This is a genomic window from Burkholderia sp. BCC0044 (assembly GCF_902832955.1).
Taxonomy (GTDB): Bacteria; Pseudomonadota; Gammaproteobacteria; order Burkholderiales; family Burkholderiaceae; genus Burkholderia.
Genome location: NZ_CADFDO010000002.1, coordinates 683,128 through 798,470 on the forward strand (window position 1 = coordinate 683,128; position 115,343 = coordinate 798,470).

Annotated in this window: 93 protein-coding genes and 3 pseudogenes (2 of these 96 only partly in view); 50 read left to right on the plus strand and 46 right to left on the minus strand. The window is 67.6% G+C overall.

The annotated features are described in order from the left end of the window. The 5 genes from HWX14_RS11645 to HWX14_RS11665 all read right to left on the minus strand — a co-directional run. A protein-coding gene (locus tag HWX14_RS11645; protein ID WP_175882852.1) for an isochorismatase family protein crosses the window boundary here: on the minus strand, window positions 1–303 show its 5' portion. The gene continues 261 nt to the left of window position 1, outside the view; only the first 303 of its 564 coding nucleotides appear in the window; the start codon lies at window positions 301–303; the stop codon falls past the left edge of the window. A gap of 68 nt (window positions 304–371) precedes the next feature. Then, a complete protein-coding gene (locus tag HWX14_RS11650; protein WP_175882853.1) occupies window positions 372–827 on the minus strand; it encodes a MarR family transcriptional regulator in 456 nt (151 codons plus the stop codon). Window positions 828–900: 73 nt separating this feature from the next. After that, complete coding sequence (locus HWX14_RS11655) at window positions 901–1,134, minus strand: hypothetical protein (protein WP_175882854.1); 234 nt, start codon at window positions 1,132–1,134, stop codon at window positions 901–903. Window positions 1,135–1,178: 44 nt separating this feature from the next. Further along, entirely contained in the window at window positions 1,179–2,261 is a 1,083-nt protein-coding gene (locus tag HWX14_RS11660; protein WP_175882855.1) for a serine hydrolase, read from the minus strand. Window positions 2,262–2,459: 198 nt separating this feature from the next. Further along, a complete protein-coding gene (locus HWX14_RS11665; protein ID WP_244130205.1) occupies window positions 2,460–2,744 on the minus strand; it encodes a hypothetical protein in 285 nt (94 codons plus the stop codon). Window positions 2,745–2,790: 46 nt separating this feature from the next. On the opposite strand from HWX14_RS11665, the gene HWX14_RS11670 reads away from it, so the two are divergent. Both HWX14_RS11670 and HWX14_RS11675 read left to right on the plus strand, forming a co-directional pair. After that, complete coding sequence (locus tag HWX14_RS11670) at window positions 2,791–3,666, plus strand: LysR substrate-binding domain-containing protein (RefSeq protein ID WP_175882856.1); 876 nt, start codon at window positions 2,791–2,793, stop codon at window positions 3,664–3,666. Between the two features lie 71 nt (window positions 3,667–3,737). Beyond that, window positions 3,738–4,022, plus strand: coding sequence for a transcriptional regulator (locus HWX14_RS11675; RefSeq protein ID WP_175882857.1), 285 nt, complete (start codon window positions 3,738–3,740; stop codon window positions 4,020–4,022). 109 nt (window positions 4,023–4,131) lie between these two features. Here HWX14_RS11675 and mgtA read toward each other — a convergent pair whose 3' ends face one another. From mgtA to HWX14_RS11695, 4 genes are all read right to left on the minus strand, one after another. Beyond that, window positions 4,132–6,897, minus strand: a complete 2,766-nt coding sequence (gene mgtA / locus HWX14_RS11680) for a magnesium-translocating P-type ATPase (protein ID WP_175882858.1) — start codon at window positions 6,895–6,897, stop codon at window positions 4,132–4,134. Between the two features lie 47 nt (window positions 6,898–6,944). Continuing rightward, window positions 6,945–7,103, minus strand: a complete 159-nt coding sequence (locus tag HWX14_RS11685; RefSeq protein WP_175882859.1) for a hypothetical protein — start codon at window positions 7,101–7,103, stop codon at window positions 6,945–6,947. A gap of 497 nt (window positions 7,104–7,600) precedes the next feature. Then, window positions 7,601–9,259 (minus strand): S8 family peptidase, encoded by a 1,659-nt coding sequence (locus HWX14_RS11690; protein WP_175882860.1) that lies wholly within the window; start codon window positions 9,257–9,259, stop codon window positions 7,601–7,603. Next, complete coding sequence (locus tag HWX14_RS11695) at window positions 9,256–9,465, minus strand: hypothetical protein (RefSeq protein ID WP_175882367.1); 210 nt, start codon at window positions 9,463–9,465, stop codon at window positions 9,256–9,258. The genes HWX14_RS11690 and HWX14_RS11695 overlap by 4 nt, the downstream gene beginning before the upstream one ends. A gap of 203 nt (window positions 9,466–9,668) precedes the next feature. On the opposite strand from HWX14_RS11695, the gene HWX14_RS11700 reads away from it, so the two are divergent. The 5 genes from HWX14_RS11700 (at window position 9,669) to HWX14_RS11720 (ending at window position 15,319) form a co-directional block, all read left to right on the plus strand. Then, a complete protein-coding gene (locus HWX14_RS11700; RefSeq protein ID WP_175882861.1) occupies window positions 9,669–10,565 on the plus strand; it encodes a glutamate/aspartate ABC transporter substrate-binding protein in 897 nt (298 codons plus the stop codon). A gap of 496 nt (window positions 10,566–11,061) precedes the next feature. Further along, window positions 11,062–11,904 (plus strand): ABC transporter substrate-binding protein, encoded by an 843-nt coding sequence (locus HWX14_RS11705; protein ID WP_175882862.1) that lies wholly within the window; start codon window positions 11,062–11,064, stop codon window positions 11,902–11,904. An 88-nt stretch (window positions 11,905–11,992) separates the two neighbouring features. After that, a complete protein-coding gene (locus HWX14_RS11710; protein WP_175882863.1) occupies window positions 11,993–13,495 on the plus strand; it encodes an amino acid ABC transporter permease/ATP-binding protein in 1,503 nt (500 codons plus the stop codon). A gap of 23 nt (window positions 13,496–13,518) precedes the next feature. Beyond that, window positions 13,519–14,859 carry an amidase family protein gene (locus HWX14_RS11715; RefSeq protein ID WP_175882864.1) on the plus strand — a complete coding sequence of 447 codons (1,341 nt, stop codon included), beginning with the start codon at window positions 13,519–13,521 and terminating at the stop codon, window positions 14,857–14,859. A 61-nt stretch (window positions 14,860–14,920) separates the two neighbouring features. Continuing rightward, entirely contained in the window at window positions 14,921–15,319 is a 399-nt protein-coding gene (locus tag HWX14_RS11720; RefSeq protein ID WP_175882865.1) for an ectoine synthase, read from the plus strand. A gap of 66 nt (window positions 15,320–15,385) precedes the next feature. Here the strand turns inward: HWX14_RS11720 and HWX14_RS11725 are convergent, their stop codons facing one another. After that, a complete protein-coding gene (locus HWX14_RS11725; protein ID WP_175882866.1) occupies window positions 15,386–16,060 on the minus strand; it encodes a GntR family transcriptional regulator in 675 nt (224 codons plus the stop codon). Between the two features lie 85 nt (window positions 16,061–16,145). Further along, entirely contained in the window at window positions 16,146–17,006 is an 861-nt protein-coding gene (locus HWX14_RS11730; protein ID WP_175882867.1) for a DUF1989 domain-containing protein, read from the minus strand. Window positions 17,007–17,426: 420 nt separating this feature from the next. Between HWX14_RS11730 and HWX14_RS11735 the strand changes: the two genes are divergently transcribed. Together HWX14_RS11735 and HWX14_RS11740 are read left to right on the plus strand one after the other, a co-directional pair. Continuing rightward, a complete protein-coding gene (locus HWX14_RS11735) occupies window positions 17,427–18,674 on the plus strand; it encodes a multidrug effflux MFS transporter (protein WP_175882868.1) in 1,248 nt (415 codons plus the stop codon). Window positions 18,675–18,695: 21 nt separating this feature from the next. Then, window positions 18,696–19,217 carry a GNAT family protein gene (locus HWX14_RS11740; protein ID WP_175882869.1) on the plus strand — a complete coding sequence of 174 codons (522 nt, stop codon included), beginning with the start codon at window positions 18,696–18,698 and terminating at the stop codon, window positions 19,215–19,217. 30 nt (window positions 19,218–19,247) lie between these two features. On the opposite strand, the gene HWX14_RS11745 is transcribed toward HWX14_RS11740, so the two are convergent. The 3 genes from HWX14_RS11745 to HWX14_RS11755 all read right to left on the minus strand — a co-directional run bounded on the left by HWX14_RS11745 (window position 19,248) and on the right by HWX14_RS11755 (window position 28,375). Further along, on the minus strand, window positions 19,248–19,937 hold the full coding sequence (locus HWX14_RS11745) for a hypothetical protein (RefSeq protein WP_175882870.1): 690 nt from the start codon (window positions 19,935–19,937) through the stop codon (window positions 19,248–19,250). 124 nt (window positions 19,938–20,061) lie between these two features. After that, a complete protein-coding gene (gene pbpC / locus HWX14_RS11750) occupies window positions 20,062–22,314 on the minus strand; it encodes a penicillin-binding protein 1C (RefSeq protein ID WP_175882871.1) in 2,253 nt (750 codons plus the stop codon). Between the two features lie 10 nt (window positions 22,315–22,324). Continuing rightward, window positions 22,325–28,375 (minus strand): MG2 domain-containing protein, encoded by a 6,051-nt coding sequence (locus HWX14_RS11755; protein ID WP_175882872.1) that lies wholly within the window; start codon window positions 28,373–28,375, stop codon window positions 22,325–22,327. A gap of 310 nt (window positions 28,376–28,685) precedes the next feature. On the opposite strand from HWX14_RS11755, the gene HWX14_RS11760 reads away from it, so the two are divergent. The 9 genes from HWX14_RS11760 (at window position 28,686) to HWX14_RS11800 (ending at window position 41,226) form a co-directional block, all read left to right on the plus strand. Further along, a complete protein-coding gene (locus HWX14_RS11760) occupies window positions 28,686–29,192 on the plus strand; it encodes a sugar dehydrogenase complex small subunit (protein WP_175882873.1) in 507 nt (168 codons plus the stop codon). Then, window positions 29,192–30,811, plus strand: a complete 1,620-nt coding sequence (locus HWX14_RS11765) for a GMC family oxidoreductase (RefSeq protein ID WP_175882874.1) — start codon at window positions 29,192–29,194, stop codon at window positions 30,809–30,811. Before HWX14_RS11760 ends, HWX14_RS11765 begins: the two co-directional genes overlap by 1 nt. Window positions 30,812–30,813: 2 nt before the next feature. Continuing rightward, a complete protein-coding gene (locus tag HWX14_RS11770; RefSeq protein ID WP_175882875.1) occupies window positions 30,814–32,091 on the plus strand; it encodes a cytochrome c in 1,278 nt (425 codons plus the stop codon). A gap of 72 nt (window positions 32,092–32,163) precedes the next feature. Further along, window positions 32,164–32,691, plus strand: a complete 528-nt coding sequence (locus HWX14_RS11775) for a DoxX family protein (protein WP_347879821.1) — start codon at window positions 32,164–32,166, stop codon at window positions 32,689–32,691. Between the two features lie 63 nt (window positions 32,692–32,754). Then, complete coding sequence (locus HWX14_RS11780) at window positions 32,755–33,861, plus strand: porin (protein WP_175882876.1); 1,107 nt, start codon at window positions 32,755–32,757, stop codon at window positions 33,859–33,861. A gap of 715 nt (window positions 33,862–34,576) precedes the next feature. Further along, window positions 34,577–37,081 carry a type VI secretion system Vgr family protein gene (locus HWX14_RS11785; protein WP_175882877.1) on the plus strand — a complete coding sequence of 835 codons (2,505 nt, stop codon included), beginning with the start codon at window positions 34,577–34,579 and terminating at the stop codon, window positions 37,079–37,081. Between the two features lie 60 nt (window positions 37,082–37,141). Continuing rightward, entirely contained in the window at window positions 37,142–40,147 is a 3,006-nt protein-coding gene (locus tag HWX14_RS11790) for a glycoside hydrolase family 19 protein (RefSeq protein WP_175882878.1), read from the plus strand. Continuing rightward, window positions 40,140–40,919, plus strand: coding sequence for a hypothetical protein (locus HWX14_RS11795; RefSeq protein ID WP_175882879.1), 780 nt, complete (start codon window positions 40,140–40,142; stop codon window positions 40,917–40,919). The genes HWX14_RS11790 and HWX14_RS11795 overlap by 8 nt, the downstream gene beginning before the upstream one ends. A gap of 52 nt (window positions 40,920–40,971) precedes the next feature. After that, the gene (locus HWX14_RS11800; RefSeq protein WP_124699498.1) at window positions 40,972–41,226 is read left to right on the plus strand and encodes a PAAR domain-containing protein; all 255 of its coding nucleotides are present in this window, start codon (window positions 40,972–40,974) and stop codon (window positions 41,224–41,226) included. A 2-nt stretch (window positions 41,227–41,228) separates the two neighbouring features. Here the strand turns inward: HWX14_RS11800 and tssF are convergent, their stop codons facing one another. The 4 genes from tssF to HWX14_RS11820 all read right to left on the minus strand — a co-directional run bounded on the left by tssF (window position 41,229) and on the right by HWX14_RS11820 (window position 46,851). Beyond that, on the minus strand, window positions 41,229–43,025 hold the full coding sequence (gene tssF, locus HWX14_RS11805) for a type VI secretion system baseplate subunit TssF (RefSeq protein WP_175882880.1): 1,797 nt from the start codon (window positions 43,023–43,025) through the stop codon (window positions 41,229–41,231). A 490-nt stretch (window positions 43,026–43,515) separates the two neighbouring features. Next, window positions 43,516–44,058 (minus strand): cysteine hydrolase family protein, encoded by a 543-nt coding sequence (locus HWX14_RS11810; protein ID WP_175882881.1) that lies wholly within the window; start codon window positions 44,056–44,058, stop codon window positions 43,516–43,518. Window positions 44,059–44,297: 239 nt separating this feature from the next. Beyond that, window positions 44,298–45,623, minus strand: a complete 1,326-nt coding sequence (locus HWX14_RS11815; protein ID WP_175882882.1) for an MFS transporter — start codon at window positions 45,621–45,623, stop codon at window positions 44,298–44,300. A 43-nt stretch (window positions 45,624–45,666) separates the two neighbouring features. After that, window positions 45,667–46,851, minus strand: a complete 1,185-nt coding sequence (locus HWX14_RS11820) for a M20 aminoacylase family protein (protein ID WP_175882883.1) — start codon at window positions 46,849–46,851, stop codon at window positions 45,667–45,669. A gap of 182 nt (window positions 46,852–47,033) precedes the next feature. Between HWX14_RS11820 and HWX14_RS11825 the strand changes: the two genes are divergently transcribed. Together HWX14_RS11825 and HWX14_RS11830 are read left to right on the plus strand one after the other, a co-directional pair. Next, entirely contained in the window at window positions 47,034–47,936 is a 903-nt protein-coding gene (locus HWX14_RS11825; protein ID WP_175882884.1) for a LysR substrate-binding domain-containing protein, read from the plus strand. A gap of 173 nt (window positions 47,937–48,109) precedes the next feature. Next, complete coding sequence (locus HWX14_RS11830; protein ID WP_040140021.1) at window positions 48,110–48,430, plus strand: pyrimidine/purine nucleoside phosphorylase; 321 nt, start codon at window positions 48,110–48,112, stop codon at window positions 48,428–48,430. A 98-nt stretch (window positions 48,431–48,528) separates the two neighbouring features. On the opposite strand, the gene HWX14_RS11835 is transcribed toward HWX14_RS11830, so the two are convergent. From HWX14_RS11835 to HWX14_RS11850, 4 genes are all read right to left on the minus strand, one after another. Next, entirely contained in the window at window positions 48,529–48,861 is a 333-nt protein-coding gene (locus HWX14_RS11835; RefSeq protein ID WP_175883564.1) for a hypothetical protein, read from the minus strand. A 479-nt stretch (window positions 48,862–49,340) separates the two neighbouring features. After that, window positions 49,341–51,128 carry a chloride channel protein gene (locus HWX14_RS11840; protein WP_175882885.1) on the minus strand — a complete coding sequence of 596 codons (1,788 nt, stop codon included), beginning with the start codon at window positions 51,126–51,128 and terminating at the stop codon, window positions 49,341–49,343. A 20-nt stretch (window positions 51,129–51,148) separates the two neighbouring features. Next, complete coding sequence (locus HWX14_RS11845) at window positions 51,149–51,562, minus strand: helix-turn-helix domain-containing protein (protein WP_069618045.1); 414 nt, start codon at window positions 51,560–51,562, stop codon at window positions 51,149–51,151. 123 nt (window positions 51,563–51,685) lie between these two features. Continuing rightward, window positions 51,686–52,858 (minus strand): HPP family protein, encoded by a 1,173-nt coding sequence (locus HWX14_RS11850; protein WP_175882886.1) that lies wholly within the window; start codon window positions 52,856–52,858, stop codon window positions 51,686–51,688. Between the two features lie 360 nt (window positions 52,859–53,218). Here HWX14_RS11850 and HWX14_RS11855 point away from each other — a divergent pair, with 360 nt between their 5' ends. Then, complete coding sequence (locus tag HWX14_RS11855; protein WP_175882887.1) at window positions 53,219–54,187, plus strand: LysR family transcriptional regulator; 969 nt, start codon at window positions 53,219–53,221, stop codon at window positions 54,185–54,187. A gap of 27 nt (window positions 54,188–54,214) precedes the next feature. On the opposite strand, the gene HWX14_RS11860 is transcribed toward HWX14_RS11855, so the two are convergent. Both HWX14_RS11860 and HWX14_RS11865 read right to left on the minus strand, forming a co-directional pair. After that, window positions 54,215–55,579 carry an MFS transporter gene (locus HWX14_RS11860; protein WP_175882888.1) on the minus strand — a complete coding sequence of 455 codons (1,365 nt, stop codon included), beginning with the start codon at window positions 55,577–55,579 and terminating at the stop codon, window positions 54,215–54,217. A 65-nt stretch (window positions 55,580–55,644) separates the two neighbouring features. Further along, the gene (locus tag HWX14_RS11865; RefSeq protein WP_175882889.1) at window positions 55,645–56,583 is read right to left on the minus strand and encodes a 2-hydroxyacid dehydrogenase; all 939 of its coding nucleotides are present in this window, start codon (window positions 56,581–56,583) and stop codon (window positions 55,645–55,647) included. A 113-nt stretch (window positions 56,584–56,696) separates the two neighbouring features. Here HWX14_RS11865 and HWX14_RS11870 point away from each other — a divergent pair, with 113 nt between their 5' ends. From HWX14_RS11870 to HWX14_RS11895, 6 genes are all read left to right on the plus strand, one after another. Next, window positions 56,697–57,605, plus strand: a complete 909-nt coding sequence (locus HWX14_RS11870; protein WP_175882890.1) for a LysR substrate-binding domain-containing protein — start codon at window positions 56,697–56,699, stop codon at window positions 57,603–57,605. A 281-nt stretch (window positions 57,606–57,886) separates the two neighbouring features. After that, entirely contained in the window at window positions 57,887–58,918 is a 1,032-nt protein-coding gene (locus tag HWX14_RS11875) for a TRAP transporter substrate-binding protein (protein WP_074803086.1), read from the plus strand. Window positions 58,919–58,921: 3 nt separating this feature from the next. Next, window positions 58,922–60,808, plus strand: a complete 1,887-nt coding sequence (locus HWX14_RS11880) for a TRAP transporter large permease subunit (protein ID WP_175882891.1) — start codon at window positions 58,922–58,924, stop codon at window positions 60,806–60,808. A gap of 8 nt (window positions 60,809–60,816) precedes the next feature. Further along, window positions 60,817–61,902, plus strand: coding sequence for a LacI family DNA-binding transcriptional regulator (locus HWX14_RS11885; RefSeq protein WP_175882892.1), 1,086 nt, complete (start codon window positions 60,817–60,819; stop codon window positions 61,900–61,902). Next, window positions 61,899–62,921, plus strand: a complete 1,023-nt coding sequence (locus HWX14_RS11890; protein ID WP_175882893.1) for a hydroxyacid dehydrogenase — start codon at window positions 61,899–61,901, stop codon at window positions 62,919–62,921. The genes HWX14_RS11885 and HWX14_RS11890 overlap by 4 nt, the downstream gene beginning before the upstream one ends. Next, the gene (locus HWX14_RS11895; protein WP_175882894.1) at window positions 62,918–63,799 is read left to right on the plus strand and encodes an amidohydrolase family protein; all 882 of its coding nucleotides are present in this window, start codon (window positions 62,918–62,920) and stop codon (window positions 63,797–63,799) included. The genes HWX14_RS11890 and HWX14_RS11895 overlap by 4 nt, the downstream gene beginning before the upstream one ends. Window positions 63,800–63,889: 90 nt before the next feature. Here HWX14_RS11895 and HWX14_RS11900 read toward each other — a convergent pair whose 3' ends face one another. Further along, the gene (locus tag HWX14_RS11900; RefSeq protein ID WP_175882895.1) at window positions 63,890–64,978 is read right to left on the minus strand and encodes an ionic transporter y4hA; all 1,089 of its coding nucleotides are present in this window, start codon (window positions 64,976–64,978) and stop codon (window positions 63,890–63,892) included. A gap of 541 nt (window positions 64,979–65,519) precedes the next feature. On the opposite strand from HWX14_RS11900, the gene HWX14_RS11905 reads away from it, so the two are divergent. The 5 genes from HWX14_RS11905 (at window position 65,520) to HWX14_RS11925 (ending at window position 71,241) form a co-directional block, all read left to right on the plus strand. Beyond that, window positions 65,520–67,076: a 3-hydroxyacyl-CoA dehydrogenase gene (locus HWX14_RS11905; RefSeq protein WP_175882896.1), complete on the plus strand. Its 1,557-nt coding sequence runs from the start codon at window positions 65,520–65,522 to the stop codon at window positions 67,074–67,076. A gap of 55 nt (window positions 67,077–67,131) precedes the next feature. Beyond that, on the plus strand, window positions 67,132–68,454 hold the full coding sequence (gene paaK, locus HWX14_RS11910; protein WP_175882897.1) for a phenylacetate--CoA ligase PaaK: 1,323 nt from the start codon (window positions 67,132–67,134) through the stop codon (window positions 68,452–68,454). Between the two features lie 38 nt (window positions 68,455–68,492). After that, window positions 68,493–69,293 carry an enoyl-CoA hydratase-related protein gene (locus tag HWX14_RS11915; protein WP_175882898.1) on the plus strand — a complete coding sequence of 267 codons (801 nt, stop codon included), beginning with the start codon at window positions 68,493–68,495 and terminating at the stop codon, window positions 69,291–69,293. Window positions 69,294–69,429: 136 nt separating this feature from the next. Next, window positions 69,430–70,101, plus strand: a complete 672-nt coding sequence (locus tag HWX14_RS11920) for a MarC family protein (protein ID WP_027780810.1) — start codon at window positions 69,430–69,432, stop codon at window positions 70,099–70,101. Window positions 70,102–70,260: 159 nt separating this feature from the next. Beyond that, the gene (locus HWX14_RS11925) at window positions 70,261–71,241 is read left to right on the plus strand and encodes an aldo/keto reductase (RefSeq protein ID WP_175882899.1); all 981 of its coding nucleotides are present in this window, start codon (window positions 70,261–70,263) and stop codon (window positions 71,239–71,241) included. A 61-nt stretch (window positions 71,242–71,302) separates the two neighbouring features. Here HWX14_RS11925 and HWX14_RS11930 read toward each other — a convergent pair whose 3' ends face one another. The 4 genes from HWX14_RS11930 to HWX14_RS11945 all read right to left on the minus strand — a co-directional run bounded on the left by HWX14_RS11930 (window position 71,303) and on the right by HWX14_RS11945 (window position 75,405). Further along, window positions 71,303–72,169 carry a CPBP family intramembrane glutamic endopeptidase gene (locus HWX14_RS11930; RefSeq protein ID WP_175882900.1) on the minus strand — a complete coding sequence of 289 codons (867 nt, stop codon included), beginning with the start codon at window positions 72,167–72,169 and terminating at the stop codon, window positions 71,303–71,305. A 100-nt stretch (window positions 72,170–72,269) separates the two neighbouring features. After that, window positions 72,270–72,926: a VC0807 family protein gene (locus tag HWX14_RS11935; protein WP_175882901.1), complete on the minus strand. Its 657-nt coding sequence runs from the start codon at window positions 72,924–72,926 to the stop codon at window positions 72,270–72,272. A 316-nt stretch (window positions 72,927–73,242) separates the two neighbouring features. Next, on the minus strand, window positions 73,243–74,307 hold the full coding sequence (locus tag HWX14_RS11940) for a 2,3-butanediol dehydrogenase (RefSeq protein ID WP_175883565.1): 1,065 nt from the start codon (window positions 74,305–74,307) through the stop codon (window positions 73,243–73,245). Between the two features lie 357 nt (window positions 74,308–74,664). Continuing rightward, on the minus strand, window positions 74,665–75,405 hold the full coding sequence (locus HWX14_RS11945) for a GNAT family N-acetyltransferase (protein WP_175882902.1): 741 nt from the start codon (window positions 75,403–75,405) through the stop codon (window positions 74,665–74,667). A gap of 150 nt (window positions 75,406–75,555) precedes the next feature. Here HWX14_RS11945 and HWX14_RS36435 point away from each other — a divergent pair. After that, window positions 75,556–75,861 (plus strand): annotated as a pseudogene (locus HWX14_RS36435) (hypothetical protein); the annotation flags it as partial. A 40-nt stretch (window positions 75,862–75,901) separates the two neighbouring features. Continuing rightward, entirely contained in the window at window positions 75,902–76,384 is a 483-nt protein-coding gene (locus HWX14_RS11955) for a DUF3331 domain-containing protein (protein ID WP_175882904.1), read from the plus strand. Between the two features lie 24 nt (window positions 76,385–76,408). Here HWX14_RS11955 and HWX14_RS11960 read toward each other — a convergent pair whose 3' ends face one another. Beyond that, window positions 76,409–77,611 carry a GNAT family N-acetyltransferase gene (locus HWX14_RS11960; RefSeq protein ID WP_175882905.1) on the minus strand — a complete coding sequence of 401 codons (1,203 nt, stop codon included), beginning with the start codon at window positions 77,609–77,611 and terminating at the stop codon, window positions 76,409–76,411. A gap of 203 nt (window positions 77,612–77,814) precedes the next feature. On the opposite strand from HWX14_RS11960, the gene HWX14_RS11965 reads away from it, so the two are divergent. The 4 genes from HWX14_RS11965 (at window position 77,815) to HWX14_RS11980 (ending at window position 83,546) form a co-directional block, all read left to right on the plus strand. Next, complete coding sequence (locus HWX14_RS11965; protein WP_175882906.1) at window positions 77,815–79,293, plus strand: PLP-dependent aminotransferase family protein; 1,479 nt, start codon at window positions 77,815–77,817, stop codon at window positions 79,291–79,293. Between the two features lie 538 nt (window positions 79,294–79,831). Next, a complete protein-coding gene (locus tag HWX14_RS11970; RefSeq protein WP_175882907.1) occupies window positions 79,832–81,442 on the plus strand; it encodes a trypsin-like peptidase domain-containing protein in 1,611 nt (536 codons plus the stop codon). 226 nt (window positions 81,443–81,668) lie between these two features. Beyond that, complete coding sequence (locus HWX14_RS11975) at window positions 81,669–82,880, plus strand: multidrug effflux MFS transporter (protein WP_175882908.1); 1,212 nt, start codon at window positions 81,669–81,671, stop codon at window positions 82,878–82,880. Between the two features lie 126 nt (window positions 82,881–83,006). Beyond that, window positions 83,007–83,546: a DUF4303 domain-containing protein gene (locus tag HWX14_RS11980; protein ID WP_175882909.1), complete on the plus strand. Its 540-nt coding sequence runs from the start codon at window positions 83,007–83,009 to the stop codon at window positions 83,544–83,546. Between the two features lie 56 nt (window positions 83,547–83,602). Here HWX14_RS11980 and HWX14_RS11985 read toward each other — a convergent pair whose 3' ends face one another. The 6 genes from HWX14_RS11985 to cobA all read right to left on the minus strand — a co-directional run bounded on the left by HWX14_RS11985 (window position 83,603) and on the right by cobA (window position 88,730). Beyond that, window positions 83,603–84,301: a fumarylacetoacetate hydrolase family protein gene (locus tag HWX14_RS11985; RefSeq protein WP_126369597.1), complete on the minus strand. Its 699-nt coding sequence runs from the start codon at window positions 84,299–84,301 to the stop codon at window positions 83,603–83,605. Between the two features lie 117 nt (window positions 84,302–84,418). Beyond that, entirely contained in the window at window positions 84,419–85,360 is a 942-nt protein-coding gene (locus HWX14_RS11990) for a helix-turn-helix transcriptional regulator (RefSeq protein ID WP_175882910.1), read from the minus strand. An 89-nt stretch (window positions 85,361–85,449) separates the two neighbouring features. Next, window positions 85,450–86,049, minus strand: coding sequence for a uracil-DNA glycosylase family protein (locus HWX14_RS11995; protein WP_175882911.1), 600 nt, complete (start codon window positions 86,047–86,049; stop codon window positions 85,450–85,452). Between the two features lie 147 nt (window positions 86,050–86,196). Continuing rightward, the gene (locus HWX14_RS12000) at window positions 86,197–87,249 is read right to left on the minus strand and encodes a CmpA/NrtA family ABC transporter substrate-binding protein (RefSeq protein WP_175882912.1); all 1,053 of its coding nucleotides are present in this window, start codon (window positions 87,247–87,249) and stop codon (window positions 86,197–86,199) included. A gap of 5 nt (window positions 87,250–87,254) precedes the next feature. Beyond that, window positions 87,255–87,848, minus strand: a complete 594-nt coding sequence (locus tag HWX14_RS12005; protein ID WP_175882913.1) for an ANTAR domain-containing protein — start codon at window positions 87,846–87,848, stop codon at window positions 87,255–87,257. Window positions 87,849–87,968: 120 nt separating this feature from the next. Further along, window positions 87,969–88,730 (minus strand): uroporphyrinogen-III C-methyltransferase, encoded by a 762-nt coding sequence (gene cobA, locus HWX14_RS12010; RefSeq protein WP_175882914.1) that lies wholly within the window; start codon window positions 88,728–88,730, stop codon window positions 87,969–87,971. Between the two features lie 659 nt (window positions 88,731–89,389). Here cobA and HWX14_RS12015 point away from each other — a divergent pair. The 4 genes from HWX14_RS12015 to HWX14_RS12030 are packed head-to-tail and all read left to right on the plus strand — an operon-like array spanning window position 89,390 to window position 97,903. After that, window positions 89,390–90,715, plus strand: a complete 1,326-nt coding sequence (locus tag HWX14_RS12015; RefSeq protein WP_175882915.1) for an MFS transporter — start codon at window positions 89,390–89,392, stop codon at window positions 90,713–90,715. A gap of 21 nt (window positions 90,716–90,736) precedes the next feature. Next, window positions 90,737–93,313, plus strand: a complete 2,577-nt coding sequence (nirB, locus tag HWX14_RS12020; RefSeq protein ID WP_175882916.1) for a nitrite reductase large subunit NirB — start codon at window positions 90,737–90,739, stop codon at window positions 93,311–93,313. 38 nt (window positions 93,314–93,351) lie between these two features. After that, entirely contained in the window at window positions 93,352–93,699 is a 348-nt protein-coding gene (nirD, locus tag HWX14_RS12025) for a nitrite reductase small subunit NirD (protein WP_175882917.1), read from the plus strand. A 16-nt stretch (window positions 93,700–93,715) separates the two neighbouring features. Continuing rightward, the gene (locus tag HWX14_RS12030; RefSeq protein ID WP_175882918.1) at window positions 93,716–97,903 is read left to right on the plus strand and encodes a bifunctional nitrate reductase/sulfite reductase flavoprotein subunit alpha; all 4,188 of its coding nucleotides are present in this window, start codon (window positions 93,716–93,718) and stop codon (window positions 97,901–97,903) included. A gap of 48 nt (window positions 97,904–97,951) precedes the next feature. Here the strand turns inward: HWX14_RS12030 and HWX14_RS12035 are convergent, their stop codons facing one another. Both HWX14_RS12035 and HWX14_RS12040 read right to left on the minus strand, forming a co-directional pair. Continuing rightward, window positions 97,952–98,728 (minus strand): SDR family oxidoreductase, encoded by a 777-nt coding sequence (locus HWX14_RS12035; protein WP_175882919.1) that lies wholly within the window; start codon window positions 98,726–98,728, stop codon window positions 97,952–97,954. Between the two features lie 4 nt (window positions 98,729–98,732). Beyond that, entirely contained in the window at window positions 98,733–99,176 is a 444-nt protein-coding gene (locus tag HWX14_RS12040; protein ID WP_175882920.1) for a heme-binding protein, read from the minus strand. 105 nt (window positions 99,177–99,281) lie between these two features. Between HWX14_RS12040 and HWX14_RS12045 the strand changes: the two genes are divergently transcribed. From HWX14_RS12045 to HWX14_RS12060, 4 genes are all read left to right on the plus strand, one after another. After that, on the plus strand, window positions 99,282–100,196 hold the full coding sequence (locus tag HWX14_RS12045; protein WP_175882921.1) for a LysR family transcriptional regulator: 915 nt from the start codon (window positions 99,282–99,284) through the stop codon (window positions 100,194–100,196). A gap of 79 nt (window positions 100,197–100,275) precedes the next feature. Beyond that, window positions 100,276–100,710 carry a hypothetical protein gene (locus tag HWX14_RS12050; protein WP_175882922.1) on the plus strand — a complete coding sequence of 145 codons (435 nt, stop codon included), beginning with the start codon at window positions 100,276–100,278 and terminating at the stop codon, window positions 100,708–100,710. A gap of 424 nt (window positions 100,711–101,134) precedes the next feature. Beyond that, window positions 101,135–103,729, plus strand: coding sequence for a bifunctional lysylphosphatidylglycerol flippase/synthetase MprF (gene mprF / locus HWX14_RS12055; RefSeq protein ID WP_175882923.1), 2,595 nt, complete (start codon window positions 101,135–101,137; stop codon window positions 103,727–103,729). Beyond that, on the plus strand, window positions 103,726–105,006 hold the full coding sequence (locus tag HWX14_RS12060; RefSeq protein ID WP_175882924.1) for a virulence factor family protein: 1,281 nt from the start codon (window positions 103,726–103,728) through the stop codon (window positions 105,004–105,006). The genes mprF and HWX14_RS12060 overlap by 4 nt, the downstream gene beginning before the upstream one ends. Before the next feature lie 82 nt (window positions 105,007–105,088). On the opposite strand, the pseudogene HWX14_RS12065 reads toward HWX14_RS12060, so the two are convergent. From HWX14_RS12065 to HWX14_RS12080, 4 genes and pseudogenes are all read right to left on the minus strand, one after another. Then, window positions 105,089–105,302: pseudogene (locus tag HWX14_RS12065) on the minus strand (DUF934 domain-containing protein); the annotation flags it as partial. A gap of 103 nt (window positions 105,303–105,405) precedes the next feature. Then, window positions 105,406–105,795, minus strand: coding sequence for a hypothetical protein (locus tag HWX14_RS12070; protein WP_175882925.1), 390 nt, complete (start codon window positions 105,793–105,795; stop codon window positions 105,406–105,408). Between the two features lie 92 nt (window positions 105,796–105,887). After that, complete coding sequence (locus tag HWX14_RS12075; RefSeq protein ID WP_175882926.1) at window positions 105,888–107,321, minus strand: PLP-dependent aminotransferase family protein; 1,434 nt, start codon at window positions 107,319–107,321, stop codon at window positions 105,888–105,890. A gap of 129 nt (window positions 107,322–107,450) precedes the next feature. After that, window positions 107,451–107,698 (minus strand): annotated as a pseudogene (locus tag HWX14_RS12080) (MFS transporter); the annotation flags it as partial. Between the two features lie 136 nt (window positions 107,699–107,834). Here HWX14_RS12080 and HWX14_RS12085 point away from each other — a divergent pair. Next, window positions 107,835–108,965, plus strand: coding sequence for an extracellular solute-binding protein (locus tag HWX14_RS12085; protein WP_175882927.1), 1,131 nt, complete (start codon window positions 107,835–107,837; stop codon window positions 108,963–108,965). Further along, on the plus strand, window positions 108,962–110,734 hold the full coding sequence (locus HWX14_RS12090; protein WP_175882928.1) for a GGDEF domain-containing protein: 1,773 nt from the start codon (window positions 108,962–108,964) through the stop codon (window positions 110,732–110,734). Before HWX14_RS12085 ends, HWX14_RS12090 begins: the two co-directional genes overlap by 4 nt. 85 nt (window positions 110,735–110,819) lie before the next feature. On the opposite strand, the gene HWX14_RS12095 is transcribed toward HWX14_RS12090, so the two are convergent. Beyond that, a complete protein-coding gene (locus HWX14_RS12095; protein ID WP_175882929.1) occupies window positions 110,820–111,119 on the minus strand; it encodes a DUF4148 domain-containing protein in 300 nt (99 codons plus the stop codon). Window positions 111,120–111,396: 277 nt separating this feature from the next. Next, window positions 111,397–111,654 (minus strand): hypothetical protein, encoded by a 258-nt coding sequence (locus tag HWX14_RS12100; RefSeq protein WP_006478949.1) that lies wholly within the window; start codon window positions 111,652–111,654, stop codon window positions 111,397–111,399. A 538-nt stretch (window positions 111,655–112,192) separates the two neighbouring features. Here HWX14_RS12100 and HWX14_RS12105 point away from each other — a divergent pair. Together HWX14_RS12105 and HWX14_RS12110 are read left to right on the plus strand one after the other, a co-directional pair. After that, entirely contained in the window at window positions 112,193–113,089 is an 897-nt protein-coding gene (locus HWX14_RS12105) for a LysR family transcriptional regulator (RefSeq protein ID WP_175882930.1), read from the plus strand. A gap of 118 nt (window positions 113,090–113,207) precedes the next feature. Then, a complete protein-coding gene (locus HWX14_RS12110; RefSeq protein ID WP_175882931.1) occupies window positions 113,208–113,840 on the plus strand; it encodes a LysE family translocator in 633 nt (210 codons plus the stop codon). A 72-nt stretch (window positions 113,841–113,912) separates the two neighbouring features. Here the strand turns inward: HWX14_RS12110 and yddG are convergent, their stop codons facing one another. Further along, window positions 113,913–114,857 carry an aromatic amino acid DMT transporter YddG gene (gene yddG / locus HWX14_RS12115; RefSeq protein WP_279611814.1) on the minus strand — a complete coding sequence of 315 codons (945 nt, stop codon included), beginning with the start codon at window positions 114,855–114,857 and terminating at the stop codon, window positions 113,913–113,915. Window positions 114,858–115,041: 184 nt separating this feature from the next. Beyond that, window positions 115,042–115,343: the 3' portion of a hypothetical protein gene (locus tag HWX14_RS12120; RefSeq protein ID WP_244130206.1), read on the minus strand. It continues 91 nt past the right edge of the window; 302 of the gene's 393 nt are visible here — the last part of the coding sequence; its start codon lies off the right edge, out of view; it ends in the stop codon at window positions 115,042–115,044.

Below are 115,343 nucleotides of genomic sequence, written 5' to 3' on the forward strand. Positions count from 1 at the left end.
GAACGCGCCCCAGGTCCGCTTCGTCACGACGTGATCGCTCGGCTGGCGGTTCAGTTCGGGCACGAGTTCGGTCCAGTCGGCGGGAAGCTGCGCCACGGGCGGCGATTGCTCGGTGCGGCCGGGTGCGCCGCCGGCGACGTTGACCAGCACGACCGGCAGGCCGCGGCTGCGGAAGGCGTCGAGCAGTTCGCGGGCGTGGGCGATCACCGGCGCGACCGGGTGCGCGGTGGGGAGGGCGACGATGCCTTTCTGCAGGTCGATGACGACCAGTGCCGTATTCGTGTCGAGACGGGTTGCGCTCATGATGGGACTCCGGGAAATGGGCGAAGAAAGCCGTGCGCGCGCATGCCGCGTGGCGCTCGGGGCCGGGTTCATTGATCGCCGATGCGGCGAATCAGCGAGATGGCTGCGGCAAGCGTGTCGATGTCTTGCGGAGCGAGTTGTTCGATCGCGGCGCCGAGCCACTTGTGTTTCGCAGCGTGGCGCTTGCGTTGTGCATCGAGGCCGGCGGCGGTGAGTTTGAACAGGATCTGGCGGCCGTCGGTCGGATGCGGCTCGCGCTCGACGAGCGCGTCTTCCTCGAGGCTCGCGAGGATCGCCTTCATCGACTGCGGTTTCATCGCTTCGGCGCGCGCGAGATCGGCGGTCGTCATCGGCCCGTGCCGTTGGAGCCGCGCGAGCGCGCTCGTCTGGGACATGCCGAGCCCTCCGGAATCGATCTCGGAGCGCAGCCGGCGGATGAGCTGGCCGACCGCGAGGGTCAGGTCGGCGGCGACGGTTTCGGCGGAAACGCCGGGTTTGCGTGGCGGGTTCATGCGGCAAATCATAGATCACGACAGTTAAACTTGCAAGTTTAACTGTCGAATTGATCGCCGACCGGCGGTGCTGCCTGGCGCGCGATTACGGACGTCGATGCGGGACCGGTACGACTTCGTTGTAGCGCGGGGTTGCGTTTTCGTGCAGCAGATCGCCGAGGTACTGGCCGAGTTCGTCCGCCGCGAGCGTGGGCGGAATGTGCAGATTGGCCGGGCGCCGCTTGCCTTCGGCGCCGAGGTCGAACACGGCCCAGCGGCCCTCCGTGCGCAGCACGGCGAGCAGCCGGCCGAAGGCGTTGAAGCGGTATTCGTGCTGCATCGCGTTGCTCCCGTGGCGTGAACGTGCCGGCTGCCCGTGTGCGTTTACTGGATCGAACAGGACAGCCAGCGATGGATTCGGATGGCGTCGCTCGATACGCCGGCACGCGTTGGCGCGCCGAGCAGCACGACCGTTTCGCGGCGGCCTTTCACGCGCATGCGCATCACGACGCCGTGCCCCGATTCGTTGATGAAGCCGGTTTTCTGCAGCCGGATCGGCAGACGGCGATAACGCACGAGCGGATCGGAATTCACGTACACGAGTTCGCCGTCGCCGGGGCGCACGGTGGTCGACAGATCGGTCGAGAAATAGCGGATCAGCGGATCCTGCGCGGCCGCGCCGACGAGCCGCGCGAGATCCTCGGCCGTCGACACGTTGTGCGGCGACAGGCCGGTCGGTTCGCGGAAGTGCGTATGCCGCATGCCGAGCCGGCGCGCTTCGCGGTTCATCGCCTTCACGAACGCCGCGCGCCCGCCCGGATAGTCGCGGCTCAGCGCGGCGGCCGCGCGGTTCTCCGACGACATCAGCGCGATATGGAACATGTCGCGGCGCGACAGTTCCGAGCCGACCTGCAGGCGCGAACCGGTGAACTTGATCATGTCGCGATCGTGCGCGGTCACGCGCAGCACGCCGTTCAGCGGACGATCGGCATCGCGCGCGACGACGGCCGTCATCAGTTTCGAAATCGACGCGATCGGCCGCACGGTGCGTGCGTTGCGCGCCAGCAGCGGGGTGCCGGAATCGACGTCGAGCACGTAGGCCGCGCGTGAATGCAGCGAACCGGCCGCGCGCGGCGTATAGCCGCAACGGGCGAGCAATTTCGGTTTCGCGGGCGGGCGCGCCCGCACGGCGGTCGTGCGTTTCGCGCGTCGCTGCTGCGGCGCGGGTGCCGCGTGGCGCTTGGCCGCCTGATGCGTCACGCGCGAGCGGCGATGCTTGACGGCCTTTTTCTTGCGATGGGGCTTCTTCTTGACGGCCTTCGTGTGTGCATGCGGCTGCGCATGGGCGGTGCGATGCGGCTGCACGCGTTGCGCGGACGCGTTGGTGGCGAATGCGAGCAGCAGGAACGACAGGGCGAGGATCAGGGTGGTCCGGGCGCGAGGCACGCGCGCGATGAGGCCGGTCAAGCGAAAGTCTCCTTTTCACGCGCGATGCGGCTGCGCGGAATGCATGGGCGGTCAGCGGGTGCGGGAAATTATACGGTCGATCGCGGGGCGATGACGATTGGATGACGCGCAATGACGCTTAATGCGGGGGAGTTTCGATCGTTTTCGGGCTGCCGCGCAAGCGGTACGCATGGGGTGAAAGGCGGGCCGGTACGCGGTTCAGCGCGGCCAGTTCCGCCGCGACACGACCGCGAAACTGAGCGCGATCGAACCGGTTACCGCGCGTGGCGGCGCGTCTTCCAGCGCATCGCCGAAGCGAAAGCGGCGGCTGCGCCCGTCCGTGCGTTCGGCGCGACGCTTCGGTGCGCGGGCATCGACGGCAACGGCGCATTCGCTTGCGTCCGTGACATCGGAGGATGGCTCGGCCACGCAGTCGGCCACTGGATCGAAGGACATGAAAGTGAATTCCGGGAAGGGGCATGTCCGTATTGAACGCCATTGCATTCGATCGGTAAAATGAATCTTTCGATCGTTATGATTCCGTTAAAGAATGGAACTGAAACTGCTTCGCACGTTCCTGACGGTCACCGAGCTGTGCCATTTCAGCCGTGCGGCCGATGCGCTGCACATGAGCCAGCCGGCGCTCAGCAAGCAGATCGGCGCGCTCGAGGCGAGCCTCGGCGGCAAGCTGTTCGAGCGCGGCCGCCATGGCGCGGAACTGACGCCGTTCGGCGAACGCTTTCTGCCCGACGCGCAGGCGCTCGTGCGCGATGCCGACGAAATCCTGGCGCGTGCGCGGGAAGCGACCAGCGGCCAGCGCGGCCATTTGCGGCTCGGCATCTGCCTGTCCGTGCTGACGCTCGTACCGAAACTGATCGCGGAATTCCGTCGTCGCAATCCGGGTATCGCGGTGACGCTGAGCGACCTGTCGTCGTCCGAACAGACGCGCCGGCTGCACGCCGGCAAGCTCGACGCCGGTTTCCTGCGTTTGCCTGCCGACGCAGGCTTGTCGTCGTTCAAGGTGACCGACGAAGCGCTCGCGCTCGCGGTGCCGCCGCATCTCGGCTTCAAGCGGGTACCGGCCAACCTCGACGTGCTCAACGAGATCGGCTTCATCGCGCTGCAGCGTGCGCGTGGCCCGGGGCTGGCCGCGCAGATCGACCGGTGGTGCGTCGAGCGCCGCTTCGTGCCGCACGTGATGCAGCAGGCGGAGGACGTGCAGTCGGTGCTGACGTCGGTCGCGGCCGGCGTCGGCGTCGCGTTCATCCCGTCGAGCGCGCAGTATCTGCTGCGCGACGCGACGGTGCTGCCGCTCGACGGCCGGGACGCGAAGTGGCGCGTGGGGCTCGCGTGGCGGGCCGAACGCGACGATCCCGTCACCACGCGTTTCGTGTCGTTCATGCGCGCCGCGCTCAAGGGCGCGTGACGCGGCGTATAGTGTCCGCGATCGTTGTCTCCCTGCATGCCGGCCCGACGCCGGCCGACGAACCCGAACCGATGACTTCAGAAACCGACGAATCCCCGCTCGATCCCGCACTCGTCGCCACGCTCGCGACGCTGAACGAAGCCGCGAACGATCCGGCCGGCAAGACGTGGTCGCTGCCGAAGATCGCGAAGCGCACGCAACTGCCGATGAGCACGCTGCGGCGCGTGCTGACGCAGCTCGACGCCGCCGGCCTGAGCGCGACGACACTGAACGAGGACGGTACCGGCAGCGCTGCGCTGACCGACGAAGGGCGCGCGGTGTGCGCGCAGCTGTTCGGCGCGAACGACGCCCAATGATTGAAAAACAGGCCGCGGATGCGGCCTGTTCATCACCGAACGACGGCGGATCGGATCGTTCGGCCCGCGCGGGTGACGCACGGGCCGGCACGTCGTCATCCGCGCGCGATCAAAACCACTGCTTGTAGCGACGCACGTAGATCGTCTTGACGATCTGCGCGAGCACGATGTAGCCGACCATCGTCGCGGCGAGCCACAGCCAGTAGGTGCCTGGCAGGTGCATGAAGCCGATCGCGTCCGCGAACGGCGAGAACGGCAGCCAGCAGCCGATCGCGATCGCGGTGAAGGTCGACAGCAGCACCGGCAGCGACGCCGTGCTCTGCAGGAACGGGATCTTCTGCGTGCGCAGCAGGTGCACGACGAGCGTCTGCGACACGAGACTCTCGATGAACCAGCCGGAATTCATCACGATCTGGCCGCTCGTGCCGCCGTTCAGGTGATACAGCGCGCCCGCACCGAACACGGTCCACATCAGGATATACGTCGTGATGTCGAATACCGACGACGTCGGCCCGACCCACAGCATGAAGCGGCTGATGTTGCCGGCTTCCCACTTGCGCGGCTTCTTCAGGAACTCGGGGTCCATCTTGTCCCACGGCAGCAGCATCTGCGACGTGTCGTAGATCAGGTTCAGCACCAGCAGCTGCGTCGCGAGCATCGGCTCCCACGGCAGGAACGCGCTGGCGACGAGCACCGAGAACACGTTGCCGAAGTTCGAGCTGGCGGTCATGTTCAGGTACTTGAGGATGTTGCCGAACGTCTCGCGGCCCTTGATCACGCCTTCCTCGAGCACCATCAGGCTCTTTTCGAGCAGGATGATGTCGGCGGTTTCCTTCGCGATGTCGGCGCCGCTGTCGACGGAGATGCCGACGTCCGCGTCGCGCAGCGCGGGCGCGTCGTTGATGCCGTCGCCGAGGAAGCCGACCGTGTGGCCGTTCGCCTGCAGCGCCTTGACGATGCGCGCCTTCTGCAGCGGCGTGAGCTTCGCGAACACGGTCGTGCGTTCGACCACCTGCGCGAGCGTGGCATCGTCGAGCGCTTCGATTTCCGTGCCGAGCATCGGTTTGCCGGGTTCGAGGCCGACCTGGCGGCACACCTTCATCGTGACGGTCGGGTTGTCGCCCGTCAGCACCTTCACCGCGACGCCGTTCTCGCGCAGCGCGGCGAGCGCCGGCGCGGCCGATTCCTTCGGCGGATCGAGGAAGGTCAGGAAGCCGCGCACGACGAGATCGTGTTCGTCGGCGGTGCGGTATTGCGCGCGTTCGTCGCCGCGCGCAATTGTGCGCGTCGCGAGCACGAGCACGCGGAAGCCGTCCTCGTTGTACGCGGTGGCCTGTTCGAGCAGCCGCTTGCGGGCCACGAAGTCGAGCGGGCGCACGCCGTCTTCATCCTGCACGTGCGTGGACACCGCCAGCATTTCCTCGACCGCACCCTTGCAGATCAGCAGGTGCGTGCCATGCGTATCCTCGACGACGACCGACAGGCGCCGCCGCACGAAGTCGAACGGCAGTTCGTCGATCTTCTTGTAGCCCTGCGGCTTCACGCGGTCGCCGATCTCGTCGGCACGCGCGACGACCGCGATGTCGATCAGGTTCTTCTGGCCGCTCTGGTGGAAGCTGTTCAGCCAGCCGAGCCGCAGGATGTCCTCGTTCTTGTGGCCGGACAGGTCGAGGTGGTGTTCGAGGATGATCTTGTCCTGCGTGAGCGTGCCCGTCTTGTCGGTGCACAGCACGTCCATCGCGCCGAAGTTCTGCACCGAGTTCAGCCGCTTGACGACGACCTTGCGGCGCGCCATCGCGACCGCGCCGCGCGCGAGGTTCGCGCTGACGATCATCGGCAGCATCTCGGGCGTGAGGCCCACGGCCACCGCGAGGGCGAACGTGAGGGCGCTCAGCCAGTCGCCCTTGGTCAGGCCGTTGATCATGAACACGATCGGCACCATCACGAACATGAACTTGATCAGCAGCCAGCTCACGCTCGCGACGCCGCGGTCGAAGCTCGTCTCGATGCGCTTGTGGCTCACGACGTTGCGCGCGAGCGAGCCGAAGTACGTGTCTTCGCCGGTCGCGACGACGACGGCCGTCGCCGTGCCGCTGACGACGTTGGTGCCCATGAAGCAGACGTTCTCGAGATCGAGCAGCGACGCCGATGCGTCGTTGGCCGCGCCGGCCGCGTGCGTGCCAGCGGATTTGCCGGCCACCGCGCCGAGCGTGTCGTACTTCTCGACGGGCAGCGCCTCGCCGGTCAGCACGGCCTGGCTGATGAACAGGTCGCGCGACGCGAGCAGGCGTACGTCGGCGGGGATCATGTCGCCGGCGGAAAGATGCACGATGTCGCCGGTCACGACTTCGCGCATCGGCACCTCGCGGCGCGTCGGTTCCGACGTGTCGGTCATGGCGCGCTGCACGGTCGCCGTCGTGCGGACCATCGCCTTGAGCTTCTCGGCCGCACGCAGCGAACGGAATTCCTGCACGAAGCGCAGCAGTGCGCTGATCGTGACCATCGTCAGCAGGATCGTCATGCCGACGTAATCGCGATCGTCGGGCGCCGCGAAATAGACGTCGGTGCAGAAGCTGATGGCGGCCAGCACCAGCAGCACGTAGACGAACGGGTTGTGGAACGACAGCAGCAACTGGCGGGTCCAGTGCGGCGGCTTGTCGTGCGCGATTTCGTTCGGGCCGTCATGCTGCAGGCGGTCGGCGGCCTGGTCGTAGGTGAGGCCGCGCGTGCTGGTGCGCAGCGCCTTCAGCGTGGCTTCGAGCGGGCGAGCCGCTTCCTGCGCGGCGCGCATGATGCGCGGGTCGTTCTGCTGGCCGGCGCCGGCCTTGATGAAGCCGCGCTGTTTCTTGTGCGAGGTATTGTGTCGTGTCGTCATGAGTCGCTCCTTGCGCACGAGGCGGCGGGCGGGGAGCGGCCGTGACGTTATCGACGCACGAGCGCTCCCCGCCGCGTCGCGTCAGGCGCGATCGGCTGTGGATCGGTAAAGGCGGGAACGCTCGCCGGCGCGCAGGATGCGCACGGCATGTCGATGCGCAGCGTCGCACCGGCGAGCGGTAATCGACTACTGTCGTCTGAGTTCATCTGCACTCCTGTCAGTTGCGGATAGTCGGCACGGGCGATCGGCAGCGGCGCGCGCAACGAGGCGCGCGGCCGGACGGCACGCGAACGGAGAGCGCACGCGGCTGGCGCCACGCGCAACACGAACGCACGCGCGCGACGGCGCGTCGCATGCATTCGACAACATCGAAAATTCGGCGGGGGATCTGGCCGCTAATCAGGCCGGAAGGGCGCCGCATCCTGCTTCCCGGGATGCGGCAGAAGACGAGGCTCTGCGCGTTTTCCTCAGGCAGCAGTCAAGTTGGTCAGATACCAACTACAACTCGCATCGGTGTTCACAGAACACTCCATGTAACTAGACGGGGGCGATGGTAATGGCTCGCCGTGCGAAGCGTCAACCCTTTTGTCAGGCGTTATTTCGAGATGCGCGGTCGGGTCGATGCGCGTTCGCGGGCGAACTCGATAGCCGGTAACGAAACAGCCGCGCGCACACCTTGTCGGCATGCGCGCGGGGGTGCAGGTTACTGGTTCGCGGTCGCGACGGCGGCCCCTGCATCGAGGATGCCCGAGCCTGCCGGCATCGCGGTGCACGACGTGCCGGCCGCCAGCTTCGCCGCGCGCGTGCCGCCTTGCAGCTTCTGCAGGATCTGCGCGGGCGTGAGGTTGCCGTTCACCGACAGCAACAGCGCGGCGACGCCCGTCACCTGCGGCGTCGCGAGGCTGGTGCCGTTCGCGGGGCCGTAGGTGTCCGAGCCCGGCGTCGTCGTGCCGGTGTTGGACGTCGACACGATGTTGACGCCCGGTGCGCTCAGCGACACATCGGCGCCGAAGTTGCTGAACGATGCGCGGCGGCCCGTCGCGTCGGTCGCGCCGACCGTGATCACGCCGCGGCAGTTCGCGGGCTGGTCGAGCCCGGTCGACAGGCCGTCGTTGCCGGCCGCGACGACCACGGTCACGCCTTTCGCGGTCACGTCGTCGATCGCCTGCTGGAACGTCGTGCTGCATGCGCCGACGCCGCCGAGGCTCAGGTTGATGATCTTCGCGGGGTTCGGATTGTTCGGCACGCCATTGACGGGAATACCGGCTGCCCAGCGCATGCCGTCGGCGATGTCGCTCGTCACGCCGCCGCACTTGCCGAGCACGCGCACCGGCAGGATGCGGCTGAGCCACGATACGCCGGCGATACCGGTGCCGTTGTTGGCGGTCGCGCCGATCACGCCCATCACGCGCGTGCCGTGCCAGCTGCTGTTGCTCGGCTGGCTCGCGCAGTGATAGTACGGGCCGTTGGCGTTGTCGATTTCCTGCTGCGTGACCCAGTCGCCCGGGTCGGTTGCGTCGGGGCCGCGCGTCAGGCCGTTGTTGCTGGTGTTGACGTTGCTGATGAAGCTGTAGCCTTGCTGTATCAGATTGCCGACGAGGTCGCCGTGCGGCCGGTAGCCGGTGTCGAGCACGGCCGTGACGACGGTCGGCGAGCCCTTGGTCACGTTCCACGCGGGCGGCAGGTCGATGCCGGCGGTCGGGTCGGACAGGTACCACTGCTGGTTGTAGAGCGGGTCGCTCGGCGTGTCGCGAATCTGCATCGGGTGATCCGGCTCCGCGTAGTCGACGTCGCTGTCGGCCGCGAACGCCTGCGCGAGCGCGGCGGCATCGGCGGCGGCCATGCGCTGGCCGAGCGACAGCACGGCCGCGCCGCTCGAGATCGTGCGCTCGACCTGCACGTTCACCGGCGTTTGCGCGACGGTGCTCGCGTACGCGCGTGCGCTGCCGGTCACCGGCGCGGTCCAGCGCGTCACCGCGCGCTGGATCACCGCATCGAGTCGCGAGCCATCGTCGATGGCCGCCATCGCGCGCGTGGCCGTCAGCGTTTTCAGCTTGACGATGAGGTGATCGACCGGCGGCTCGGCCGGTTCGGTCTGCGCAGCCATCTGCACGGCGGCCTGCTGCGACGTGCACGCATTGCTGCCGGACGACGCGGGCGGGGTGGTCGGGGCGGGCGTGGGAGCAGGCGTCGGCGCGGGCGTCGGCGCGGGTGACGCGTTGGACGAAGACGGGTTGCTGCCGTCGCCGCCGCCTCCGCCGCAACCGGCGAGGGGCAGGAGGGCGGCGGCGGACAGCATGCCGGCGAGCATGCGCGCATGTGCGGTGCGCGCCAGCGCGAAATTGAAACGTTTGGCTCTCATGGTGAAACTCGATCCTCGTAGATAACCGTCGTGCCGGCGGTGGCGCCGGTCCGGCCGAGCCGGACCTTGTGTTTTTGTCTGACGGTTGCAGCAGGTTGCTGCGACGCGCCATGCTCTGGGTAACGGCGCGCGCGGCCGCTTCTTGAGTGCGTTTCACGAGAAAAACAGGGGGTGCCGCAAACGATTACGTTGATGCGTTGCAGCATGAACGCGCGTTTGGAACGACGGGCACGGGGCCGGTGCGTGGCCCGGGCGGGCGAGACGGGCGGCGCGGGACGGTTTGCGCGGCACGGAAAACATCTTTCAGGACCGAGCCGCGGCGGAAGGATGTTTACGCTTGCCCTGATGTGACGCGAATATTGTCGGGCGTACGATCGCGGTTCGATCAACGTTTCATCAGGAGACACGCATGGATCGCCGTTTCCGTTGGCTCGCCGTCGCGCTGGCCTGTGCGCTGGCCGGCGCCGCCCACGCGCAGGCCCTTACCGGTACGCTGAAGAAGATCAAGGACACGGGCGTCGTGTCGCTGGGCATTCGCGAGTCGTCGGTGCCGTTCTCGTATTCGGACAACCAGCAGAAGAACATCGGCTATTCGCGCGACATCGCGTCGCGCATCATCGACCAGTTGAAGACGGACCTGAACCTGCCGAACCTCGCGGTGAAGGAAATCCCGATCACGTCGCAGAACCGCATTCCGCTGCTGCAGAACGGGACGATCGACTTCGAATGCGGGTCGACGACGAACACGCTCGAACGGCAGAGGCAGGCCGCGTTCTCGAACAGCATCTTTTTGTATGGCATCCGCTTCAGCACGCGCAAGGATTCGGGCGTGAAGGACTTCGCGGACCTGGCCGGCAAGACGGTCGCGACGACGGCCGGCACGTCGGACGAGCGCCTGCTGCGCAAGCTCAACGAAGAGAAGGCGATGAACATGACGATCATCAGCGCGAAGGATCACGCCGAAGCGTTCATGAACGTCACGACCGGGCGCGCGGTGGCGTTCGTGATGGACGAGCCGCTGCTGTACGGCGAGATCGCGAAGGACCGCAACCCGGGCGCGTATACGGTCGCGGGCACGCCGCTCGTTCACGAAAACTACGCGTGCATGATGCGCAGGGACGATCCGGCGTTCAAGCGCGTCGTCGACGGCGTGATCGCGAAGCTGCAGACCTCGGGCGCGGCCGAGAAGCTGTACGACCAGTGGTTCATGCAGCCGATTCCGCCGAAGGGCGTGAGCCTCAACTATCCGCTGTCGGCGGAGATGAAGCAGCTGTTCAGGAATCCGACGGATCAGGCGCAGTACTGAGCGCCGCGTCGAGGTGGTGTCGCGCCGCCAATGAAAAAGCCGCCGGCACATGCCGGCGGTTTCGCTTTGCCGCCCTGGATGGTCGAATCCCGCTGGCCGCCCGGTCTGCGAAGCAGCGCCGGCGGCGGCGAACCCGCTCGGCGCCGTCCGTGCCCGAGGCTGAAATCCGCCGCATGATCCCCGCGGGCCGCATCGTGCCCGCAGCGCCGCATCTCGACGGGCTGCGGGCCGCGCCTTGTTTGCGCAAGTCCTTTTCCCCATTTTTCTGACCCGTTCCGCGCGCCGGACTGCCGGAAATGCGCGTGCACGCCGGTGGCGCGTGCGGTGACGCCGTGTGCCGCGTAAACCCGGATTCAGATTTCAATTTGAACTGGTCAGAATCGGCCGAAATTGTTCAACAATTTTCGACCGAAAATCCCGGAAAGCCGCACAGGGCGGCGTGCGGGAGGCGTTGTGACGTTTCAGCGCGAGCGTCGAATAACCCAGGAGCCTCGCCATGTCTGCTCGTCTTTCGCTTCGACGTTTCCTGCGCGGCGCGCTCGCGCCGCTGCTCTTCGCGTGCTCGCTCGCAGCGGCGGCGCCGCTGCAGACGGTGCGGCCCGGCACGCTGCTGGTGGGCTCGGATCTCACGTATCCGCCCTACGCGTACCTGGACGCCGGCAAGCCCGCCGGCTTCGACGCCGAGTTCTCGCGGATGCTGGCGCAGCACCTGAAGCTGGAGCCGGTGTTCCTCGATACACGCTTTCCGGACCTCATCCTCGGGATGAAGGCGCGCCGCTTCGACGTCGTCGCGTCCGCGCTCTATGTGACGCCCGATCGCGTGAAGCAGGTCGATTTCGTGCCGTACCTGAAGACGGGCGCGTCGCTGATCGTCGCGAGAGGCAGCGCATTCCTGCCGAAGACGCCGCAGGACCTGTGCGGCAAGCGGGTCGGCTCGATCAAGGGCGCGTCGTGGACGCCGAAGCTGCGCGCGGTCTCGCAGGACGCCTGCAAGGCGGCCGGGCGCGGCGAGATCGCGATCCTCGAGTTCCCGACGTCGCCGGAAGCGACGTCCGCGCTGATGGCGAAGGCGGTCGACGTGCAGATCGAGGATGCGGCCGTCGCGCAGGGGATGACGAAGCAGACGAACGGGCGCATCGAAATCAGTTCGACGACGCTGCTGTACCCGATCGTGATCGGGCTGGGCGTGACGAAGGGCGACAGCGGCCTGCAGGGCGCGCTCGAGGGCGCGCTGAACGAGGCGAAGCGCAGCGGCGAATACGGCAGCCTCGTGAAGAAATACGGGTTGCAGGAGCCCACGCCGGCCGACGTGGCCGGCGCGCTGGGCGCCGCGAAGTAAGCACGCGGCAGGTACGCAGCACGCACGACCCGACCATCGCGCGCCGCGCAGCGCGGCCGCATCGCCCTTCGGGGTTCAGGAGTCTTCGATGCAGTTCGATTGGCACTATGCGTTGCAGCTGTTGTGGGACAGGGATTTCTGGCGCGCGTGCGTCGTGGTCGTCGAACTCAGCGTCGCCGCGTGGGTGCTCGGCGTGTTGCTCGGGTTTCCGGTGGCGCTCGCGAGGCAGTCGCACCGGCCGCTGCTCAAGCGTGCGGCGGCCGGGTACATCTGGTTTTTCCGCAGCCTGCCGCTGCTCGTGCTGCTGGTCTTCATCTACAACCTCCCGCAGGTCGTGCCCGCGACCAGTGCGGTGCTGTCCGATCCGTTCACGGCCGGCCTCATCGCGATGGTGCTGAGCGAAACCGCGTATTTCGCGGAAATCCATCGCGGCGGGATCCTGTCGGTGCCGCGCGGCCAACTGGAAGCCGGCCGTGCGCTCGGCATCCGTTTTACCGGCATCCAGCGGCTGATCGTGATGCCGCAGGCGATCCGCATCGCGCTGCCGGCGCTCGCGAACGAGTTCATCACGATCGTCAAGCTCACGTCGCTGGTGTCCGTGATCTCGCTTGCCGAGATCCTGCTCGTCGGACAGCGGCTCTACACGCAGAACTTCCTCGTGTTCGAAACGATGCTGGCCGTCGCGTTCTACTACGTGCTGATCGTCACGGTGTTCAGCCGGCTGCTCGGCTATCTCGAGCGGCACCTCGACGTCAGCCGCCGCACGCCCGTGCAGTCGGGCCACGCGAATCTCGAACTGCCGCTGTCGGTGCCCGCCATCGCGCCCAGGCCGCGGGCGAACGCGGAATTCGCGCTGCGCGTGAAAGGCGTGCAGCAGCGTTACGGCCGCCACGAGGTGCTGAAGGACATTCATCTCGACGTCGCGCCCGGGCAGGTCGTGTCGATCATCGGCCCGTCAGGCTCCGGCAAGACCTCGCTGATCCGCACCATCAACGGCCTCGCGCCGGTGAACGCCGGCGAGATCGACCTGTACGGCGTGTCGTTCATCCGCGCGTCCGGTTCGCAGCCGCCGCGCGTGTCGCACGAGCGCATCCTCGATATCGGCATGGTGTTCCAGAGCTTCAACCTGTTCCCGCATCGCACCGCGTTGCAGAACGTGATGATGGCGCCGTGTTATCACCGGCAGGCCGATACGGCGGCGGTGAGGCTGCAAGCGCTGTCGCTGCTGTCGAAGGTCGGGATGCTCGAGCATGCGAACAAGTATCCGCATCAGTTGTCGGGTGGCCAGCAACAGCGTGTCGCGATTGCGCGTGCGCTCGCCACACGGCCGTCGATCATGCTGTTCGACGAGCCGACGTCGGCGCTCGATCCCGAACTCGTCGGCGAAGTGCTGAAGGTCGTCGAGACGCTGGCCGCAGAAGGGATGACGATGATCATCGTCACCCACGAAATGAATTTCGCGTTCAAGGTGTCCGACCGGATCGTGTTCATGGAGAACGGACGCATCCTGTACAACGTGCCGCCCGAGCGGATTCGCGGCAGCGCGGACGCGCGCGTGAAGGATTTCCTGAAGCACGTTCATTTCGCATGACGAACCACTGGCTCGGAGCAGGCATGGACCCGACGGCTTTCCGGCTACCCGACGTGCACGAACCCGCGTGTGCCGAGCGGCTGCGCGCCTGTCTCGAACGCGCTGGCGCGCATCCCGGCGACATCGAAACGGCATGGCTCGCGCGTCGTGACGAGGCGGCGGCCGCGGAAGCGCGGGAATGGGATGCGTCGTTGCGCGGCGGCGCGATCGCAGCGCCGTTGGCCGGCGCCGTGCTGACGGTGAAGGCCTGTTTCGATTGCGACGGCTGGGTCACGCATGCCGGGTCGCGCGTGCTGGCCGAGGCGCCTCCGGCACGAACCGATGCCGCACTGGTGTCGGCGCTGCGCCGCGCCGGTGCGGTGCTGATTGCGCAGACCGCGATGACCGAGTTCGCGTATGGCGCGCTCGGCGTGAACCGCGCGTACGGGACGCCGGCGACGCCGCTCGACGCACGGCGCGAGCGGGTCGCCGGCGGCTCGAGTTCGGGGGCGGCGGTGTCGGTGGCACTCGGCGCGGCCGACCTGTCGGTGGGCTCCGATACGAGCGGTTCCGCGCGCATTCCGGCGGCATTTTGCGGCGTGACCGGCTTCAAGCCCTCGCGCGGACGTTACGCGACCGACGGCATGCAGTTCCTGTCGACCAGCTTCGACGTACCGGGCTTGCTGGCCGCGACGGTCGACCTGTGCCGGCGGGCGGACGCCGCGCTGTACGGGCGCGACGTGCGACGGGCAGCGCGGGCAACCATTCGCGACTTCACTTTCATCGTGCCCGAGCCATTCGCGACCGATGACCTCGATCCCGTGGTCGGCCGCGCATTCGACGCATGGTTGTCCCGGCTCTCCGCGCACGGTGCGCGCATCCGGCGCAAGCGGCTCGATTGCGTGGCCGAGGCCGGCGCGGTGGCGCGCGCGGGCGGCATCATCGCAGCGGAAGCGTTCATGCTGCATCGGGCGCGACTGGCCACGGCGGCCGATCGCTACGATCCGCTCGTCGGGCCGCGCATCGCGGCGGGCGAACAGGTGCGCGCGCATGACTATGCGGCGGCACAGCTGCGCCTGACGGGGCTGGCGGATGCGTACCACGCCGAACTCGGCGACGCGGAGGCGGTACTCACGCCAACGGTGCCGATGCTGCCCCCGCGCGTGGCCGATCTTGCCGACGAAGCCGTGTATCTCACACAGAACGCGCGAGCGTTCCGGCTGACCGAATTCGCGAACCGGCTCGATCTGCCGAGCATCAGCGTGCCCGGCGACCTGTGGAACCGGCAGCCCGTCGGCCTGCTGATCACCGGGTGTCGCGGCGGGGACGCGCGGCTGCTCGATGTCGCGGCCATGGTCGAACGCGTGCTGACCGATTCCGCATGACGCGTTTTCCGGAGGCAGGGCCTGCCTTGCCATTCTTCATCGTCACTATTCAGAGGTGCTCATGATCGTCGTAAGATCGGCCGATATCGCCAATACCGAACGTCACGCCCGCGGTCCGGGCTGGGACAGCAAGCGCATGATCGTCAAGCAGGACGGCGTCGGCTACTCCGTCCACGAAACGCGTGTGCAGGAAGGCGCGGAACTGCATCTGCATTACAAGAACCACTTCGAGACCAACTACTGCGTGGCCGGAGAAGGCGAGGTGGTCGACACGGCGACCGGCGCCGTACATCGGATCACACCCGGAACGATCTACGCGCTGAACCTGAACGATCCGCATATCCTGCGCGCGACGCGCGGCGACCTGCATCTCGTGTGCGTGTTCAATCCGCCGCTGACGGGGCGCGAGACGCATCGGGAAGACGGCAGCTACGCGCTGCCGACCGAACGGCAAGCCTGACCGCGCGTGCCGCTGGGCCGCTGCGCGTCGCATCGTGCGGCGCGCAGCGGCGGGCGGTGCATGGACTCAGGCCGCTTCGCGACGGCTGCGCTTGATCGCCTCGATGAGCATCCGTTCGGAATCGTCGAGATAACGGGCCAGCGTGGTGACGGCTTCGCTGCGGCGGTTCTGCGTGAGCAGCTCGTAGATCTGGTATTCGCGCTGGATCCAGTCAGGCGTCTGCACGTGCTTTTCGTCGAGATCGGCGGCGAAGACGAGACGCAGCTGCGCCGAGATGGTCCGGAAGAATTCGTCGAGCAGCGCCGACTTCTGAAGCGCGACGATGTGCTGGTGAAACCGCAGACTGTGCGTGCCGACGGCCTGCCAGTTTTCCTTGTCGAGTTCCCGCTCGGCCGCGCGAATGGCGGTCTGCATCTTGTCGAGCAGCGCCGGCTGCGCGAGTTCGGCCGTGTTCAGCGCATGCAGTTCGAGCGTGCGGCGCGCGACGTAGAGATCGCGCACGTCCTGGCGATTGAGCGTGCGCACGACGACGCCCTTGTGCCGCACGAACGTGACGAGCCCTTCGCGGCCGAGCTGATGCAGCACTTCGCGAAGCGAGTTGCGCGACGTGTCGTACTCGGCGGCGAGGTCCATCTCGATCAGCGGCGTGCCGGGCGGCAGCTTGCCGCTGATGATGTGTTCGCGCAGTTGATGGCTGATCCGGTCGGCGACCGACTGTCCTCTCGCTTTTTCGCTTGCCATTCCGTTCGTCCGCTCCTCTCCTGATCGTGCGCCGCCGGCGTGGCAGGCCGGCGGCGTTTCGCCATTCTACGGGCTGTGGGCCCGGTTACGCCGTCTTGTCGTGCTGCCAGTCGGCGTGCGGCGGCTGCATGCCGTGCTGGCCGCGGTACGGCGCGACGGACGGCGACGACCAGCCTTCGAGCAGGCTCGGGTCGAGCCGGTACACCTCGACGCCGAGCGGCCGGCACACGTCGATCGGGTCGCGCGCGTCGGGCCCCCACATCGGCACCGACAGATCGCCGCCGGGGCAGGTCGACATCGCGCACAGCACGTCGATTTCGGCGAAGAATTCGAGGTAGTCTCCCGGCTTCGCGGGGCACGCCTTCATGAAGTACTTGTCATCGTCGTTCAGGCCCGTGCACTGGAACACGTTGAGCACGTCGTGCACGTCGAATTCGGTCAGCCCGTACGGCGCGACCGCGCGCACGAGGTTCGAGTGGCAGTGGAAATGAAAATCCTCGCCGGTCAGCAGCTTGTTCACGTACGGGTCGCAGCGCGTGCCGAGCAGGTCGTGCACGCGGCCGCCATCGCCGTCGACGCCGTAGCCGGCGAGCGTGTCATCGGTGATCGTCACCATCGGGCGCAGGTACGGCAGCGTCGACCAGAGCCGGTCGAACGTCGTCACGTGCGCGGCCTGCAACTGACGCGTGCGCGACGCCCACATGCGTTCGCGCGGATTGTGCAGGTTCCAGATGTTGAAGTCGGCGACTTGCGGGCCGTCGAGCGTGACGATCCGGAACACGTGGCCGGCCGGCACCGTCCACGCGAAGCCGCTGCGGATCGGCACGACGTGCGATGCGATCCGTTCGCGCGCGTCCTGGCGCTGGGCGATCGCGGAATAAAAGGCCTTGTCGACGTTCAGGACGGAGCCCTTGGTGACCTGGTAGGCGGCGGGATAGTTCGACATGACGCGGTACTCTCGGCAAAGGTTGGCAGATGCGGCGATCCGGCTGAAACCCTTTGTGGCGGCCGGTCAGGCGTCAATTCACGTGCTGAATTGTTCAACAATAAATTGACGCTCCGGGGAGTATAGGGGGAAGGCGGGGAGGTGTGTCAATCGGAGGAAAGTACGGAGGAGCGGGGAGGCGGCGCACGCCGCATTCGGCGAAACGTCGGGCGCGACACATAAAAACCGGCTGTTCAGTTCAGCCCGGCTAGCCCAACTCAGGACGAACCGCAATCGGCATTCAACCTCGCCCGCGCCAGGGGAATCCGGTCGCCCGGAGCAACAACAGGCACAATACGGAATTCGCCACGACCGCACGCACGTTCGACATTCGAACATTGACGGTGCGGCGCTGCTGCCTCGATCTCCTTCCCAGTCGTCATGAACGCCACGCCCACTCCCGCGCGCGAGTCGAATTCGCCGCGCTTCCTGCTGTTCCTGATCTGCCTGTTCGCATCCGCCGGCCAGCTCGCGATCGACATCTACGTGCCCGCGCTGCCCGACATGGCCCGGTCGTTCGCGACCACGCCGCAGGCGATCCAGTCGAGCGTGTCCGGCTACATGGCGGCTTACGCGCTCGGCCAGCTGATCTTCGGGCCGATCGCCGACGCGTACGGCCGCAAGCGCGTGCTCGCGTTCGGGCTCGTGATCTACACGATCGGCTGCGTGTTGTCGCTCGGCGCGCCGAACCTCGAGACGTTCGTGCTGGCGCGCTGCCTGCAGGGCTTCGGGATCGCGACCACCAACCTGCTGGCGAAGGCGATCATCACCGATTCGTTCTCCGGCCAGGCGTTGTTGCACGCATTCACGTACATGTCGATCGCGTGGGGCCTGGCGCCGATCATCGCGCCGGTGATCGGCGCGCATCTGCAGGAATGGTTCGGCTGGCGTGCATGCCTCGTGTTCCTGCTGGTTTATTCGCTGGCGATGTGGGCGCTGCTTTGGCGCTACCGCGAAACCTTGCCGAAGCCCGTGCATCTCGAGCCGCGCACGCTGATGACGAACGCGGGCAAGGTGCTGGCCAGCCCGGTGTTCCAGAGCTGCTTCCTCGCACAGGGCCTGTGCTACAGCATCCTGCTGGTGTTCAACATCGTCGGGCCGTTCATGGTGCAGACCACACTGCACAAGCCGCCGACCTTCTTCGGTTATCTCGCGCTCGGTATCGGCCTCATGTATTTCCTTGGCGGCCTGTCGAACCGGATTCACGGGCGCGGGCTGCCGAGCGCCGAGCAACGGCTGCGTATCGGCGCGCGCGTGATGGCGGGCGCATCGATCGCGATGCTGGTGCTGGCGCTGACCGTCGGCCTGCGCGTGTGGACGCTCGCGACGCCGGTGCTCGTGATGGGCTTCTGTGCGGGCGCGATGTATCCGACGCTGATGGCCAAGGGCAATTCGCTGTTTCCGCATATCGCCGGCCTGACGAGCGCGATTCTCGGCTGTGCGCTGCTGCTCGTGTCGTCCGCGATGATGGGCCTCGCCGGCTTCGTGTCGATTCACGTGCTGACGCCGCTGGCGGTGTTCTTCGTCGTGTTGTCGTTCATCGTCGTGTGGATGGTGACGAAGCTGCTGCGGTATCTGTCGCAGCAGCAGGCGGCGCCGGTGGTGTGCGGGCGCGGGGAGGCGGCGTAGGTGCCGGGTGGAGATCGACTCGTGAACCGGATCCTGCTGAATCGCGTCGCCCGGTCCGACGCCGACGACCTGATCGCCGCGAACCGCGCGAGCCGGAATCATCATCTGCCATGGGTCGATTCGTTCATCGACCAGGCCGGGTTCGATCAATGGTTTGCCCGCTGCCTGATGGGGCCGAACGTGGGATTCGTCGCGCGCGAACGGGCGTCGGGCGCGGTGGCCGGCGTGGTGAACCTCAACGAGATCGTCGGCGGGGTGTTTCAGAGCGCTTATCTTGCGTACTACGGGATGGCGGACGTCAGCCGCAAGGGGCTGATGACGGAGGCGCTGCGCGCGGCGATCGACGTCGCGTTCGGCGAACTCGGGCTGCATCGGCTCGAAGCGAACATCCAGCCCGGTAACCATGCGTCGATCGCGCTGGTTCGACGGCTCGGTTTCAGGCAAGAGGGATTTTCGCCGCGCTATCTGCGCATCGGCGGCGAATGGCGCGACCACGAGCGTTGGGCGTTGCTGGCCGACGACGCACGCGAAGCCGGCGCCTGACAGTCGATTCCCGTCTCCGTTTCGCGTCGCTTACAGCGGGTGCGCGGCCCCGGCCTGCTGCAACAGCGACACGGCAACCGGGTCCGGTAGTCCGTTCGAATCGATCGCCCCCGCCTTGCCCAGCGCAACGAGATCGCTGTCGACGCCCGGTTGCCCGACCACGAACGACGTGGTCAGGAACGCCGGCGCCGCGAGCGTGACCGCATAGCGCTGCTGCAGGTTCGTCACCACGGCCGATTGCGCGGCCTGCACGGTGTCCGGGCTGTTCATCGCGCGCTGGTAGCGCAGGGTGCCCTGGAAGTTGCCGATCAGCCCGGCCGTGTTCGTCCCGAGTTGTGCGGCGAGATAGACGAGCATCAGCTCGGTCTCGGGCGTCGTATTGAAGGTGCCGCCCGCATAGGCGAGCGAGTGCAGGCTCGCGCCGCCCGACGCCACGGTGATGACGCATGGCAGCGCGGCGTTGAGCGTCACGCGGTAGTTGCCGCCGCCGTCCGTCAGCGTCGTCGCCGAGCCGGCCGCGCAATTGACCGTGACCTGCGCGCTGGCGAGCGCGCCGCCCGTCGCGGCCGTACCCGACAGCGCGACGGTCTGCGTGTTGTCGTTGAAGCACGCGTCGACACCGAAGCAGGCATCGCCGTTGCAGGCCGGGAGAGCGGCGAGCGTTGCGACGCACAACGCGCCCAGCACGGGGCGGGTGAAGCGTTCATGACGAATGTTCATGGTCGCGGGCAATCGAGAGAATGAGGCAACCGGTACGCGTCGGGAATGCGGCGCTGCTGTCATTCTATGTCCCGAACCGGGTGAAAGCGAATACGGGGCCGGCCAGTCAGGCCGGCTCTCCGGCTCAGGGCTTGCGCGCGGCCGGCTTCGCGAATGCGCCGCGCACCTCGAAGCCGATCGCATCGGCGACGTTGCCGCGCGCGTCGACGAGTTCGAGCCGGTGCCGGCCCGGCCACGGCAGCCATGCGACGCGGTCGGCGTGGCCGATCACCTTGTCGTCGAGCCGCCATGCGAACTTCGTCGCGCGCCCGGCCGAGCGTTCGAACCAGATCCGCTGATTCTTCGGCGGAATGTCCGGGTCGATCGCGAAGATCGTGCCGTCGGTCGGCGCGCCGATCGTCAGCGGCGCGCGCGCGCCGTCCTTGCCCGGCGTGACCGGCGCCGCGAGCCGGATCGTGTCGACCGCCGTGCCCGCGATGAACCACTCGCTGCGGGCCGGCTCGATGTCGCGCTCGAACGCGATCCGGCGCGTCTCGACGCCGGCCGGCGCGCGGGGCGCACGGCTCGGCAGGTCGCGGTGCAGGTAGCCGACGACGGCTGACCACACAGGCGACGCGCCCGTGACGCCCGACACGTCCCACATCGGCGAGCCGTCCGCATTGCCGACCCACACGCCGACCGTATAGCGCGACGTGAAACCGATCGTCCAGTTGTCGCGCATGTCCTTGCTCGTGCCGGTCTTGACCGCCGAGAAGAAGCGCGTCGCGAGCGGGTTGTCGAAGCCGAAGGTGCGCACGCGCGCGTTGTTGTCGGACAGGATGTCGGTCACGACGAAGCTGGCCGCTTCGCTGAACACGCGCGTGCCGGCGTCCGTCCGCGCGGATGCCGATGCGCCGGATGCGCCGGCGGCCGGCGTCGATGCCGCGGCCGGCAGATCGACGACCTTGCGCGCGACGCCGCCGTTCGCGAGCGCGCGGTATGCATTGGTCAGCGACAGCAGCGTGACGTCCGCACTGCCGAGCGCGAGGCTGAAGCCGTAGTAATCGCCTTCCTGCGCGAGCGGCAGGCCGAGCGCGGTCAGCGTGCGCGCGAAGCGGTGCGGCGTGATGAGCACCAGCGTGCGCACGGCCGGCACGTTCAGCGAGCCGCCGAGTGCGCTGCGCACGCTCACCCAGCCCTTGAAATCCTTGTCGTAGTTCTGCGGAATATAGAGGCCGCCGCCGGCGGCGAGGTTGATCGGCGCATCGTCGAGCAGCGACGCGGCGGTCAGCCGCCTTTCGTCGATCGCCTGCGCATAGAGGAACGGCTTGAGCGTCGAGCCGGCCTGGCGCGGCGCGAGCACGGCATCGACGTCGCGCGCGCTCGACAGCGCCCCCGACGAGCCGACCCACGCGCGGATCTCGCCGGTCGCGTTGTCGATCACGACGACCGCGCCGTCCTGCACGTTGCGCCGGTGCGCGGGTGCGTTCAGTTCGGTCAGTGCGCGCATCAGCGTGTCGCGCGCGAAGCGCTGCAGCGGCGCGTCGAGCGTCGTGCGGACCTGCGCGCCGGCCGCCGGCTTGACCTCGGCCGCGATGCGCCGCGCGAAGTGCGGGGCGAGGGCGGCGCCGTCGTCGCGCACGGCGTTGGCCGAGCGTGCGGTGACGAGCTGCACGTAGCCGTCGAGCGATGCGCAGGCCTGCGCGGCCTGCATGTCGCGCAGGATCCGGCACGCGCGTTCGGCGATCTTCGCGGGGGCCGCATTGGGCGCACGCACGAGTGCGGCGGCGATCGCGGCCTCGCGCGCGTCGAGGCCCGACGGCGCCTTGCCGAACAACACCTGCGACAGCGCGCCGAGCCCGATCGTCTCGCCGCGGAACGGCACCAGGTTCAGGTACGCCTCGAGGATCTGGTCCTTGCGCCAGCCGCGTTCGAGCCACAGCGCGTTTACGGCCTGCGTGGCCTTCTGCGGCAGCGAGCGCTGGCCCGAGCGCCGCGGCGAATCGCTGAGCAGGCCCGCGAGCTGCATCGTGACGGTCGACGCGCCGCGCGTGCGCTCGTTCCACAGGTTGCCCCACGCGGCGCCGGCAATCCCGCGCCAGTCGACGCCGCTGTGTTCGTAGAAGCGCTTGTCCTCGGACACGACGATCGCCTCGCGGAACGCGGGCGATACGTCGGCGAGCGACACCCAGTCGCCGCGCCGTTCGGTGAGGTCGATGCGCGTGCGCTGCAGCGGCGTGCCGTCGCGCGCGAGCAGCACCCAGTCGGAGCTGCGCCAGTGGCGGCGCACGTCGTCGTAGCCGGGCAGCGCATGCGCGACGAGCGGCGCGGCCAGCACGACGGCGACGAATACGCGGCCGGCGAAACGCGCCGGCCGCGGCAAAGCCAGATCGATCATCGCGGTCTCGTCACTTGCCCGCGTCGGCCGGCTTCACGGTCATCGGCGGGTTCGGCCACAGGCCGTACACGGACGGCGCATACAGCGCCTCGACGCGCGTCGGCGGCAGCCCGAACGTGCCGACGTTGTTCAGCCGCACCGTGTATTCGACCGAGAATTTGCCCTTCGGCAAATAGTCGTAGTACGCGCGGTAGCCATCGAAATCGCGCTCGATGAACGTCGGCCACGCGCCGTCGGGCGTTTTCTCGCCCTGCGTCGCGGCTTCGGAATCGCGGCCGAGGCCCGACCCGAGGATCGTCGCGCCGGCCGGAATCGGATCGTTGACGGCGACCCACGTCATGTCGCTCTGCGCATCGATGTCGAGATGCACGCGCACGACGTCGCCGCGCGTCAGCACGCCCTTGACGGCCGGCGACACCGGCGTGACCGTCTTCGTGATCCGGTAGCCGGCCGCGAACGGCGCACGCAGCGGCACGGCCGCGAGGCTCTCGACGGTCGCCCACGGGCGGCCGGTGCCGTCCTGCGTGACCGACAGCGTGGCCGGCCCCTGCGACGCACGCGGCCACGGCATCAGCACGCTACGCGCGTCGGCCGCGCGGGTCGCCGGCGTGGCCGACGCGGGCGACTCGGCGGGCGTGGCCGATGCCGCCTGCGACCACGAGATCGAGCGCTCGTCGCCGCCCAGCGCAACCTTCGTCGCGCCGGCGACGGGTGTGCTCTCGTAGGTGCGCGAGAAGCGCTCGACCGCGAGCAGGCCGAGCGCGTTCGACGTCGTCGTCTGCCATGCGCCCTGACGTTGCAGCGCGAGCAGGCCGGCCGTCACGCGCGGCATTTCGTCCTTCCATGCCGGGTCGCCCGCGAATTCCAGCGCGAGACGCGCGGCGTTGGTCTCGTTGCTGGTCATCAGCCACCACAGGTCGTCGTCGCGCGCGGTCGAGAACACCAGTTGCGTGCCCTGGTAGGTCAGGCGCGCCCGCAGGATCTGGTCGACCTGCGCGCGTTTCTCGTCGCGTTGCGGGATGTCCTTCACGCGCGTCAGGATCGCGTGATAGTCGATCACCGCCGACGTCGGCCACTGGTTCGGCGCGATCTCGATCGAACCGAGCATGCGGCCCTGCGCGGCGCCGTAGCGCGACAGCGCCTCGATCGCGGCGAGCTTGCGCAGATCGCGATCCTGGCGCGGCGCCCACGCGTTGCGCTCGATGCGACCGTCGACGAAGCGCGCGAGCCCGGCTTCGAGCTGCGTGCGCAGGTCTTCCGGCAGCGCGAAGCGCGGGTCGAGACGGCTGGCTTCGTCGGACACCACGAGCAGGTACGACGACAGCGTCGGGCTGCCGTGATGCGAATCGTCGGACGACGGCGGGAAGTAGCTCGCCAGGCCGTCGCTGTCGAGATAGACGGGCATCCGTGCGATCAGCGCCTGCCATTGCGCGGGGTCGCGCAGGCCGATCGCGCGCGACGTCTGCTGTTCGAGGCAGCGGTACGGATAGCGCCCGAACCAGCGTTTCACGCCGGGCAGCCCGTCGGCAAGCTTCGACTGCAGCGACACGGCGATGCCGCCGCGCGGCGCGCCCTGTGCGTTGCTCACCGCGCCGGCCGGGGCCGCGACGGGCACCGTCAGCGTGCCGTCGACCTGTGCGAGCGTCGCCTGCTGCACCGTGACCGGCAGCGCGGGCACGACCTTCTGCGCGACGGCCAGCGCGTCGGACGCGCGCTTGCCGCCTTGCTCGGCCGCCTCGATGCGCCAGTTCAGCGCACCGGCTGCATCGAGCGCCTGCTCGGGCACGGTGATCGTCCATGCGACTTCGGTGGCCGCATTCGCCGCCAGCGACACGGTTTGCGGCGCAACGTCGAGGCCCGTCACGCGCGGCGTCACGACGACCTGCATCGCACGGTCGGTCGTGTTGCGCAGGGTGACCTGCGCGCGGAACGCGTCGCCTTCGCGCACGAGCGGCGGCAGGCCGGAGATCAGTTGCAGATCCTGCGTGCTGCGGATCGACGTGCTGCCCGTGCCGAAACGGTCGGGGCCGACCGCCGCGATCGCGACGATCCGGAAGCGCGTGAGCGCGTCGTTCAGCGGCACCTCGACGGTCGCGCTGCCGTTCGCATCGAGCGCCACGCGCGGGTTCCACAGCAGCAGCGTGTCGAACAGCTCGCGGGTCGGCGCGCTGCCGCCCCCGCCGCCGGCCGGCACGGCCTTGCGGCCGAAGTGGCGGCGGCCGACGATTTCCATCTGCGCGGTGGCCGTCTCGACGCCGTACGCGCGCCGGCGCAGCATCGCGTCGAGCAGGTCCCAGCTGTTGTTCGGCATCAGTTCGAGCAGCGCTTCGTCGACGGCCGCGACGGCGATCTGCGTGCCGGCCGGTGCCGGCTGGCCGTTCGGCAGCGTGACCTTCACGTGCGCCTGCGCCTTGCTGCGTACCGTGTAGCGGGTCGCGTCGGTCGTCACGGTCACGCCGAGACGATGTACGCCCGTGCCGACCTTGATCTCGCCGAGCCCATAGCGGAACGCGGGCTTCGACAGGTCGACGAACGCGGTCGGCGCCTCATAGTGGCGGCCTTCGCGCCAGAACGCGCGCGCCCATTCGACCGGTGCCTTCCACCCCCACGTGAAGAACGAGTACCACGGCACCTCGCGAATCCGCCCGCGCAGCGCGAGCACCGACACGTAGACGTTCGGCCCCCACGATTCGCCGACCTTCAGGTCGACGGTCGGGTTCTTGCCGTTCAGCTCGACGATGTGCGTTTCCATCACGCCGCCGCGCTCGACCGCGACGAGCGCGGTCGCGTAGCGGAACGGCATGCGCACCTGGAAGCGCGCCGTTTCGCCCGGTTCGTACGACGTTTTCTCGGGGATCACGTCGATCCGGTCGGTGTTGTCGCCGCCGAACCAGAGTTCGTCCTCGCGGGTGACCCATACCGACGTCGACGCATTCGACGTGCGGCCGTCGCCGTCCTTCGCGACCGCAATCAGCTGCACGTTGCCGGCCTGTTCGAGCGTCGCGTCGCAGGCCATGCGGCCCTTGTCGTCGGTCTTGCCCGAACACAGCACGCCGAGGTCGCGCGTATCGCTCTTGTTGTCGTACGCATAGAAGCCGCCGACCATCCGCTTGCGCGACGACGTCGTGATGCGGGCCACGCCCTTGATCTCGATCGGCACCGACGCGCGCGGCTTGCCCTGCAGGTCGACCGCCAGCGCCTGCACCGGCACGCGCTGGCCGACCGACACCCAGCGGCCGGCCTTGATGCCGGCCACCACCGCGGCCGGCCACAGGATCGTGTCGCCGCGGATCGTCTGCACTTCGCCGTTCGGGTCCGCGAACGTCGCCTCCAGCGCGATGCGCTTCGGCGCGTCGACGTCCGGCAGGCCCTTGAGCGTGACCGAGCCCGCGCCGTTGCGGTCGAGCGTCAGCGGCAGCTTGTCGGCGATCAGCTTCGTCGCGTCCGGATCGTTGCTCGACGCCGATGACGACGCGTTGTCGCCGTCCTGCTCATCGTCGTCGGCGTTGCCGTCGCTCGTGTCGGGACGATACGGCGTGAAGCTGAAATCCTCGAAACGATCCGCGAACGGCGGCGACGCCCACTTCATCAGCGCCGACACCTGCACGGGCAGGTTCGATGCGCCGCCGCCCGACACGTAGTCGATCTGCACCGCGAGCGGCGCTTCCTTCACGGCGACGAGCGGGCTCTTCTGCGCGTCGCGCGCGCCGATCGAGCCTTTCAGCACCGGCAGGCGGAACGCCTCGACGCGGAAGCTGCCGCTGTAGTAGCTGGCGCTCGGCGCATCGTCCGGGCCGCCTTCGAGCTCGACGCTGTATTCGCCGAGCTTCGCGGCGGCCGGCAGCGTGAACTGCGAGTCCGCGCTGTGGTCGGCCGCCCACGTGAGCGGCAGCTTGTAGGTCTGGCCCGTGCCGAGATGGCGGATCGTCACGCGCGTCGGGTATTGCGACGGGAACGCGAGGCTCGGCAGCGTCTCGGTGCGGATGAAATGCTTCATCGACACGGTTTCGCCGGCGCGCAGCAGCGTGCGGTCGAACACCGTATGCGCACGCACGGTCGGCGCGCTGCCGGTGTCGGTCGGCACGTTGAAGCGCCACGATTCGATCCCGCGGTTCCAGCCCGAGCTGACGAACGCCATGTCGGGGCCCGTCTTCGGATCGTCGACGCGCGCCGACACGAAGTAGTCGCTAAAGCGCTGTTCCGACGAGCTGCATTCGCGCTTCGGCTCGAACGGCCCGTCGATCTTCAGCAGGCCCTGCGCGTCGGTCTTGCCGGCCGCGATTTCGTCGCCGTTGCAGTCCGATACGCGGATCTGCGCGTTCGGCACCGGCTTGCCCTTGTCGAGCGTCGTGACCCACACGAGGTTGTTCTCGCGGCCCTGTTTCAGGTGCACGCCGAGGTTCGTGACGAGCACGGTCGTGCGCACGTACATGCTCGACGGCTTCGCGAGCAGCGAGCGGCCGAGCGCGGGCGACGCGAGTTCGAGCACGTAGAAGCCGGGCTTCTCGATCGGCACGCCGACCACCTCGAACGGGCGCAGCGTCTTCGGATCGGCCTTCGGCAGCGTCAGCACCTGCGCGCCGGGCTCGCCCACGAGCAGCGACAGCGAGCGCACGTCGATGCGGCGGTTCTTCGGCGCGGGCTGCTTTTCGCCGGCCTCGAGCGGCACGTAGACGGGGCGTTGCCCCTTGCGTTCCAGCAGGCCGGGAATCTGGCTGTCGATCGAGCCGGCCGTCATCGACCAGTTGTCGAAGCGATCGACGGTGCGCATCCATTGGCGGATCGCGGTGTCGTTCTCGACCTTCAGGTTCGCGAATTGCGCGCCGCCCGCATTGAGGCCCGCGATATGCAGGTCGGCCTCGACGTTGCGCAGCGTGACGGGCACCAGCGCGGGCGTGCCGGGTTCGGCGAAGCGCTCGACGATCCCGAAGGTGCCCGACGAGAATTTGGCGAGCGGCGGCATCGGCGCGGTGCGCGTCGCGAGCGGGAACAGGTCGGCGTTCGACAGCGGCCGGTCGGTCACGTCGTGCAGGCCCGACGGCAGCTCGACGGTCAGGTCGGCCTGCGCGGGCAGCGGCGGGTTGAACGTGACGGTCGTCACTTCCTCGCTGTGATCGTCGGCGGCGAAGGTCGGCGACAGCGAGCCGTCGGGGCCGCGCAGCTTGATCGCTTCGGCATTCTTGCGCGAGATCGGCGCATTGAACGACAGCGTGAGCGGGCGCAGCGGCGTGCAGGGCGCCTTCGCGTTCTCGCGTTCGCACGAGAAGCTCGCGGCGAACGGTGAGCGCACGGTGAAATCGAAGCGCCGTTCGGTGTCGTTCGCGATGCCGCTCGGGCTCGCGACGCCTTTGCCGTATACGAGCTGCATCTTCGCGCTCGCCGGCAGCGCTTGCGAGCACGACAGCGTCAGCACGCGCGCGGCTTCCTTCTTCAGCCCGAAATGATCGAGCAGCGCGTTGCGCGTCTCGTCGTCGGCCGCCGTGACGGGAATGCGGTTGCCGATGCCGGCCGCTTCGCACCAGATGTTCGCGAGCGCCGAGCGCGGCTCGGCCGGCCCGTTCAGCTTCATCACGAAGACCTGCCGCTCCTCGATCTCGCGGGAGCCGGGGCGCACCGACACCGGGAACGGGCCGCCCGTCTGGAACGTGAAGCGGCGCGGGCCGCTGGCCGCATTGCCGGCGACCGAGCGCAGCGTGTCGTTGAGCGCGACCGAGCAGCGTACGCCGGGCGGCAGGTCGCTTTCGAAATCGTAAACCCAGGTCTTGTCGTCGAGCCAGTGGCCCGAGCCGCGCGCGGCGGTCGAATCGCTGCAGGTCACGCGCGCCGGATTCGGCGCGGACGCCGAGCCGAACGCGACCATCGGTTCGTCGAACTTGACGACGCTCTGCCGGACTTCGGTGACGGTGCCTTGCGGCGACACGCTCACCGTGCGCGCCGCGCCCGCATGCAGCGACAGCGCCGCGGCGCCGCCGAGCGCCGCGACGGCGCCGATGCGCCAGAGCAGCCGGGTGGTGTGGTTGGTGTGGTTCGTTTCTTTGTTGTGCTTGTCGCGCTGCTTCATCGCTCGATTGCCCTCGGAGGGAAGCTTTCTGTTTGATTGCACGGGATTCTAACCGACCGCCGCGCGCGCGCAGCACGGCGTGCAGATGCCGTGTGTGGTCGGCACGCGACACGGGTATGCCTGCCGCAGATTTGTCGCGTCGACGACACAAAAATGCAGCGAAATATCGATTGTCACGGATTGCGGAACATTTAATGGACTATAAAAAGATTGTTCGATCCGATTTGTGCGCGTACATTGCAGGTCCGCGCCAATGTTTGAGAAATATCAAGCGTGGTTTTCCCGAATCCGGTGTTCGAGAGAAGGAAACATGCATAACGACAACACCCCCCAATCGCGTCGTGACAACGACGCAGCCGCAACCGGCATCACGCGGCGTCAATGGCTGCAGGGCGCACTGGCGCTGACGGCGGCGGGCCTCACGGGCTCGCTGGCGTTGCGGGCCCTGGCCGACGATCCGGCCACCGCGCCGCTCGATACGTTCATGACGCTTTCCGAAGCATTGACCGGCAAGAAAGGGCTGAGCCGCATCACCGGCCAGCGCTATCTGCAGGCCTTGCAGAAGGGCTCGTTCAAGACGGCCGACAGCCTGTCGCAACTCGCCGGCGCGCTCGCATCCGGCTCGCTGAATCCCGACCAGGAATCGCTCGCATTGACGATTCTCGGCGCGTGGTATCTCGGCATCGTCGACAACGTCGTGATTACCTACGAAGAAGCATTAATGTTCAGCGTGGTGTCCGATACGCTCGTGATCCCTTCGTATTGCCCCAACAAACCCGGCTTCTGGGCCGAAAAACCGATCGAGAGGCAAGCCTGATGGCCGATACCGATACGCAAAAAGCCGACATCGTCGTCGTCGGATCGGGTGTCGCCGGCGCGATCGTCGCGCACCAGCTCGCGCTGGCGGGCAAGTCCGTGATCCTGCTGGAAGCCGGCCCGCGCATGCCGCGCTGGGAAATCGTCGAGCGCTTTCGCAACCAGGCCGACAAGACCGACTTCATGGCGCCGTACCCGTCGAGCCCGTGGGCTCCGCATCCGGAATACGGCCCGCCGAACGACTACCTGATCCTGAAGGGCGAGCACAAGTTCAACTCGCAGTACATCCGCGCGGTGGGCGGCACGACGTGGCACTGGGCCGCGTCGGCGTGGCGCTTCATCCCGAACGACTTCAAGATGAAGACCGTGTACGGCGTCGGCCGCGACTGGCCGATCCAGTACGACGACCTCGAGCATTACTATCAGCGCGCCGAGGAAGAGCTCGGCGTGTGGGGCCCGGGCCCCGAGGAAGACCTGTACTCGCCGCGCAAGCAGGCGTATCCGATGCCGCCGCTGCCGTTGTCGTTCAACGAGCAGACCATCAAGAGCGCGCTCAACGGCTATGACCCGAAGTTCCACGTGGTGACCGAGCCGGTCGCGCGCAACAGCCGCCCGTACGACGGCCGGCCGACTTGTTGCGGGAACAACAATTGCATGCCGATCTGCCCGATCGGTGCGATGTACAACGGCATCGTCCATGTGGAGAAGGCCGAGCAGGCCGGCGCGAAGCTGATCGACAGCGCGGTCGTCTACAAGCTCGAGACGGGCCCGGACAAGCGCATCGTCGCCGCGATCTACAAGGACAAGACGGGCGCCGACCATCGCGTCGAGGGCAAGTACTTCGTGCTCGCCGCGAACGGCATCGAGACGCCGAAGATCCTGCTGATGTCCGCGAACCGCGATTTCCCGAACGGCGTCGCGAACAGCTCCGACATGGTCGGGCGCAACCTGATGGACCATCCGGGCACCGGCGTGTCGTTCTATGCGAGCGAGAAGCTGTGGCCGGGCCGCGGCCCGCAGGAGATGACGTCGCTGATCGGTTTCCGCGACGGCCCGTTCCGCGCGACCGAAGCCGCGAAGAAGATCCACCTGTCGAACATGTCGCGCATCAACCAGGAGACGCAGAAGATCTTCAAGGCCGGCAAGCTGATGAAGCACGACGAGCTCGACGCGCAGATCCGCGATCGTTCCGCGCGCTACGTGCAGTTCGACTGCTTCCACGAAATCCTGCCGCAGCCCGAGAACCGCATCGTGCCGAGCAAGACGGCCACCGACGCGATCGGCATCCCGCGCCCCGAGATCACGTATGCGATCGACGATTACGTGAAGCGCGGCGCCGTGCACACGCGCGAGGTCTACGCGACGGCCGCGAAGGTGCTCGGCGGCACCGACGTCGTCTTCAACGACGAGTTCGCGCCGAACAACCACATCACGGGCGCGACGATCATGGGCGCGGATGCGCGCGACTCGGTCGTCGACAAGGACTGCCGCACGTTCGACCATCCGAACCTGTTCATCTCGAGCAGCTCGACGATGCCGACCGTCGGTACGGTGAACGTGACGCTGACGATCGCGGCGCTCGCGCTGCGGATGTCGGACACGCTGAAGAAGGAAGTCTGACCGTGCGGAAATCTACTCTCACCTTCCTCCTGGCCGGCTGCCTCGCGCTGCCCGGCCTCGCACGCGCGGCCGATTCGGCCGATCCGGCGCAGGTCAAGCGCGGCGAATACCTCGCGGTCGCGGGCGACTGCATGGCCTGCCACACCGCGAAGGGCGGCAAGCCGTTCGCGGGCGGCCTCGGCATGCCGGTACCGATGCTCGGCAAGATCTATACGAGCAACATCACGCCCGATCCCGATACGGGCATCGGCAACTGGACGTTCGACGACTTCGAGCGGGCGGTGCGGCACGGCGTGTCGAAGAACGGCGACAACCTGTACCCGGCGATGCCGTACGTGTCGTACGCGAAGATCAACGACGACGACGTGCAGGCGCTGTACGCGTACTTCATGCACGGCGTCGAACCGGTCAAGCAGGCGCCGCCGAAGAACGAGATCCCCGCGCTGCTGAGCATGCGCTGGCCGCTGAAGATCTGGAACTGGCTGTTCCTGAAGGACGGCGTCTACCAGCCGAAGCCGGCGCAGAGCGCCGAGTGGAACCGCGGCGCGTATCTCGTGCAGGGCCTCGCGCACTGCAGCACGTGCCACACGCCGCGCGGCATCGCGATGCAGGAGAAGTCGCTCGACGAAACGGGCGGCAGCTTCCTGTCGGGCTCGGTGCTCGCGGGCTGGGACGGCTACAACATCACGTCCGACCCGAACGCGGGGATCGGCGGCTGGACGCAGCAGCAGCTCGTCCAGTACCTGCGCACCGGCAGCGTGCCGGGCCTCGCGCAGGCGGCCGGCCCGATGGCCGAGGCGATCGAGCACAGCTTCTCGAAGATGACCGAAGCCGACATCGGCGCGATCTCGACGTACATCCGTACGGTGCCGGCGGTGGCCAACGGCGACGCGAAGCAGTCGCGCTCGTCGTGGGGCAAGCCGGCCGAGGATGGCCTGACGCTGCGCGGCGTCGCGCTCGCGTCGTCGGGCATCGATCCGGCGCGGCTGTATCTCGGCAACTGCGCGACCTGCCACCAGATGCAGGGCAAGGGCTCGCCGGACGGTTACTACCCGCCGCTGTTCCACAACTCGACGGTCGGCGCGCCGAATCCGACCAACCTCGTGCAGGTGATCCTGAACGGCGTGCAGCGCAAGGCCGGCAGCGAGGACGTCGGGATGCCCGCGTTCCGCCACGAGCTGTCGGATGCGCAGATCGCCGCGCTGACCAACTACCTGACCGGGCAGTTCGGCAATCCGGCCGCGAAGGTGACCGAGCAGGACGTCGCGAAGCTGCGCTGACGCGGCACGCGACGAAGCAAGGCAGGGCGACAACGTAGAAGAGGAGGAGCACAGCACATCGGGCGGGCCCCGATGCCGGTTGTTGCAGAGCGGTGCGGGCGGCGCGGTTGGCCGCCCGCCCCGGTTCACAGGCAATCCGGTGCGTGCGGTTGCGCGCGCATCGTTTTCGTTGATCACACCATGACACCGAATCAACCGTTTCTCGCGTCCCAGCGCGATGTGCTGCTGCTGCTGTCCCGAATCCTGCTCGTGATCCTGTTCGTGATGTTCGGGTGGAAGAAGATTGTCGACTTCTCCGGTACGATCGCGTTCATGGGAAGCGAGGGCGCGCCGGCGCCAATCATCTCGGCGGCGATCTCCGTCGTGATGGAGCTGTTCGTCGGGATTGCGATCCTCGTCGGTTTCCAGACGCGGCCGCTCGCGCTGCTGCTTGCGCTGTATACGATCGGCACCGGCATCATCGGCCATCACTACTGGACGATGACGGGCGGCGAGCAGATCAACAACATGATTCATTTCTACAAGAACATCGCGATCTCGGGCGGCTTGCTCGCGCTCTGCGCGGCCGGGCCGGGGCGTTTTTCGATCGATCGCGGATAAGCAGACCCGAGGCGCGTGCATGGGGCGCGTGTCGGACGGTCGAGATTTCGAGGGGGCATCATTTTGCGACTCAAATACTTCGCATGGCTGATTGCGGCCGCCACGCCGGCGGCTGCGTTTGCGCAGACGAGCGTCACGCTGTACGGCCGGATCGACGGCGGCATCGAATACCTGAACCACATCGCGAAGCCGAACGGCGGCAGCGGGACGCGCTGGAGCGCGGAAAGCGGCGACTGGGGCACCAGCATGTTCGGGCTGAAGGGCGTCGAGGATCTCGGCGGCGGGCTGTCGACGGTCTTCAACCTGGAAACTGCGTTCCAGGTGATGAACGGCCAGACGGGCGGCGGGCGCATGTGGTCGCGGCGCGCGTACGTCGGGTTGAAGAGCAACACGTGGGGCCAGCTGCAGGCCGGCCGCAACCTGTTCATCGACAGCGACGGCGTGTGGGAATTCGATCCGTTCGTCCAGCAGGCGTTTTCGTCGGCGTCGCTCGTGCGGGGCCGCAACTGGCAGCAGAGCAGCAACAACATCGAATATCACAGCCCGGTGATCGGCGGCTTCGACGTGCAGGCGCAATACGCGTTCGGCAACCAGTCGCGCGGCTTCAACTATGGAGCTGCCGACGATTTCGGCCGCTCGGACGGGATCATGATCTCGTATCACTCGCCGGTGCTTGATGTGCGCGGCATCTATGACGAGCTGCGCGATAACAACGGCAAGTTCAGCAATATCTTCACCGCGTCGCGCGAGTACTTCGTCGGCGCGAACGTGAAGGTGTCGAAGTTCAAGATCCAGGGCGCGTATACGCACTACCAGGCGCCGGATAGCCCGGCCGGTGTCGCCGATCGTGCGGATCATTACTGGCTCGGGGCGACGTATGCGGCGACGCCGCAGTGGGCCGTGACGGGTGGTGGCTACTACGTGAAGGTCGGCGATGGTGGCGGTGACGCGTCGCACGATCCGTCGGGTCACGCGATCATGTATGTGCTCGGCACCACGTACAACCTGTCGAAACGCACGTTCCTGTATGGCACGGTCGCGTATGCGCGCAACGGCGGGAATTCGAACTTCTCGCTGCTCGCGACACCGCGGGATGCGACGTCGGGGACGAGCCCGATAACGGGTGAGTCGCAGACGGGTGCGTATGTGGGGATGATGCATACGTTCTGAGTGCGGGCGCTGTGCGTTGGTGAAAAAGGCTCGGGTGATCGAACCCGAGCCTTTTGCGTTTACAGCGCTTGCGAAGCGTTGTGGCGAGCATATAGGTTCACCCAGGAGCGCATGGCTTGCATGAGCATTGCGTTGCCGGTAGCGCGCTCGACGTGTTCACACTCTCTGACGTTTACGGGCTCGAAGTTCAAGGCGAATGACGCGTATGCGATCGGTCGCTATCCGACTGATGTGAGCCGCTATTCGATCCGTTCGGCCGACAGCACGGGCGTGTGCATGCAAACCGCGCATCGGCGACCAGTACCGCACGAAAACCGAGGCGAACGTTCGTGCGGCATGCCGTGCCGATGGGGCACCGAGTCTTCATTCGGGCCATTACGATTTTGCCGACGCCGCCGAATGTAGCCGCTCGATGAGTCGCGAGCCCGGCTGCCCGCGACATTGTCGTGCTCGAAAGCATGATGTAAGTTGAGCGGGAGTCGTTTCGACGCGCCGCGATACTGAATGTGAAACATCATCAGCGTACGACTGGATGGATCTCGATTCGATAGGGTGAATTCCGGCTCGGTGCGATTCAGCGCTTCGAACCGCCTCGATACCTGAAGGCCTCCGCAGTGCCCGCAATTTTGGGCCTTCTCCTTTTGATGCGATACCAATCTGCCGCCCGGCATTTCACGGCGGCCGTTTTTGTTACGACAAGGTACGGGGTAGGCTGATGGCTTTCGATGTCCTGAACAAGGCACTGCGCGCGCAATACGTGCAACACGGACGAATTGTCCGACTCGATACGCCGCTTGGCGAAGACTGGTTGGTCCCGCTTTATGTCCGGGGGCGAGCGTGCCTCGGGCGAGACTTCGAATTCACGATCGACGCAACGTCGACGCGACTCGAAACGATTCAGGCCAAGGCGCTGATCCGGCAATCGGTGACGCTGTGGATTCGGCAAACGGATGGCAGCGAAATGCCGATTCACGGTTATGTGACTGCGTTCAGCCGCTTGGGCGGGGACGGAGCCAACACCTACTACCAGCTCCGCTTCAATTCGTTCCTCGCGCTGCTGAGGCTCGGTAGTGACAGGCGTGACTGGATCGAGACGCCCGCGCAACAAACCGTGTCCGATGTGTTTGGAAAGTATCCGCAGGCGGCCGGTAACTTTACTTGGCAACTGCGTCAATCGTTGCGCTCGTATTCTCAGCGGATGCAATGGGAATCCGACTGGAACTACGTCCACCGTACATTTGAAGAACTCGGTCTTTTTCCGCGTTTCGATATCGCGCAGGACGGCAAGTCTCACAAGGTTGTCATCATGGACGATCTTTTCTCGGTTCCCGAGTTGAAGCACAAGACCATTTTGTTTAGCCGCTCGGTGCAGAACGAAGAATTCGATGGTCTTAGCGAGTGGATCGACTCGCAAGAAATTCAGTCGGCCGAACTCGACACGGGCACATTCGACTACAAACGTCCGGACCTTTCCAAGCACGTCACGATGCCCGCGTTCGATCTTGACGATGTACCGGGGCTGGGCGAGCAGTATGAATACACGGGGTCACATACGTGGTCGGATCGCGACATGGGCGAGGCTCAGGCAAACGTTGTCACCGAAGAATGGCGCTCACGGGCGCAACGCTTCTACGGTGTGGGCGCATTGCGTTGCGCATGGCCTGGTCGCTATGGCCTGCTGACCGGGCACCCTGTGCACGATGCACAGTCGGAACAGGATCGCGAGATGGCGATTCTTTCCGTGAACTGGCTCATCCAGAATAACGTGCCGGGACTCGAGAACCTGATGCGTTTTCGCAGGAGCCTACGCGCTGAAGTCGAGCAAGCGCGCGCGAGTGGTGCGGGTTCGTCCGTGCGCCATGACGACGGTGGCGTTGGATTCTTCCACGTCGAAATCGAAGCGCAACGGCGCCGCGTCGCGTTTCGTAGCCCGTTCGAACACAAGAAACCGATCATGCAGCTTCAGACGGGCATCGTTGGCGGCCCGGAGGACGAAGAAATTTATACGGATGCGATGCTGCGAGCGAAGGTCCGGCTGACGTCCAATCGACTCAATGACGGCGATCAAAACGTATCGGCGTGGATACGCGCAGCGATGCCCGACGCGGGCCACAAGCGCGGCGGCATGTTTCCGCTGCGCAAGAACGACGAAGTTTTGATCGGCTTCATCAACGGTGATTGCGATCGCCCCGTGATCCTGTCGAGAATGCACGGCGGCGAAAGCATGCCCGAATGGCACACGCACGGGCTGACTTCGGGCTTGCTGTCGCGCGAATACGGCGGTGAAGGTTATAACCAACTGATGATGGACGACGCAAGCGGGCAGAACCGCGTGCACTTGTACTCGACGAGTTATAGCTCACATTTGCACCTGGGCTATCTGATCCAGCACTCGGGCAACACGCGCGGTGCGTTCATCGGGCAGGGCTTTGACCTGAAGTCATTGGGCTACGGTGCATTGCGGGCCGAACAAGGGCTCTACGTTTCGACGCAACCCGCCGCGACCCAACCGCTGAGTGTGACGGCAGCGTCAGAACAGCTTACCCGCGCCGAAGCAATGCTCGCGACGACGTCGAAGGCGAGCCAGACGAATCGGGCGCAGAGTCAGCAAGACGGCCACGATGCACTGAAAACTTTTACGGACGCGACGCAGCACCCGGTGGCTGGCACGACCAAGGGCGGCCGCACGGCAGGCGGCGGCACGGGCAACGCGAACGGCTTCGCGAAGCCGATCATGCTGCTGTCGAGTCCGGAAGGCATTGCCGCATCGACGCAAGGGTCGGCGCATATCACGGCAAACAAGCAAACCAACGTGGTTGCCGGAGAGGACATCAACCTCGCAGCCGGACGGGCGTTACTCGCCAGTGTGTTGGAGCAAATCAGCCTGTTTGCGGAAAAACTCGGCGTCAAGATCTACGCGGCGAGCGGCCCGATAGACCTTCAGGCGCAGAATGATTCGATGAGTTTGGCCGCTTCGCAAGATGTGAAGATTACGGCGGGCAAGAAGATGTATCTGTCGGCTGATGAAATCTGGATTGGCGCGAACGGCTCGTATATCAAGCTGACGGCAAACATGATCGAGAACGCAACGTCGGGGCAGATTTTGGAAAAGTGCGCGGATTGGGAGAAAGCAGGAGCTGCAAGCGGTTCGCTGAAAAATCCGCTGAATTCGTCGCCGGTCTCGGTCGACGGCGGTCGTTTCACAGTGTTCTCCGGTTAAACCGCGCAGCGGGATCGTTCCAATACAAGAAATCCTGAAACCGAATCCGAGTCGGGAATCATGAGCAAGACAACGCCTAAAAAGAAACACCATCCACCGGCCGCTCCAAAATCGGCCCCCAAACCTGCCGAACCGGCGGATACGTCGCTGAGCTGGGCCTACCCCTTCACACCGGTAGGCAAGGACGACGCGGCCGACCCGATGACCTATTTCACGGCGCTGGCCAAGTGCGAAAACGGCTTTTATCCGCTCGGCGTCAGCGGCATGTGGCACGGTGGCGTGCATTTCGCCGACGGCAGTGCGGAAATGCTGAAGCAGGACAGCGGCGTGCGCGCAATTGCGGACGGCAAGATTGTGGCGTACCGGCTGAACACGAAATACGAGGAAACGACGTACCCGAACAACGTTGGTCTGGCGCACTACTCGACCGGCTTTGTACTGGTCCGCCATGAACTGAAATTACCGCCGAAACCGGCCCCGAAAGAACCCGCGAAACCGGCTCCGGCATCGGCCCCCGCATCGGCTCCCGCGCCTGCATCGACTAACACCGCGCCCCCGACGTCTGCACCAGCCGACAATCCGTCGTCCAACACCAAAGACAAATCCCTCGTGTTCTTCAGCCTGTACATGCACACGATGGATTGGGAAACCTATCAAAAGGGGATGGGGCAAGCGAAAACGGATCGGCATCCGGTCCAGCCACTTCCGTCACCGATGTCATATTGGGAAGGCGACCGGTACTATCGGGTGGGCAGCAAGGCGAAGGACAAGCAAACCGTTCCGAAGCCGAAAGCGCCTGCGCAGCCGCCCACGACACGGAACGATGGGGCCGACAATCTCCCTATCAACAACACGAACCAGAACGAACCGTCGCCCGCAGATAGCGGTCAAGATGCCAGCCCTCCGGCGCCGGGGACAGGCTTGCACATTCGAGAGTTGCCGAACGGAAAGAGCAAGATTATTGGTGTGTTGCCGACAGGGGCCGAAATCATTGCGGGCGAAGGTGACCCTGCACACCCGGACTGGATCAAGATCAAGTCCATTAAATCGGGCACGGTTTTGTCTGCCGAAGTTGGTAAGCCGGTGTCTCCGCAAGCACAGTGGAGCTATGTGTTCAAAGGAGAACTGGATGCCGTTGTCGATCCGCAGCCGCTCGATACGGTCGTGATCCTGAAGGAGCCGCAGCGCGTCAAGGCGGGCGAAGTCGTCGCGCATGTCGGCCAGTATCAATGGCCCAGGAAGGCGAGCCCGATACCGCCGAAGCCGAACTACCCGATGTTGCATCTCGAAGTGTTCGCGGGGCCGGACCTGAAAGACTTCATCGATCAAAGCCGTGCGCGTGCGAAAGAACTGAACGATAAAAACAAACCGCTTCTGGAAATCGAGCCAGGGGCCAAGCTGGTCAGCGAAGTGCCTGCGCCGGATCAGAAGCTGACCCAATCCGGGTTGAAGCTCGTGCCGATAGGCGATGCAAAGGGCTCGCGCTGGATTAAGGTACAGCCGAAGAGCGTGACGACCGTGCCCGCGAAGGGCAAGCAGAAGGCCAAGCAAAACTTCGCAGACGTTGGGAAACCGATGTGGGTTGAAAGCAGTCTTGCGAACACGATCAGTACGGCGAATGTCGCTGGATGGCAAAACTTTCCGCTGGACGTTTCCAACGCGAGCGGGCCGGGCGCGGACTTCCGGGACGTACTTCTCCGTACGCAGCTCGACAAACTTGGTGCGGACAATGTCGCGATCGACGACAAGGGACATCACTGGTGGAACATTACGATTGGTTCGAAGGATGGATCCGCGCGGCAGGGATGGGTGTGCGACACCGGCCACCACGGCGTGCAGTTTCGTAGCCCTTGGGAATGGCCGGGTTTCGAGTTGGTAGACAATGGTAGTGTCAGCCCTGCAGACATGTTCAAACGCCATATCCATACGACCGAACAATATCTGGCGGACGAGGAAGGTACCGAGTTCATGGGGACGGCGGCGAAGGTCAATGCTGGTGAACTCATCACGAAACTGGAAAAGGCGATCGACACGAACCAAGACGGGAAGGTAACAGCGCAGGAACTGAAGGACGCACTGGAAACGCGTTGGATGGCCGAAGCGGTTTCGCACCTTGTCGTGCGCAATGAAACCGAATGGGGAGGCGGTCTCGGCAAGTGGGAGGAACTTAATCCGCTCATGCAGAAGCAGACCGAGATGTGGAAGACGGAACTTGACCGGCTCGCGAAGCTTCAGTGGTGGGAGCAAATCAAGGGTGTCGATGGCTTCCCCACGGACCTTTCGCCTTGGCACCTCCATCCGATTGGGTTGATCGGGAATTTTGCAGGGAAAAATCTCGTATGCAAGAAATGTGGCGCAGTTATCACGTTAACCAAGGATTTTTTAAGAAAAATTGCGCCAGGGGCCAAGAGTGATTTTGTTGATGAATTGATTCTCGCATCAACCGATTTGTTTAAAAATTATGGGGTCAATAGTTGCAGGCAGATAAAGCACTTATTGGCTCAAGCTAAGGTGGAGACGACTCGCTTCACCTCATTTCGCGAATCTCTTAATTATCAGAGCTACACTGGGAAGAGTTTGTATAGAATGGCTCCGACGGCGATTGATAAGGGGTTTGCGAGAAAGAATATAAAGTTTTCGTCTCAGGATGAAAAAATAAAATGGATTCAAGATCACTTGGTTGCAAATGATGCAGCCTATGCAGAGCATTGCTTTGGGACGAATGATCAGCCGGGAAAAGATTTTCGCGGCCGGGGTCTGTTGCAGTTGACTTTCTATGAAACCTACCAACGGTGTGCAAAGGCAATTTGCTATCCTGTAGATAGTCAGCCTGAGCTTGTGGAGGCAAATAATCACGTTATTATAGAAAGTAGTCTATGGTATTGGCATAGTACAGGGATCGGTGCGATTGCGGACGATCCAGCTACTAGAGGTGACGAAGGAGTCAGGAGTGTTACCAAGCCAATTAATTCGGGCTATAAGGCACTCGATGAGCGACAGCAGTATCATAGGGAGATTTCCCTTGAATTTAATAAAGATTTTTCATCCGGGTGCACTGATGACTAAAAGTATTTTTGCGCTGGCGACTATTATTATTTGTGGCTCGGCATGTGCGGAGAGCACATGTGCGGATATTCACGGTCAGCAAAGTTATCCGCCGCTGAATATAGGAAGCGGGAGTGTTTGCTTTATTCGGGAGCCTGTGCTAGCCCCAAAGACTAAAGAGTCAATTGGTGCTGACGCAATTTCTTTGTACTATATTGCAAATGGGAGTGTCCCGGTCAAAGCGGAAGGACGAGGGCTTCTTTACGATGATACGCCCGGAAAAATCGTAGACGCGTTTTCGTCAAGCATCGATCGCGGCCACACAGAGAATATTTTTGTAATCCACTCAATGAATGTTCGAAGCTCGCTTGTTGAGCCGAATTCGTCTGGAAAATTTTATTCGGTTTCTGTTTTTGATTTGGTTGACAAAAAACTTCGCCGCGACGAGCGGGCATCCGAATGGTTTGGGGCAGACTATAGTTGGTTGTCGGATGGGCGAAATATAATTTATAAATTTCCATATCAGTCAAAGATTGATGTTTTGCGCGCGATTGATTCCCAATTTTCTTCATTGATGCGTAATGGAGAGAAAATCCCGGTTGTCGTCAATAAAAAAAGCTATCTTTTTGACGATTTGAGCATAAAAAATAAAACTCGCAAATACCTAATAAAAGGGGATCGAGCTGTTGTTGAAGATGTTTCTGCAGGGTGGTGTCGGGTCAACTACTCGTCGGGAAAAGCGCCGCTGGATATGTGGTTAATGTGTACAACCCTTGATGCCGCGTCGCAATAGAGAGTGTGACTTTAGGGTTGTTGCCAATCTTGTCTGGATTGAGTGCAAAAATATGTCGATCAATATTATTCGAGTTGGCGACGATACCGACCATGGCGGCAAAGTCGAAACGGGTTCATCGACTATGAAATTCGATGGCCGCTACGTCGCGCGCAAAGGCGACCGGGTGTCGTGTCCGCAGCATCCCGACGTGTCGCCGAATGTCATAGAGGAAGGCGACGACTCGATGAAGGACAACGGCATTTCGATTGCGCGACACGGCCATCGTGCTACATGCGGTTGTCACCTGATTTCGAGCCTCGTGTAACGCTACAACAGCGGCGCGGTGCCCGGCCGCATCGGGCACCGCACGATCAGGGAGCCGTCGTTCTTCGATAGCACGACAAGCTGCGTAAAGCTGTTGGCGGGCGCGTAGCGCGACAGGTAGAGGTCGAGCTGAAGGATCAGCGCGCCCATGCTGTTTTCAATGAACGCGTTCTCGTCTGCCGCCATCACGATTTCGAAGCCTCTCACAAGGGCTGAATGCGGCTTGATCGCCAGTAATCGTTCGACGACGTTTCGCTTTACGAACGAAATCCCGCCGACGTGTTCGGCGCGTCGGTCGCTCGGCGCAAGCTGGCGCAGGAGCTTCACGAAGTCCGGCCACCCCTCACGGGTCAACTGCGTCAGGTTCGCCGTCGTCAGCGCAATCACGCGCCACTGCGCTTCCGTCTCACGGGATGCGCTATAGGTCGGTGTCGGCTGTTTCAACAGGGTAATCCTGCAAGGCACTTGATCGTTTTCGTTTTTTAAATCGCCCTTGGGCGAACCGATCCGCATCCGCGACGGCCAGTGGCGATTTGTGCACGTGAGGTCGGCACTCAATTGCATCGGCGTCTTCGCCGCCGCCGTCCCATCCGCGCGCAGCAGCACAAGCGACGTTTCACGTCCGGGGTAATGGGTTGCCGCGTAGGGATCGTGACGCGCGAGCCAGAACCGTTCGCCGGTTCCCGCTTTCCACGCGTTCAGCGGTGGAATATCGGTCCCGTCGGACGGATCGCGAACCGCGTCAATCGAATAGATGCCGCGCATGGCCGGGCGATTCGGCTTCGGCACGAGGGGATAGTCCGCGACGATTTCGCCGCGTGACGACTTGACGCCCGCTTGCGCAAACAGATTCACGATTGGCGTACAGAACAACCGGAGGTTGTCCGCCGATAACGGGGCGAGTGCCTGCGCGATGCGCGAATCGGAGTGTACGCCCTCAATTGCGAGATGCAGGATGACGCGCCTCGCGCGGTCCATTTGGGCGGGCGGAAGAAATCGGTGTAAATGAATATCGAGGAAATCGAACTTGTCCGGAAATCCGACGTGTTCGAGCAGCGGTTGAACGAGCGGTGAGGTTCGGGACGGCGGCAGCAATATGTCGGCCGGGCCGAACCCGACCGGTGTGACCGGTATCCTCGCAATTGGCATCCATCGTCCGCTGTCGTCCCCTTCGACGTATGCGCCCCGGACGCGCAGCAGGACCGTATCCAGCAGCGCGACGACTGTCTGGCGTTCTCCGGCGAAGTGGACGCGCAGCGTGTCGGGCAAAACTGCTCCGAGCGGCGCGGTGGCGCCCGTCGATTCGATCGTGATGGAAATGAAGCTGGTTGTGTTCGGCGGCAATGCGACTTGTGCCGGTGCGACGGTGCTGCGCGAGAATCGAGCGTTTGCGATGCGGATCGGCGCAAGCGTTACGTCATAAGCGGTTCGAAAGCGAACTTCCCCGCCGCGCGACGTGAGCTGCATGCCACGCGGCAAGACGGTCGGCTTGTTCGGTAATTCTTTGATCGGATCGAAGCGAGCGATCGAACATGAAGGGAACAGTCGCAAGTAGTGCGGATGCAAGACATGAAGCAACGCTTCCGTGAACTTCGGTGCGCCGTCGTCCAGGTTGGCCCGGATTTCGGCTGCAATCAACGCGAACGCCTGCATCATCCGCTGGACGTGTGGGTCGTCCGTCTGTCCGCCTGTAAAGCTCAGGCGGGCCGCAATTCGTGGATAGTCGTTGGAGAAGGTTGCGAACTGATCTTCCAGCTTCGCCAGTTCCTGTTCATAGTAGCCGCGCAGCTTGTCGTGCATATCCAACGTCGTAAGGCCTCTGCAGGTCACGACGTGCGTCGTATTGTCCAACGGTCATCGTAGTCGAATCTTCATTCTCCGAGTTCCCGCAGCCCAATAGTCCGACGCCCAAATATGAGTCTGATGAGATTACGGCAACTGCACGACGGCGGGAAAAAGCCGCTTACGTTCGCATGCAATTGATATTCAGTAACCGATATTGATGGATCTTTGCGTCAGCCGAGGTTTCCTCAATCTCGGCGTGAATATGTTTCGCAATGTGAACTTCGAGGGGCGGCTTGTCGAGGTAAAGTCGGGACGGTAGCCGCCGCGGAAAGACCCCGTCCGGAACCGGCGGGGCCAGTGAGGTATCTTGCGAAAGGCGTCGAGGGTCTAGACGGCGGTGATGCGTCGCACGACTCGTCGGGGCACGCGATGATGTGCGTGCTCGGCACTGACGCTATTGCAACGCGCGCACTCGCGTACCGCAGTCCGATCGGCATGCCGTGTATCAGAACACGCACGCCTCGGTCGTCGTCAGCGTCGCAAACGGTCCGCCAAGCGTCGCATTGTGATGCGCGACGATCCGCTCGGCTGCCAGCGCGGGCGTATCCATGCAGGTATGCGCATCCGCAACGAGCACCGCGCGAAAGCCGAGATCGCCGGCCGCGCGGCACGTCGTATCGACGCAGTACTGCGTCTTCATCCCCGCAATCACGATCTCGCCGATACCGGCCGCATGCAACCACTCGGCGAGTCGCGTGCCTGCGAAGCAACTCGGGCGAGTCTTGTCGAACACGATGTCGCGTGCGGTATCGATCGCAAGCTCCGGGAGCAGCGCGGCCAGCGGTGCGTCGGGCGCGGTCGGCGAGCCGGCCGGGCCGGTGTGACGCACCGCGAACACGGGCGCACCGGCTTCATGCGCGCGACGAATCAGCCGGTTGATATTGGCCAGCACGCGTTCGCCGTCATGCGGACGATCGGGACCATGAAACAGCCCGACCTGCATGTCGATCACGAGCAGCGCGCGTTTCGGGGAAGGGGCTTCGGACATGGTGTTTCTCCTGAGTGGCCGATGCAGACGGAGAAACGAAAAGACCCCGTCCGGAACCGGCGGGGCCTGTGGGAATCGGTGACGCTACGATCTTGCGCGCACTCGCCGCACGGGCCCGCCGAAGGCGGTCGTGCGCGTGGTCGTCGAAAGGGTGATCGTGGCGTTGTGCATTGGCCGATGATGCCCGATGTGTGCGCGCAACGTCAATGACGCTCCACGTACCGCGTACCGGCCACCGCTCAATCCAGCGCCTTCCCGGCCTTCTCGTCCATGCAGCGAATCGCGAGCAGTGTGAACAAGCCACACCCGATCGCGTACCACGCCGGCGCATTCGGATTCCCGGTCGCCGCGATCAGCCACGTGACGAAGAACTGCGCGAAGCCGCCGAAGATCGCGACGCCGACGCTATACACGAGCGCACCGCCCGTCGCACGCACGGCCCGCGGAAACAGCTCGCCGAGCATTGCCCCTGTCGCACCGATGTTGATCGCATGCACGATCGACAGCGCAGCGATGATCGACAGCAGCGACGTGGCGCCCGGCCAGCGGTTCAGCGCGATGAACGCCGGGTAGATCGCGGCCATCAGCACGATGCGCGTCCACCAGACGATCCGGTTGCGTCCGTACACGTCCGACAGGTGGCCACCGATCGGCGTCACGAGCATCAGGATCGCACCGGCGACGCAGCCGGCCGTCATCGACAGCCACGTCGGCAGGTGCAGCACCTGCACACCGTAGATCGCCATGTAGAACACGATGATGTAGTGGATCGACGTGCCGCCGATCGTCACGCCGAGGCCTGCGAACACGGCCTTGCCGTGATGGCGCAGCACGTCGGCGAGCGGCAGCGACGCGACCGGTTCGTCGTGCGCGGCGGCGGGCGAGGGCACCGCCGCCGGGACTTCCTCGACGGTGCGGCGCAGCCAGTAGCCGAGCGGCACGAACAGCGTGCCGATGATGAACGGCACGCGCCACCCCCAGCTTTCGAGTTGCGCGGCGCTTAGCGTCGACGTCAGCGCGACGCCGGTCAGCGCGCCGGCGAGCGCGGCGAGCCCCTGGCTCGAGAACTGGAACGACGCATAGAAGCCGCGACGATGCTGCGGCGCCTGTTCGAGCAGCAATGTCGTCGATGCACCGACTTCGCCGCCCGACGCGAACCCCTGCAGCAGCCGCGCGAGCACCAGCAGCAGCGGCGCGGCGAGGCCGATCTGCGCGAAGGTCGGCGCGACCGCGATCGTCGCGGTGCCGAGCGCCATCAGCAGCAGCGTGAGGATCATCGCCTTCTTGCGGCCGGCGCGGTCTGCATACATGCCGATCACGAGCCCGCCGAGCGGACGCGTGACGAAGCCGACACCGAAGCTCGCGACCGCGAGCATCAGTTGTCCGAATGAAGAATGTACGGGAAAGAACAGCTTGCCGATCAGGATCGCGAAGAAGCTGTAGACCGTGAAGTCGTAGAACTCGAGCGCGTTGCCGACGGCGGCGGCCGCGATCAGCCGGCGTTTCTTTGCGGCGGCGCGGGCATCGACGGGCGTGCCGGCGTACGGAAGGGCGGACGTTTCCATGGGGTTCTTCCCGTTAAGCGCGAAACTGCGTGGAGTGGGACCGTCAGGCCGCGAGCCAGGCTTCGGCGACGCGCACCCAGTAGCTCGCGCCGATCGCGAGGATGTCGTCGTTGAAGTCGTAGCCGGGGTTGTGCACCATGCAGCCGCCCTTGCTGCCGATCCCGTTGCCGATGAACGCATAGCAGCCGGGGCGCGCCTCGAGCATGAACGCGAAATCCTCGCTGCCCATCAGCGGCGCGGCGTCGGTTTCGACGCGTTCCGCGCCGAGCATCTGGCGCGCGATGTCGGCCGCGAACGCGGTCGGTTCCGCGTGATTGACGAGCACCGGGTAGCCGTAGTCGTAGTCGACTTCCGCGGTGACGCCGAAGCTTTCCGCCTGGCCTTTCACGAGCGCTTCGATGCGGCGCGCGAGCAGTGCGCGCACGTCGGCGTTCAGCGCGCGCACCGACAGTTTCATCACGACGGTTTCGGGAATGATGTTGAAGGTCTCGCCGGCCTGCACGCTGCCGACAGTGATCACGGCCGCATGCTGCGCATCGACCTCGCGCGCGACGATCGTCTGCAGCGCGACCATGATGCTGCCCGCGGCCGACATCGGATCGCGTGCGAAATGCGGCATCGCGCCGTGGCCGCCGACGCCGCGCAGCGTGATCGTCACGCGGTCGGCCGACGCCATCGCGGCGCCGGTGCGGAACGCCATGTCGCCGGCCGCGCGGCCCGGCATGTTGTGGATCGCGAAGATCGCGTCGCACGGGAAGCGGTCGAACAGGCCGTCGTCCATCATTGCCTTCGCGCCGCCGAAGTTTTCCTCGGCCGGCTGGAAGATCAGGTTCAGCGTGCCGGAGAACCGGCGCGTGGCCGCGAGGTGGCGCGCCGCGCACAGCAGCATCGCGGTGTGGCCGTCGTGGCCGCATGCATGCATCTTGTTCGCATGGCGGCTTGCGTACGGCAGGCCCGTGGTTTCCGCGAGCGGCAGCGCGTCCATGTCGGCGCGCAGCCCGACCGCGCGCGTGCCTTGCCCTTCGCGCAGCACGCCGACCACGCCCGTCTTGCCGATACCGCGATGCACGTCGTAGCCCCAGCCGGTAAGTAGCTCGGCGACGAGGTCGCTCGTGAGCGTCTCTTCGAATGCAAGTTCCGGATGGGCGTGGATGCGGCGGCGCACCTCGACGAGCTCGGGGGCGATCGCGGCGATGCCGGGGATGACGGGGTTCACGGCTTGCAGCATGGTCTCTCCAGTGCGGCTGGTGGGGCGTTTGACGCGCATATGACGACCAAGCATATAAATTTCTTTTGGGTACCAGAAGCTGCTAAATTGCTTTGGTGCACACCGTCGGTTGCCGCTGGGGAATACCCTGAACCACTGCGCGGCGCGGCGCACAGGGTTTCCCCGGATCACACATTGCGGCCATGAAATACCATCAGCTGAAAGCGTTCGTCACCGCCGCGGAGGAAGGGAGCATTCGCGCGGCCGCGCGGCGTCTGAACGTGTCGCCGGCAGCGCTGACGAAGGCGGTCAAGGAGCTGGAGATCGCGCTCGGCGTATCGCTCGTCGTGCGCACCGCGCGCGGCGTGCAACTCACCGCGTTCGGCCAGCAACTGCAGGTGCGCGCGCGGCTGATCGTCGCCGAAATGCAGCGCGCCCGCGACGACATCGAGCAGGCACAGGGCGCGATGACGGGTTCGGTCTCGGCGGCGATCACGCCGGCGGCGGCGGTGACGATCCTGCCCGACGCGTTTCGCGCGTTCCGGCGCCGCTTTCCGGTCGCACGCGTCAATCTGGTCGAAGGGTTTCCGGGCGTTGCGCTGCCGCGCCTGCACGACGGTTCGCTCGATTTCGCGGTGGCCGTCGTCGTGCCGGAGCTGCTGGCGGCCGAGTTCGATCATGCGGAGCTCTACGCGAGCCGCTCGCTGATCGTCGCGCGCAAAGGGCATCCGCTCGCGTCGGCCACGTCGCTCGCCGATCTCGTCGAGGCCGACTGGCTGATGAACCCGTCGCCGGAAAGCTCCACGCAGGTGCTGTTCAACTCGTTCGTCGCGCACGGGCTGCCGGTGCCGGCGCGCGTCGTCGAATGCCCGAGCTTCGGTCTCGCGCACAGCCTGATGACCGGTTGCGACCTGATCGCGTCGATGCCCGAGCAATTGCTGCAAGGCGAGTGGGCGCGCGATCAGCTCGCGGTGCTGCCGATCCGCGAGCGCTTGCCGGGCGTATCGGTGCAGGTCGTCACGCGCCGCGACAGCCCGCTGACGCCGGCCGCGGCGATGCTGCTCGACTGCCTGCGCGATTCCGCGCGACGCAAGGGATTGAGGTGAGCATGCGCCCCGTATGGATCACGTAGTGATCCTGACGATCACGACGCCGGCATGCGCCGGCCGCGCGCCATTCCGGCGCACCTTGCGCGAGCCGGTATCATAGCGGCCGGCCCGCCGCTCCGGCCGGTTTTCAACCCCATCGCCATCCGGCATCCAGCAATCAGAGGCATCACATGACCAGTGCAACCCAATTCGACAACGTATCGGTCGTCAAGCGCGCGAACGTCTATTTCGACGGCAAGTGCGTGTCGCATACCGTGCTCTTCCCGGACGGCACGCGCAAGACGCTCGGCGTGATCCTGCCGTGCGCGCTCAACTTCGGCACGGATGCGCCCGAATTGATGGAAGTGCAGGCCGGCAAGTGCCGCGTGAAGCTCGACGGCAGCAGCGAATGGCAGACCTACGGCGCCGGCGAATCGTTCTCGGTGCCGGGCAAGAGCCGCTTCGACATCGAAGTGATCGAGACGCTCGACTACGTCTGCAGCTACCTGTAACGCGCTTCCCGCGCCGCAAAGAAAAAGCCCCGCCGAAGCGGGGCTGGTCGCAAGCGGATGGCGCAAGGCCATCCGAAGCGCCTGTTCTCGTTACTGCGTTACAGGCAGGCGTTGATGTCGCCGGCGGACGCTGCGTCGCCGCGCACGCCGACCCACGTTTTCGCACCCGGCTTCAACGACGGACGAACCATCGCGGCGGCGCCGTTCGGCGGCTGCTGGCCCGGTGCGTACACGTCGGTCGCGAGGCCGTTGGCCAGCACGTTCTGCGAGATCACCTGTTGTTGCGACTTGTCGGCCCAGGTCTTGGCGATGCACGCCGAGACGTCGGGCGCATCTTTCTGGCTTTGTCCCACGTTCTGCACGGCAGGTTCGGCGGCATGAGCAGAAATTGCCACGGTCAATGCGATGAGCGGTAAGTATTTCACGTTCACGTTATCTCCCTCGAGTCGTGATTGATTGAGTGGGATGCGCAGCAGGGCTGCGTGCAAGTGAGATTCGATCGTACAAGCACGGTTCCAACCATTCCGAAACAAGTTGTTAACGCGCTTGCCAAATGGCGGCTCGGATGCTGCACGCATTGTTGCGGCGCGGCATGCGTCGTGTACGGCTCGACGTCATGCGTGGCGCGGTCGACGCGCTGACCGGTCGTGGTGTGGTGAGGAGACGGCCGCGGCGGGCGGCATCTGCGCATGCCGCGCCGCGACTCTTTATCTGATGACGAAGTGGAATGGCTGATGGATGGCCCCGTCGCATGAACACCATGATGACAAACTTTCGTCTACCGAATTGTTAACCAACTTCAAACGGAGGAAAGCGGCAGGCGATGCAGCGCGCGACGGGCGCGCCGCATCGTGCAACGACGTGAGGCGGGGAAACGGTGCGCGGCCGGGCGCCGCGCACGCGGGGTGTGTCAGCCGGCTTTGCGCGAACCGGCGTCGCGCAGGTTGACCGGGACGACCGGACGGAAGCGCTCGCGTTTCTGTTCGTCGTCGAAGTGCTGGAGCGCGGGCTTGATCAGGTCGCTGCGCGACACGATGCCGGTGATGCGCAGCGATTGCTCGTCGGCGACGACCGGCAAGCGTTCGAGGCCGAGCATCGCGAGGCGCGACGCGACGACGCGGCACGTTTCGTGCGCGAGCGCGACGGCCGGTGCGTGGCTGGCGAACGCGGCCGAGATCGGCGTGTCGGCGCCGGCCTGCGCGCGCTGCGCATCGAGCGTCGCGCGGTCGACGAGGCCGAGCAGGCGGCCGTTCTGCACGACCGGATACGCGCGGTGCGTCTGCTTCGCGCCGAAGTATTGCGCTTCGACGGTGTCGAGCGTCGCCGCGCCGTCGATCGCGACGAGCAGATCGGCCGACGTCATCACTTCGCCGACGTCATGCCGCTCGAGCGGATCGACGCCGTATTCGCGATAGATGTGATAGCCGCGACGCGCGATCTTTTCCGTCATGATCGAGCGCTTCATCACGACGGTCGCGAAGCCGTGCGCGACGAGCGTCGCTGCGAGCAGCGGCAGCAGCGCATTGGCGTCGTGCGTGAGGCCGAACGCGAACACGATCGCGGTGAGCGGGGCGCCGAGTGTCGCGCCGAGCGTCGCGGCCATGCACACGAGCGGCCACAGCGCCGGATCGCCGCCCGGCAACACCGGCGACAGCACGGTGCCGAGGCCGGCGCCGAGCATCAGCAGCGGGGCGAGCACGCCGCCCGACGTGCCGGAGCCGAGCGCGATCACCCACATCACGGCCTTCACGATCAACAGCGCGAGCGCGATCTTCAGCGCGATGTGCTGGTGCAGCAGGTCGCCGATCACGTCGTAGCCGACGCCGAGCGCGCGCGGCTCGAGCCAGCCGCCGACGCCGATCACGATCGCGCCGAGCGCCGGCCACCACATCCAGTGCACGGGGAGCTTCGCGAAGGTGTCTTCGACGCGGTAGAGCGCGGCCGACAGGCCGCACGCGAGCATGCCCGACAGCAGGCCCGCGACGATGCACGACAGCAGCGCGACGGGCGTCGGCGCGGCCGTCGTCAGCGGAAACAGCGGATCGACGCCGAAGAACACCGCGCGTGCGAAACCGGCCACCGCGCACGCGAGCGCGACTGGCAGGAAACTGCGCGGACGCCATTCGAACAGCAGCAGTTCGACCGCGAGCAGCACGGCGGCCACCGGCGTGCCGAACACGGCCGTCATGCCGGCGGCCGCACCGGCGACGAGCAGCGTCTTGCGCTCGGCGGCGGTCACGTGCACGCATTGCGCGATCAGCGAGCCGAGCGCGCCGCCCGTCATGATGATCGGGCCTTCGGCGCCGAACGGGCCGCCGCTGCCGATCACGACGCCGGACGACAGCGGCTTGAGGATCGCGACCTTCGGCGACATGCGGCTCTTGCCGAACAGGATCGCCTCGATCGCCTCGGGAATGCCGTGGCCGCGGATCTTCTCCGAACCGAAACGCGCCATCAAGCCGACGATCAGCGCGCCGATCACCGGGACCACGATCACCCATGCGCCGAGCGTGTTGTTCGCAGGCGAACGATCGGCGAACGAGAACTGCTGGAAGAAGAACAGGTTCGTGAACAGGTGGATCAGGCTCAACAGCACGAACGCGGCAAGCGTGCTGACGAGGCCGATCCCGGCGGCAAGCAATGCGATCCTGGGCAGGCGTTCGTTGGTCGAGAAATCGCGTTTGTGTGGGGCGTTCATCGGAGTGGCAAGAGCAAGGGTCAGTAATCGATCTGGGGAACCTGGAACGTGCCCTTGAGCGACTTCAGCTCGGCACGATGCATGGCCGCGAGACGGGCAAGCAGCGTTTCGCCGGCCGGCTCGAGGTGGACTTCGACCTGGCGGCGATCGGCTTCGCTCGGCTTGCGCTTCACGAGCCCAAGCGCTTCGCAGCGCGTCACCAGCGCCACGACGCCGTGGTGCTGCGCCTGCAGGCGTTCCGCGAGTTCGCCGATGGTCGCCCATTCGCGATGCGGATAGCCCTTGATGTGCAGCAGCAGCAGGTATTGCAGCGGCGTCACGCCTTCGCTTTGCGCGGCGCGTTCGGAGAAGCGCTCGAAGCGACGCATCTGGTAGCGGAACTCGGACAGTTGCTGGAAATCGCTTTTCGTCAGTGCGCGGCGGGTATCGGTCATCGAGGTCATTCGGGCAGTCGGTTGCGGTGACGATTAATATATCACAACGTGATATAAATGGCCGAAATCGGGCGGGATGCTTGCATGATGTGTTTCGCGGGCGGTGACGTAGCGTGATGCGCGCTACGCGGCATCGAGCATTTGGGTCTGCTGATAAAGGCCCGTGACGAGATCCGTCTGCGTCATGATGCCGACGAGCCGGTGCGACGCATCGACGACCGGAATATGGTGGTGGCCCGAATGCGTGAACAGCGGCACGAGCGCGGTGATCGGCATCGTTTCCGGCACCGATGCGACGTCGTGCGTCATCACGGACGCGACACTCGCGGGCTGGCCGCCGAACGATTGCGGCAGCCGCGCGGACAGGCGCTGCCACAGTGGAGTCGGGCGGCGCGGCGGGCGCGTGAGGTCGGCGCGCGTGACGATGCCGATCAGGCGGCCTTCGCCGTCGACCACGGGCAGCGCCTTCACGCGGTGGCGGTCGAGCAGCGTGAGCGCGGCCGCGACCGACGTCGACGGCGCGACTTCGATCGCATGTTTCGTCATCAGGTCCGCGCACTTGAGCTGGCCGAACGTGCGCGCATAAGCCTGCATCTCGGTTTCGCGCAGCAGCGTTTCGAGATCGTCCGGATCGACGTCGAGCCATTCGCTGCGGCGCTTCAGTACCGCATCGAGGTCGCCGCGCGTGAAGCCGCCGCGCGCCGGCGCGGCGCCGGCCTGCGGTTTCGCTTCGGGACGCACGCCGCCGTGCGGGTAGCGGTGCCCGGTCAGCGCGTGATAGACGAGCGCGGCCGACAGCAGGATCGCCGACTGCAGCGCGATCGGCTGCAGCACGAAGCCGAAGCCGAGCGAATGGATCGCCGGGCCGCCGACCACGGCCGTGAGCGCGACGGCGCCCGACGGCGGGTGTACGCAGCGCAGCGCGAACATGCCGCCGATCGCGCACGCGATCGCGACCGCGGCGGCCGTGATCGGATCGGCGATCCATTGCGCGCACGCGACGCCGACCGTCGCCGCGACGAGATTGCCGCCGACGATCGACCAGGGCTGCGCGAGCGGGCTCGCCGGCACCGCGAACAGCAGCACGGCCGACGCACCCATCGGCGCGACGAGCAGCGGCACGAGGCCCGGCACGCCGGGCAACAGCCGCATCGTGACGCCGACCGTCGCAATGCCCACGAGCGCGCCGGTGCACGAGCGCAGGCGCTCGCGCCAGCCGAGGGTCATCGGATGGGGAAGGAAGCTGTGCAGCCATTGCCGCAACGTGCGGCGCGACGGGGAGGGGCCTGACGACATGGATGGGAAGCGGTAAAAGGACGGCGCAGGGGCGCGGCGACAAGCATCGAATTATATCGTGTTGTGATACAAATTGCCGCGCCGCATCACGCCGTTGCACGCGCGCGACGCGCAAGTCTTGCAAAAGCCTTTCATCGAATGAGCGCTTGCGCGCGCATAACCGCGCAAATTTGTCTGCAGCGGCGTACAATTCGGCGCAATCCATTCCCCCGTCATGCCAGAACCCCGTCCGCGATGCCCGCTCTCCCGCCTTCTCCCCGGCACGGTGATCGATTCGACGTGGTTCGCGGCCGCGTTCCGTTGCCCCTCTGACGCGAGCGCCGCCGACGCCTCCCCACTGACTCTCCCCAAGCCAATTCAATGGACATGCTCGAAAACATGCGCCTGTTCGTGCGCGTCGTCGAAGCCGGCAGTTTTACGGCGGTCGCGAAGGAAATCGACGCGACCACCGCGCAGGTGTCGCGCGCGGTTTCGAACCTCGAAGCGCACGTACAGACGCGCCTGCTGCATCGCACGACGCGCCACCTCGGCCTGACCGAAAGCGGCGAGCGCTATTTCGAGCGCGCGAAATCGATCCTCGCGGAACTCGACTACGCGAACGCGGAGGCGCGCAACGCGCTGCTGCGGCCGAGCGGCAAGATGCGCATCCATGCGATGACGGGGCTGGGGCAGAGCCATGTCGTATCGTCGATCGTCCGCTACCAGGAGGACAATCCCGACGTGTCGGTCGAGCTGACGCTGGCGCAGCGGATGCCGAATCTCGTCGAAGAGGGTTATGACGTGTCGATCGTGACCGCGTCGCAGTTGCCCGATTCGGGTTATGTCGCGCAGACCTGCGGCACGAGCTGCAGCGTGCTCGTCGCGTCGCGCGAATACCTGGCGCGGCACGGCACGCCGCAGACGCCCGACGAGCTGCCGAACCACGTGTGCCTGCGCCTCGACACGCCGGCGTCGCCGGCCGGCGAATGGCGGCTCGAGCGCAGCGACGGCGAGGAGACTGTGTACGCGCTGCAGCCGGCGCCGTTCCAGGTCAACGTGCCCGACGCGCTGTGCGTCGCGGTGCGTGCCGGCCGCGGGATCGCGTGCGTGGCGCTGTATACGGTGCTCGACGATATCCGCGAAGGGCGCCTGATCCGCGTGCTGCCCGAATACCGGCTGCAGACGGTGAGCGTCTATGCGGTCTACGCGACGCGCCGGTATCTCGATGCGAAGATCCGCACCTTCCTCGATCACCTGCGCACGACGCTCACGCCCGCGCTGGAGAACGATCTGCGCGAACTCGACCGGCTGACGACGGAGCGCTTAGCGGCCGGCCGCCAGCGCGCGTAACGATGCGCGTGCGCGCCGCCGCGACGTTCATGCGGCCGGCGCGATGCGGATCCGTTCGAAGCGGCCCGCGAGCCATACGTACGCAGCAATGCCGATCAGCCCGTGCGCGGCGACGAACCACAACGCGCCGGCGAACGAACCCGTGCTGGCGACGAAGTAGCCGATCACGAGCGGCGTGACGATCCCCGCGACGTTGCCGAGCCCGTTGAACACGCCGCCGCTCAGCCCGACCATGCCTGCCGGCGCCGTGTCGGCGAGCACGGCCCAGCCGACCGCCGCGAGCCCCTTGCCGAAGAACGCGATCGTCATCAGCGCGATCACGACCGCGTTCGACGATGCGCCGTTCGCGAGCACGAGCAGCGTCGCCATCGCCATCCCCGCGACGAACGGCGTCTTGCGCGCCCGCGACGGATGCATGCCGCGCCGGATCAGCCAGTCCGACAGCACGCCGCCGAGCACGCCGCCCGTGAAGCCGCAGATCGCCGGCAGCGCGGCGACCCAGCCGGCTTCCATGATCGTCATCCCGCGCCCCTTGATCAGGTAGATCGGGAACCACGTGATGAAGAAGTAGGTGAGCGCCGTGATGCAGTACTGGCCGATGTAGATTGCCCACAGGTTCCGGTGACGAAACAGTTGCGACGCGTCGTGCCACGACACGCGCGGCCGCTCGCGCACGCGGTTCGCCTCGAGATCGACGAGCGCGCCGTGCGCACGCAGGTAGTCGCGCTCCGCGTCGGTTATGCGCGGGTGGCCGTGCGGCTCGCGATACCACGCGAACCACAGTACCGCGAGCGCGATGCCGAGCAATCCCATCCACAGGAACACGTGCTCCCAGCCGAGCGCATGCGTGAGCCACGCCATCGCCGGCGTGAACAGCACGACGGCCATGTATTGCGCGGAATTGAACAGCGCCGACGCGGTGCCGCGTTCGGCCGTCGGGAACCAGCAGGCGACGATCCGCGAATTGGCCGGGAACGCCGGCGATTCGACGAGGCCGAGCATGAAGCGCATCACGAACAGCGCGAGCGTCGCGGCCGCGCCCTGCACCGCGAACTCGCCGACCGTGCCTTGCAGCATCGTGAAGACCGACCACAGCAACAGGCTCAGGCCGTACACGCGCCGCGCGCCGAAGCGGTCGAGCAGCCAGCCGCCCGGAATCTGGCCGATCGCATAGGCCCACGCGAACGCCGAAAAGACGACGCCGAGTTGCACGGGCGTGAGCCCGAGGTCGTGCGCGACGCCGGTGCCGGCGATCGACATCGTCGCGCGGTCCGCATAGTTGACGACGGTGACCGCGAAAATCAGTGCGAGCACCGCATAACGGACGCGGCCGGTCGTGCGCGACGCGGCGGGCGATGCGGCGACGGCAGCGCCGCTGGATCGATTGGGCATGCGTGTCTCCTGGCCTTCGTCGTGCGAAGGCATCTGGTGTTGTAACGGGAAGGGGCGTGCCGCGCTCAGCGCGTGACGCTGGTCGGCGGGCGCTGGCCTGCGAAGCACGCGGCGAGGTTCGCGAGCACGATGCGGCCCATTTCCTCGCGCGTTTCGTGCGTGGCGCTCGCGCGGTGCGGCTGCACGACGACGCGGTCGAGTTCGAGCAGCGCGGCCGGCACGTGCGGTTCGTTCGCGAACACGTCGAGGCCGGCGCCGGCGATCGTGCCGTCGGCGAGCGCACGGACGAGCGCGGCTTCGTCGACCAGCTTGCCGCGCGCGACATTGATCAGGAATCCTTTGGGGCCGAGCGCGGCGAGCACGTCGGCCGTCACGAGCACGTTGCCGTGATCGGCCGAGGCCGCGATCACGAGCACGTCGCTGTCGCGCGCGAGCGCGGCGAGGTCGGGCACGAAGCGATAGCCGCCGTCGCGATGCTCGCGCGGGCCGAAGTAACTGACGGGCATCCGGAACGCCTGCGCGCGCTGCGCGATCGCGCGCCCGACGCGGCCGAGCCCGACGATGCCGAGCCGCTTGCCCGTGACCTGCGTCGCAAGCGGCTGGGCCGTCTTGCCCCAGCGGCCGGCGCGCACGATCCGCTCGCCGGCGCCGAGGTCGCGCAGCGTCATCAGGATCAGCCCGAGCGCCATGTCGGCGACGTCGTCGGTCAGCACGTCGGGCGTCGTCGTCACGTGGATGCCGCGCGCCCGCGCGCGATCGAGATCGACCGCGTCGGTGCCGATGCCGCTGATCGCGATGATCTCGAGCGCGCCGAGCCGGTCCATCAGCGCGGCGGACAGGCCGTTCGCGCCGCCGGTCACGACGCCGCGAATGCGCGGGGCCACGCGATCGAGCAGCGCGTCCGGCTGCGCGGCCGCATACAGCCGGTGCACGGTGTAACGGGCGGACAGTTCGGCGTCGATGGTGTCGGGGAGCGGCTGGGTCAGCAGGATGTCGATGGTCATGAAGGTCTCGGTCGTCGTGCGCGGCGCGGGCTGCGCATCAGGTGGAACCGAGTATAGAAATCGCATCGATATCGGTCTAACATCAAAAGACTATCGATTGATTCAAGAATTGAATGATTGAACTGCACCAGCTTCGCTGCTTCGTCGCGGTTGCCGAAGAGCTGCATTTCGGCCGCGCGGCCAGGCGGCTCTTCATGACCCAGCCGCCGCTCAGCCGGCAAATCCAGTTGCTCGAGCATGCGCTCGGCATCGCGCTGCTCGAGCGCAGCAGCCGGCAGGTCAGCCTGACCGCGGCCGGCGAGCGCTTCCTGCGCGACGCGCGGCACATCCTCGAATTTTCCGCGCGGGCCGAGCAGGCCGCGCAGCGCGTCGCGCACGGCGGGGCCGGGCGCATCACGCTCGGTTTCACGGCCGTCAGTGCGTACCGGATGATTCCGGTACTGCTCGCGCATGCGGCCCATGCGTTGCCGGACGTCGACGTCGAATTGCGCGAAATGGTGTCGACCGTGCAGATCGATGCGCTCGCGTCGCGGATGCTCGACGCGGGTTTCGTGCGCCAGCGCGCCGCGCGCCAGCCGCTCGAATACCGGCTCGTGCAGCGCGAACCGATGCTCGTCGCGGTCGCGCAAGGCGCGCCGCTCGCGGCCTACGAGCAGATCGGTCCGGACGAGCTCGACCGGCAGCCGTTCATCGCGTATTCGCCGAACGAGGGCAAGTATTTCCACGACATGATCTCGGGGATGTTCGCGAGCGCCGGGCGGCTGCCGAACTACCTGCACTACGTTGGCCAGACGCATACGATCCTCGGCCTCGTGCGCGCGGGGCTCGGCGCGGCGCTGGTGCCGGCGTCGGCGCGCGAGCTACACGTGGACGGCGTGGTGTTCCGGCCGCTGGCGGGCGTCAACGTGGCGGCCGAGTTGTATCTCGCGTGGCGCGCGGACAACGACAATCCGGCGCTGCCGGTATTCAACGCAATGGTCGAGCGGTTTCTGACCGAGAGCACGGACGATCCGGGTGTTTAGCGACGGTGCTTGCTTACGCGAGCAACCTGCCGCATACCGCGCAAAGTCGGTCGTCTGATGATTGCAAACACGATCCCGAATTTTTTCGGCGCCTCGGGAATACATAGAAAAACGGCGAATTTTCATACGAATTTCACCTGAAACGCGGCGCGTACCCTGCGGATTTTTCATCTCGAACACGGGGAAACCCCCATTTTTCCTCATCGGTCGTCGTAATACTGTATCGATACACTAAATCGATACAGTCGCGTCGCGAGACGCACTCGCACAGGAGACGACTCATGAATACCTACACCCGGCGGCGCTTTCTGCAAACGGTGTCCGCCGCCACGCTCGCGGCCGCGGGCGGCTTGCCGGAAAGCGTGCGCGCGCAGCAGCCGGTCGTCACGCTGCGCTGCTCGTCGTCGATGCCGGCCGACCAGAACGCCGCGCACTACGTGTGGTACGAGCGTCTCGCCGCGAACCTGAAGGCGAGCGTGGGCGACGCGATCCGGGTCGACTACTTTCCGAACAGCCAGCTCGGCAAGGAAAGCGACGTCGTGCAGCAGGTCAAGATCGGCGCGATCGACATGATGATCGCGGGCTCGTCGATCTGGGCCACGGTCGCGCCGGAGCTCGGGATGCTCGATCTCGGCTACCTGTTCGACAGCTACGCGCACGTCGCGAAGGCGCTCGACGGCCCGGTCGGCACGAGCCTGAACGCGCTGCTGCAAAAGCGCGCGGGATGCTCGGTGCTGACCTGGGGCTCGCATTTCGGCGGGCGCTGCGTGTTCACGAAGCAGCCGGTGACGGCGCTGTCCGGCCTGAAGGGGACGAAGCTGCGCGTGCTGCCGACGCCCGCGTTCATGGACACCTTCAAGGCGATGGGCGCGGTGCCGACGCCGATTCCGTTCGGCGAGCTGTACATGGCCGTGCAGACGGGCGTCGTCGACGGTCTCGAACACGATCCCGCCACGGTGCTCGCGAGCCGCTTCGACGAGATCGTGAAGTCGTGCTGGCAATCGCGCCACGTGTTCGCGGCGATGACCGTCGTGATGGGGCGGCGTGCGCTCGACCGGATTCCGGCCAATCTGCGGCCGGCCTTCGACCGCGCGGTGGCCGACGCGACCGTGCAGCAGCGCGCGATTGCCGCGCAGAAGGCCGCGCAGGCGGAGCAGGCGCTGAAGCAGCGCGGCATGGCGTTTTACCCGCTGGCCGATGGCGAGCGCGCGGCGCTGCGGCAGACGATGCAAGACCGCCTGTATGTGGCGTTCGCGAAGCAATATCCGGCCACCGCGCCGCTCTTTCCGGCGATTGCCGCCGCGCGGGGGTGAGCGATGGACATGCACTCCGTGTCGGGCGCCGCGCCGGCTCCCGCTGCCGGCCAGCCGGCGCATCGCGTCGCCCGCGTGCTGGATGCGGCGCTGCGCTGGCTCGAGTATCTGTCGGCCGTGGTGCTCGCCGTCGACGTGCTGGTCGTGTTCGTGTCGGTCGTGTTCCGCTATTTCCTCCACGACCCGGTCGACTGGGCCGAGGAAGTGGCCAGCGCGCTGATGATCGTGCTGGTGTTCTTCGGCGCGGCGACGGTGCTGGGGCGCAGCCAGCATGTCGGCATCGACGTGTTTCGCGGCCGGCTGCCGGCACGCTGGCAGGGCGCGCTGATCCAGGTCGGCCACTGGATCGTGGCGGCGGTTGCGCTGAACCTGCTGGTGTCGTCGTGCCAGTTGCTCACGGATTCGTACGACCAGTTGACGACGGGCGGCCTGCCGGGCTGGATCAACGGGTATCCGATGATGTTCGGCGCGCTGTTCATGACGGTATTCGCGCTCGCCAATGCGCTGAACGCGCCGCGCGGCCGGGTGATCGGCACGTTCCTGTGCTGCGAGGCGCTCGCGGGCGCCGTGTACGGCTGGAACGCGCTGTGGCCCGCGCATGCGGTCGCGCCCGGCACGCTGCTGGTCGCGGGTTTCGTCGGCGGGCTGGTGCTCGGCGTGCCGATCGGATTCGTGCTGGCGTTTTCGGCGCTGCTGTATTTCCTCGCCGATCCGACGCTGCCGCTGCTCGTCTACTCGCAACAGGTGATGGCCGGGGCCGATCACTTCGTGCTGCTCGCGGTGCCGTTCTTCGTGCTGGCGGGGCTGCTGATGGAGACCAACGGGATGTCCGCGCGGCTCGTCGAGCTGCTGCTGCGGATCTTCGGGCGCGTGCGGGGCGGGCTCGGCCTGATCGTGATCTTCGCGACGGCGTGCTTTTCCGGCGTGTCGGGCTCGAAACTGGCCGATATCGCGGCGGTGGGCGGCGTCGTGATGCCGGCGGTGCGCCGCGCGCGGCAGGACCCGAACGAAACCGCCGCGCTGCTCGCGTGCAGCGCGGTGATGGCCGAGACGATTCCGCCGTGCGTGAACATGATCATCATGGGCTTCGTCGCGAACATCTCGATCGCCGGGCTGTTCGTCGCGGGGATCGTGCCGGCGGCCGTGCTGGCCGCGTCGCTCGCGGTCGTGACGGTGATCACCGGGCGCAAGATCGACGTGGCCGGGGTGTTCGGCGAGCGTCGCGCGTGGCTGCTGCTCGCGGGCGGCGCGCTCGTCGCGCTGGTCATGGTCGCGATGATCGGCAAGGGCGTGACGTCTGGGATCGCGACGTCGACCGAAGTGTCCGCGTTCGCGGTGGTCTACGCGCTCGTCGTGGGCTGGCTCGCGTTTCGCGAACTGACGTGGCGCTCGGTCGGCCGCGTGTTCGTGCGCGCCGCGTCGATGGCGAGCGGTATCCTGTTCATCGTGGCCGCGGCGTCGAGCGTGTCGTTCGCGCTGTCGATCGAGCAGATTCCGGCCCTCGTCTCGGGCACAATGACGGCGTTTGCCCATCAATACGGCGCGACGATGTTCCTGCTGCTGTCGGCGCTGCTGATGATCGTGTTCGGCGCCGTGCTCGAAGGCGCGCCCGCGCTGATCATCTTCGGGCCGCTGCTCGCGCCGATCGCGCTGCAGCTCGGTATCAACCCGCTGCATTTCGGCACGGTCGTGGTGGTGGCGATGGGGTTCGGGTTGTTCGCGCCGCCGGTCGGGCTCGGGCTGTTCACGACCTGCGCGATCACGGGCACCGAGGTCGGGCGCGTGGCCCGGCCGATGGTGAAATATCTGCTGGTGCTGTTCGCTGCCCTCGTGGCGCTGATCTTCGCACCGGCGTTTTCGTTGTGGCTGCCGGCCCATTTCGGCCTGTAGCCCGTTCCATGCAAGACGACATGAGTACGATTCAGGATGTGGCCCGTCATGCGGCCGTTTCGGTCAGCACGGTTTCGAACGTGCTCAACGGACGCACCGATCAGATGAAGCCGGAAACGCTCGAACGCGTGAAGGCGGCGATGGACGCGCTGCAGTACCGGCCGAGCACGCTCGCGCGCCAGCTCAAGACGGGGCAGACGCCGCTCGTCGGGCTGCTGGTGCCGTCGATGGCGAACCCGATGTACGGCTACATCGCACGCGAGATCGAGGCCTGCGCGCAGGAGCGGTATGGCCATCGCGTGCTGATCGGCAACACGTACCGCGATGCGCGCAAGGAGGCGTCGTTCTTCGACGATCTGTACGCGCACGGCGTGCGGCGCGTGATCGTGATCTCGTCGCTCGCCGATGAAAGCCACCTCGAGCGCGCGGCCGAGCGCGGGATGACGGTCGTCAGCTACGACCGTCGCGCGACACCCGGCGAGCAGTCGAAGGTCGATCACGTGACGGCCGACAACGAGGCGGCCGCGCGGCTCGCGACGCGCCGGCTCGTCGAAGCGGGCCATACGCGGCTCGCGTTCGCGACGGTGGCCGGTATCACCGTGAGTCGCAGCGACAAGATCCGCGGCTTTCTCGCCGTGGCGAGCGAGGCAGGCGGCGCCACCCAGGCGCGCGTGCTCGACGGCGGCCCCGCGAACGAATACGGCGACTCGGTGATCGTCGATGTCGGGCGTGCGCTCGGCGTCGAGCTCGCGGCCGATCCGGCGCGGCCGACCGGCATCGTCGCGGTCAACGACCTGTTCGCGCTCGGCCTGATGGCCGGGCTGCGCGACGGCGGCTTGCGGGTGCCGGACGATGTCTCCGTCATCGGGATGGACGGTCATTTCCTGTCGGCGATCTCGTGGCCGGCGCTCACCACGGTGCAACTGCCCGTCACCGAAATGGCCGCCGAGATGGTGCGGCGCGTGATGCGGCAGGAGGGCGACGCGCCGTCCGCATCCGGGCAACGCGTGTTCGCGGACGTGACGCTCGTGGAGCGCGCGTCGGTGGCGCCGCCGCCGACGCAGGCGGCCGGCATGAGCGGGGGGCACGCATGACGCGCGTCTACGTCACGCATCCGACCGGGATGATCGACCACTACTTCGGCGCCAGCGCGTTGCGCGCGCTGCGCGCGATCGCGGACGTCACCTGCAACCCGCACGATCGCGAACTCGGCACGGACGAGCTGATTGCCGCCGCGCAGGGATGCGATGCGATCATCGCGTATCGGCAGACGCCGGCGCCTCGCGCGCTGTTCGCGGGGCTGCCGGCCCTCGCCGCGTTCCTGCGTTGCGCGGTCGACATCCGGACGGTCGACGTCGCCGCGGCGAGCGCGTTCGGCGTGCTGGTCACGCAGGCGAGCCCCGGCTTCGGCCCGGCCGTCGCCGAGTGGGTCGTCGGCGCGATGATCGATCTCGCGCGCGGGATCGGCGGCTACGCGAACGCGTACCACCGCGGCGCGGCGCCGGTGCCCCGGATGGGGCGAGAATTGCGCGGCAGCACGCTCGGCCTGATCGGCTACGGGCAGATCGCGCGCCATCTCGCCCCGGTCGCGACGGCGCTCGGCATGCGCGTGCTCGTCAGCGATCCATACGTGCGAGTCGACACGCCGTCGCTCGAACAGGTCGACTTCGCCACGTTGCTGCGCGACGCGGATTTCGTCGTCTGCCTTGCGCCGGCCACGCCGGCCACCGCGAACCTGATCGATGCGGCGGCATTCGCCGCGATGAAGCCGGGCGCGTGCTTCATCAATGCGTCGCGCGGCGAACTCGTCGACGAACAGGCGCTGGCCGACGCACTCGCCAGCGGGCGGCTGGCCGGTTGCGCGCTCGACGTCGGCCGCGCGGCGGACCAGATGCCCACCCCCGCGCTGGCCGCGCATCCGCGCGTCATCGCGACCCCGCACATCGGCGGCCTGACGCTGCCGGCGATCGAGCATCAGGCGCTGGAGACGGTCGACCAGCTCGCCGCGTTGCTCGACGGGCGCGTGCCGACCGGCGCGGTCAACGCCGCGCAGGCGACGCGGCTCGCGCGCTGGCGCGCATCGCATGCGTCCGTCGCACGGGGCGGGCGATGACGCGCGACGAGGCGGGCGGCACGCGGTTCGCCAACGCGTGCGATTGCCATATCCACATCTACGACGATGCGTATCCGCTCGCGCCGACGGCGACGTTTCGACCGCCCCATGCGCCGGTGGCTGCCTATCGGCGCATGCAGCAGGCGCTCGGCCTCACGCGTGTGGTCGTCGTGCAGCCGACCGGCTATGGCTTCGACAACCGATGCACGCTCGACGCCTTGGCCGCACTGGGCCCGCAGGCCCGCGGCGTCGCGACGGTGCCGGTCGACGTGCCGGATGCCGAGCTGGAACGTCTGCATGCTGCCGGCATGCGCGGCGTGCGCTTCATGATGCTGGCGGGCGGCACCGCGCAATGGCGCGATCTGGAGCGGATGTCCGCGCGGATCGCGCCGCTCGGCTGGCATATCGACCTGCAGTTCGACGGCCGCACGCTGGGCGAGATCGAACCGACGCTGTCGCGGCTGCCGGCGCGTATCGTCATCGATCACACGGGCAAGTTCCTGACGCCCGTCGCGCCGGATGCGCCGTCCTTCCTTGCGCTGCGGCGCCTGCTCGATCGCGGCCACGCATGGGTGAAGCTGTCCGCGCCGTACGAGACGTCGCGATCCGGCGCACCGGGCTACGACGATGTCGGGCGGCTTGCCGCCGTGCTCGCGCGTGGCCATTCGGCGCGCTGCGTATGGGGCAGCAACTGGCCGCATCCGAACGCGTCGCCGCCGCCCGACGATGCGCGCCTGCTCGGCTGGCTGCACGATTGTGCGGCCGACGACGCGATTGCCCGCGCGATCCTGGTCGACAACGCGGCTGCGCTTTATGGATTTCCCGCGGACACGCAGCGCGAAACCGCCACGTCATACGCCATCGCCCCCGTCCGGTAACGGTGGCGTGAAGCGAGGCAGAGGGAGGAGACTTGAAGACGTGCGCGCGGCCCGGCGGAGAGCATTCGCCGGGCCGCGCGCAGCGGGACGTCAGTGGGTGAACGACAGGAACAGATAGGCAGCGAACAGCGCGACGTGCACGACGCCGTGCAGCACCGTCGTGCGCCCCTGGCTCAGCGTGAGCGTGCTGACCAGCAGCGTGAGCGCCAGCAGCACCGTTTCCATCGCGCCGATCCCGAGCGTGAGCGGCTGGCCGACCCAAATGAACACGGCCGCGACGGTCGGGATCGTGAGGCCGATGCTCGCGAGCGCCGACCCGAGCGCGAGGTTCATGCTGGTCTGCAGCCGGTTCGCACGCGCGGCGGTGACGGCCGCGAGCCCTTCGGGCAGCAGCACGAGCGCGGCGATCACGATGCCGACCGCGGCTTCGGGCGCGCCGAGCTTCAGCACCGCATGCTCGACGGCTGGCGACAACAGCTTCGCGAGCAGCACGACCGCAACGAGGCTCGCGAACAGCAGCACCATGCTGACGATCGCGGTGCGGTTGCTCGGCGCCGCCGCGTGCACCGCTTCGTTCGCGCTGTCGTGCGCGGCGAGGAAGTAGTCGCGGTGGCGCACGGTCTGCACGAACACGAATGCGCCGTACAGCACGAGCGATGCGACGCCGGCGAACGCGAGCTGCGATTTCGAGAAGAACGGGCCCGGCGCGGCGCTCAGGTAGTTCGGCATCACGAGCGACAGCACCGACAGCGACGCGAGCACCGCGAGCGCCTTGCTCGCGCCGCGCCCCTGGAAGTCCTGTTCGCCGTGTTTCCATGCGCCGACCAGCAGGCAGATGCCGACGATGCCGTTGCAGATGATCATCACGGCGGCGAACACGGTGTCGCGGGCGAGGCCCGATTTCTCCGGGCCCGCGCCGAGCATCACCGACACGATCAGCGCGACTTCGATGACGGTCACGGCGACCGCGAGCACGAGCGTGCCGAACGGTTCGCCGACGCGGTGCGCGACGACTTCCGCATGGTGGACGGCGGCGAACACGGCGCCGGCGAGCGCGGCGGCGAACACCGCGATGACGAGGCCTTCGGCCGGCACGACGCGCGACAGCGCGAGTACCAGCCACGCGGCAAGCGGGGCCCAGAGGGTCCAGCGCGGGAGCTGGTTGGACGAGAGCGGCATGAGGGTTTCCTTATGCGAGTGGCGGCGCGCGACGCGCCGTCACGGGTTGACGAAGCCCGGCCGTGCTATCCGCCGAACGAGAACGATGAAACCGAAGAGTGGCAGCGCGCAACGGCGCTGCCCTGGGTTCGCTGCCGCGAGGCGGCGAGGGGCGCGGGCGGGCCGGAGCCCGTCGCGGGATGAAACGGTTCGATACGGTTGCCGCGGACGGCGAGACAAGCGCACGGGGCGAGGCGCGGGCCGGAGGCTCGATCCGACCCCGAAAGGGAGCGATGGACGGCGGTGACGGCGCAACACGCGTTTCCCCCTGGAATCCGGCAATTTGTCGAATTTTATCAGGCGTTCGGGGGACACTATCTCATATTCGAACCCTTACGTTGACCTTTCGGTTTACAAAAAGTGCCCCGGCCTTTCGATTTTTTGTCGTTGCAGCTTCCGTAACGGTGTCTTGCACGACATATTCGGGCTCGCCCTGACATAAATCTACCGACCGGTCGGTTTATAATCGCTCGCACTTCCACTTGATGACGGATTGCAAGCGATGGCTGTTTCCTCTGCACATTCGGTGAACTCGGGCGCGCTGGCGCCGTCGGCCGTCGTCGGCGTGATCGGCGCCGGCGCGATGGGCGCGGGCATCGCGCAGGTCGCGGCGGCGGCCGGCCATCCGGTGCTGCTGTACGACCTGAACGAAGCGGCCTGCGACAAGGCGCTGGCCGGCATCCGCGCACAGTTCGCGCGGCTGGCGGAGAAGGGCCGGCTCGAACCGGCGCAGGCCGACGCGGCCGGCAACCGGATCCGCGCGGTGCGCGCGCTGGCCGATTTCGCGGGCGCCGCGCTGATCGTCGAGGCGGCGGCCGAACGGCTCGACGTGAAGCGCGAGATTTTCGCGACGCTCGAACGTCACGTCGACGACGCGTGCGTGCTGGCGACCAACACGTCGTCGATCTCGATCACGTCGATCGCGGCCGGGCTGCGCGTGCCGCAGCGCGTCGCCGGCCTGCATTTCTTCAACCCGGCGCCGCTGATGGCGCTCGTCGAGGTGGTCAGCGGGCTCGCGACCGCGCCGGAGGTCGCCCAGGTGCTGTATGCGACCGCCGCCGCGTGGGGCAAGCAGCCGGTGATGGCGAAATCGACGCCGGGCTTCATCGTGAACCGCGTCGCGCGGCCGTATTACGCGGAGGCGCTGCGCGTGCTGAACGAGCAGGGCGGCGCGCCGGCCACGATCGACGCGGTGATGCGCGAAGCCGGCGGGTTCCGGATGGGACCGTTCGAGCTGATGGACCTGATCGGCCACGACGTGAATTTCGCGGTGACCGAGTCGGTGTTCCGCGCGTACTTCAACGATCCGCGCTACACGCCGTCGCTGATTCAGCAGGAGCTCGTGAACGCGGGCTTCCTCGGGCGCAAGTCGGGGCGCGGCTTCTATTCGTATGCGGACGGCGCGACGCCGCCCGCGCCCGATCTCGAACCTGCGCGCACCGCGCCGACCGACGTCGTGCTGTTCGCGCAGGACGGCCCGACCGCCGCGCTGCATGCGCGCTTCGCCGAACGCATCGCGAACGCGCGGCGCAACGATGCGCATGCGGACGAACTGCTCGCCGTGGCCGGCCGCGCGTCGATCGCGCTGACCGACGGCCGCACGGCCACCGCGCGTGCCGCCCAGACGGGCGTGGCGGATCTCGTGCTCGTCGACCTGGCGCGCGATTACGCGCAGGCGGGGCTCGTCGCGCTGACGCGCGCGCTCCAGTGCAGTGACGCCGCGTATGCGGATGCGGTCGGCCTGTTCCAGCAGGCGGGCTTTCGCGTCGTCGGCATCGCGGACGTGCCGGGCATGGTCGCGATGCGCACCGTCGCGATGCTCGCGAACGAAGCGGCCGACACGGTCAACCAGGGCGTGTGCTCGCCGGCCGATCTCGATCTCGCGATGGAGAAGGGCGTGAACTACCCGTGCGGCCCGCTCGCGTGGGCCGATGCGATCGGCGTCGGCCGCGTGCATCGCGTGCTGTCGAACCTGGCGGCGAGCTACGGCGAGGACCGCTATCGCGTGTCGCCGCGCATCGCCGCGTTGCATGCGGCCGGCCGCACGTTCCGGTCATGACCGCCTCGTCACCTCGAACACGACAACGACATCACTCCATTGGAGGAGCACCCCGATGACTCACCCGACGCATCCCGCCGCCGCCCTCGAGCCGATCGAGACCGCCAGCCGCGACGAACTGCAGGCGCTGCAGCTCGACCGCCTCAAGTGGTCGCTGCGCCATGCGTACGACAACGTCCCGCACTATCGGCGCACGTTCGATGCGGCGGGCGTGCATCCGGACGACCTGAAATCGCTCGCCGATCTCGCGAAATTCCCGTTCTCGACCAAGAGCGACCTGCGCGACAACTATCCGTTCGGCCTTTTCGCGGTGCCGCGCGAGCAGGTCGTGCGCGTGCACGCGTCGAGCGGCACGACGGGCAAGCCGACCGTGGTCGGCTACACCGCGCGCGACATCGATACGTGGGCGAACGTGACCGCGCGCTCGATCCGCGCGGCCGGCGGCCGCCCGGGCGATACGCTGCACAACGCGTTCGGCTACGGCCTCTTCACGGGCGGTCTCGGGATTCACTACGGCGCGGAGCGGCTCGGCTGCATGGTCGTGCCGATGTCGGGCGGCCAGACCGAGAAACAGGTGCAGCTGATTCGCGATTTCGAGCCGAAGATCATCCTCGTCACGCCGTCGTACATGCTGAACCTGATCGACGAGATGGTGCGGCAGGGAATGGACCCGGCCGAATCGTCGCTGAAGATCGGCATCTTCGGCGCCGAGCCGTGGACGCAGGCGCTGCGCAATGAAGTCGAGACGCGCGTGGGCATCGACGCGCTCGACATCTACGGGCTGTCGGAAGTGATGGGCCCGGGCGTCGCGTGCGAATGCGTCGAGACGAAGGACGGCCCGGTGATCTGGGAAGACCATTTCTACCCGGAGATCATCGACCCCGTCACCGGCGAAGTGCTGCCCGACGGCAGCCAGGGCGAACTGGTGTTCACGTCGCTGACGAAGGAGGCGATGCCGGTGATCCGCTATCGCACGCGCGACCTCACCGCGCTGCTGCCGCCGACCGCGCGCGCGATGCGCCGGCTCGCGAAGATCACGGGCCGCTCCGACGACATGCTGATCGTGCGCGGCGTGAACGTGTTCCCGAGCCAGATCGAGGAGATCGTCGTCGCGCTGCCGCAGTTGTCGGGCCAGTTCCAGATCACGCTGTCGCGCGACGGTCACATGGACCGGCTCGACCTCGCGGTCGAATTGCGCTCCGAGGCGGAGGCGTCGGTCACCGACGGCGATCGCGCGGCACTCGCGCGCGAGCTGCAGCACCGGATCAAGACGATGGTCGGCGTGTCGTCCGGCGTGACGGTGCTGGCGGCCGGCGGTATTCCCGCGACCGCGACCGGCAAGGCGCGGCGCGTGATCGATCGCCGCCAGGCCGCGTGATGTCGATGTGTGCCGTTCTACCCGAGGAAACCTGTTCGATGGATGAATTGAAGACCCTGACCGTCGCGGTCGATGCGCGCGGCATCGCGACCGTCGCGCTGCAGCGCGGCGACGTGCTGAACGCATTTGACGAGACGATGATCGCGGAGCTGACCGACGCGTTCACGACGCTCGGCCGGCGCGACGACGTACGCGCGATCGTGCTGCGTTCGGACGGTCGCGCATTTTGCGCGGGCGCCGACCTGCAGTGGATGCAGCGCGCGAGCGCGAACGACGCGGCCGCGAACCTGCGCGACGCCGAGCGGTTCGCCGCGATGATGCGCGCGATCCGGCAATGCCCGAAGCCGACGGTCGCACGCGTGCAGGGCCACGCGTTCGGCGGCGGCGTGGGCCTGTGCGCGGCGTGCGACATCGTGATTGCGAGCGACCACGCGCGCTTTTCGGTCAGCGAGGCGCGCTTCGGCATCCTGCCGGCCGTGATCGGCCCGTATCTGGTCGAGGCGGTCGGCCAGCGCCAGGCGCGCCGGCTCGCGCTGACCGCGACGCAGCTCGCGGCTGCCGAAGCCGTCGCGATCGGCCTGATTCATCAGGCGGTGCCGCTCGATGCGCTCGACGACACGCTCGAGCGGACGCTCGCCGAACTCGGCCGCAACGGCCCGCACGCGCTGATGGAGATCAAGCGCTTTTTCGATGCGATCGGCGAGTATCCGCCGTCGGACGAACGCGCGGCGTTCACCGCGCAGACGATCTCCCGCGTGCGTGCGACGCCGGAAGCGAAGGAAGGCTTCGCGGCCTTCTTCGCGAAGCGGCCACCGGCGTGGGAGGCGGGCGCGGAGTAAGGCTGCACGACGAACCGCGACGACGATCGGCGGCGAAACCGGGCCGGCCGCATTTTGCGTCTCGCGCGGGAGCGCTTGCACTACAATGCGTGACCTCCGGCGCGCTGCCGGCCCGTCCCGACCGATGCTTCGCACGATGATCGTCAACCGCCTTGTCTCCGAGATCCTGTTCGGCTTTACCGGCCTGATCGGCATCATCAATCCGATCGGTATCGCGTTCCTGTTTCTCGAACGCACCGAAGCGCTCACCGCGCACGAACGCGATCTGCTGGCGAGGAAGGTCGCGTTCAATGCGTTCGTCGTGCTGATGGTCGCGTTCTTCGCCGGCACGCCGGTGCTGCATTTCTTCGGGATCTCGATGGAAGCGCTGCGGATCGGCGGCGGTTTCGCGGTGGCCGTGGCCGGCTGGCAGATGCTGAACGAACCGGACGGCCCGGGCGGCGGCGACACGCCGGTCAAGCCGATCGACGCGAACGCGATCATGACGCGCGCGTTCTTCCCGTTGACGGTGCCGCTGACGGTTGGCCCCGGCTCGATCGCGACCGCGATCGCGCTGAACGCGAACCGTACGCACAAGCTGTCGGAATTCATGCTGTCGAGCATCGTGTCGATCGCCGTGTCCGTGCTCGTCGCGCTCGTGATCTGGCAGGTCTACAGCCGCTCCGCGCTGCTCGCGCGCTACCTCGGCAGCGAAGGGACCAAGGTCGCGAAGCGCGTGTCGGCGTTCCTGCTGCTGTGCATCGGTGTGCAGATCATGCTGACCGGCTTCTCCGCGTTCCTGCAGCCGATCGCCGACCAGGCCAAGTAACCGGCGCCTTCCGGTTCGTCCTTCAAGGTACAACCTTTCACGCAGCCTGCACGCGGCGCGCGGTCATACGCGTTCGCGGCATGCGGGATACCATGCGACGTCTGGCGGATGCGCGGCGCGCATCCGGCCGCAACCCCAACTTGAGTGGCGAGGCGTGCGATGGAATACGTGAAATTCGGGTCGACCGGGCTGGACGTGTCGAAGCTGGTGCTGGGCTGCATGACGTTCGGCGAGCCGCTGCGCGGCACGCATCCATGGACGTTGCCGGAAGCGGAAAGCCGTCCGATCATCCAGCGGGCGGTCGAGGCCGGCATCAACTTCTTCGACACCGCGAACATGTATTCGGACGGCACGTCGGAGGAGATCGTCGGCCGCGCGCTGCGCGATTTCACGAAGCGCGACGACGTCGTGATCGCGACCAAGGTGTTCTACCGGATGAGGCCGGGGCCGAACGGCGCCGGCCTGTCGCGCAAGGCGATCATGACCGACATCGACCAGAGCCTGAAGCGGCTCGGCACCGACTACGTCGATCTCTACCAGATTCACCGCTGGGACTACGGCACGCCGATCGAGGAGACGCTCGAGGCGCTGCACGACGTCGTGAAGGCCGGCAAGGCGCGCTATATCGGCGCGTCGTCGATGTTCGCGTGGCAGTTCGCGAAGGCGCTGCACACGTCGAAGCAGAACGGCTGGACCCGCTTCGTCAGCATGCAGAACCACCTGAACCTGCTGTATCGCGAAGAAGAGCGCGAAATGCTGCCGCTGTGCGAGGACGAACGCATCGCGGTGATTCCGTGGAGCCCGCTCGCGCGCGGGCGCCTGACGCGCAACTGGGACGAATCGTCGGAACGGCAGCAGAAGGACGACGTCGGCCAGCGGCTGTACGACGCGACGGCCGACGCCGACAAGGCGGTCGTCGAGGCCGTCGCGGCGATCGCCGCCGCGCGCAACGTGCCGCGGGCGCAGGTGGCGCTGGCGTGGGTCGCGCAAAAGCGCGGCGTGACCGCGCCGATCGTCGGCATTTCGAAGCCGCAGCAACTGGACGATGCGCTCGGCGCGCTCGCGCTGAAGCTGACCGACGACGAGATCGCGACGCTCGAACGCCCGTACGTGCCGCACGCGGTGGCCGGGTTCAACTGAGTTCGACGGGCGAAACGGCGGGATGCCGCGGGATGCCGCGGCCGCCCGCGGCGCTCGGCATTCAGCGCGCGGCGGCGAGCATCGGGTAGGTGAACAGGCCGAAGTGGACGACGTTCAGCCCCGCATGCGCGAGCGCGGCGGCGAGCAGCCCGCCGCGCCGCCACGCGAGCCCGTAGCCGACGCCGGCCACCGTGCCGAGCACGATCCATTGCGAGCCGCCGGCCGCGTGCGCGGCGCCGAACAGCACCGCGCCGGCCGCGAGCGCGACCCACGGGCCCCATGAGTACGCGCGCAGCACGCGCGTCAGCCCGCCTTGCACGTAGCCGCGGAACAGCGCTTCCTCGGCGAGCGTCACCAGCAACAGGTTGTTCGCGAGCCACAGCCAGCCGGACGGCGGCCATTTGGGCGCCCAGCCGATCATCCCGAACGCGAGCGCGCCGGCCAGGCAAGCGGCCGCCGTTGCGACGGCCGCCACGACGCCGGTGCGCAGCGCGCGCGACGGCGCGACGTCCGGGGCAACCCACGGCAGCGCCCACAGCAGCCACAGGCCGACCAGCGGCTTGTCGAAATTCAGGTACATCGTGAACGGCGCGGCGTCCGGCGTGAAACGGATTGGGCCGATCACGCGCGGATTGTGGAAGCCGGGAATCAGGTGCAGGCTCAGCGCGATCGCGAGTGCGGCAAAGACGAGGTGCGCGGCGATCCGCACCGCGAGCGGGCGCTCGGGCAGCACGCCCCAGCCGGCCGCGATCAGCAGCGCGAACGGCGCCAGCGTGATCGGCGCGATCTGGCCGAACGCCAGCGCGCCCGCATAGCCGAGCACGGCGAGGCCGATGCTCAGGCCGTGCAGCGGGCGATGCCATGCGAATGCGGCGGCCGCGAACAGGGCGAGCCAGATCGTGGCGCACGGAAGGAGCGAAAGGGACATGACGGGAAACGGATGGGCGGACGAGACGCCGCGCATCATACAGCAGGCGCCGTCACACGCCGCCGGGGCGACGGCGGCCGGGCAGTCGGCGCGCCGCGTGTCAGCGGCCGGCGGTTTCGGTGACGCCGCTGCGGCCCGGGATGTCGACGCTGTTGCGCACGCGCATCCGCCGCCGGTACCAGAACGTCCATAGCAGCAGGCAGGCAAACACCGTATAACCCATGACCGGCGACACGACCAGCACGCGTTCGACCGGCCAGTTGACGACCATCCACCAGCGCAGCAGCATCTCGAGCGTCATGATGGCGCCCCACACGAACGTCATCAGCCGCAGCATCTGCCGCAGGCCCGGCTGCGCGTCCCAGACGGCTTCGAAGTGCGCGGCGCCGCCGTCCATCTCGCGGGCCACGGTGGCGCGGGCCAGATAGTAGATCAGCGGGCGTTCGCGGAACAGCGACAGCAGGAACACGACGCCGATCGTGCCCGACCCGATCGATTCGCGCATCAGCAGCGTGCGCGGGCTGCCGCCGAACGCCATCCCGACGATCGACAGCGTGATGCCGAGCAGCACGATGGCCGCCACCGCGTCGACGCGGCGCGAGCGGATGAATTCGACGATCGACCAGATGATCGGCGGAACCGCCGACGCGTACAGCGCGCCGGTTTCGCCGAAATGCGGATGCGCGACCCGATAGGCCACCCAGGGCAGCACGAGGTTGACGAAGAGTTCGAGTATCAGTCCGGCTCGCGGTTTCACGGTGCGCCATTCCACGCAGGTCGGGGCGGACGTACGCAACGCGTGGTTGCCCCCGGTTGTCCCGAAAAGGGTTCGATTCAGTATATCGAAGAATCGTGCGGCGTTGCGGTGTCGCCTGCCGCGACAGCGATCTGCCGGACTCGAGTGCAGCGTTCGGCAGATTGATTGGCGCACCCGGCAGTCGGGCCGGGTCGTCCTGCGCGAGCGCGCCGTCGCGTCGCGGCGTCGCGTCACGTCGTTGATCGGCATGCGTTTTCGGTGCACGAGCCCGCGCGGCGCGGCATTAATCGATGCCGCGGCCGCGCGTGCCGTGCGGTCAGGAGACGGCCGGCTGGACGATGATCTTCACGTTGCGGTCCTTGTGGTTGACCAGTTCCTCGAAGCCATGCGCGACGATGTCGCCGAGCGCGATGCGCCCGGTGATCAGCGGCTGCACGTCGATGCGGCCGTCCGCGATGAAGCGGATCACGTCCGCGAATTCGCCGTTGTACGCGAGCGAGCCGATCACTTCCTTCTCGGTCGACACGATGTCGAAGAAGTTGAACGGCGTCGGTTCCTCGAAGATGCCGACCATCACCGACTTGCCGGCCTTGCGGATCACGTCGATCGCGAGCTTCGCGGTGGCCGTGTGCCCGATGCATTCGAACGACACGTCGGCGCCGTAACCGCCGGTCAGCGCCCTGACTTCGGCGATCGCATCGGACGTCTTCGGGTCGATGACGATGCTCGCGCCGACTTCCAGCGCCTTCCGCTTGCGCGCGGCGGACATCTCCAGCGCGATCACACGCCCGGCGCCGGCGGCCTTCGCGCACATGATCGTGCACAGGCCGATCGTGCCCGCGCCGACCACGACGACGGTCTGCCCGACGATGTTGCCGACCTTCTTCACCGCATGCAGGCCGACCGCGAGCGGTTCGATCAGCGCGCCGGCCTCGGTCGGGAAATTGTCGGGCAGCTTGTACAGCAGTTCGGCCGGCACGTTCACGTATTCGGCGAACGCGCCGTTGTTCATCAGCCCGGTGAACGCGAGGTTCTCGCAGATGTTGTACAGCCCGTGCCGGCAATACCAGCAGGTGCCGCAATGCTGGCACGCGTCGGCCGTCACGCGGTCGCCGACCGCGAAGCCCGACACGCCCGCGCCGAGTTCGGCGATCTCGCCGCTGAACTCGTGGCCGAGGATGCACTGGCCCTTCAGGCCGGTCAGCGGATGCGGCGCGTCGACCGGGATGAACACCGGCCCCGCGACGTATTCGTGCAGGTCGGAGCCGCAGATGCCGCACCAGTGCACGCGGATCGTGACCCAGCCTGCCGGCGGGCGCTCCGGAACGGGAACCTGTTCGACGCGGATGTCGTGGCGGCCATGCCAGACGGCGGCCTTCATGCTGGAGGAGGGGATCGATACCGGTGTACTCACGTTGCTGTCTCCGTCAGGTTGTCGTCGGGCGTGCGGCAACGCTGCCGGTGCGCCCGTCGCGCGATTGCGCGATCGACCGGTATGCAGGAACGGGGCCAGCGTGAATCGGGGCGGTGCGTCGTGGTCGGAAGTGCTTGCGGGGTGCGTCGCACCATTTTGCTGTTGTGCCGACTGCACAAGATTCGGAAGGAATGGGGCGTCGAATTTGCTGCAATAGCGAAACGACGAATCGAGCGAGTCGAGTGAGACGCCGGGACGTTCGTCTCAGCGCAATGAGACGAATCGCGAGACGAACCGCAACGGGTGGCGTTGCGCGATCCGCGTTCAGGCGAGCACTTCGTCCACGGCAACCGTCGCGAGCGGCGTGAATCCGGCGGCGCGGTACAGCGGCTGGCCGGCCTCGGTCGACATGAGCCACACGCGATGCGCACCGCGGTGCCGTGCGTGCGCGACGATCGCGGCGAGCAGTTGCGTCGCAAGGCCGCGGCGCCGGTATGCGTCCGACGTTCCGACGCGGTCGACGACGATATCGCGCGACGACGCGAAGCCGTAGCGCGCGGTGGCCGCGATCTGCCCGTCGAACCGGTGCGCGAACAGGAACGCGGCCGGATTCGGCTGGAACGGCGGAAAAGCGCCGCTGGCGTTGAATGCATCGATGGCGTCCGGCGTGTCGCAGGCGAGCGCTTGCGCCAGCGCGCCGTCGCCGGACAGCGCGCCGATATCGGCGGCCATGAAATGCTCGTCGGTCAGCCGGCGCGTCCTGCCGTGCAGTGCGGACGGCAGCGGGGCCGCGCCGTAGCGCGTGATCCACGCGCCGACGGCAAACGGGCCGTCGCCGGCCGCGGGCGCGCCCTCGATCATGAAATGCTCGAAAGGCCGGCCCATCGCGCCGTCGAACTGGACGACGTGGCCGTCCGGGCCGTCGTGCAGCGGCGCATCGCGCCGGTCGCGCGCGGCGCAGTACCCGGCGATGAAGGTGCGTACGGCCGCCTTGCGGCGGGCGAAGGCGGACCACGCTTCGTCGAGCGGGAACAGCGTGGCCGGTGCGGGGGAGGCGGTCGGCATGCGGAGGTGCGCAGCGTTGTCGAGGAAGCCGACAGCTTAGACCAGGATGCCGCCGGGTGTCGCGCCGGCCATTGTCGCCATCGCCGAAACGGATCGTTGCGCACGCTGCCCCTTTACTTGAAGTTAACTTCAATTTGTATCATGTGCGCCAGTCCGATTGCGGTCGGGTTCGCGCTCTCGGCCAGGGCCGGGATGCTGGCCGCGACGATTCTCGCGTGCGCGCCCGGTGCCGCACCGTCGCTGGCGCTGCTCAGCATCGCCTGGGTCGTGCAGGGCAACTCTCTCGATCAGGTGATCGGGCCGCTGCCGATCGGCGCGATCGTCGGTGTGTTCGGCTGGCCGGGCGGCATCGGGCCGATGCTCGCGGCCGCCATCGCCATCGCCATCGCCATCGCCATCGCCATCGCCGGCGCGGCGAGCGGCCTGTCCCTGCTGCGCGAACCGATAGGCCGGCGCTGCGCCGGCGTCGTTCAACCTGCACGGAAATCCGTCAAGCATGCTCAACACCATGGAAAGCCCGATCTGCGAAGAAGACCCGTCGTGCGACGTGTGCGCGCTCGGCGAAGACGATGCGCTGCCGTCGCGCGGCGGCGTGGCCGCGCATCCGCTCGTGACGATCGGCCGAGCGCCGATTCCGGAGCACGCGACGGCCGCGGCATCGCCGTTGCGCCCGCAACTGTTCGTCACGGTGCTGGAGGCGGGCGACGACGCACTGCTGGTGCGCTGGGTCGAGAGCGGCCGGTGTCATTACGGCGAGCAGCGCTGGCGCTTGCGCGTCGCGTTGCAGCCTGGTCGCTGCGCGATCTCGGGGCAGGCGATCGAGCCGGGCGAGCCGGTGTTCCGGCCGGTGCGGCGGCCCGTGCCGGCCAATGGCGACGAGATGATCCGCCCGGCATCGGTGCCGGGTGCGACTGGCGCGGCGTGCGAGGGGACGCCGGAGGACGGCGATGCACGCCATCCGGCCGAGGTTCACGGCTGAACGTCGGCCGGCGGGAGGACGACGTTACTTCTTCAGGTCGTGCCGGTACTGGATGAACCCGGCGTTGTTCGCCAGCTTGTCGTACAGCGCGCGCGCGGTCGTGTTGGTCTCGTGCGTGAGCCAGTACACGCGGCTCGCGCCGGCTTCGCGGGCCCGTTCGTACACGGCCTCGATCAGCGCGCCGCCCGCGCCTTGGCCGCGCGCGTCGGGCGCGGTGTACAGATCCTGCAGGTAGCAGTACGGCCCTTCGGTCCAGCACGAGCGGTGGTAGATCGCATGCACGATCCCGACCAGCGCACCCGACGCGTCGAACGCGCCGAGCACGAACATCGGCTCGGCCGGATCCAGCAGGCGCGCCCACGTCGTCGCGAACACCGTATCGCTCAGCGCGGTGTCATAGAACTTCTGGTAACCCTGCCACAGCGGACGCCACGCGGCTTCGTCGGCGGCGACGAGCGGGCGCACCGTGACGCGCGTGGCGTCGTTCGCGCGGCTGGCGGCGTCGCGCGCGCTGGCCTGCGCGTGGCGGATCGCAGTGAGCGACTGGCGTTGGTTGCCTTCGGCGTCGAAGTTCTCCGGTGCGAGCCAGGTTTCGAACGCGGCGCGCACGTCCGGCCATTCGCCGTCGATGATCGAGAACCACGCGGTGTCGCGATTGCGGCCGCGGTAGATGATCGCCTGCCGGAACGTGCCTTCGTAGCGGAAGCCGAGGCGTGCGGCGGCCTTGCGCGACGGCGCGTTCAGGTCGTCGCACTTCCATTCGTAGCGCCGGTAGCCGAGCGTGTCGAATGCGTATTTCATCAGCAGGAACTGCGCTTCGGTCGACACCGGCGTGCGCTTGAGCAGCGGCGAGAACGTGACGGAGCCGACCTCGATCACGCCGTTGGCCGGATCGATGCGCATCAGCGCGAGCGTGCCGACCGCGCGGCCGGTGGCGCGATCGATCACCGTGTAGTGCAGCGGATCGGTGCTCGCCTGCGCGCCGCGCGCGTAGTCGCGGTAGCTGGACTCGTCGGCGTACGGGCCGTGCGCGAGATAGGTCCAGTCGCTGCTGTCGGGCGCCTGCGCGTAGGCTGCGTGCAGGTCGGCCGCATGGCGTTCGGCGTCGAGCGGTTCGAGCCGGCAGTAGCGGCCTTCGAGCGCGATGCGCTCGGGGCGCGGACGCGCGGACCAGTCGGGAACGGGATGGCCGATGGGTTGCTGGAAAGCATTGGTGAGCGTGGGCAAGGTCGATCTCGCGTCGGTTGGCGTTGGCGGCCGGCGACATGCCGGCATGCAGACGATCGTAGTCCCGGCGAGGTACCATGAGAAGCGCCAGCGAGCGGTAGATTTATGGTGCCACGAGCCGTGGCGTCACCAGCCGTACGCCGGTCACCGTGCGCCGCTCGCCCGTGCGTCACGTTTCCACCTTTTCACGCTGCGACGTTCCGATGACGACTGCCTTTCCTGCCGGCGACGCGCCGTTGCTGCCGCTCGATGCGCCGCTGGCGCGCACGCCCGGCGCGCCGTCGCTGCAGCGCCAGTTGCTGCGCCGCGTGCGCGACGCGATTCTCGGCGGCGCGATGCCGGCCGGCACGCGGTTGCCCGGCACCCGCGCGCTGGCCGAAACGCTCGGCGTGTCGCGCAATACGACGGCCGCCGTGTACGAGCAGCTCGTCGCCGAAGGCTTCCTGCAGTCGGACCGTCGCGGCACGCGGGTCGTCGGGCTGTCGCGGCCGGCGCCGCCGCGCCGGCGTGCCGCGCCACCGGCCGTCGCGCAGCGGCTCGGCCGGATTCGCCCGAGCCTCGTCGGCACCGGCGAATCGGAGGGCTTCCGGCCGGGCGTGCCCGCGCTGTCGCATTTCCCGGTGGATGCGTGGCGGCATGCGATCGATCGCGCGCTGCGCCGCGCCGGCCGCGACCTGCTGGCGTACGGCGATCCGCTCGGCGAGCCCGCGTTGCGCGAATCGATCGCGCGCCACCTGGCCGTCACGCGCGGCGTGCGCTGCGATCCGGAGCAGATCGTGATCACCGAAGGCGCACAGGGTGCGATCGCACTGTGCGCGCAGTTGCTGACGAATCCGGGCGATACGGTGTGGGTCGAGGAGCCCGGCTATCGCGGCGCGCGCACCGCGATGCAGGCGGCCGACCTCGACGTCGTGCCGATGCCGGTCGACGCGGAGGGGCTGCGCGCGCAACCGGACGACTGGCGCGAGCGGACGCCGCGCCTCGTCTACACGACGCCGTCGAACCAGTTCCCGACCGGCGCCGTGCTGTCGATCTCGCGCCGGCTCGCGCTGATCGATGCGGCGCGCCGCCATCGCGCGTGGATCATCGAGGACGACTACGACAGCGAGTTCCGTCACACCGGCGAGCCGATCGGCGCGATGCAGGGGCTTGCGCCCGATTCGCCGGTCGTCTATCTCGGCTCGTTCAGCAAGACGATGTTTCCGGCGCTGCGGATCGGTTTTCTCGTGCTGCCCGACGCATTGCTGGCCGCCGTGCGCCCGGCGCTGCCGGAGATGCTGCGCGGCGGGACGCGCCATGTGCAGCTCGCGCTGGCCGACTTCATCGAGACGGGCGAGTACGGCCGGCATCTCGGGCGGATGCGCCGGCTGTATCGCGACCGGCGGCGGTTGCTGCTCGCCGCGCTCGATAGCAGCCTGAGCGTGCCGCACCAGGTCGAGGGCGGCCCGTGCGGGCTGCATCTCGCGTTGCGGCTGCCGGCGCGCTATCGCGATCGCGCGATCGTCGAAGCGGCGCGCGCGCATGGGATCGGGCCGTTTCCGCTGTCGGGTTTCGCGATCGATGCGGCGCGGGCCGGCAACGGGCTCGTGCTCGGTTTCGGCAATACGTCGGCCGATGCGTTCGAGCCGATGCTGCGGATGGTGTCGGCGATCGCGGAGCGGGTGGGCGCGGGCGACGCGTGACGGTATGGTTGCGCGATTTCAGTTGCCCGCTGCCCGATCGTGATTGCGCGCCGACCGTCATTCCTGTTCGTTGCCGTTGCATGCATGTCGCTGATGACCGTCGGTTAGACGGCTGCGTTGCCGAACACGCAAGGGCGGCGATGCTGTCGTGCCAGTGACCGGGTCGGTATCGGCTCGTTGACGGAGGACGAACGGCGGCCGATGACGACGGTTCGCGGCTTGTGCGTCGGTTGTCCGTGATGCGCGACAGGCGACCGGTTTGCCGCAGACCGCGACGATGACGCCAACGGCGACCGGCCACGATTCTCCGCCGGCACGCGTGCCGATGCGTGGTGGATATTCGGATTGACGAACCGCGCGCTTTGTTCGGCACGAACGCCATCGCGGTTCCGCCGCCGCGGCACCCTCCGGCATACGGGTTTCGATTCGTACGTTCCAACCGGCGCGTGCGCTATAAATGGTTGGGTGTACCGGTGCTTGTCGGGCGCCTGCGCGTCTCGCGCAGGGTGGCGTCGCGGCTGCCGGGGGAGGTGGCACCGTGGTTTGCCAGACGCTTGCTCGCGCCGTGCTTCGCACCGCGTTGATCGGGGGCGTGTTTGCCGGATGTTTGCCGCCGCCCGCCGCCGTTGCCGGCACCCTCGCGCCGCACGCCGCACCGCCGGCGATGAAGGTGCGGCCGCCCGCCGCGCCTTACGCGATGCCGGTCGACTTCCCCGCGATCGTCGAGCGCTACGGCCCGGCGGTCGTGACCATCCTCGCCGCCACGCCCGATCCGCAAACCGGCGGGCTGGCCTTTGCCGCACTCGATCCCGACGATCCGCTCGCCGCGTTCTTCCGGCACGGTGCAGGCGCACCGCCGCCCGCGCAGGGGGCGCAGGGGGCGCAGGCGGCGGCGCCCGATACGGCGCCGCGCGCGGTGTCCGGCAGCGGCTCGGGTTTCATCGTCAGCGCCGACGGCCTGATCCTCACGTCCGCTCATGTGGTCGACGAGGCGACCGACGTGACGGTGCGGCTCACCGACCGCCGCGAATTCAAGGCGACGGTGCTGGCCGTCGATCCGCAAAGCGATGTTGCCGTGCTGCGCGTCGACGCGACGAAGCTGCCGTTCGTGCGCGTCGGCGATTCGTCGAAAGTCCGCGCGGGCGAACCGGTGATGACGATCGGCGCGCCGGACGGATCGGGCAACACGGTCACAGCCGGCATCGTCAGCGCGACGTCGCGCCGGTTGCCGGACGGCAGCGCGTTCCCGTTCTTCGAGACCGACATTGCCCCGAACCCGGACAACTCGGGCGGCCCCGTGTTCAATCGCGCGGGCGACGTGATCGGCATCGCGGTGCAGGTCTATACGGGCGCCGACCGCTACGCGAGCATGACCTTCGCGATCCCGATCGCATTCGCGGCGAAGATGCGCGCCCAGTTGCGCGCGCAACAGCAGGCGCAGACGCAGGCGCAACAGCAGGCTCAGGCGCCCGCGCCGGGCGCGCCGTCGGGCAATGCGTTCGGCGTCGACGTGCAGGACGTCGGCGTCGGCCTGGCCGCGGCGTTCGGGCTGCCGCGTCCGGCAGGCGCGCTCGTCAACGGCGTCGCGCCCGGCTCGCCGGCCGCCGCGGCCGGCCTGAGGCCCGGCGACGTGATCGTGAAGATGGGCGACAAGGCGATCGGCCGCTCGGCCGAACTGGACGACCTGGCCGCCGCGCTGCCGCCCGGCGCGAAGGCGCCGCTGCGCGTGATCCGCAACCGTGCGCCGGTGAAGCTGACGATCACCGGCGCCGACGACGCGGGCGGCAGCGCGCCCGCGACGATCGGCATGGCCGCGCCGAAGGCCGCTGGACGGCCGGGGCCGGCCGCCGGCGAGCCCGGCGACCCAGGTGGCGGTGACCGCGGCGACCGCCTCGGGTTGACGATGCACGCGCTGAGCGACGCCGAGCGCCGTTCGACCGGGCTCGCGGTCGGGATGATGGTGGACGCGGTGCACGGCCCGGCCGCGCGCGCGGGCATCCAGCCGGGCGACGTCGTGCTGGAACTCAACGACACGCTGCTCGAGACGCCGGACGATGTGCCGGCGCTCGAAGCGAACGGCGGCAGCGTGATCGCCGTGCTGATCCAGCGCAACAACGCGCGAAAGTTCGTGTCGGTGCGCACGCGGTAGGGTGTTGACGCGGCTGACGTGACCCGCCTAACATCGTCCGGTATCGCTGGCGGTCCGCCACGCATTCAGGAGCCATTCGGCATGAAAGCAGCTTGCTTCATCGTAGTCGTCCACAGGCGCAGGGTCCGGTAGCGGCACCGCGCCGGCACCATGCGCCCCCGACTCGTTCGGGGGCTTTTTTTGTGTTGCGCACGGCCGCGCGGCCCGTGCGCGGGAGGGCATCCGCTTGCAATCGAACCTGTCGACCGCTTCCGCCCCGGCGTCGCCGCGACACGCGACGTTGATCCTGTTGTGCGCGTTGTCGGTGCTGCCGCTGAGCGTGTTCCTGCCGTCGCTGCCGGCGATCGCGCGCGACCTGCGCACCGACTATGCGCTCGTCGCGCTGTCGCTCGGCGGGTATGCGGCGGTGGCCGCGACGCTCGAATGCGTGACGGGGCCGCTGTCCGACCGGTTCGGGCGGCGGCCGATCGTGCTGACGAGCGTCGCGATATTCGCGCTCGGTTCGCTCGGTTGCGCGATGGCGACCGATATCCGCGTGTTTCTCGGCTGCCGGCTGATGCAGGCGGCGATCACGTCGGTCTATCCGGTGTCGATGGCGGCGATCCGCGACACCGGCGGCGGCGCGCGCGCGGCGAGCCGGATCGGCTATGCGGCGATGGCCGCCGCGTTCGCGCCGATGCTCGGCCCGACGCTCGGCGGCGCGCTCGACCAGACGGTCGGCTGGCGCGCGAGCTTCTGGCTGCTGGCCGCGGTCGGCATCGCGCTGTTCGCGTGGTGTGCGCTCGATCTCGTCGAAACCCATACGCGCCGGCCGTCGAGCTTCGGGCAGCAGCTTCGCGCGTATCCGGCGCTGCTGCGTGCGCGCCGTTTCTGGGCCTACGCGCTGTGCATGGCGTTTTCGACGGGCGCGTTCTACGCGTTCCTCGCCGGCGCGCCGCTCGCCGCGAAAACACGGTTCGGCATCGCACCGGCCGAGATCGGCTTCTACATGGGGACGATCACGGCCGGTTTCGTGTGCGGCAGCTTCCTGGCCGCGCGGGTCGCGCGCCGCCATGCGCTGGCCACGGCGATCCTGTGCGGGCGGGTCGTCGCGTGTGCGGGCCCGCTGATCGGCCTCGTGCTCGTGTTCGGCGGCGCGACCCATGCGCTCGCGTGGTTCGGGCCGTGCGTGCTGGTCGGCATCGGCAACGGGCTGAGCAATCCCGGTGCCCATGCGGGCGCGGTGTCGGTACGCCCGGAACTGGCGGGCAGCGCGTCTGGGCTGGCCGGCGCGATGACGATCGGCGGCGGCGCCGCGCTGTCGTCGCTGACGGGCGCGCTGCTGACCCCGGGCAACGCGGGCTACGTGCCGCTCGCGATGATGCTGCTGTCGGCGGCGATCGCGCTGGCGGCCGCCGTGTGCGTGCGGGCGTTCGACGGGCAGGACGCAGGGCGGTGAGCGCGGGTGCGCCCCGGTACCGGCGCGCGGCCGAATGGCGGACAATCCGCCGCATGCCGGGAGACGACGCACGATCCGCGCGCCGCGTGTCCCGACGAGCGCGAAGGGCGACTGGACGAGGATGCGATGAGCGACTTTTCTGATTTCCAGCGGGACATTGCCGATGCCGCGAGGGCGACTTTCAGGGCGTTGCGGGCGTTGCACCCGGACGAGCATTTCTATGCGTTTGCGTTGTACACCGACAGCGGCGCGATGACGGTGGTGCCGGCCGCCAATTCGGTCGAAGGGCTGCGCCGGATGCGCGCGCAACAGGCGGTTGCGGACGACGATCCGTGGTTCGTGTGGGGCGTTGCCGAGTGGGCGTACGCGGCGGCCGAGGCGTCGCCGTTCAACGCGATCTGCGGCAGGCTCGCCGACGAAGTGCTGAGCCCGCAGTTCGTCCGGTCGCGTTTCACGGAATTTTCCCGGCAACTGCACACCGACATGATCGAGGCCTTGCGGCTGCTCGATCGCGACGGCGTGTTCGGCACCGGCGACGACCGGGCGGCCATCACGCTGTTCGTGTCGATCAGCGACGACGACGCGGCCGAGGCGCTGGAAAACGCATCGGCGAAAGCGCTGAATCCGCCGGCCGTCGCCGACGCGTTCCTGCGCCGCTTCGACTGACCGGCAACGCGGTATCGCATGGGCGGCCCGGGCGGGCGGCCGCCCTGCGCGGCGCGTTACGGCTTCGCGCCGACCACGAATTCGAACGTCGCGACGCCGTCGACGCCGCCCGTCACGCGGTCGCCCGGCTGCAGCGCGCCGACACCGGCCGGCGTGCCGGTGAAGATCAGGTCGCCGGCCTTCAGCTCGACCGAGCGCGACACGTACGCGATGACGTCGGGTACGGGCCAGATCATGTCGGCGAGGTCGCCTTGCTGGCGCGTGTCGCCGTTGACCGCGAGCCAGATGCGGCCGGTCGCCGGGTGGCCGGTGGCCGTCGCCGCGCGCAGCGCGGTCACGGGGCCCGACGCGTCGAAACCCTTCGCCCAGTCCCACGGCCGGCTCAGCTTCTTCGCTTCGGCCTGCAGGTCGCGGCGCGTGAGGTCGACGCCGACGCCGTAGCCCCATACGTGCGACAGCGCGTCGGCCGGGTCGATCGACCGGCCGTCCTTGCCGATCGCGACGACCAGTTCGATTTCATGATGGAGGTCGTTCGTCAGCGGCGGATAGGCGACCGTGCCGCTGGCCGGGACGATCGCGTCGGCCGGCTTCGTGAAGAAGAACGGCGGTTCGCGGTCGGGGTCGGCGCCCATTTCGCGGGCGTGGTCGGCGTAGTTGCGGCCGACGCAGAAGACGCGGCGCACCGGAAAGCGCGCGGACGATTGTTCGACTTCGACGGAAGGACGCTCGGCGGCGTCGATGACATAGGCGGACATCGGATGGGCCTCGTTCGGTAGGAAGACGGAGGGCCGGCGCACTGGCCGGCATGCGTGCAACGATACCCGACGCGCATGCGCGCGGATGCGACGCAACTGCGTTTTACCGGGACAAAACTACGCGTCGGCGTCCGGCGCCGTGTCGTCGTCGGCGGGCAATGCGGCGTTCGCGTCGCGGTACGCCTTCGGCGACACGCCGACCCGCGCGCGGAAGCGCCGCGCGAAATAGCCTTCGTCGCGAAAGCCGACCGAGCGGGCGATGTCCGCGATGCGCCGGCTGGTATGGGCCAGCAGCGACTGCGCGAGCGCGATCCGGCGCTCGGTCACGAGATCGGTGAAGGTGCTGCCGGTTTCCTTGCGCACCAGGTGCGCGAGGTAGTTCGGCGACAGAAACGCGGCTTCGGCGGTCGCGGCGAGCGTCAGGTCCTCGCGGGTCAGGTTCGCGCGCACGTGGCGCAGCACGCGGGCCAGCGCGTCGCGCCGGCCGGCGCGCTGGGCGCCGCGCTGCGCGAGCTTGTCGAGCGCGCCCGCGTACTGCGTGCAGACGAGCCCGATCAGTTGCAGCAGGTAGCCGCGCAACAGCGTGGTCGAGCCGAACGTGCGCACGCAATCGGCGTCGAGCATGCACAGCGCGAGGCGGCGCGCTTCGTCGTACGTATCGCCGGTCAGGATGAAATCGAGGTGTTCCTGGAAACGGAACGGCGTCAGCTCGGGGAAGCGGTGCGCGGGCACGTCCTCGAGATCGAGCGGATCGACGTCGAGATCGGCGCGCAGGAACGCCTGGCTGAAGTTGATCACGATGAAATGCGCGCCTTCCGGATGCGGGATCAGGTGCTCGCGATGCGGCAGCACGAACGCGAGCGCGCCGCGCGGGAACGGCCGCGTGACGCCGCCGATGCGCTGCTCGGTGTCGCCGCCGAGGTTGAACTGGATCTGGAAATACGCGTGGCGGTGCGGCTCGGTGATCGCCTGGCGCGACGCCTGGTCGCGGATGTAGAAATCGAGCCGGTCGCTGCGTTCGGGCATCCCGTACAGGCGCGGCGGGGCGGTGGAGGGCATGAAGGATTGTGCTGTTCGTGACGCGGTTGAGCCGCGATGGTACAGCGAACCGGGCGCAACGGGGACGGGCGCGGCCCCGCGCCCACCCGTCAGCCGGCCGCGAGCGGCGCGATCCGGCGCCGCAGTTCGGGCACGACGTCAGCGTCGAACCACGGATGGTGCTTGAACCATGCCTGGTTGCGCGGCGACGGATGCGGCAGCGGCAGGATCGCGGGGCCGTAGTCGCACCAGGCCTGCACGGTGTCGGTCAGCGTCGCCTTGCGCGTGTCGCGCAGGAAATGCCGCTGCGCGTACTGGCCGATCAGCAGCGTGAGCCGGATCGACGGCAGTTCGGCCAGCAGCCGGTCGATCCACAGCGGCGCGCATTCGGGGCGCGGCGGGTTGTCGCCGCTCGCGCCGCGGCCCGGGTAGCAGAAACCCATCGGCACGATCGCGAAGCGCGTCTCGTCGTAGAAGGTGTCGGCGTCGACGCCGAGCCAGCCGCGCAGCCGCTTGCCGCTCGCGTCGTCCCACGGGATGCCGCTCGCATGGACGCGTGCGCCGGGCGCTTGCCCGACGATCAGGATGCGTGCGTCGCGATGCGCGCGCACGACCGGGCGCGGGCCGAGCGGCAGATCGGCTTCGCATGCACGGCACGCGCGGATTTCGGTGAGCAGCACGTCGAGCGGCGTGCGCGTTGGTTTCGGCATCGATTCGGAGCGGGGGCGGAGTGGCAAGGCGGTGTTGCATGAGCGGCATCGGCGGCACAGGCGGGCAGCGGCACGGCTGCCGGCTCGGCGTGGCGTCGGCAGGCACCGGCTGCACTGCGCGGTGCGCCTGCGGCTACGCCCTACGCCCTACGCCCGCGACAGCCCCGTTGCGCCACCTTCGGCGACCGCAGCATCATACAACGCGGTCTGCGCGATCGCCGCGGCGATGCCCGCGTCGTCGTGCGAGCCGTCGAGCATGCCCCAGCGCCGGTATTGCGACAGGAACCACTGGCCCTCGCGCGGGTCGGGCCGGTTCACCGTGCCGCCGTCGTGAAAGCGGATCGGCAGCGGCGGCGTCGCGAACGGCCCCGCGCCGTAGTCGCCGAGCAGGCGCGGCGCGATCAGCCGGGCCGGCACGCCGAGCGCGTCGGGCGACGCGAGCCAGTCGGCCGCCTCGCGGCGGTGCGCGGCGCTGTCGAGCCACGCGCATGCATCGACGAGCGTGCGGATCAGCGCGCGTGCGGTGGCCGGATACAGCGCGACGAAATCGCGCCGGGTCGCGAGCACCTTCTCCGGATGATCGGGCCAGATCTCGCTCGTGACGGCGACGGTCCGGCCCGCGCCGCACGCTTCGGCGACCGCATGCCACGGCTCGCCCGCGCAGAAGCCGTCGAGTTCGCCGCCCGCGAGCGCCGCGACCATCTCGGGCGGCGGAATCACGACGCTGCGCACGTCGCGCAGCGGATCGACGCCATGCGACGCGAGCCACGCGTTCAGCCACATCGCGTGCGTGCCGGTCGGGAAGGTCTGCGCGAGCAGCGGCTTGCGGCCGAGCGTCGCGAACGCGGTACGCACGTTGGCGGTTTCGCGGTAAGCGTCGGCGAGGCCGCGCGACAACGTGATCGCCTGGCCGTTGCGGTTCAGCACCATCAACGCGGCCATGTCGGCCTGCGGGCCGCCGAGGCCGAGCTGCAGCCCGCAGACGAGCCCGTACAGCGCGTGCGCGGCGTCGAGCTCGCCGCTGAGCAGCTTGTCGCGCACGGCCGCCCACGACGGCTGGCGGCTCAATTCGAGCGTGAGGCCATGACGCGCGCCGAGGTTCAGGCGCTGCGCGACGATCAGCGGGGCCGCGTCGCTGAGCGCGACGAACCCGAGGCGAAGATGCGCGCGTTCCGGCGCGGCGGGGGGAGAGGTATTCATGGCACTCACTGGTGTGACGCGTCGAGCAATTGTCGCGCGACGTCGACGATGCGCAGGCCCTGATCCATCGCGCGCTTGCGCAGCGCCGCATACGCATCGTGTTCGGACAGCTTGCGCTGGTCCATCAGCACGCGTTTCGCGCGATCGATCAGCTTGCGTTCTTCAAGTTCGCGCTCGACGTCGGCCAGCCGGCGGCGCAGCGCATCGTCGTGCGAGAAGCGCGCGAGCGCGACTTCGAGAATCGGCGCGAGACGCTCGGCCGACAAGCCTTCGACGAGATACGCGCTGACGCCCGCGCCGACCGCCGCGCGGATCAGTTCCTGGTCGGCGTCGTGGCTGAACATCAGCACGGGGCGCGGCGCGGTCGCATGCATGACCGCGAGCTGTTCGAGCGTGTCGCGCGACGGCGAATCGGTATCGATGATCACGACGTCGGGGCGTTGCTCCTCGACGGCCGCCGGCAGGCGCGCGGGCGTCGCGACGTCGTTCAGCATCTCGTAGCCGAGGCGCGCGAGCGCGTCGCCGAGTTCGCCGATCGGCTTGTCGGTGTCGGTGACGAGCAGCACGCGCAGGCGGGCGGGCAGGGCGGACGAACTCATGAGGCGGGCAACAGGGGCAATGACGCGTCGGTGCGACGGGCGAACGATGCAGGCAGGCCGCATGCGCGGCCCGGGGTGAAGGAAGCGGGGAGCGGCCGAAGCCGTGCGATGCCGCGCATGTCAGGCGGCCCGCGCAAGCGTCGCATCGGTCGCCGCGTCCGTGCATTGTGCGGCTGCTTCGCCGATCGCGCCGCCGACGAGGATCACGGCCGGGCTGCCGAGCCGCGCGGCTTCGATGCCGCGCGCGAGCGTGCCCAGCGTGCCGGTCCAGTGGCGCTCGTCGGGCGTGCCGGCCCATTGCACGGCCGCCGCCGGCGTCGACGCGGGGAGCGCGGCGAGCAGGCCCGCCGCGATGCGGTCGACGCGGCTCATCCCCATGTAGATCGCGAGCGTGGTGCCGGTCGCCGCGAGCCGGGCCCAGTCGGGTTCGCCGTGGTCCTGGCGGTGCGCGGTGACGAACGTGACGCCCTGGCAGTGCTCGCGGTGCGTGAGCGAGATGCCGAGACTCGCGGCGGCCGCGAACCCCGACGAGATGCCGTTGACGATCTCGACCGGAATCGCGGCCGCGCGCAGCGTCGCGAGTTCTTCGCCGGCGCGCCCGAACAGCAGCGCGTCGCCGCCTTTCACGCGCACCACGTGCGCGCCGCGCAGCGCGTAGCGGCGCATCAGCTTCTCGATGAACGCCTGCGGCGTGGAGCGACAGCCGCCGCGCTTGCCGACGCGGATCACGCGCGCCTGCGGCGCGAGTTCGACGATGCCGGGCGCGACGAGATCGTCGAGCAGCAGCACGTCGGCGGCGGCCAGCGCCTTTGCCGCCTTCAGCGTGAGGAGATCGGGGTCGCCGGGGCCGGCGCCCAGCAGCGTGACTTTGCCTGTCGTCATTGTCGTATTCCTGTGCCGCATCGCATTGCTGCGGCGGTCTGATGTCGCGTTGTTGCGCGGCGGCGGCGGGCGGTCGAAACGCACCGGCATCCGGCCGTGCCGTGCACGGGGGGACGCCGTTGTCCTGAAGGGCCCGCCGTGAAGGGCGGGCAGGGTTTTGCAGGGACTGCCCACCGGCGCCGTTGCCGGTGATGCATAGCGTTCAGCAATATCCGGGCCACCCGATGCCACGTGCGGCGATCGCGTGCCGCGCCGCACCGCGCGATGGCCGCACGCGTGCATGCGCTTGCCGCGCACGGGCCGCCGTCATGCCGCATCGGTGTGCATCGCGCGCTTCCCGCGCGCACCGCGATGTCGCACGACGACAGTGCTGCAGCGCACCACATCTGTGCCCCGGTGCATCGCGACGGAGAGCGCGCAGCGCATCGCGATGACCCGCCCGATGTCCGGCGCGCCTTGTGCGATGGGGCTTGCGGCGTGATTGACGCCGACATGGCACGTCGCTTGCGTTAGCTCGTTCGGGCGGGTCAATGGCGATCCGTCCGCAGTACCGAATACCGACGTGCCCGGCAACGGGCTTCATGGGCAACGGCGTCCTACGCATCAGGTCTCGACGAGACCGGGTGCGCAGGACGCCGTTTTTCGTTTGGGCGGACGACATGACCGACAAAGCTACCCGTATCGATCTCTTCAGCCTCCGCACCGCGCCGATGCGCGCGTTCCATCTGACGTGGATGGCGTTCTTCATCTGCTTCTTCGCGTGGTTCGCGTGCGCGCCGCTGATGCCGCTGATCGCGCGCGAATTCCATCTCACGGCGGCGCAAGTCGCGAACATCAACATCGCCGCGGTGGCCGCGACGATCGCCGTGCGGCTGCTGGTCGGCCCGATGTGCGACCGCTTCGGCCCGCGCCGCGTGTATGCCGGGCTGCTGCTGCTCGGCGCGATCCCCGTGTTCGCCGTGTCGTTCACGCACGACTACCTGTGGTTCCTGATCTGCCGGCTCGGCATCGGCGCGATCGGCGCGGGCTTCGTGATCACGCAGTACCACACGTCGGTGATGTTCGCGCCGAACGTGGTCGGCACCGCGAACGCGACGACGGCCGGCTGGGGCAATGCCGGCGCGGGCGCGACGCAGGCGCTGATGCCGCTGCTGGTCGCCGCCGGCCTGATGCTCGGCTTCGGCGAGGATTCGTCGTGGCGCATCGCGCTGGTCGTGCCGGGCGTGGCGATGCTCGTGATGGCGTGGGCGTACTGGCGCTTCACGCAGGACTGCCCGCAAGGCGATTTCGTCGCGCTGCGCAAGCAGGGCGTGACGGTCGACAGCGGCAAGAAGGGCGGCTGGGCGAGTTTCTTCGCGGCCTGCGGCAACTACCGCGTGTGGATGCTGTTCGTCACGTACGGCGCGTGCTTCGGCGTCGAGGTGTTCATCCACAACATCGCCGCGCTGTACTACGTCGATCACTTCAAGCTGTCGCTGAAGGACGCCGGGTTCGCGGTCGGGATGTTCGGGCTGCTCGCGCTGTTCGCCCGCGCGCTCGGCGGCTGGCTGTCCGACAAGATCGCCGCACGCCGCAGCCTCGACGTGCGCGCGGCGCTGCTGTGCGCGCTGATCATCGGCGAAGGGCTCGGGCTGATCTGGTTCTCGCATGCGCAAGGCATCGGCGTCGCGCTCGTCGCGATGCTGACCTTCGGCCTGTTCACGCACATGGCGTGCGGCGCGACCTACGCGCTCGTGCCGTTCATCGATCGCAAGGCGCTCGGCGGCGTCGCGGGGATCGTCGGCGCGGGCGGCAACGTCGGCGCGGTCGCCGCGGCTTTCCTGCTGAAGGGCGTCGGCGACGTGCAGCACACGCTGAGCCTGCTCGGCCTCGCGGTGACCGCGACCGCATTGTGCGCGATGGCCGTGCGCTTCAGCGAAGAACACAAGGCGCGCGAAGCCGAGCTGCGCGATCGCGCGCTGGCCGCCGCCGGCGCCGCGAACTGATCGACCGAAGGAACCGTCATCATGAAACTCATCGTCATCGGCCACGGCATGGTCGGCCACAAGCTCCTCGAATGCATCGCGGCGCAAGCCGGCGAGGCCGGCGCGCTGGAGGTCACGGTGCTCGCCGAGGAACCGCGCCCGGCCTACGATCGCGTGCACCTGTCGGAATTCTTCGCGGGCAAGTCGGCGGACGACCTGTCGCTGGTCGAACCCGGCTTCTTCGAGCGCCATCCGCAGTTCGACCTGCGCCTGAACGCGCAGGTCGCGTCGATCGACCGCGCCGCGCATACGGTCACGCTCGCCTCGGGCGAAACGCTCGCGTACGACAAGCTGGTGCTCGCCACCGGCTCGCGCCCGTTCGTGCCGCCCGTGCCGGGCCGCGATCGCGCGGGCTGCTTCGTGTACCGGACGATCGAGGATCTCGAGGCGATGCAGGCGTGCGGCGCGCACGCGAAGCGCGGCGTCGTGATCGGCGGCGGGCTGCTCGGCCTCGAATGCGCGAAGGCGCTGCGCGACATGGGGCTCGACACGCACGTCGTCGAATTCGCGCCGCGCCTGATGGCCGTGCAGGTCGACGACGGCGGCGGCCGGATGCTGCGCGCGAAGATCGAGGCGCTCGGCGTGACCGTGCATACCGGCAAGAACACGCTCGAAATCGTCGACGGGGAAGAAGGCGCGCACCGGATGGCGTTCGCCGACGGCTCGCATCTCGACACCGACATGATCGTGTTCTCGGCCGGCATCCGGCCGCGGGACGAACTGGCCCGCGCGTGCGGGCTCGACATCGGCCCGCGCGGCGGCGTCGCGATCGACGACGGGTGCCGCACGAGCGACGCCGACATCTACGCAATCGGCGAGTGCGCGGCGTGGAACGGGATGGTGTACGGCCTCGTCGCGCCGGGTTACGACATGGCGCGCGTGGTCGCGAAGCAGCTCGCCGGCGACAGCGGCGACGCCGCCGCGCCGATCGCGTTCGCCGGCGCCGACATGAGCACCAAGCTGAAGCTGATGGGCGTCGACGTCGCGAGCATCGGCGACGCGCACGGCACGACGGCCGGCAGCCGCACCTACCAGTACGCGGACGAGCGCCGCCAGGTCTACAAGAAGCTCGTGGTGTCCGACTGCGGCAAGTTTCTGCACGGCGCGGTGATGGTCGGCGATGCGGCCGAGTACGGCACGCTGCTGCAGATGATGCTGAACCGCATCGAGCTGCCCGAGTCACCGGAATTCCTGATCCTGCCGTCGTCGGACGGCGCGGCGAAGCCGGCGATCGGCGTCGACGCGCTGCCGGAAGGCGCGCAGATCTGCTCGTGCAACAACGTGTCGAAGTCGCAGATCTGCGCGGCGGTGGCCGACGGCGCGACGAGCCTCGGCGCGCTGAAGACCTGCACGGGCGCCGGCACGTCGTGCGGCGGCTGCGTGCCGCTCGTCACGCAGATCATGAAGGCCGAGATGAAGAAGCAGGGCCTCGCGGTCAACAATCATCTGTGCGAGCACTTCGCGTATTCGCGCCAGGAGCTGTTCCACCTGATCCGCGTCGAGCGCATCACGACGTTCGACGCGCTGCTGCACAAGCATGGCCGCGGGCTCGGCTGCGACGTATGCAAGCCGGCCGTCGCGGGCATCCTCGCGTCGTGCTTCAACGAGTTCGTACTGAAGAAGGAGCATGCGGGGCTGCAGGATTCGAACGACTACTACCTCGCGAACATCCAGCGCGACGGCACGTATTCGGTCGTGCCGCGCATGCCGGGCGGCGAAGTCACGCCGGAAGGACTGATCGCGGTCGGCCAGGTCGCGAAAAAATACGGCCTGTACACGAAGATTACGGGCGGCCAGCGCGTCGACCTGTTCGGTGCGCGCGTCGAGCAGTTGCCGTCGATCTGGGAAGAGCTGATCGCCGCCGGCTTCGAATCGGGGCACGCGTACGGCAAGGCGCTGCGCACCGTGAAGTCGTGCGTCGGGTCGACGTGGTGCCGCTACGGCGTCGACGATTCGGTCGGCCTCGCGATCGACCTGGAGAACCGCTACAAGGGGCTGCGCGCGCCGCACAAGATCAAGTTCGGCGTGTCCGGCTGCACGCGCGAGTGCGCGGAAGCGCAGGGCAAGGACGTCGGCATCATCGCGACCGAGAAGGGCTGGAACCTGTACGTGTGCGGCAACGGCGGGATGAAGCCGCGCCACGCGGAACTGCTCGCGTCCGATCTCGATCGCGACACGCTGATCCGCTATATCGACCGCTTCCTGATGTTCTACGTGCGCACGGCCGACCGGCTGCAACGCACCAGCGTGTGGCGAGACAACCTCGAAGGCGGCCTCGACTACCTGATCGACGTCGTCGTGCACGACAAGCTCGCGATCGCGGCCGAACTCGAAGCCGACATGCAGCACGTGGTCGACACCTACGAATGCGAATGGAAGCGGGCCGTCACCGATCCGGAAACACGCAAGCGCTTCCGCCACTTCGTGAACAGCGACGCGCCGGACACGACCATCGAATTCGTCGAGACGCGCGGCCAGATCCGGCCGGCGACGCCCGACGAGCGCGTGCGCGGCAAGCCCGTGGCGATTCCCGTCGTCGCCGAACCCGCGACCGTTTGACCGTGACCGACGCCAGCATCAATTCCAAGGAGCCCATCATGAACGATCGTCTTCCGCTGTCCTGGACCCGCGTGTGCCCGCTCGACGACATCGTGCCGAACACCGGCGTGTGCGCGCTCGTCAACGGCGAGCAGGTCGCGGTGTTCCACGTCGCGCACGCCGAAGAAGACGGCGTGTTCGCGATCGACAACGTCGATCCCGTGTCGCAGGCCGCCGTGATGTCGCGCGGGCTGATCGGCAGCCTCGGCGAACGCGTCGTGGTCGCGTCGCCGCTGTACAAGCAGCATTTCGACCTGCGCACCGGCGAATGCCTCGAAGCGCCCGAGCAATCGGTGAACGCGTATCCGTCGCGGGTCGAGGACGGCTTCGTATGGATCGCGGCCTGAGCGCCCCGGAGCACGCATGACCGCCACTTCCGTCAAGAGCGTGTGCCCGTACTGCGGCGTCGGCTGCGGGATGGTGCTGCACGTCGAGGACGGCGAAGTCGTCAAGGTGTCCGGCGACGCCGACCATCCGACCAACTTCGGGCGGCTGTGCACGAAGGGTTCGTCCGCGCACGTCGCGCTGCGCCGCTCGGGGCGGCTCGACCGCGCGTTCGTGCGGCGCGCGCGCGAGGACGACCTCGTGCCGCTGCCGGCCCGTGACGCGATCGCCGAGACCGCGCGGCGGCTGCGCGCGGTGCTCGATACGCACGGGCCCGATGCGCTGTCGTTCTACGTGTCGGGGCAGATGTCGATCGAGGCGCAATACCTCGTCAACAAGCTCGCGAAGGGCTTCGTCGGCACCAACAACATCGAGTCGAACTCGCGCCTGTGCATGGCGAGCGCGGGCACCGGCTACAAGCAGTCGCTCGGCGCGGATGGCCCGCCCGGGTCGTACCAGGATTTCGATCGCGCGAACCTGTTCTTCGTGATCGGCGCGAACATGGCCGACTGCCACCCGATCCTGTTCCTGCGGATGATGGATCGCGTGAAGGCCGGCGCGAAGCTGATCGTCGTCGATCCGCGCCGCACCGGCACCGCCGACAAGGCCGACCTGTTCCTGCAGATCCGGCCGGGCACCGATCTCGCGCTGACCAACGGGCTGCTGCACCTGCTGCACGCGGACGGGCGCACCGATACCGCGTTCATCGATGCGTACACCGAAGGCTGGGACGCGATGCCCGCGTTTCTCGCCGACTACACGCCGGAGCGCGTCGCTGAAATCACGGGACTCGCGGAAGCCGACATCCGCACCGCCGCGCAATGGATCGGCGACGCGCAGGAATGGATGAGCTGCTGGACGATGGGGCTCAACCAGAGCACGCACGGCGTGTGGAACACCAACGCGATCTGCAACCTGCATCTCGCGACCGGCAAGATCTGCCGCACCGGCAGCGGGCCGTTCTCGCTGACCGGCCAGCCGAACGCGATGGGCGGGCGCGAGATGGGCTACATGGGGCCGGGGCTGCCGGGTCAGCGCTCGGTGGCGTCCGACGACGACCGCCGCTTCGTCGAGAACCTGTGGCGCGTGCCGGCCGGCACGCTGCGCAAGGACACCGGCAACGGCACGGTCGACCTGTTCGAGCGGATGGCGGCCGGCGACATCAAGGCATGCTGGATCGTCTGCACGAACCCGGTCGCGACCGTGCCGAACCGGCGCAACGTGATCGCCGGGCTGCAGGCGGCGGAACTCGTGATCGCGCAGGACGCATTCCTCGACACCGAGACCAATCGCTACGCGGACATCCTGCTGCCCGGCGCGCTGTGGGCCGAGGGCGACGGCGTGATGATCAATTCCGAGCGCAACATGACGCTGATGCGCGCGGCGGTCGCGCCGCCCGGCGACGCGCTGCCCGACTGGCGCATCGTCGCGGAAGTCGCGCGCGCAATGGGTTTCGGCGATGCGTTCGACTATGCGTCGGCGGCCGACGTGTTCGACGAGATCGTCCGTTTCTCGAATCCGGCGACCGGCTACGACCTGCGCGGCGCGAGCCATGCGGCGCTGCGCGACGGGCCCGTGCAGTGGCCGGTCGCGCCGGGCGCCGCGCGCGAGCGGCACCCGATCCGCTACCTGAACGACGGCGTGAGCCAGACGCTGCGCGAAGCAGCCGACGGCCGCGACGCCCCGCGCATCGCGTTCCCGACGCCGTCGGGCAAGGCGCGCTTTTTCGCGCGGCCGCACGTCGATCCGGCCGAGCTGCCCGACGACACGTTCCCGATCGTGCTGAACACCGGGCGGCTGCAGCATCAGTGGCACACGATGACGAAGACCGGCAAGGTCGCGATGCTGAACAAGCTCAACCCGCGCCCGTTCGTCGAACTGCACCCGGACGATGCAAGGGCGCTCGGCATCGCCGCGAAGGACAGCGTCGAGATCCGTTCGGCGCGCGGCCGCGCGGTGCTGCCCGCCGTCGTGACGGACCGCGTGCGGCGCGGCAACTGCTTCGCGCCGATGCACTGGAACGACGTGTACGGCGACGATCTGTGCATCAACGCGGTGACGAACGACGCGATCGACCCGGAATCGCAGCAACCCGAACTGAAATACTGCGCGGTCGCGCTGACGCGGGTCGATACGGACGCGTTCGCGTCGACCGACGACGACACGGCGCGCGCCGCCGCGCGCGAGGACGATGCACCGCCCGCGCCTGCGATCTCGCCGATCGCGGCTTCACAGGAATCCGACATGGCAGACCTCGACACTTTCGCGGCCGCGCTCGGCGTCGCCGATCTCGCGCCGCCGCCACTGACCGACACCGAGCGGCTGTACGTGGCCGGCCTCGTCAGCGGGCTGAAGGCGAGCGCCGGCCGTCGCGAAGGCGGCGTGCCGGTGCTGCCGGCCGGCGCGCCGTTGACGCCGCCCGTGCGGTTCTGGCTCGACGGGATGCTCGCGGGGCTGTTCAGCCGCTCGCTGCCGGCCGGTGCGCAGAGCGCCGCGGCGCCCGCGCTGCCGGCCGACGCCGCTGCCGCCGGCGGCGTGCGCATCGTGCGCCCGCGCCCGAAGGTCACGTTGTTGTGGGCGTCGCAGACCGGCAACATCGAATCGTTGACCGAGGATTACGCGACGAAGCTGATGAACGCGGGCTTCGAGATCCGCACCGCGTGCATGTCCGACTATCCGGTCGCGTCGCTGGCCGCTGCGCAATACGTGCTGCTGATGACGAGCACGTTCGGCGACGGCGATGCGCCGGACAACGGCAGCGAGTTCTGGGACGCGTTGCAGGCCGGCAGCGCCGCGCGCCTCGACGGCGTGCATTTCGCGGTGCTCGCGTTCGGCGACCGCAACTACGACCAGTTCTGCGGTCACGGCCGCCGGCTCGACGCACGGCTCGCGGAACTCGGCGCGGCGCGCCTGTGTGCACGCGTCGATTGCGACGTCGAATTCCAGCACGATGCCGATCAGTGGCTCGAGCGCGTCGTCGCGCGCATCAAGGAGGCCGATGCCGCGCTGCACGCGGTGCCGTCCGGCGGGATGAGCGCGTCGGGGCTGCTGCCGACGAAAGCGCACCCGGCGCCGTCGAAGCTCGTCGCGAACCTGCGGCTGAACCGGCCGGGCGCGGCAAAAGACACGCGCTATGTATCGCTGTCGACCCAGGGCGCGAACCTCGAATACGAAACCGGCGACGCGCTCGGCGTATGGCCGACCAACTGCCCGGAACTGGTCGACGAACTGCTGTCCGTCACAGCGCTGAAGGCCGACGCGCCCGTGTCGGTGCCCGGTGTCGGCGATATCCGGCTCGGCGATGCGCTCGCGCGCCACTTCGACATCACGCGCCCGCATCCGGACACGCTGGCCTTCATCGCGTCGCACAGCGCGAACGGCGCGCTGAAATCGCTGCTCGGCGACGACCGCAAGGCCGACCTCAAGCAATGGTTGTGGGGGCAACAGCTTGCGGACGTGCTGCACGAATACCCGGTCGAGCTGTCGGGCGCGGAACTGGTCGGCATGCTCAAGCGCATGCAGCCGCGCCTCTATTCGATCGCGTCGAGCCCGAGCGCGCACGCGGGCGAGATTCACCTGACCGTGTCGGCCGTGCGCTATCACAACGGCCGGCGCGCGCGCAAAGGCGTCGCGTCGACGTTCCTCGCCGATCGCGCGGACGACGGCCGCGTGCCCGTGTTCGTGCAGAAGTCCGCGCATTTCCGGCCGCCGGTGAACGGCGACGTGCCGATCGTGATGGTCGGCCCGGGCACCGGCGTTGCGCCGTTCCGCGGCTTCCTGCACGAGCGGCAGGCGCGCGGCGCGCGCGGGCGCAACTGGCTGTTCTTCGGCGAGCAGCACGCGCAGACCGACTTCTACTACGGCGACGAACTGAGCGCGATGCGCGACAGCGGCTTCCTGACGCGGCTCGATCTCGCGTTCTCGCGCGACCAGGCCGACAAGGTCTACGTGCAGGACCGGATGCGCGAGCAGGGCGCCGAGCTGTTCGCATGGCTGGAGGAAGGCGCGCACTTCTACGTGTGCGGCGACGCCGCGCGGATGGCGAAGGACGTCGATACGGCGCTGAAGGCGATCGTCGCGAAGCACGGCGGCATGTCGGACGAAGCCGCGAACGACTACGTCGCGCGGCTTTCGAAGGCCCGGCGGTACATGCGCGACGTGTACTGAATCGCGTGAGCGGCGGGCCGTTGCGTTGGCCCGCCGCTTCGTTGCGGGTTACTGCTGCCGTTCCCACGCACGCGCCTGCTCGGCGCGCACGAACGCTTCCGACGAGGCCGGCAGCAGGTTGCGGAACGCGCCGCCGTCGCTGTCGATCACGTCGACCATCTTCGCGATCATTTCCTCCGGGTCATGCTGTTCGAGCGGGAACGTCAGCCGCTCGGGCGTCACGGTATGCACGGCCGGATCGTGCCAGCGCTGGGTCGTTTCCATCATCCGGTCGTTGAAGCCGGTGCGATACGGGCCCGGGTTCACGACCGCGACGCGGATGCCGTGCGGCGCCAGCTCCGCGTGCATCGCCTCGGCCACCGATTCGATCGCGTGCTTCGACGCGCAGTACGCGCCGGTGAACGGCCCCGTGATCAACCCCGCGATCGACGACACGAACACGATCTTGCCGCGTTTGCGCGCGAGCATCCCGCGTGCGATCTGCTGCGTGAGTTCGAGCGGCCCGAACACGTTCACGTCGAACAGCTCGCGGACGATCTCGATCGGCAGGTCGACGAGCGCGCCGGCTTCGCCGACGCCCGCGTTGTTCACGAGCACGTCGATCTCGAGTTCGGCGGCGCGCGCGCGATCGTAGGCCGACGTGACGTCGAGCTTCACCGCGCGCAACGCGGTGTCGCGCTGTGCGGCGGCGTCCGTCAGTGCGTCGATCTCGACGGCCGTGCGCACGCCGGCCGTCACGTCGTGGCCGCGCTTGGCGAGCCGCAGCGCGACTTCGCGGCCGAAGCCCGTACCCGCGCCGGTGATGAGAATGCGTTTCTGTGCCATCTGCTTACCTTGTGGAGTGAAGGGTTGCCTGAAAAAGGTCGCGGCAGTGCTGCGCGATCGCGGCGTCTTCGTCGACGCTGCCGCCCGAGATGCCGATCGCGCCGACGCAGCGCCCGGCGCCGTCGACGAGCGGCTCGCCGCCGCCGAACGTGACCAGCCCGCCGTGACTGTGTTCGATGCCGCGCAGCGGACCGTCGCCCGACATCGCGCCGAGCGCGCCGGTCGACGCGCGAAAGCGGACCGCCGTCAGCGCTTTGCGCTGCGCGAGATCGATCGCGCCGAGAAAACAGTCGTCGGTGCGCACGAACGCGAGCAGGTTCGCACCGGCATCGACGACGGCGATCGCGACGCCGGCCACCTGCAGCGATGCGGCATGCGCGAGCGCCGCATCGATCGTACGGCGGGCGACGGCGAGCGGCAGCGGGAGTGAGGCAGTGAGCGGGTTCATGCGAGTCTCCGAGGGACGACAGCGCCAGTGTAGGCAGTTGCGGTATATGGGAGAATCCGTATTCCGCTCGAAGCAGTTTCAAGTTTTTTTAATGATGGACAGACGATGAGCAGACGCGATCCGATGGCCGGCCTGCACGTGTTCATGACCGTCGCGACGGCCGGCAACTTCACGCGGGCCGCCGCCGCGCTCGGCCTGACGCCGGCGGCCGTCAGCCTGGCGATCGGGCAGCTCGAGGGCGAGCTGAACGTGAAGCTGTTCAACCGCAGCACGCGCGGCGTGAGCCTCACCGAAGCCGGCCAGCGCTACCGGCGGCAGACCGAGCCGGCATACCGGCAGGTCATGCAGGCGCGGGACGAACTGAAGGATGCGCGCAGCGAGCCGAACGGGCTGTTGCGCGTGACCGCGCTGCCGCTCGCGCGCTTGCTCGTGATCGCGCCGGTGCTCGCCACGTTCCGCGAGCGCTATCCGAAAGTCCGGCTCGAAATTCGCTACGAGAACGAACTCGTCGACATCGCGAAGGACGGCTTCGACGCGGGGATTCGGCTGGCCGACCGATTGCAGCCGGGCATGATCGGCGTGCGGATCGCGCCTGCGCTGACGTGTGCACTGGTTGCGTCGCCCGGCTATCTGGCGCGGTACGGTGTGCCGGAATCGATTGCGCAGCTCGAGCATCATGCGTGCGTCCGTTTCCGGTTCTCGGAAAGCGGACGCCTGCATAAATGGCTGCTGCGCGACGGGCGACGCGACGTCGATCTCGATCCGGACGGCGTGTTCGTGACGAACGACGACGATGCGGTGATCGACGCGGCGCGCGCCGGTATCGGCATCGCGTTCGCGTTCGTGCGCGAGCGGATCGAGCAGGACCTGCGCGACGGCACGCTCGTCGAGGTGCTGCCGGGCGCGTGCCGCACGCTGCCGCCGATGTGGCTGTACTACGCGAATCGCAAGCACATGCCGGCCAAGCTGCGCGCGTTCATCGACGTGCTGCGCGAGCGCGAAGGCGCGGACGCGGCGTAAGCGCGTCGGCCGCTCGCTGCAGCAATGGGTCCGGCGGCGCATGATGGCGGCTCCCCCCACGAAGCCATGGAGTCGCGTGATGATCGTATTCCCGCATGTTCCGATTCGAACGTTCATGATTGCCGCTGCGCTGGCGGCCGTCACGGTTTGCAGCGCACCGGCCATCGGCCAGACGTCGACGGTGCCGGCCGGCACGGCTGTCGCGACGCCCGACAACGCGGTGCTGCTGACCGTCTTCCTGAAACACGACCAGTCGCGCCCGCTCGCCGAGCTGAATGCGCAGCTTGCGAAGCAGGGGTTCTACAAGGCGTTTCCGCCGCCGGGCGTCGAGGTGGTGAGCTGGACGGTGACGATGGGAATCGGGCAGATCGTCGTGCTGCGGCTGCCGGCGTCGCGGGTGCGGGAGGTCAATCGTGTGCTCGAGGATACGGCCTGGGGCGCGTACCGGACGGAGTTCTACCCGACCTACGACTACAAGGCGATCGGGTTGGGGGAGCATGAGCGGGCGAAGTGACGCGCAGTGGCGTATTTCCGCACCCGTGGTGCGCCGGGTGGGCGCACCGAATTACCCCGTTCCCGTTCCGGAACGCACCGCGCCATCGCGTTTTCGTCCTCAGCCGCCGGGCGCGGCGCGGCAGATTCCTCCCAAATGCATCACAAGTCATTCATCTGATGAAAAAACCACGCCGGTTCCCGGTATGATGCGCACCTTGCGTTCGTGGGACGCACGGTTTCTTTATGCGTTTTGATGCGCGAGAAACCACAAATCCGCACAAAGGCCACGTGAAAGATTCTGTAATATAAGTTCCGTATACTCGTAAGTTCTGATCCAGGCGCCACCAGCCCGTCGTCGGCCGGCCGCCCATGCAGAACAACAGATATGTCGCCGCCGGGCCAACCCGCGCCGCGACACGCTATGCACCACCACTGAACACGTTATGTCTTCCCGCCACTCTGGTTCGCCCGGCCGTGCCGAGGCGGTGATCGCCCGTGCCCGGGCGCTGATCCGCAACGAGCGCGTGCTGTCGCCGCTGCTCGCGCTCGGCATCGGCCTGCTGCTGATCGTGGTTTTCCAGCATCTGTCGGAATCCGTCGACTACCGCTCGGTGATCCGCCAGTTGCGTCACATGTCCGTCGGCGAGTGGGGCGCGTCGCTGGCCGCGACGGCCCTCAGCTATCTCGCGCTCGTCGCCCGCGACGCCGTTGGCCTGCGCTATGTCGCGGCCAAGGTGCCGCGCGTCGCGCTGTGGATCGGCGCGATTGCCGGTTCCGCGCTCGGCAACGCGACCGGCTTCGGCGCGCTGACGGGCGGCGCGGTGCGCGCCCGCGTGTACGGCGTGTCGGGTGTCACGCCCGCCCAGATCGGCCGGATGACGGTGTTCACGAGCGGTACGCTGGCGCTCGCGATGGTGCTGATGACGGCGGTCGGCATGGTCTGCGTGCCGGAGGCGCTCGCCGCGATGCTGCACGTCGCGCCCGGCGTGCTCACGTGGACGGGCGCAGCGTTGCTCGTCGCGCTCGCCGCGCTGGTCGTGCTGTGCGGCAACACCGCGCGCCCGGTCGTCACGCGCTTCAAATGGCTGTCGTTCGACGTGCCGGCGCGGCGCGATCTCGTCGCGCAGGTCGTCTACGCGGTGCTCGACGTCGTTGCCGCGGGCCTGACGCTGTGGGTGCTGCTGCCGGCGGCGCCCGTCGGCTTCCCGACCTTCATTACCGTTTACGCGGCCGCGTTGCTGCTCGGGATGATCGGCCATACGCCGGGCGGGATCGGCGTGTTCGAGGCCGCGATGGTCTTCACGCTCGGTCGCGAGGTGCCTGCGCACGCGATGGTCGCCGCGCTGATCGCGTATCGCGCGATCTACTTCGGCGTGCCGCTCGTGCTGTCGGCCGGCCTGCTGGCCGGTTTCGAGGGCCGCGCGCTGCGGCGCCGGCTCGTGACGCGGCAGGCCGTGCGCGTGTCGCAGCTCGCGCCGGTGTTCCTGAGCCTCGTGACGTTCGCGGTCGGCGGGATGCTGGTGATCTCGAGCGCGACGCCCGCGTTCTGGCACCGGATCGCGATCCTGCGCCACATCGTGCCGCTGTGGGTGCTCGAAGGCTCGCAGGTGATCTGCAGCGTGCTCGGCGTCGCGCTGCTGTTCGTCGCGCGCGGGCTGCTGCGCCGGCTCGACGGCGCGTGGTGGATGACCTTCGCATTGACGCTCGCGAGCCTCGCGCTGTCGCTGGCCAAGGGCCTCGCGTTCGTCGAGGCCGGCGTGCTCGGCACGCTGCTCGTGCTGCTGCTCGTCAGCCGCCGCCGGTTCAACCGTCATTCGTCGCTGCTCGCCGAGCGCTTCACCGTGAGCTGGTTCGTGTCGGTGGCGATGGTGCTGATGCTGGCCGTGTGGGTGCTGTTCTTCGCGTTCCGCGACGTGCCTTACACGCGCGATCTGTGGTCGCATTTTTCGTTCGATGCGCGTGCGCCGCGGGCGCTGCGCGCGACGCTCGCGTCCGGCGTGTTCGTCGCGCTGTTCGCGCTGTGGCAATTGCTGCGCCCGGCCCCCGGGCGTTTCGTGAAGCCCGCGGAGCAGGACCTGATCGACGCGGAGCAGATCATCCGCGCGCAGGAATGCAGCGACGCGGGCCTCGCGCTGATGGGCGACAAGTCGTTCCTGTTTTCCGAATCGCGCCGCGCGTTCCTGATGTACGCGAAGAACGGCCGTACGTGGGCCGCGCTGCACGACCCGGTCGGGCCGCGCGAAGAGTGGCCCGCGCTGATCAGCAAGTTCATCGCGCTCGCGCATGCGCACAGCGGCCGCGCGGCGTTCTACCAGGTGCGCGCGAACGCGTTGCCGCTGTATCTCGACGCAGGGCTCACGCTGATGAAGCTCGGCGAGGAAGCGCATATCGCGCTCGACCAGTTCGACCTGAAGGGATCGAACCGTTCGCACCTGCGCTACGCGCTGCGCCGCGGCGACAAGGATGCGCTGACGGTCGAGGTGATCGCGCCGGGCGACGTGCCGGCCGCGCTGCCGGCGCTGCGCGACATCTCCGACGGCTGGCTCGACAGCCGCGATGCGCGCGAGAAGAGCTTCTCGGTTGCCGCGTTTCACGACGGCTATCTGTCGACGCAGTCGGTGATGCTGGTGCGGCAGGCCGACAAGCCGATCGCGTTCGTCACGTTCATGACGACCGACCTCAACACCGAGGCGACGGTCGGCGTGATGCGCCATCTGCCGGACGCTTCGCCCTACGCGATGGAGTATCTGTTTACGCAGCTCGCGCTGCATCTGAAGGAAGCGGGGTTCCGCAAGCTCAGCCTGGGCATCGCGCCGTTCTCGGGGATGGGGGCGGCGAAGATGCCGTCGCCGTTCCACCGGCTCGGCCTGATGGTCTGGCGCTTCGGCGGCCGCTTCTACAACTTCCGCGGCTTGCGCGCTTTCAAGAGCAAGTTCGAACCGCACTGGGAGCCGCGTTATCTCGCGGCCTCGGGCTCGGTCGGCGTGTTCGTCACGCTCGCGGATCTGTCATTGCTGGCTGGAGGTCGGCGTTCATGATGTTGAAGAAGGGTATCGCGCGGGCGGCAGCCGCCTGCGCGGGAATGATGTTGGCCGGCGCCGCGTGCGCCGCGCAGCCGGCCGCCGTGAAAGCCGAAACCGTATCCGGCGGCCGCTACGGGCCCGTGACCGTGACCAGGCCGAGCGGGACGCTGCGCGGTTTCGTCGTGCTGTTCTCGCGTGAGGCCGGCTGGAGCGCCACCGATCAGCAGGCGGCCGACGCGCTCGCGAAAGCCGGTGCGATGACGGTCGGCGTCGATGCCGAACGTTACGCGGCGAATCTCGCCGCGAAGCAGGAGACCTGTCACCACCTCGACGGCGACGCCGAGGCGGTCAGCCATCAGCTCGAACGTCTCGCGCAATCGTCGCGCTATTTCACGCCGATCGTCGCGGGCGTGGGCCAGGGCGGCGCGATCGCGAAGCAGATCCTCGCGATGGCGCCGGAGAACACGATCGCCGGCGTCGTCGCGGTCGGCCCGGCCGCGAAGCTCGATCCGCGCTTCAAGCCGTGCCCGCCCGATCCGACGATCGTGCGCCGCGCGATGCCGGGCTTCGTCGAAACGGCGGCCGCGGGCGACACCGCGAAGCTCGTGTCGCTCGTCACGTCGCACCTGCGCGACACCAGCAGCAGCGACGAGCTCGACGTGTCCGACCTGCCGCTCGTCGAGCTGCCGGCCAAGGGCGGCAGCGACCGGCTCGCGATCGTGATCTCGGGCGACGGCGGCTGGCGCGACCTCGACAAGACGATCGCCGAGGCGCTTCAGCGCGACGGCGTGTCGGTGGTCGGCATCGACAGCCTGCGTTATTTCTGGAGCGAGAAGCCGCCCGCACAGGTGAGCCGCGATCTGGCCCGCGTGATGCGCACCTACACGGCGCGCTGGCATGCGAGCCGCGTGGCGCTGGTCGGCTACTCGTTCGGCGCCGACGTGATGCCGTTCGCGTACAACCGGCTGCCGGCCGACCTGCGCGACAAGGTCGCGGTGATGTCGCTGCTCGGCTTCGCGCCGTCGGCCGATTTCCAGATCCGCGTGACGGGCTGGCTCGGCATGCCCGCGAGCGACAAGGCGCTGAAGGTCGCGCCGGAAATCGCGAAGGTGCCGCCGTCGCTCGTGCAGTGCTTCTATGGCGCGGAAGAGAAGGACACGATGTGCCCGGCGCTCGCGAACACGGGCACCGACGTGATCAAGACGCAGGGCGATCACCACTTCGGCCGCGATTACATCGCGCTCGAGAAGAAGATCCTCGGCGGGTTCGGCAAGCCGGTGGCGGCGCGCTGAATGCCGGCGGCGCCCGCGTGATGGCGGGCGTCGGCCGGTTTGCTTCCGGTTCATCGTACGGGCGGCCAGCGAGCCGCCCGTTTCATTTTCCGGCTGGCGGTGCCGCGTCCCGCGGCGGCAGGGTCGTTTCCGCATTGCGCGGATAGAAGCCCGGGAACCGGTCGAGTTGCGGCCGTGCGGCCGCGAGATCGGTGTCGTTGTCGGGCACCGCGCTCGATAACGCGGTGCGTTCCATCAGCAGCAACGGGTCGACCAGGACGTCGCCGGTTGCCGACGAAGCCGTCGCGCTTGCGCAGCGGAATGCGCTGCGGCGGGACACGCGGCAGACCGGGACGAAACAGGCGCAGCAAGCAGATGGCCGGCAGACGTACGGGCACGCGAGCATGCCCGGGGACGCGATCATGCGTCGACGACGCGCGCCGGATCGAGCGCGCGGATGCGCTGGTCGATGAAGTAACCGCCGCCTTCCTGGTAGCGCAGGAACAGGCGGCCGCACGCGCGGCATTGGCTGACGGTGCAGCGGTTGTACGGGAAATGCCGCGGCGCGATCGGCGCGTCGTCCGACGCGTAGCGCGTGCCGGCCGGATGATATTCCGCGTAGGTCGGCTCTTCCTCGCCGGGCGGTGCGAGCGTGGCCACTTCGATCAGTTGCGTGTCCGGCAGCGACAGCGGCAGGGTCGTCCAGCCGGCGAGCGAGGTCTTCGTGCACGTGCACGGCTGCGTGACGTGCGCCGCTTCGGCCGTCAGTTTCAGCAGCGCGTCGTGATCGAGGTAAGGCAGTTGGCTCATGGGCAATCGTGAAGGGGCGGCAGGACCCGCAATGTAACCCGCGTGCGGATCGGCTGCATGGCCATGACGAAGGCGGCACGCGCGGTACGCGATCAGCCCGCCTTGCGAACCGACGGCTGCGCGACCAGTTCGCCGAGCACGCGGATCGCGCGCTCGATGTCGCGGCTCCACGGATGGCCGAAGTTCACGCGCACGCAGCGCTCGAAGCCGTGCGCGGCCGAAAACAGCGGGCCCGGCGCGAAGCTGATGCCGCGTTCGATCGCCTGGCGATGCAGCTCCATCGCGTCGATCGCATCGGGAAACGCGAGCCACAGGAAATACCCGCCGTCGGGCCGCACCCATTCGACGCCGGCCGGCAGCCAGCGCCGCAGCGCGTCGTCCATCCGGTCGAGCTGCGCGTGCAGCGCGCCGCGCAGCTTGCGCAGGTGCCGGTCGTAGCCGCCGTGCTCCAGATAGTTCGCGATGCCGGCCTGCGCGGGAATGCTGGCCGACAGCGTCGTCATCAGCTTGAGCCGCTGCACCTTCTCCGCGAACCGGCCGGCGGCGGCCCAGCCGATCCGGTAGCCGGGCGCGAGCGTCTTCGAGAACGAACTGCAGTGCATCACGAGGTCGTGCCGGTCGAACGCGCGCGCGGGCAGCGGATAGTCGGGGCCGAAATGCAGTTCGCCGTACACGTCGTCCTCGATCAGCGGCACGTTGCGCGCCGCGAGCAATTCGACGAGCGCGCGTTTTTTTTCGGCGGTCAGCGTGACGCCGGTCGGATTCTGGAAATTGGTCATGAACCAGCACGCGCGGATGTCGTGCCGGTCGAGCGCGTTCGCGAGCGCGGCGAGATCGAGGCCGGTGCGCGGATCGACGGGAATCTCGACCGCGCGCAGGTCGAGCCGCTCGATCGCCTGCAGCGCCGCGTAGAAGCCCGGCGCTTCGACGGCGACGACGTCGCCCGGCCGCGTGACGGCCATCAGGCACAGGTTCAGCGCCTCGAGCGCGCCGTTCGTGACGACGATTTCGTCGATCGGCTGCGCGATGCCGGTGGCGAGATAGCGCCGCGCGATCTGCTGGCGCAACGCCTCGTTGCCGGGCGGCAGGTCGACAACGGTGCTCCACGGGCTCACGAGCCGCGTGGCCTGCGCGAGCGACTTCGCCAGGCGCGGCAGCGGAAACAGCTGCGGCGCGGGGAAAGCGGAACCGAGCGGCACGATGCCGGGCTGCGTCGCCGCATCGAGCACGGAGAACACGAGGCTGCTGATGTCGACCTTGCGCGAGGCGCCGGCGCGGCTCGCTCGGCGTTGCGTCGCCGGGCTCGCGGCCGGCTGGGCGCCCGGCGCGACGTAGTAGCCCGAGCGTTCGCGTGCGCGGATCAACCCCCACTGTTCGAGCAGGTAATACGCGCGAAACACCGTCGACTGGCTCACGCCGTGTTGCGCGATGATCTGCCGCAGCGACGGCAGGCGCGTGCCGACGGCGAGGTTGCCGTTGCGGATGTCGTCGGCGATCGTATGGGCGAGGGTTTCGTAGCGTTTCATCGGCGTGGACGGGGCGCGTCGTCGCCTTACGCGGGCTGGAGCGACACCGCGCCGGCGGGCGCGGCTCATTGTCCGATGCACGGCCCGAAAAGGAAAGCGCGGGTGTTTCGGCCGCGCCGTCCCGCTGCGTCAGGCCGGGTTCGGCTCGACATTCGGCCCGCTGCTGCCGCGCGGCGGCAGCGGCAACGGCGCGACCTGGCCGACGACAAACAGGTACGACAGCGCGTCCGCCGCCGCGAGCGGCACGACGAACGCGCTTTTCGTGATCGACAGCATCACGCCGGCGAAGGCCGTGATGAAGCTCCCCCGAGATTGCCCGCGAAGTTCTGGATGCCGCCGAGCGATGCGACGTGCGCGGGCGTCGGCGCGATCCCGACGCGGGCCCACGGAATGGGTCGCATTCAGCCGTGAGTCCGATGAATATGCGCGATGTGCGGCTTGTTCCGATTGCGTGACCGACCGTTTTATGGTCTCGTTGCGAGATATCGCATCGACTCGAAAAAGGACAGTCGAATGCAGCCGGGCGATTCACGCGGGGTCCGATTGATCAGGGGAATCGGTGCACGCACGCGCGCCTGCGGCGCCGTGCGCACGCTGCTTGTCATATTGACGCTCGGCTTGCTTGCATCCGCTCCGCCGGCCTTCGCCGCCTCTCCCGAAACCGTCAACGACAACGTGCTGCGCGTGCTGGCCTGGCCCGGTTATGCGGACAGCGATATCGTCAGCGCCTTCGAGGCGCAGTTTCATGTGCGCGTCGAGGTGACGCTGGTCGATTCCGACGAAGCGCTGTGGACGCGCATGCACAGCGCTTCGCCGCCGCCGTACGACGTGCTGGCCGCGAACACGGCCGAAATCCAGCGCTATGCGCATGAACACCTGCTCGCGCCGATCGACCTGTCGCGCATCCCGAACCGACGGCGGCAGTTGCCGAATTTCCAGCAGCTCGCGACGATCGGCGGCCTCGTGCAAGACGGCGCGTCCTATGCGATCCCGTTCACGTATTCGTCGATGGGGCTGATCTACGACCGCAAGCAGGTGCCGGCCGCGCCGCGCTCGATGCGCGAGCTGTGGAATCCGCGCTATCGCGGCAAGGTGCTCGACTTCAACAGCGCGCAGCACAATTTCTCGTTCACGGCGCTGGCGCTCGGCTATCCCGATCCGTTCCGCCTGTCGCCCGCGCAGACGCTTGCCGTGGCCCGCAAGCTGATCGACCTGCGCCGCAACCTGCTGACGTACTACACGCTGCCTGAAGAAGCGACCGCGCTGTTCGTCCAGCATCGCGCGGCGCTGATGTTCGGCAACTACGGCACGCAGCAGGTCGAGCAGTTGCGTCGCGCCGGCGCGGACGTCGGCTACGTGATCCCGGACGAAGGCGCGCTCGCGTGGCTCGATTGCTGGGCTGTCACGCGCGGCGCGCTGCGTCCCGAGCTTGCATCCGCATGGATCAACTACATGCTCGAACCGGCGATCGGCGCGCTGCTGACCGAGCGGCAGGGGCTCGCGAACACGCTCGAGCCGCCGCGCGGCCTGGATACCGGGCACCAGCATCTCGTGTGGCTTCATCCCGTGGAAGACATCGCGCGCCGCGAGTCGCTGTGGAGCCGCATCGTGTCGGGCGATCGGCCGGAGCGATTCGAAAAATGATCCGGCTCGGGCTCACGTCGAAGCTGTCGGTGCTGTTCGCGTGCATCGGCGTGATCGCGTCCGGCACGACCGGCTACTACGCGTATCGCGCCAACCGCGCGATGCTCGTGCAGGAAGCGCAGCACAGTCTGCTGATGTCGACGCAACTGCTCGGGCAGCGCTTCACGACCGCGCTCTCCGACGTGGCCGACGATGCGCTCGTGCTCGCGCAGTTGCCGTCGTCCGCCGCCGTCGCGGGCGGCGACAATCCGGACAATACGCGACGCACTCGGCTCGAGCAGGTGTATTACAGCTTCATGAGAAATCACGCGGAATACCTGCAGATCCGCCTGATCGCGAGCGGGCATTTCGGGATCGAACGGATTCGCCTCGATCGCGATGCGCGCGGCATCGTCGTGCTGCCCGAAAGCGCGTTCCAGGAGAAAGGGCAGTTCTCCTACGTATTCGATACGCTCGCGACGGCCCCCGGCCATATCTACCTGTCGCCGATCGTGATCAATCACGAGACGGGATCGCATGCGGCGGAAGGGCTGCCGATCCTGCGCGTGGGCACGCCGGTGGTCGACGCGTCGGGCCAGACGGTCGGCGCGCTCGTCGTCGACGTTGAACTCTCGCGGGTGTTCGACCGGCTCGAACGCGATCTGCCCGACGACTATGCGGTCTATCTCGCGAACGAGTGGGGCGATTTCCTCGTGCATCCCGATCCGGCGCAGACGTTCGGTTTCGATCGCGGCCGGCGCGTGCTGATGCAGGACCGCTTTGCCGTCACGCGCGCGCTGTTCGACAGCGGGCGCACCAGCGTGACGCTCAATGGGCTCGCGCAGCCCGACGAGGCGCCGGGCCAGATGTTCGCGTTCGTGCGCACGCCGTTCGGGCACGACGAGGGCAACCGCTTCGTCGTGCTCGGGATGGCGCGCCCGCTCGCGGACGTGCTCGCGCCGGCCGGCATGCTGGGCGAACGGATCGTCAGGATGGTGCTCGTATCGAGCGTGCTGGCGGTGATCCTCGCGATCCTGTTCGCGCGGGCGATCACGCGGCCGCTGCAGACGCTCGCGCGCGCCGCGACGCACGTGTTCGACGATCCGGCCACCGAACGGCTGCCCGTTGCGCGGGCCGACGAGATCGGCGTGCTCGCGCGCTGCTTCGACAGCATGCGCGTCGAGATCCGCACGCAGATGGCGATGTTGCGCGCGAAGCAGCTGGAGCTGACGCACCTCGCCGGTCACGACCCGCTGACCGGCCTGCCGAACCGCCTGTTGTTCATGGAGCATCTCGATGCCGCGATCCGGCATGCGGCCGCGGTGGGCGAGGGGCTGGCGGTGATGTTCGTCGATCTCGACCGCTTCAAGCAGATCAACGACCAGCACGGGCACTCGGCCGGCGACCGCACGCTCGTCGCGGTCGCGAAGCGGTTGAGCCACGTGCTGCGCGGCGGCGACATGGTCGCACGGCTCGGCGGCGACGAATTCGTCGTGCTGATTTCGGACGTGCGTTCACCGGCCGTGATCGGCGATGTCGCGACGCGCATCCAGATCGTGATGGCCGAGGAACTCGAGTTCGACGAAGGGCGCATGGCCGTCGGCGCGAGCATCGGCGTCAGCGAATTTCCGGCAGACGGCGCGTCGGCCGAGGAGTTACTCGTCAAGGCCGACGCGGCGATGTACGCGGCGAAGGCGTCCGCGCAATGCGTGTGCGTGCGCTATCAGGATCTGGTCCGCGGCGGCGTGCCTGACGAGACCGGCCGCGTCGCGTCGGGCGGCGGCCACTGACGGCGGGTCAAAACGCGACGAGCCCGTCGCGGGACGGGCTCGTCGTCTGCGCGGGGCTGCACGCGTGGGGCGTGCAGCGGCGCGCTTAGTGGCCGAAGTAGACCGAGTCGCGCGGGCTTTGTGCCCGGACGACCGGTGCGCCGCCCTCGACGGTCGCAGCCGGTTGTGAACCGAAGCCGCTGTTGTCGACGCCGTGCACGCGGGCTTGCGCGGCCTGGATGTCGGCCGGGTAGTACGGGCTCGACTGGCTCGGCTTGTAGCCGGCATGTTCGAGCTGGACCAGTTCGTTGCGCACCTCGGCGCGGGTCACGGTGCTTTGGGCGAATGCGCCGAACGAGGCGGACAGGGCGACGGCGGCAACGACTGCGGAAACGAGCGATTTCATGATGACCTCCGATGTTTATTGGCTTTCCGCGTTCGACACCATGTCGTCAGCGGTTGATTACATCGTAGGAGCCGGTTCACCTAGGGTAAACGTGAATTTGAGTGAAAGATCGTTGCGCCGGGAGTAATAATTTCGAGAAAAACGTGTTCCGTCCCCATGCTGTATTGCGGGAAACGGCGGGAGAGTGAGGGGCGGATGCCGCGCACGGGTGTGCGCCCGGCGGCAAAGGACCGGCGAAGCATTTCGCGGCTGGGGCGCGGGACTACAGGCTGCCGGATCAGACCCCGTCGTCGTCGATTTCCTTGCGCTCGCGGCGTTCCTCGTTGCCGCGACGCGCGCGCAGCCGCTGGCGCGACAGGACGGCAATCACCTGCTGGGTCGGCGCGCCGGACGGCAGTTCGTTGCGGATGCGATCGGGGACCATCGGCAGGCCCGCGCGCTGCCGGCGCAGCGCCTTGGCGATTGCCCGGCGGCATTCGTCTCCGTGGCAATCCCATTCATCGCGGATTCTCTGGCAATAACGGCATTGTTCCATCCGAATAGTCTAACGCGTCTTCGGGAATGGAGCAGGGCGTGATGCTGGACGTATTACGCGCCGGGCGGTTGAGGCAGCCACCGGATTGGGGTGCCGGCAATGGCAGGCTGAATCGGACTGCGAATCAAGTGAACCCGAATCGTTCACTGACACTACAGTTTCCCGTCCTTCTCCATACGGATTCCTTGCGCGCGGACGGGCCGCCGCGTGTCATCGGAGCGACCAGATACCCCAGATCGCGATCAACAGGCCGAGGCCCAATCCACAGCCCAGCAACACATAGGTTTCCATTTCGTGCCTCTGAAAACATGACAACGCTGGCGTCGACATCGGCGTATGCGCAGCAAAGCCGGTCGCGTATCGTCCGCGCTGTCGGCTGGGCGATACGCCGGGTGTGCGAATACTACGCGTCGCAGCTTTCAGAACGCATGCGCGATCCCGCTCGCGCCCGGTGCGTGATCGCTGCACCAGTTCAATATAATTCAAGGGAATCGGCCGTCTCATGCGCGCCATACATATCTCCGAACAAGGAAACCTGATGACGCTTGCCCAGTTGCAGGCCCTGGCTGCCGTGGTCGAACTCGGCTCGCTGACGGCCGTGGCAGACCGGCTCAGCCGCAGTCAATCCGCGATCAGCCACGCGCTGACGGAGCTGGAGGACCTCACGCAGGTCAAGCTGCTCTGGCGCGACCGGCAGCCGGTCGTGCTGACGGCGGCCGGCGAGCGCCTGTGGCCGTATGTCCAGAGCGTGGTGCGGGAAGCGCAGATGCTGCGCCAGCAGTTCAGCCTGTCGCGCGGCAAGCTCGAAGGGAAACTGGTGGTCGCGTCGCTGCCGAGCGTGTCGCTGGCGTTCGTCGTTCCCGCGCTCGAGGCGTTGAAGGATATGCACCCGGGCGTATCGGCGGTGCTGCTCGAAGGCACGGACAGCGAAGTCGAACAGTGGATCGACGACGGGACGGCCGACGTCGGCGTGGTGGCCGGCACGAAGACGTTCGCGCACAACCTGCCGCTGCTCGACGAGGATTTCGTCGCGGTGGCGGCCGACGACATGTTCGCGGGCCGCAAGAGCGTGTCGGCCAGGCAGTTGGCCGCGGCGCCGTTCATTTTCTCGAAGGCGGGGTGCGGGCCGGTGATCGCGGATTACTTCGCGCGCGGCGGCACGCCGCTTCGGGCCGCATTCAATGTGGTCGAGATGCGCACGATCCTGTCGATGGCGGAGGCCGGCATGGGCGTGTCGATCGTGCCGCGCATCACGCTCACGTACACGCCGTTCGGCGGCCGCGTGCTGGCCCTGTCGCCGCGGCTGCATCGCTCCGTGCGATTGGCGTGGAATACCGCCGGCAATGCGGTCGCCGATGAGTTCGTGCGGCTCGTCGACGCGCAACGTGCAAAGGCGGAAAAGACGATCCGGACGCGCGCGAAAAAGGGCCGCTAACGAGCGGCGGGCACGATGAACGGCGCGCATGGGCCACTTGCAGTTTATTCATGTCGATAATGGTCGAGATGCAATATATTGTTTTGATCTCGTCATCGTTGACCCAAAGGAGTGCGCCGTGCCCGCGTTGCCCACCCTGTTTGCGTTCGGACTCGTGTCGCTCGGCATGGTGCTGACGCCCGGGCCGAACATGATCTATCTGGTGTCGCGCTCGATCTGCCAGGGCCGCCGCGCCGGGCTGATATCGCTTGGCGGTGTCGCGCTGGGATTCGTGTTCTACATGGTGTGCGCGGCAGTGGGCATCACCGCGCTGGTGATGACCGTGCCGTATGCGTACGATGCGCTGCGCCTGGCCGGCGCGCTGTATCTGGCGTACCTTGCGTGGCAGGCGCTGAAGCCGGGCGGGCGCTCCGCGTTCCAGGTCCGGCAGTTGCCGCACGACAGCCGCGTCAGGCTGTTCATGATGGGCTTCGTCACGAACCTCGCGAACCCGAAGATCGCGGTGATGTATCTGTCGTTGCTGCCGCAGTTCATCGTGCCCGGGCACGGCAGCGTGCTCGCGCAATCGCTGGCGCTCGGCTGCGTGCAGATCGCGGTGAGCGTCACCGTCAACGCGCTGATCGCGTGCGCGGCCGGTTCGATCGCCGGTTTTCTCGCGGGGCGGCCGCTCTGGGCGGCGGTTCAGCGCTGGTTGATGGGCACGGTGCTGGCCGGGCTGGCCGTGCGGATCGCGCTGGAATCGCAAGGTTAGCGCGCGTCGGCCGCGGTTCGGCGCATAGCCGACCGCTGCGATCGGGCCTTCCGTCGACGGCACCGGGCATCGTCACCCGTGGCAATTGCCTTCGGCCTCCTTGCCGATCGGCACGGGCTCGGCCTCGTCACGACGCCGGCCGCGGGTCGCCAGCCAGCACAGGATCGAGCCGCCGCACACCATCGATGCGCCTTGCCAGAATTCGGCCGACAGCGGCGCGTGCAGCAGCGTCGCGGCGAGGGCGGCGGCGAGCACCGGCGTGAAGTACGATGCGCCGACGATGACCGTCACGTTGCCGTGCATGATGCCGGTGTTCCAGGCCGCATAGCCGAAGCCGAGCGCCGACGCCGCCAGCACGAGATACACGACCGCATGCAGGCTGAACGTCATGCCGCCGCCGCCTTCGATCGCGAACTTGATCCAGAGCACCGCGGAGACCAGCATGAAGAACGGCGTGACGCCGTTCTTCCCGTCGGCGATGCGCGCGGTCACCGTGCAATAGGCGGCCCAGATCAGCGCGCCGAAGAACGCCAGGCCGTAGCTGAGCGGATTGTCCGCGACGTTGCGCAGCATGCGGGCCGGATCGAGCCCCTGGTCGCCGCCGAGCACCCAGCAGATGCCGAGCATCGACAGCAGCACGCCGGGCACGACCAACAGGTTCGTGCGCTGCTTGTTGAACACGATGGCGGCGACCAGCGTGAGGCTCGGCCACAGATAGTTGACCATCGCGACTTCGATCGCTTGTCGAGCGTTGTTCGCATAGCCGATCGACAGCGCCAGGCACAGCTCGTACGACACGAACAGCAATCCGCCCCACAGCAGATAGTTTTTCGGGAATCGGCTCAGGTCAGGGAAGCCGATCGAAAACAGCAGGAGCACGGACGCCACCGTATAGATCATCGCCGCGCCGCCGGTCGCGCCGAGACTTTCGCTGACCCCGCGCACGAGCGCGACCACCGACGCCCATAACAGCACCGCGCCGAGCCCGATGAGCGTTGCCTTGTTCTTGCGTTTGATGCTTGCTGCCTGTTTCAACATGCTGGTTCGATTTCGGGTGATTCAGATCGGCTCGCGCGTGCCTTCATCGCGAGCGGCGATACAAAGAGAGGATTGCGCCGGAAACGCGCATTTTACGGGGGCGCGGCCGTTGCCGCGATGCAGCCGGACTGGCATGTACGATCGATTCGGTCGCGCGAGCCGATCACGCGTCGTCGATACGCCACGATGCGCCGATTCCCGACAGCGCACGTCCGATCGCGTCGAGCATCGCGTTCCGCGTCGGGCCGAGCGTGGTGACAAGGAGGAAACCGGCTGCTTCGATCGACAGATCGATCAGCGCCCAGTCGCTGGCCGCATCGCGAATTTCACGCCGCCGTTCGTGTGGATCGATGTCGATGTCGCGATGCGCTTGCCGCAGCACGTTGGCGATGGCGTCGAATGCGTCGGCTGAAGGGGACGTGTGAATGCGGTATTCGAAACTCATCTGCATGGACCGGCGTACGA

What these genes read in the sequence shown, in the direction of transcription:
- HWX14_RS11720 (WP_175882865.1), top strand. Translation starts at nt 14,921, where the DNA reads ATGATCGTCGTAAGATCGGCCGATATCGCCAATACCGAACGTCACGCC.
- pbpC (WP_175882871.1), bottom strand. Translation starts at nt 22,314, where the DNA reads ATGATCGATCTGGCTTTGCCGCGGCCGGCGCGTTTCGCCGGCCGCGTA.
- HWX14_RS12060 (WP_175882924.1), top strand. Translation starts at nt 103,726, where the DNA reads ATGATGTTGAAGAAGGGTATCGCGCGGGCGGCAGCCGCCTGCGCGGGA.
- HWX14_RS11940 (WP_175883565.1), bottom strand. Translation starts at nt 74,307, where the DNA reads ATGAAGGCCGCCGTCTGGCATGGCCGCCACGACATCCGCGTCGAACAG.
- HWX14_RS12000 (WP_175882912.1), bottom strand. Translation starts at nt 87,249, where the DNA reads ATGAATACCTCTCCCCCCGCCGCGCCGGAACGCGCGCATCTTCGCCTC.
- HWX14_RS11955 (WP_175882904.1), top strand. Translation starts at nt 75,902, where the DNA reads ATGCTCAACACCATGGAAAGCCCGATCTGCGAAGAAGACCCGTCGTGC.
- HWX14_RS11880 (WP_175882891.1), top strand. Translation starts at nt 58,922, where the DNA reads ATGGACATGCACTCCGTGTCGGGCGCCGCGCCGGCTCCCGCTGCCGGC.
- tssF (WP_175882880.1), bottom strand. Translation starts at nt 43,025, where the DNA reads ATGCACGACAAGCTGCGCGGCTACTATGAACAGGAACTGGCGAAGCTG.
- HWX14_RS12035 (WP_175882919.1), bottom strand. Translation starts at nt 98,728, where the DNA reads ATGGCACAGAAACGCATTCTCATCACCGGCGCGGGTACGGGCTTCGGC.
- HWX14_RS11790 (WP_175882878.1), top strand. Translation starts at nt 37,142, where the DNA reads ATGAGCAAGACAACGCCTAAAAAGAAACACCATCCACCGGCCGCTCCA.
- HWX14_RS11775 (WP_347879821.1), top strand. Translation starts at nt 32,164, where the DNA reads ATGCCGGTTGTTGCAGAGCGGTGCGGGCGGCGCGGTTGGCCGCCCGCC.
- HWX14_RS11985 (WP_126369597.1), bottom strand. Translation starts at nt 84,301, where the DNA reads ATGTCCGCCTATGTCATCGACGCCGCCGAGCGTCCTTCCGTCGAAGTC.
- HWX14_RS11855 (WP_175882887.1), top strand. Translation starts at nt 53,219, where the DNA reads ATGGACATGCTCGAAAACATGCGCCTGTTCGTGCGCGTCGTCGAAGCC.
- HWX14_RS11675 (WP_175882857.1), top strand. Translation starts at nt 3,738, where the DNA reads ATGACTTCAGAAACCGACGAATCCCCGCTCGATCCCGCACTCGTCGCC.
- HWX14_RS11730 (WP_175882867.1), bottom strand. Translation starts at nt 17,006, where the DNA reads ATGTCGAACTATCCCGCCGCCTACCAGGTCACCAAGGGCTCCGTCCTG.
- HWX14_RS11905 (WP_175882896.1), top strand. Translation starts at nt 65,520, where the DNA reads ATGGCTGTTTCCTCTGCACATTCGGTGAACTCGGGCGCGCTGGCGCCG.
- HWX14_RS11965 (WP_175882906.1), top strand. Translation starts at nt 77,815, where the DNA reads ATGACGACTGCCTTTCCTGCCGGCGACGCGCCGTTGCTGCCGCTCGAT.
- HWX14_RS11945 (WP_175882902.1), bottom strand. Translation starts at nt 75,405, where the DNA reads ATGCCGACCGCCTCCCCCGCACCGGCCACGCTGTTCCCGCTCGACGAA.
- cobA (WP_175882914.1), bottom strand. Translation starts at nt 88,730, where the DNA reads ATGACGACAGGCAAAGTCACGCTGCTGGGCGCCGGCCCCGGCGACCCC.
- HWX14_RS11915 (WP_175882898.1), top strand. Translation starts at nt 68,493, where the DNA reads ATGGATGAATTGAAGACCCTGACCGTCGCGGTCGATGCGCGCGGCATC.
- HWX14_RS11665 (WP_244130205.1), bottom strand. Translation starts at nt 2,744, where the DNA reads ATGCAATGGCGTTCAATACGGACATGCCCCTTCCCGGAATTCACTTTC.
- HWX14_RS11670 (WP_175882856.1), top strand. Translation starts at nt 2,791, where the DNA reads ATGGAACTGAAACTGCTTCGCACGTTCCTGACGGTCACCGAGCTGTGC.
- HWX14_RS12100 (WP_006478949.1), bottom strand. Translation starts at nt 111,654, where the DNA reads ATGGAACAATGCCGTTATTGCCAGAGAATCCGCGATGAATGGGATTGC.
- HWX14_RS11825 (WP_175882884.1), top strand. Translation starts at nt 47,034, where the DNA reads ATGAAATACCATCAGCTGAAAGCGTTCGTCACCGCCGCGGAGGAAGGG.
- HWX14_RS11795 (WP_175882879.1), top strand. Translation starts at nt 40,140, where the DNA reads ATGACTAAAAGTATTTTTGCGCTGGCGACTATTATTATTTGTGGCTCG.
- HWX14_RS11895 (WP_175882894.1), top strand. Translation starts at nt 62,918, where the DNA reads ATGACGCGCGACGAGGCGGGCGGCACGCGGTTCGCCAACGCGTGCGAT.
- HWX14_RS11865 (WP_175882889.1), bottom strand. Translation starts at nt 56,583, where the DNA reads ATGACCATCGACATCCTGCTGACCCAGCCGCTCCCCGACACCATCGAC.
- HWX14_RS12030 (WP_175882918.1), top strand. Translation starts at nt 93,716, where the DNA reads ATGACCGCCACTTCCGTCAAGAGCGTGTGCCCGTACTGCGGCGTCGGC.
- HWX14_RS11725 (WP_175882866.1), bottom strand. Translation starts at nt 16,060, where the DNA reads ATGGCAAGCGAAAAAGCGAGAGGACAGTCGGTCGCCGACCGGATCAGC.
- HWX14_RS12005 (WP_175882913.1), bottom strand. Translation starts at nt 87,848, where the DNA reads ATGAGTTCGTCCGCCCTGCCCGCCCGCCTGCGCGTGCTGCTCGTCACC.
- HWX14_RS12015 (WP_175882915.1), top strand. Translation starts at nt 89,390, where the DNA reads ATGACCGACAAAGCTACCCGTATCGATCTCTTCAGCCTCCGCACCGCG.
- HWX14_RS11930 (WP_175882900.1), bottom strand. Translation starts at nt 72,169, where the DNA reads ATGTCCCTTTCGCTCCTTCCGTGCGCCACGATCTGGCTCGCCCTGTTC.
- HWX14_RS11760 (WP_175882873.1), top strand. Translation starts at nt 28,686, where the DNA reads ATGCATAACGACAACACCCCCCAATCGCGTCGTGACAACGACGCAGCC.
- nirB (WP_175882916.1), top strand. Translation starts at nt 90,737, where the DNA reads ATGAAACTCATCGTCATCGGCCACGGCATGGTCGGCCACAAGCTCCTC.
- HWX14_RS12075 (WP_175882926.1), bottom strand. Translation starts at nt 107,321, where the DNA reads ATGAAACGCTACGAAACCCTCGCCCATACGATCGCCGACGACATCCGC.
- HWX14_RS11980 (WP_175882909.1), top strand. Translation starts at nt 83,007, where the DNA reads ATGAGCGACTTTTCTGATTTCCAGCGGGACATTGCCGATGCCGCGAGG.
- HWX14_RS11830 (WP_040140021.1), top strand. Translation starts at nt 48,110, where the DNA reads ATGACCAGTGCAACCCAATTCGACAACGTATCGGTCGTCAAGCGCGCG.
- HWX14_RS11920 (WP_027780810.1), top strand. Translation starts at nt 69,430, where the DNA reads ATGATCGTCAACCGCCTTGTCTCCGAGATCCTGTTCGGCTTTACCGGC.
- HWX14_RS11735 (WP_175882868.1), top strand. Translation starts at nt 17,427, where the DNA reads ATGAACGCCACGCCCACTCCCGCGCGCGAGTCGAATTCGCCGCGCTTC.
- HWX14_RS12045 (WP_175882921.1), top strand. Translation starts at nt 99,282, where the DNA reads ATGAGCAGACGCGATCCGATGGCCGGCCTGCACGTGTTCATGACCGTC.
- HWX14_RS11995 (WP_175882911.1), bottom strand. Translation starts at nt 86,049, where the DNA reads ATGCCGAAACCAACGCGCACGCCGCTCGACGTGCTGCTCACCGAAATC.
- HWX14_RS11820 (WP_175882883.1), bottom strand. Translation starts at nt 46,851, where the DNA reads ATGCTGCAAGCCGTGAACCCCGTCATCCCCGGCATCGCCGCGATCGCC.
- HWX14_RS11745 (WP_175882870.1), bottom strand. Translation starts at nt 19,937, where the DNA reads ATGAACATTCGTCATGAACGCTTCACCCGCCCCGTGCTGGGCGCGTTG.
- HWX14_RS11815 (WP_175882882.1), bottom strand. Translation starts at nt 45,623, where the DNA reads ATGGAAACGTCCGCCCTTCCGTACGCCGGCACGCCCGTCGATGCCCGC.
- HWX14_RS11810 (WP_175882881.1), bottom strand. Translation starts at nt 44,058, where the DNA reads ATGTCCGAAGCCCCTTCCCCGAAACGCGCGCTGCTCGTGATCGACATG.
- HWX14_RS11875 (WP_074803086.1), top strand. Translation starts at nt 57,887, where the DNA reads ATGAATACCTACACCCGGCGGCGCTTTCTGCAAACGGTGTCCGCCGCC.
- mprF (WP_175882923.1), top strand. Translation starts at nt 101,135, where the DNA reads ATGTCTTCCCGCCACTCTGGTTCGCCCGGCCGTGCCGAGGCGGTGATC.
- HWX14_RS11650 (WP_175882853.1), bottom strand. Translation starts at nt 827, where the DNA reads ATGATTTGCCGCATGAACCCGCCACGCAAACCCGGCGTTTCCGCCGAA.
- HWX14_RS12090 (WP_175882928.1), top strand. Translation starts at nt 108,962, where the DNA reads ATGATCCGGCTCGGGCTCACGTCGAAGCTGTCGGTGCTGTTCGCGTGC.
- HWX14_RS11705 (WP_175882862.1), top strand. Translation starts at nt 11,062, where the DNA reads ATGTCTGCTCGTCTTTCGCTTCGACGTTTCCTGCGCGGCGCGCTCGCG.
- HWX14_RS11695 (WP_175882367.1), bottom strand. Translation starts at nt 9,465, where the DNA reads ATGCTGCAACGCATCAACGTAATCGTTTGCGGCACCCCCTGTTTTTCT.
- HWX14_RS11845 (WP_069618045.1), bottom strand. Translation starts at nt 51,562, where the DNA reads ATGACCGATACCCGCCGCGCACTGACGAAAAGCGATTTCCAGCAACTG.
- HWX14_RS12040 (WP_175882920.1), bottom strand. Translation starts at nt 99,176, where the DNA reads ATGAACCCGCTCACTGCCTCACTCCCGCTGCCGCTCGCCGTCGCCCGC.
- HWX14_RS11885 (WP_175882892.1), top strand. Translation starts at nt 60,817, where the DNA reads ATGCAAGACGACATGAGTACGATTCAGGATGTGGCCCGTCATGCGGCC.
- HWX14_RS12095 (WP_175882929.1), bottom strand. Translation starts at nt 111,119, where the DNA reads ATGAAATCGCTCGTTTCCGCAGTCGTTGCCGCCGTCGCCCTGTCCGCC.
- HWX14_RS11990 (WP_175882910.1), bottom strand. Translation starts at nt 85,360, where the DNA reads ATGCCCTCCACCGCCCCGCCGCGCCTGTACGGGATGCCCGAACGCAGC.
- HWX14_RS12105 (WP_175882930.1), top strand. Translation starts at nt 112,193, where the DNA reads ATGACGCTTGCCCAGTTGCAGGCCCTGGCTGCCGTGGTCGAACTCGGC.
- HWX14_RS11710 (WP_175882863.1), top strand. Translation starts at nt 11,993, where the DNA reads ATGCAGTTCGATTGGCACTATGCGTTGCAGCTGTTGTGGGACAGGGAT.
- mgtA (WP_175882858.1), bottom strand. Translation starts at nt 6,897, where the DNA reads ATGACGACACGACACAATACCTCGCACAAGAAACAGCGCGGCTTCATC.
- HWX14_RS12070 (WP_175882925.1), bottom strand. Translation starts at nt 105,795, where the DNA reads ATGAGCCAACTGCCTTACCTCGATCACGACGCGCTGCTGAAACTGACG.
- HWX14_RS11755 (WP_175882872.1), bottom strand. Translation starts at nt 28,375, where the DNA reads ATGAAGCAGCGCGACAAGCACAACAAAGAAACGAACCACACCAACCAC.
- HWX14_RS12050 (WP_175882922.1), top strand. Translation starts at nt 100,276, where the DNA reads ATGATCGTATTCCCGCATGTTCCGATTCGAACGTTCATGATTGCCGCT.
- HWX14_RS11690 (WP_175882860.1), bottom strand. Translation starts at nt 9,259, where the DNA reads ATGAGAGCCAAACGTTTCAATTTCGCGCTGGCGCGCACCGCACATGCG.
- HWX14_RS11785 (WP_175882877.1), top strand. Translation starts at nt 34,577, where the DNA reads ATGGCTTTCGATGTCCTGAACAAGGCACTGCGCGCGCAATACGTGCAA.
- HWX14_RS11925 (WP_175882899.1), top strand. Translation starts at nt 70,261, where the DNA reads ATGGAATACGTGAAATTCGGGTCGACCGGGCTGGACGTGTCGAAGCTG.
- HWX14_RS11715 (WP_175882864.1), top strand. Translation starts at nt 13,519, where the DNA reads ATGGACCCGACGGCTTTCCGGCTACCCGACGTGCACGAACCCGCGTGT.
- nirD (WP_175882917.1), top strand. Translation starts at nt 93,352, where the DNA reads ATGAACGATCGTCTTCCGCTGTCCTGGACCCGCGTGTGCCCGCTCGAC.
- paaK (WP_175882897.1), top strand. Translation starts at nt 67,132, where the DNA reads ATGACTCACCCGACGCATCCCGCCGCCGCCCTCGAGCCGATCGAGACC.
- HWX14_RS11655 (WP_175882854.1), bottom strand. Translation starts at nt 1,134, where the DNA reads ATGCAGCACGAATACCGCTTCAACGCCTTCGGCCGGCTGCTCGCCGTG.
- HWX14_RS11800 (WP_124699498.1), top strand. Translation starts at nt 40,972, where the DNA reads ATGTCGATCAATATTATTCGAGTTGGCGACGATACCGACCATGGCGGC.
- HWX14_RS11765 (WP_175882874.1), top strand. Translation starts at nt 29,192, where the DNA reads ATGGCCGATACCGATACGCAAAAAGCCGACATCGTCGTCGTCGGATCG.
- HWX14_RS11850 (WP_175882886.1), bottom strand. Translation starts at nt 52,858, where the DNA reads ATGTCGTCAGGCCCCTCCCCGTCGCGCCGCACGTTGCGGCAATGGCTG.
- HWX14_RS11860 (WP_175882888.1), bottom strand. Translation starts at nt 55,579, where the DNA reads ATGCCCAATCGATCCAGCGGCGCTGCCGTCGCCGCATCGCCCGCCGCG.
- HWX14_RS11870 (WP_175882890.1), top strand. Translation starts at nt 56,697, where the DNA reads ATGATTGAACTGCACCAGCTTCGCTGCTTCGTCGCGGTTGCCGAAGAG.
- HWX14_RS11890 (WP_175882893.1), top strand. Translation starts at nt 61,899, where the DNA reads ATGACGCGCGTCTACGTCACGCATCCGACCGGGATGATCGACCACTAC.
- HWX14_RS11685 (WP_175882859.1), bottom strand. Translation starts at nt 7,103, where the DNA reads ATGAACTCAGACGACAGTAGTCGATTACCGCTCGCCGGTGCGACGCTG.
- HWX14_RS11900 (WP_175882895.1), bottom strand. Translation starts at nt 64,978, where the DNA reads ATGCCGCTCTCGTCCAACCAGCTCCCGCGCTGGACCCTCTGGGCCCCG.
- HWX14_RS11700 (WP_175882861.1), top strand. Translation starts at nt 9,669, where the DNA reads ATGGATCGCCGTTTCCGTTGGCTCGCCGTCGCGCTGGCCTGTGCGCTG.
- HWX14_RS11840 (WP_175882885.1), bottom strand. Translation starts at nt 51,128, where the DNA reads ATGAACGCCCCACACAAACGCGATTTCTCGACCAACGAACGCCTGCCC.
- HWX14_RS12085 (WP_175882927.1), top strand. Translation starts at nt 107,835, where the DNA reads ATGCAGCCGGGCGATTCACGCGGGGTCCGATTGATCAGGGGAATCGGT.